Source organism: Streptococcus sp. Marseille-Q5855, assembly GCF_946901985.1.
Lineage (GTDB): Bacteria > Bacillota > Bacilli > Lactobacillales > Streptococcaceae > Streptococcus.
Genome location: NZ_CAMPPR010000001.1, coordinates 287,273 through 385,000 on the forward strand (window position 1 = coordinate 287,273; position 97,728 = coordinate 385,000).

Consider the following 97,728-nt stretch of genomic DNA (forward strand, 5'->3'; position numbering starts at 1 on the left):
GTCTCCTAATGGTTTCAACATCTGATTTCCTCCATAATGAGATAGATAGTATTAGCACTCTTTAGACCTGAGTGCTAAATCATAGTTCTATTGTATCACTTGGTCAGAAATAGTCAAGAAAAAAGTCTGACTTTCTGAGGATGAATATATAAATTTCTTTATCCTAATTTTGCACTTTAATAATGTAGAATTTTAACGAACATGATTTATGAAATTAGTATTTTCGTTAATTCTTTTATAAAAAATACCGAAACTCTAAATCCTTATATTACGTATATATAAAAAACAACGATTATAAACCGTTGCTTTTTTACATACTATTAATATTTCAATCCTGGATTGAAAAATCCTAAGGCTACTCCTACAAGTGCAATAACTACCAATAATAGCATCACCCAATTTGGAGAAACTTTCTTTTTAGCCATCAGCCACCAACATAGAACAATAAAACCTGCTGTTAAAAGACCTGGATAAACACCATCAATCTTTTCTTGTAAGTTTAAAAACGTTTCTCCATCTCCATTTTTCAGCTCTAGCGCCGTAGTGACAGATACCCAAGTTGCTGCAACAGCTCCTATGACCATACCACCAACAACACTAATTGCTTTTCTTAGCGCCTGACCTTTAGGACCTACTAAAAATTCTACTGCTTTATCTCCAAGTTCATATCCTTTAAAATAAGCAAAACGCATTCCAAGATAGACTAATAGATTCCATGCAATAATATAGAATATTGCACCAGAAATATTTCCTCCTTTAGAAAGACCTAGAGCTATCCCCAAAAGAACAGGAATTAATGTTCCTACAATAAGTGAATCTCCAATACCTGCAATAGGCCCCATTAGACCGGCTCGCATTCCATTGATGGTCTCACTATCTACGGCATCTCCATTTGCACGCGCTTCTTCCAAACCAGCTGTTATCCCAACTACTAGAGAACCCAGCTGCGGCTCAGTATTAAAGAATGCTGTGTATGTTTGCATAGCTTCTTTTTGTTCTTCCTTAGTATCATACATTTCTTCCACTATTGGAAGCATAGAAGTTAAATATCCAAAAGTTTGCATATGTTCTTGAGAAAAACATGTCAGATGTCCATAGAACCAGTGGTGAAATGATTTTGTCAATGTTTTTCTTGATATTTTTTTTCGACTCATTCTAAATATCCTCCTCTTCATCAAATCCCATATCACTGACAACTGCTGTCGTACGGGCAGATTTAACAACTTCTAATTCATAATAAATTACTGCAAAAATTAATGACACAACACCACTTGCTACTAAGTTCAAGCCTAAAGATTTTGCTAACGTGAACCCGACAAAGAAAGGAATAAAGTCTGTTGTTTTTGTAACAATTTGTTTCAAAAGTATTGCAATACCCACACATGGAAGGAGTGCTCCTACAGTAAATAGAGACTTCATTACAAAACCATCCATCGGAAGATATACTTTCATAAGATCAACCATATCTGGTCCAAATTTTGTAATAATCATTGTTGGTAAGAAAGAAAAGATAAAATGTGAAATCCAAGGATAGACCCAATCAACAGCATATAACTTCTTAAAATCACCTTTCTCTACAGCTTTCCATCCAATGTGTTGCCAAAGCAAATTCATAGTAGCTGTACCATAGAATAAAACAGTTCCAATTGTTCCAACCGCGGCTCCAATTGGCGCTGCTGCTGCTGCAATCGCTACTTCACCTGAAATATTATTTGCATGAACAAATAGGATAGATAACGGAATTCCGATATAAGAAATTGCCCGTACATCGGCCGATACAGTTCCACCAGGTGTCACTAAGGCAATATATAATACCTGCAAAGCCACACCAACGATTACCCCTGTTGTTATATCTCCTAATATTAAACCTACAATTAAACCACCAACTAATGGACGCCCCAAAGTATAGTTACCAATACTAGATCCCCCCATACCTGGCATCGATGCTAAACTTGCAAACAATCCTAAAAGAGCTGCTTGAATCCAAGAAATTTCCATCATTTTGTCTCCTTATTTCATTATTAAAATCCAAATTTTGATTTAAAATCACTCCAATAGCCAATAGATACATCTGGTAATAATTGGAATCTAACTTTATATCCTGCTTTTTCAATTGCTTCTAGTGCAACTGCTTCCTCTTGAGTAATTGATTGATTATTTCCCAACTTGATAGCACCTGGTCTATCGTTAGCAGGTCCTACAATAATCTCTTTAACATCTCCTGGAATAAAGCCCTGGTCTACTAAAATTTCTTTCATATCAATTGGATTCTTAGTAATCAAAAAATATCTACTATCCGATTCTGTTACTTTAGATGATTTTTCTTTAAACGCTTCCTTTGTCCAAACAAATGTTTTTTTATCTGACGCACCTTTATAGGCCTGAATTAAAACCTTATTAGATGCAGCAGCGTCATTTACTGCAATTAATCCATCACATGGATGTTCTTTTGCCCATCTAGTGACTGTTTGTCCATGAATCATTCTATCGTCAATTCGTACAAATGTTACTACCATAATTTTTTATCCCTTTCCTTATATAACTAAATATCGTCTTCTTCATTAAGATTATCATCCGATCCGACTTCAAATTCCTGTAGAGCTGAGGATGATTCGTTTAATATCGTAGAAACAAGTTCACTTCCAGTCAGAATATCTTTCATCACCACTGCTGTAAGTGCCATTGTTAAGTTCATACCTCCCAAAATAGTTGCATTCTCTAATTTTCCAAATTCTTCTAATACTGTTGCAACAGTTGTTAAAGGACTTCCCCCAACAATATCTGCTAAAACAAGAACAGAATCATTTTCATTCAGAGACCCAATAACATTTTTGACCTCTACAGAAAAATCTGCAAGACTTTCTCCATCTTTTAAGCCAATCGCTATGACATCATCTACTTTATCCGAAGCAAACATAGAAAGAGATGATTTCAATCCCTCTGCGAGTCCTCCATGACTGACTAATATCAAATACTTCATATTTCCCTCCTTTTATTGATTTCATTCTATCATCCTTATCTTCACTTTATAATTGTTAAATGTCACAAAAGTTTATTGATAAATGTCAATAAAAAAATGACAAATGTCAATAAAGACATCTGCCATGTTCGTATTATTTAAGAAATAATAATCTTGATATCTATTTAAGGGTTCCTATATCTAGTTCTTTTTGTAACTTAATAAGACTACCTTCAATATCCGTGTTATTTTCATCCATAGATAATGCTTCTAATCTTTCTTCTATTCCAACCAATGATTTTGAATCTATCCCTTTTGAAATAGTTGTAATTGAATTTTTCATTATATAATCCAGTGAAGTAGTCGTTAAGGCATTTTGACCAATCATTCCTTTCTTCATCAACTCTTCACTCTTCAAACTAGTTACTACCTCTGGTAATACTGAGCTTCCTTGACCCTTGTTAAATAAATTTTGTTGAATTTCACGATTATTTGTTAAAAATTCTATAAACGATACGGCAAGTTTTGAATTGCGAGCACGCGAAGAAACCACGTATAAGTAAGTATCTGTTACAGTCGAACGAATGTCTTCCTCAGTCGTTGGCAATGAAATACATGTCCAGTTAAAATTTGTATATTTGGCCACATGATAAGGAAAAGGTTTATATGTGCGATATTGTGCCAAACTCATTGGATAAAAGGCCACATGGCCTTCATCAAAATCTTTATAAGTTACTTTGTAGCGCCCGTTTAATTGATTCAATTCCCTTATATAGGATAAAGCATCCTTCATTTCTGACGAATCTATACGAGGAATACCACTCTCAGAAATAGTAACACCAAAGGCTGCTAGAGATTCTTTCCAACTATATCCTGTTATCCCAAATTGATCAACGATTCCATCTCCATCGGTATCTTTTGTAATTTTTTTACTAATCTCATATAGATCTTTCAGTGTCCACCCTACTTTAGGAATTTCAATGCCCTCTCTTAAAAGTAAATCTTGATTTACACACATCAACATGGGATTGCTTTCATATGGAAGACCGTATAAATCATCTCCGTATTTTGCTGCCTGCAAAGATACATCATAGAAATTAGAGGCATCTTCTTGAGACAGATAGGAATTTAGGTTTTTTAAAATACCTTTTGATGCAAATAAAGATAATTGGTCGCTTGATAATAGAAATACATCCGGTTCAGAACCTTTTAAAATTTGACTTGAAATCCAATTAGAATACTCCTCCTTAGGAATACCTGAATCATATACAATTTTAACCCCTGGATGAAGCTCTTCAAATTTCTTAATAGCCTCATCTAGTACGTAGCTGTTATTCCCTGTAGGAATTCCCCAACTAGAATCAGAATAAAAACCCAGTCTAATAATCTTTATCTGCTTGTTTTCCCAAATAAGAAATAAACTCAAGCAACTTAGCACAAACAGTATCGCTAGAAACAATTGCTTTACTTTCATTTATCCATTTCCTTCGAAAAATTCTTTTGTGTCACACCTGTTTGTACAGCCCATATGGCTAACTGTGTCCTATCTCTCAAATTTAGTTTTGAAAGAATGATAGAAAGGTAATTGCGCACTGTTCCCTCGGATAAAAAAAGATTACTGGCAATTTCCTTATTTGATTCTCCAAATGCCACTTGCTGAATAATTTTCCATTCTGTCAGTGATATATTTTCAATATTCTCTTCCTTCACAGTAATAGAAAAATTGGTCTGTGCCATCTGAGAGAACAATTGAAATACCTTACTGGCTATATTAGGATTAATCATAGATCCACCTTTATACACTGTCTGAATGGCTTGATATAACTCGTCTGTTGAAACTCCTTTTAATAAATAGCCAGATGCACCATATTTTAAAGCACTAAAAATAAATTCGTCGTCATCAAATGTTGTTAAGATTATAATTTTTATATTTGGAAAACGTTTTTTGATTTCTTTTGTAGCCAATACTCCGTCCATTCTGGGCATTCTAATGTCCATTAAAATTATATCCGGTTTTACAGTCATAATGTTATCCATAGCTTCGATACCATCACCAACGACGGATACAACATCAATATCAGCATATACTGATAAAATGATCTGCAAAGACTCTCTAATTAACGCCTGATCATCTGCAATCATTACCTTTATCATATACTTCACCTCCTATTTTTGGAAAAACTATTTTAGTGTAAAATCCTTCCCTATTTTCAAAATGAATAGAACCACCTAAAATAGAAACTCGCTCTCTCATTTGTTTCAAGCCATACCCAATTTGTAAGTCGTCAAAACCTATTCCATTATCGTGCAAAACTATTATGTTGTTATCCTCACTCATAAAGCGAATGCTCATTTTACTAGCATGTCCATGACGAACAGAATTTGTCATAGATTCTTGTATAATCCTAAAAATAGTATCTTCCTGTATCACATCTAAATCAATATTTCCCCATTCATATTTTAGATCGACAGAGAGTTTAGATAGAGACTCATACTCACTAATCATTAATATTAGAGCATCTTTTAAACCATTATTTTGCAAAGCTCCTGGTCTTAGTCTATGTAATGATCCCCTAACATCTTTTATCCCCTCTCTAACTGCATTTGAAACATTTTTCAACTGTTCTTTAGCACGGATAGGATGAACATCAATTAGTACAGAAACAGCATCAATCCCTGCTGAAATTCCTGTCAACGCATGACCTAGAGTATCATGAATTTCCCGAGCAATTCTTTTCCTTTCTCGATCTTCAGCGATTTTCTCTGATAACGATATGTAATGATTCAATTCAGTGTTGACTCTAGATAACATTTTAAGCTCTTCCTCAATATTATGGTGTTCTTTAATCACGTATAGGATATAAGACAATAAAGAGATGATGAAAATAATAACGTTTAATGACGTCAATGCATTTTCTAAAAATAACACTACACCTCGTATGGACGATGGGTAAAATTGGATATAGGTAGAAAGAGATGGAACTTTTATAAATAGTGACAAGATTTCATAGTCTGTTAAAAGTAACATTAAAAAACTCAAGAAAATAAAAATAATCCAAGAACGTTTACTATCAGAGTCTTGAAACTCTCTTGAACTATAGAATATATCAGCAAAAACTAATAATATTATTCCATTGTATGACAGATTTTGTGACCATATAACACCAATCATTAATACTATTTCAAACAAATTCCATTTTGAAAAAATTGGCCATTTTTTCTCAGTTGAATACATTTTATAGGTAGATATAAAAATAATACCGACAAAAAAAATAATTGAATACCAAAAAATCTGGTCAGGTGATTTTGAAATATTGTTTAATTCTCCCAATAAGAGTATCATCTGTCCCTTTGAAATTACATAGTTTGTAATCTGTATATACAAAGCTCCATTGTATATAATGGTTAGAAAATTAATTAATAAAAGCAAAATTATAGAGTACTGGACACCTTTTACCTGTTTCATTACTGCCACCCATTAATATCAAACTGAATTATATTATTTTTATCAACAAATTGTACAGGTATAGTATATAATTCTTCAACTTCTTCTTTTTTTACTAATAAATCTATTGTTTCCGATACTTTTCTACCCATATGAGATGGAAATTGAGCAACCGTTCCCGTAACTTCATCTGTTGTAGCTAATAAATGCTTCATATCTGGTGAACCATCTATTCCGTAAATAAGTTTTTTTGAAGTTACTTTCAATTCTTTAATTGCTGCTAAAGCTCCTATAGCTGCTCTATCATTTAAAGCCACTATAGCATCAAATTGTAAACCTTCAGATAAGGCATCACCTACAGTAGTCATAGCATACTCTGTTTGACCAACTGTTTCTCTTTCTGAGATAATTTGATAATGTTCTTCTGATTTTATTGTATCCAAAAAACCAGTTATTCTCTGATTAGCTGATAAAGCATCTTTGTGCGTTAACAAAAGAATATGAGCATTTGAGGTACGTTTCATCAAATCCTTGGCAATTAATATCCCAGCATGGTAATTATCAGAAACTATGCTCGTATCAACTTTTATATTATTCAACTGACTATCTACTGCTATAACTCTAATTCCAAAATTCTTTGCCCTACTTAACGCTTCTACAATTTGCTCGCTATCACTCTTAACCGGATTAATAACAATAACATTCACTCGCTTCTCTATAAACTCATCAATTTGTTTACTCTGTTTTTCTTCACTCATCTCTGCATCCCGAGTATACAATATCTGACCTTCTGAATCAGAATAGCGTTGAATCTCATTATGTAAATGTCTATAAAATTCACTATTCATCGTCATATAAGTCGCTCCAACTTTTATTTGTCCCGGAATAGGATCTGTCTGACTCACATGAGTATAAATCGCAAAAACAAATACGACTACTGTACAAAATATAATTTTGACGATTGTTCTTGTATATTCTCTACTCATTCCAACCTCCAAAAAGTTTCAACTAGTTCATTGTAACACATTTAGACAGTATAAAAAAGCCTGAGACCAACTCAGACTTTTCAATGTTTATACTCAATACAAATCAAAGTGCAAACTAGGACTCTTGTCGCAGGCTGCTAAAAACACAGTTTTGAGGTTGTAGATAAGACTGACGAAGTCAGTTACCTATACCTACGGCAAGGTGAAGCTGAGGTGGTTTGAAGAGATTTTCGAAGAGTATTAAAACGGTAGTTCTTCCTCTTCCAAAACCAAATCTGCCAAATCCTGCCCAGCGTTATTTTCTCGCATAGCACGTTGGGCACGACTTTCCAAGAGTTGGAATCCTGTGACGAGGACTTCGGTCACATAATTCATTTGACCATTTTTCTCAAAACGACGGGTACGCAATTCCCCATCAACGGAAATAAGACTACCTTTGGTTGCGTAGCTTGCCAAAGTTTCTGCTAGTCTGCCCCATAGGACCATATTGACAAAATCAGCTTCACGTTCGCCATTTTGGTCTTTGTATCGACGATTCACAGCGATAGTTGCACGCGCTACTGACTTGTCATTGTTGGTTTTATGCAATTCTGGTGTAGACGTTAAACGTCCAATCAAGATAACTTTATTATACATATTTTCTTCCTCCTACTTATCTATTCGTAGGAAATCAAAAAAAGTTACAGAAATTTGTAACTTTTCGAGAAAATTTTTTATTTTTTATGAACCATGAAACCTGTCGCCTGTTGATTGGCCATAATGGTCATATCTGTAATCTGCACACGGCGAGGTTGACTGGTCACATAGATCACTGTGCCTGCGATGTCTGGTGCCTGCAAGGCTTCGATTCCTTGATAAACCGTCGCAGCCCGCTCTTTATCACCATGAAAACGTACTGTAGAAAAATCTGTTTCGACAATTCCAGGCTGAATGGTTGTAACCTTGATATCCGTTGCGATGGTATCAATTCGCAGTCCATCCGAAAAGGTCTTAACTGCTGCCTTGGTGGCCGAATAAACTGCTGCACCTGCATAGGCATAAATTCCTGCGGTTGAGCCCATATTGATGATATGTCCTTGATTGGCTTTTACCATTACTGGCAAGAAACAGCGAGTGACTGCCATCAAACCTTTGACATTGGTATCCAACATAGTTAACATATCCAGCTCTTCATAATCCTGATAGGGTGCTAAACCTAGAGCCAGACCGGCATTGTTGACCAGAATATCAATCTTCCCTATCGTTTCTAGAATACTGGAGCAAACAGTCTTCACCATAGTCATATCCGTGACATCTAGTGGAAAGGTCCAGACGGTTTGATTTGGAAAGACTTCTGCAAACTCCGACTTAAGAGCTTCTAGTCTATCTATCCGTCGTCCTGTTAGAACGACATTCTCACCCTGCTCCAGATAAGCACGCGCAATCGCTTCACCAATTCCTGATGTCGCTCCTGTAATCACAACATTTTTTGCCATCTTATTTCCTTCTAGCTGGTCTATCAGATACTGACAAGTTCCTAAGCAGTCCAGTGTTTAGCTGGATCAAATGGAGTTCCAACAACTTGGTCTTCTGATAATTCAATAATACCACGTTTTTGCGGAGCATTTGGCAGATACAATTCACGAGGGCTACACATCATGCCAAAACTCTTTTCTCCACGAAGTTCGCCTGGGAAAATGAGGTTGCCTTTGGGCATCATTGCTCCAGGAAGGGCTACAATGGTTTTCAACCCAACACGCGCATTGGGAGCTCCAGCAACAATTTGCACTGTCTTGTCACTTGCGACTGCAACTTGGCAGATGTTGAGGTGGTCACTATCTGGATGAGCTACCATCTCGACAATTTCACCAACAACAAACTTAGATTCCTTGTCATTAACAATTTCCTCTGTAAAGCCTTCTGCCTGCAATTCTTGGTTCAAACGAGCCACTTGCTCATCTGTTAAAAAGACTTGACCGCGCTCTGCAATTTCAAACAAACTTGAAACTTCAAAAATATTCCAAGCCACTGTTTCTCCATTATCTTTGAGAAAAACACGGGCTACCCTGCCTTTGCGCTCCACATCCAGTTTGGCATCTCCGCTATTTTTCACGATGACCATAAGGACATCACCGACATGTTCTTTATTATATGTAAAAATCATTGTTTCCTTTTCTCCTATTTCAGTCCTGCTAAAAAGTCGTTAATTTGTTGCTTGCTTTTACGGTCGCGATTAACAAAACGACCAATTTCCTTGTCCTTTTCTAGAACAACAAGGCTAGGGATTCCATATACATCCCATAGTTTGGCCAAATCCATATACTGGTCTCGGTCCACTCGAATAAAGGTAAACTCTGGATTGGTCTCCTCAATTTCTGGCAAGGCAGGATAGATGTAACGACAATCGCCACACCAGTCTGCTACAAAAAGAAAGACCTTCTTGCCATCTTTTTCTACTAAAAATGCTAATTCTTCTAAACTTGCTGGTTGTATCATAAGACTTCCTCCTCATAGACTAGGTCTTCATTTTCATAGACAAAGGTATAATGACGGCCATCCTCAAAAATGACGCCACCAACCAAGCTCTCTAGACTGCTTTCATAAACTTGAACATAGAGGGTCGCAATTTCCCCCATGTCTGAAAAATGGTCTCGTACAATCGCTGTCAACTCTTCCTGAGTCTTCATGAGCTTATGGTCATCTGCAATTTTTTTCGTAGCAAGGGCAAGGCTCCCAATACCAAACAGAGCCAGACCTGCCATCCACATTTTTTTAGCTTTCATACCATTCATTTTAACACAAAAAAGGCTTTAGGACAAATGAGGAAGCAGCAGAAAAGCAAGTAAAAAGCCTCTTCCTTAAAGGAAAAGGACTTCTTATACTCAATGAAAATCAAAGAGCAAACTAGGAAGCTAGCCGCAGGTTGCTCAAAGCAACGTTTTGAGGTTGTAGTAAGGCAACGCTGACGTGGTTTGAAGAGATTTTCGAAGAGTATTATTCTTATTGCCAGGCACCTGAGTTGTCAACGTAGTAACCATCAGGTGTGTAGGTATTGCGAAGCATCTTACCTGATGAAGCCAGATAATACCACTTGCCATTATCTTTGACCCAATCATTCGCTAGCATGGCACCAGAAGAACTTACATAATACCAGTCTCCCTTGTCATAAACCCAAGTGCTTGCTTTCATAGCTCCTGAGCAATTAGAGGCCAAAAAAACTGTCCAATATCATTCATTTTTTAAAAGCATTTGATACTACATCATCCACGCTGTAGGACATAGATACATCAAACGTAAGAGCCAAAATATCGAAAAATATACAACTTTTAAAGGCAACATTTCATTTTTTAAAGTCTAACAACCATAGAACTGAAATCAGAGCAAGGCATCAATTTCCTACTCTTAGTACGCCTATTTTGATGATTGAAGTGAAGATTTTTTTATTTAACGTAGACAATTCCCAACTTCCCAAAGGCCACACCTCCACGGATAATCAAGGTTTTGCTGGTTGGGGCTAGAGGAGTATCTGACTTGGCTACGCCACAGAAAGTTTCTACCTTTAAATCAACTCCCCAATGTTGGGGGACATAGATAACTGCATTGCCAAAACCAACTTCCACTTTCAGGGTTGCGGTATCTCCTAAAATCTCTGCATTGTCATAATATATCTTGGCATTGCCAAAACCAACTTCTACTTGATCTTCTACCAATTCTTGCTCTTGCTTGTAGAAAGTCCCAGTCCCAAAAGCGACTTCCTTGTCTGTAAGAATGGTCTTTTTACCATCATACCACCATTTTTTCCCATTCCAAGTTCTGTTAGAATGAGTAAGTGCGTTGACACCCAGTACGATTAAAATACTAGCCCAGAATAGTGACTGATTGGGAATCGGTAAAATATCATAAAAGTGGTTAGCAATCATTAAGGCTACTAGAGCTGTAAAAGAAGCTGAAGTTAAGTGGCGACGCAACAAAGCTCCAACTGATTGGTAGGCAAAAAAAGCAATACCAATCAAGGGCCAAATGTGCCCTCCTAGAGAAGGGATTCCAAAATTTCCTTGTGCTAATATTAAAGCTGCTAGTACAAGCAACACAATACCAAATGCTTTCTTTTTCATGTTCTTACCTCATATTTCTTAGATTTTCTTTTAGGAGGGATTGGTAATGCCGTGACACATGAACCTCCTTGTGGGTCTGATAAAAGGAAATGGTGCCCGTTCCTGAAAAGGACTTGTCCACCGAATAAACCTGACGGATATTAGCAATAGTCGACTTGGATACTCGACTGAAATAACGGGGCAGGATAGACTCCAACTCATAGAGTTTAAGCCGAACCTCGTAGGCATCTTTCTGGGTATGGGCGTAAATCTTGTTCCCCTCTGTTTCAAAGAAGAGAATTTCCGACAAGTCCAGATAATATTCACCCGTCCCCTTGTAAAAAATCAACCTAGGAGACTTGGACTCTTGCAAGAGTCGCTGTAAATCCGCAATCTCATCTGTCAAAGCCGCCGCCTTGATGACAATTTCAGTTTCCTCTAAATTGCTATCAATTTCGATTCGTAACTTCATTCCATCTCCTTTCTGACTCTACTATATCAAAGGAAAAATAAGAAAACAAGAGCAAAAAAGCAAGTGGTTACTTTAGGCACGTAAGTGGTTCTAGGACCGCCTTATACTCTTCGAAAATCAAATTCAAACCACGTCAGCGTCGCCTTACCGTACTCAAGTACAGCTTGCGGCTAGCTTCCTAGTTTGCTCTTTGATTTTCATTGAGTATTAACTTACAGGTCAAAATAGAAAGAAAAGCACACCCCACACAAGACCACAAATATAACCAACTACTACATCCTTGGGATAATGCACGCCACCTAGGACTCGCACAAGTCCGAGGAGGGCTGACAAGACTAACAAAACAACCCCTACAGATAAACTAGCATGAAAGTAAGCCATAGAAATAATGGTTGCTGAAAAGACATGACGGCTGGGCATAGACTGACCAGGACTATCTCTGTCTAGTAGCGGGACAATTTCCCAAACTTCATAAGGCCTAGGGGCATTGATTTTCTTACGGAGGAAGGACAAAATCACAAAACCTGATGCAGGGATAAACACATACATCAAGACCTGTTTCCCAAGTCCTTGTTGGAGATAGATAATTGCTAACAAGGTCAGATAAACTATAGGCATAACTACTGTCATGAACCGATTGAAAGTTCTTAACAAGCTCAGAAGAAAGGGCTTATTTTCAATGTTACCAGCAATGTGGTCATACCATTCTTGATAATTTTTCATATATTTTCTCATCACTTACTCAAATTTTGCTTATAGGGAAGCACTTGTCTTCTAGTATAGTGCAGAAAAAGAAGGCCGTCAAGCCTTCTTTCGATTTATTCTTCTGCTTCGTCTTCTGTAAATTGACTGTTGTAGAGGTCAGCGTAGAAGCCTCCTTGTGCCATCAACTCATCATGATTGCCTTGCTCGATGATATTCCCATCTTTCATAACCAGAATCAGATCAGCATTACGGATGGTTGACAAGCGGTGGGCGATGACAAAGGAAGTTCTTCCCTCCATCAATCGGTCCATGGCCTTCTGAATCAATTCCTCCGTCCGAGTATCAACAGAAGAAGTCGCCTCATCCAAAATCAAGAGTGGTGCATCTTTCAGCAAAGCACGAGCGATAGTCAAGAGTTGTTTTTGTCCGACAGACAAGGTCACCGTGTCGTCCAAGACGGTATCATAACCATCTGGTAGGGTCATGATAAAGTGGTGAATTCCTACAGACTTGCTGGCTTCAATCACGCGCTCATCACTAATACCCTCTTGGTTATAGATAAGATTGTCTCGGATAGTGCCTTCAAAGAGCCAAGTATCCTGCAAGACCATTGAAAAAGCATCATGTACTTCCGAACGCTTCATCTCCTTGGTATCCACACCATCGATACGGATACTTCCCTTATCAATCTCATAGAACTTCATCAAAAGATTAACAATAGTTGTCTTACCAGCCCCGGTCGGTCCAACAATGGCAACCTTTTGACCTGCATGAGCTATCGCAGAAAAGTCATGGATAATGGTTCGCTCTGGTGTGTAGCCAAAGGAAACTCGATCAAAGACCACTTGACCTTTCATATCGCTCAATTGTCTTTCTTTATGGGATTCATCTTCCATTTCCTCTTCAGCTAGAAATTCGAAGACACGCCCCATGGCTGCGCTAGCCTGCTGCAAACTAGTAATCCCTTGGGCGATTTGTGAAAGAGGCTGAGAAAAGATACGAACGTAGGCCATAAAGGCAACGATAATCCCGATACTGATGTGTCCATTTAAAGCCAAGGCTGCACCAACGATAATCACCAAGGCATAGCTAAAGTTCCCAATAAACATCATAATCGGCATCATAATCCCTGAAATAAACTGAGACTTCCAGATACTGTCATACAGACGATTGTTTAATTTCGCAAACTCTTCTTTCGTGCTCTCGATAGCATTGTAACTAGTCACTACATTATGGCCAGAGTACATTTCCTCCACATAACCATTGACAGCTGCCAAATCCTGTTGCTGATTCTTAAAGAAGCCCTGCGATTTTCCCATAAAGACGGACACGAAAGCAAATCCAACAAGAGTTGAAACAACCGTCACCAAGGCTAAAATCCAGTTCATCCCAAACATGGTTACCAAGACTGCTAAGACCAATAAACTAGATGAAAGAACTGTTCCCAGACTTTGATTAAGGGACTGGGCTGCAGTATCAACATCATTAGTCACACGAGACAAGGTATCTCCTTGAGAATGTCCATCAAAATACCCCAATGGAAGGCGATTGATTTTCTCTGCAATGGCTGATCTCAAACGCTCTGAAAAACGTTGAATGGCTGTTGTAAACAGAAAGGCCTGCAAATAATTGGATAAAAGTCCAATCACATAGATGACGGCCAAAAAACTACCGATGGCTGCAACCGCCGCGACATCCACACTTGTTTCCAGACCACTGGCAATAATATTAGTCATTTCCTTGATGCGGGTTGGACCATATACAGTAATGATATTGGATACGATTGTTGCTAGAAAGGCAATCAAAAGGGCAAACTGGAGACCTGCAAGATAGGGTTTACTCTGTTTCCAAAGAGACATTTTCTTATTTTCCATGTTCCAATTCCTCCTTCGATAGTTGTGAATAGGCAATTTCTTGGTAAACTTCGTTATTAGCTAGAAGTTCCCTGTGGGTACCTTGTCCCACGACTTTACCTTGATCCAAGACCAAAATCAAATCTGCATCCATAATCGTTGAAATACGCTGTGCAACGATAAGCTTGGTCATAGACTTAGTTTTCTCTGCTAGCTCTTGGCGTAGGATACGGTCTGTCTTGTAGTCCAAGGCTGAGAAGGAGTCATCAAAGATGAGGATTTCTGGCTTCCGAGCTAAGGCACGCGCAATGGCCAGACGCTGTCTTTGACCACCTGAGAAGTTGGTTCCTCCTTGGGCCACTTCTGACACTAAGCCCGCTTCCTTGTCTTCGATAAAGTTCTTAGACTGGGCCAACTCCAAGGCTTGCCACATAGCCTGCTCACTAAGTGGTGTTTCTTGACTTTGTCCAAAGTCCAAATTGCCCTTAACATCACCTGAAAAGAGAACCGCTTTCTGGGGAATATAACCAACCTTGTTGCGCAAATCTTCTAAGGCATAGCCTTGAACATTGACACCGTCCACCAGAATTTCTCCTTCTGACACATCGTAGAATCGTGGAATCAGATTGACCAGAGTTGATTTACCAGAACCTGTTGACCCAATAAAGGCCACTGTTTGACCAGCTTCCGCTTTAAAGCTAACATTCTCAATAACCGCCTCCGAATTTGCCGCATAGCGGAAGGTCACATCCTTAAATTCGACCTGACCTTTGAGGTTTTCATCAGCCAGCTGTACTTGAGCAGGATTTTGGATAGAAGAATGCAAATCTAAAACTTGATTAATTCGCTTAGCAGAGACCATAGTTCGGGGAAGAACGATGAAGAGTGCTCCCATGAGAAGGAAGCCCATGACAACCTGCATGGCATAAGACATAAAAACAATCATGTCACTAAAGAGAGGCAGACGCGCTATCGGAGTAGCGTCGTTAATCACATAGGCCCCAATCCAGTAAATCGCCACACTCAAACCACTTGAAATCCCCATCATGATAGGGTTCAAAATAGCCATAAGACGGTTGACAAACAAATTCAAGCGTGTCAATTCATCATTTGCTGCAGCAAATTTTTCATTTTGGTAATCCTCTGCATTGTAGGCACGAACGACACGAATACCTGTTAAACTTTCACGAGTGATACTGTTCAGTTTATCAGTCAGCCCCTGAATCAAGGACTGTTTTGGAAAGGCCAGTGTCATCAAAACAGTAGTCATCAAAACGTTAACAATCACTGCCACAAGTACGGCCCAGAGCCAGTATTCTGAATGGCCTAAAATCTTCCCGATAGCCCAGATAGCCATAATCGGACCACGTGTAACTACTTGCAAGCCCATGGTAATCAACATCTGAACTTGAGTAATGTCATTGGTGGTACGAGTTAGGAGACTGGGAATAGAGAATTTCTTAATCTCTGTCTGCGAGTAATCCAAAACTCGGTTAAAAATATCACTTCTCAGCCTACTAGTATAAGAAGCTGCCACTCGGGATGCAAAAAATCCAACTGCAACTACGGACAAGAAGGCAAGAAAGGACATTCCCACCATCATGCTTGCCGGCTGCCACAACTCATCTAAATTAGTTCCTTGACTACCTAGCAAATCCGTAATTTTCGAGATATAGGTTGGCACTTCCAACTCCAGATAGACCGAAAAGCAAGTAAAGAGAATAGCTAGTAAAATCATCCCCCATTCTTTTCTACTAATTCGTTTGGCTAATTTCTTCATTATCTCCTCCTATTCTTTTGATATTTTCCTGTAGTTGACTGAGAACTTTCTCAAAAATCAGTAATTCATCTTCATCAATGTCTTCCATCAACTGCTTGTCTATCCGTTCAAAAAAAGCCTTAACCTGTTGCATCTGAGAACGTGCTTTGTCCGTCAAACGAACAAATTTTGCCCGCTTATCGCTAGGACTCGCCTCCAATTCCACCAAACCATTTTGCACCATACGCTTGACCAAATTACTAGCAACAGACTTGGTAATATTGAGTTCCTGCTCGATATCTTTAATCAAGACCAAGTCTTGGTTTTTCTCACGATTATCCAAAAAACGCACAACCTGACCTTGAGGCCCACCCATAAATTCAATACCACAACGTTTGGCTTCCTTTTGCACCATCAGATGAATCTGATGACCAAAACGCTTAAAGACTAACATCGGCTTATCCATACTTACTCCTTTCTAACCATTGCATTTAGTTCTCCTAGGAACTAAATAAGTTTTCATGAGAACTATTTTATCATTTTCAGAAAAGATGTCAAGAAAAAGTTTCCAAGAGAACTATTTTCTTGATTCAAAAAATCCCAAGTGATTTTTTCACTTAGGATTATGTTCTCTAGGTTAAATTAGAACCCATCTACGTTTGTGTAGATTTTTTGTACGTCTTCGTCGTCTTCAAGAACGCTGTAAAGTTTTTCAAAGGTTTCAAGGTCATCGCCTGACAATTCCACTTCTGACTGAGGAATCATTTCCAATTCAGTCACTTGGAATTCTTCGATACCTGACTCACGAAGGGCAACGATAGCCTTATGAAGGTCAGTTGGAGCTGTGTAAACTGTGATTGTTCCTTCTTCTGCTTCTACATCGTCCACATCCACATCTGCTTCTAGCAATTGCTCAAAGACTGCGTCCGCATCTTCACCTGCAAATACGATAACACCTTTGTTGTCAAAGAGGTAAGAAACAGAACCTGAAGCGCCCATGTTTCCTCCGTTTTTACCAAAAGCTGCACGGACATTAGCCGCTGTACGGTTAACGTTTGAAGTCAAGGTATCAACGATCAGCATAGAACCATTTGGCCCAAAACCTTCGTAACGTCCTTCTGTAAAGGTTTCGTCTGTGTTTCCTTTAGCCTTGTCCAAAGCTTTATCGATAACGTGTTTTGGCACTTGGGCTTGTTTAGCACGGTCGATAACGAATTTCAAGGCTGAGTTTGATTCTGGATCTGGATCACCTTTTTTAGCTGCTACATAGATTTCTACACCAAATTTTGCATATACTTTAGAGTTAGCTCCATCTTTAGCCGTTTTCTTGGCTACGATATTGGCCCATTTACGTCCCATTAGGAATCTCCTTTTTTCACATTTTAATCTTTCTTATTATAACACAAGTTTTTTCGATTTTCACTAGAGGAAATGGATTTTATTCAGTAAATCCAACTAGGATAACACTTTGGTTACCAAGATAGCCTTGCCTTTCCATCCTTATCAACATTCAAAAAACAAACTAGACCATTATCTGTAAATAGAAAGTTTCGGACAAGTTTGACAAAGTCCGCTCAAGCTACTGTTTTGAGGTTGTAGATATAAGCGATAAAAACCATTATACTGCACCTTTTGTTGACAGTCTACTCCAGACGTATCATAGTTCAAGTAAATACTTTGAAATTCAACAGTTCTTATAGGAGATATTGCATTCTAAGAAGTCAATAGAAGAGTTTCTAAGCAAACCTCTAATACTCAATAAAAAATCAAAGAGCAAACTCGAAAGCTAGCCGCAGGTTGCTCAAAACACTGTTTTGAGGTTGTAGATATAAGCGACAAAAACCATTATACTGCACCTTTTGTTGACAGTCTACTCCAGACATATCATAGTTCAAGTAAATACTTTGAAATTCAACAGTTCTCATAGGCGCTATTGTATTCTAAGAAATCAATAGAAGAGTTTCTAAACAAAACCATAATTTATGTGTTCTTGAAACAGAAATTTATGCTCTTTTTGATTTCACATGATACTGAAGTTAGACTAGTACAACGGCACTTCTAAAACAAGTAAAAGGTAGCTAATTCCCTGTATAGCAAGGAGTTTCACTACCCTTTTTACTTTTTCTTACAGCCCCTGTTTGATAGACTCATTTTAACATCACGAGCATGCTCCAATGGAAATCGCTAGGCAAGAGATAAACTTTCAGATATTCGCAGAGAGATCATCGCCTCTTTTTGTCGCAAACATTCTTCCCCCCTAATCATTTTCTACCTTATCCTCTACCTGAGGATAGAGAGTCGTTCCCCAAATAGAAATCGTCCGCTTACGCACTAGGGGCAAATCGGTTTTTTCATAAACCGTACGCCACCATTCCCAGGCAAGTCCGGTACACTCTCTAATTTTGATAGAGAGATTGCGAACATTCCCTTTTAAAGGAATACTAGTGGTAAAGTGAGCCGTCAAATCCTGGCCATTTCTGTCCCAAGCCTTAGCAGTCAAGATTTCCTTACCTTGATTATCATAGGATAATTCATCCCAAGTAATGTAATATTGGGCAACATAGGCACCACTATGATCCAAGAGTAAATCTCCGTTTCTGTAAGCTGTCACCTTAGTCTCAACATAGTCTGTACTGTTTTGAAAGGTCGCAACTACATTGTCCCGTAAAAAAGAAGTTGTATAAGAAATCGGCAAACCTGGATGATCGGCTGTAAAGCGACTGCCTTCTTGAATCAAGTCCTCTACCATATCCACCTTGCCTGTTACAACTCGGGCACCCGAACTCGGGTCGCCCCCTAAAATAACCGCCTTCACTTCTGTATTGTCCAAAATCTGTTTCCACTCTGTCTGAGGAGCTACCTTGACTCCTTTTATCAAAGCTTCAAAAGCAGCCTCTACTTCATCACTCTTACTCGTAGTTTCCAACTTGAGATAGACCTGACGCCCGTAAGCAACACTCGAAATATAGACCAAAGGACGCTCTGCAGAAATTCCTCTCTGCCTCAAATCCTCTACCGTTACAGTATCTTGAAACACATCTCCTGGATTTTTAACAGCATCTACGCTGACTGTATAATAAATCTGCTTAAAATTAACAATCTGAATCTGCTTTTCGCCCGAATGGACAGAATTAAAATCAATATCAAGAGAATTCCCTGTCTTTTCAAAGTCAGAACCAAACTTGACCTTGAGTTGTTCCATGCTGTGAGCCGTGATTTTTTCATACTGCATTCTAGCTGGGACATTATTGACCTGACCATAGTCTTGATGCCACTTGGCCAACAAATCGTTTACCGCTCCACGAACACTTGAATTACTGGGATCTTCCACTTGAAGAAAGCTATCACTACTTGCCAAACCAGGCAAATCAATACTATAAGTCATCGGGGCACGATCGACCGCAAGAAGAGTGGGATTATTCTCTAACAAGGTCTCATCCACTACGAGAAGCGCTCCAGGATAGAGGCGACTGTCGTTGGTAGCTGTTACAGAAATATCACTTGTATTTGTCGACAAGCTCCGCTTCTTTCTTTCGATAACAACAAACTCATCGGGTAACTGATTCCCCTCTTTGATGAAACGATTTTCAATACTCTCTCCCTGATGGGTCAAGAGTTTCTTTTTATCATAATCCATAGCTAGTATAAAGTCATTTACTGCTTTATTTGCCATCTTCTACCTCCTAATAAGTTCCTGGATTGAGTTGCATAAACTCAGACTTGTTCAGCAAAATCAGCCGTGGTTGGACTAAGTGATCCAAAATTTCCTCGTACAATTCTTCTGAGACATTGCGTCGCCGTCTGGCTAGATAAGAAGTCGGAATGACCGTATTATCCAACATAAATACCTTATCTAAGTCAATCAAGGTTGGTCTTGTAAAAGGATTACGAGCTAGATCCGGCTCTTCTATCATAAAGTTCTTGACCAAACGTCTGGTCAAGAGAGCTGGTTTGAAGGTCTGATTTTTAACTAACTCTTTGTTTTTAGTCGTGCTGTTGTCAATACAGATATACATATGATTCTTCATAGCCAAATCACTACTAATAGTCGGAAAAGGCAAATAAAGAGCTACAACATCTCCTCTCTTAATCAAGCAAAAGCACCCCCTTTTCTCCTAATGTAACATAGACAGGATTGACCAAGTCTTCTGATTGACTCAGAATTTCCAACGTTTGAGTTTGGCGCCCTGTCAATTTAGTAGCATCTTGTCTCTTCAATACAAAATGCTTGTCGCCAATAACCTTGACACTATAATCCTTCTCCAAAGCTGACTGGTAAATCCACATCAGATATTGTCTGTCCTGAGAACTCAAGAGCAAGGGATTTTCAAGTCTCCCGATAGTCTGATAAAAATCAAAAACAGGAGCCAAAGCTTGCCAATCTGACTGGCTAGTTGTCAAGGCTAGAAAAAGGGCTTTGCGAGCTGATACTTCTTGGTTAGCCTTGAGAGTCCCCTTGCCCTCCAAGTTTTTTAGAAAGTGGGAAACTCCAGAAAGCAAATCTTTCTCTAACTGCGAGAAATAAAAACCTTGCCTTCCCAGACATAAGTCTCTCAAGTCGCTTTCTCTAGCAAATAAGAGTTCAAACAGTTGATAGTAAAAGAAAAATATCTGGCACTGGGTCGCACTCATCTTTTCCTTATCGGCTTCTTTTTTTAACCAGAGCAAGGGCAATAGGTAGCTGGATTGATACATTTCCTCCACCTCCTACTCTTTTTTCTCTGGAGCATCTGCACTAGCTGCTACTTCTTTTGACTGGATACTTTCCCACTGGTTGATTTCCTCTGAGATAAGACCTTCGCATGTCTTGACAAATAGGGCAAAAGCCTTGGTTTTTCCTGCATATTTCTCTGTTTGGCATTGATAGAGAAATTTTTCCCTTTCCAGGAGTTGCGCAGTCTTTTGGTAAGAAATCCAGTGTTCCTTGGCATTATACAAATTGAGAATCCCCTCACACAGCAAGCCTAGACTGGACAAGGCAACCGAAATCAAACGGTAGCGATCACCTGGCATAGGAATAGCACAAAAGACCGCTATGAGAAAACCTGCCACGATTTCTGTTATTTTTAATACCTTATAGCGTCTACGATGTTGAACGCTTTTCTTTAAAAAATGAGCTATCTGTACGTCTAGTCGCTCTGCCAAGTACATTTCTTCTGGCGTCATATTCGTAACCCCTTTCATTTACTTTGATAATCATAGTATAACATATTTGAATATCAAAGTATAGTAAAAACTGGACTATAGCTTATTATAAAATCCAAATATGAAATGTTTGTGAAATGAGAGAAAAATATCACAAAAAGGATGGAACAAAAAGTTTCAAAATGATAAAAGCGCATAATACCTTGCCTTAAAAAGCTTGATATTATGCGTTTTATCAGAGAAAGATTTTCTGAATGTTCACCTCAAATTTAGTTTTTCCAACATTCTATCAATCACTATTCTAGCTAGTTTCCGACTAGTCTAAGCTTTGCTTATCCTAACTGAGCAAGAATAGCTTTGAGTTTATCAATCAACTCATCTTCTGTATGGTCAGACTCTTTCTCATTGGCTAGGAAGGTAACTGCTTGAGCGAGAGCTTCTCGTGCTTGGTCGAGGACTTTCGCATCTACATTTGTAAGGTCGTTTTCTTGCAGAACCTTAGTCAATTCCTTAGTCAATTTCTTGAGTTCTGACTCTTTCTTACGACGCGCGATGAGGAAGAGAAGGAGACCAAGAAGGGCGAGCAGGCTACCAATCATGGTACCGTATGGAAGATGACCTTGCTCTTTGCTTGTTTCTTGCATTTCCTCTTCATCCTTAGTCGCTTGCTTGCCTTTCAAGGACTCGAGTACTTCTTTGACCTTAGCAGTAATCTCTCTCAATCCTGCCTCTGTCAAGTCAGCATTTCTAAGGGCTTCTTGACCCTCTCCGAGAATAATCTTCGCATCGTCGATGACAGATTGATCAATACCATCCAAGTCTTTCAAACGAGTTTCCAAGTCTTGAATCAAATCTCTTAAGACTGATTTATCAACCTGTTTCTCTTGACTCGATTGAGCGCCCCCAGCGAAAGCTACACTTCTACGGCTACGGGTTGGTGGTGTCACACTGGTGTTAGTGTTGCCACCATTGTTGGTATTACCACCATTGTTAGTGTTGCCACCATTGTTAGTGTTGCCACCATTGTTAGTGTCCCCACCGTTATTAGTGTTGCCACCATTGTTGGTATTACCACCATTGTTAGTGTCCCCACCGTTATTAGTGTTGCCACCATTGTTGGTATTACCACCATTGTTAGTGTCCCCACCGTTATTAGTGTTGCCACCATTGTTGGTATTACCACCATTGTTAGTGTCCCCACCGTTATTAGTGTTGCCACCATTGTTAGTGTCCCCACCGTTATTAGTGTTGCCACCGTTATTAGTGTTGCCACCGTTATTAGTGTTACCACCATTGTTAGTGTTACCACCGGTGTTGGTGTTACCACCGGTGTTGGTGTTGCCACCGTTATTAGTGTTACCACCATTGTTAGTGTTGCCACCGTTATTAGTGTTGCCACCGTTATTAGTGTTGCCACCATTACCTGGTGTGGTTGAGTTTCCTTGGTTAATACGAGCAGAAAGATCTTCAAGGATTTTATCTAGGGCGTTTAAGCCGTCGTCCTTCGCTTTGTCTACCGCAGTTTGATCTCCAGCTTGGTCAATGGCTGTATTCGCCTTGTCCGCTGCTTTTTGAACCTCTGCTTTAGCTTTGGTCTTCTCTGTATCAGACAACTTCGCGTTGTTGCTGATAGCTTGGTCTTGCGCTTTCTTAGCAGTATCAACTTCTTTCTTGGCGTTCTCTTTCCCTACTGGGTGCACGCCGTTGATTTCGCTCAGACCTGTTTGCTTAGCCGTGTCTACCGCAGTTTGATCTCCAGCTTGGTCAATGGCTGTATTCGCCTTGTCCGCTGCTTTTTGAACCTCTGCTTTAGCTTTGGTCTTCTCTGTATCAGACAACTTCGCGTTGTTGCTGATAGCTTGGTCTTGCGCTTTCTTAGCAGTATCAACTTCTTTCTTGGCGTTCTCTTTCCCTACTGGGTGCACGCCGTTGATATTCTCCAACCCCCGGCGCAAGGCATCACCCACCTTAATAAGGCTGTCGGCATTTTCAATATCGCGTCTAGCTTCGCGCGCATAGTCATTAACTGTTCCAGTGGCATTATTTCGCTCTGTAGTCGAAAGGTTTTTATTCTGACCAAGACTGTTATTTTTACGTTGTCTAGCTTGCTCTATGTCATCCTTGGCACTTTCTTTTGCTTCCTCATATGTTCTGGAATGCCACTGATTAGCAAGGAAAACCTCATTCCCATCTGCTCCTCTCAAACCTACAGCATAGTCAAGCTTGTTGATATCGTTATTCCCTTGAGTGTCAAAAGTTATTTTATAACTATTTTCATTATCTCCCAGCGAGAAATAATATAAATCCGAACCACTACTATTTATTTGGGTAAATTTTGCGTTTGATTGGTCTTGAAATCCTGGTTCGTTTTCATTTCGTCTCTCATATGGTTGAATCCATCCCGTACCATGGCGAGCTAAATCATCAAAGCTTGCTACTGGTAGGTTTTTCGGACTACTTCGTCTATTGATTCCGGTATTACTAACGGTTCCTTTAGTCTGATTGCTAAAACCTGTTCGAGAGTGTCTTAGAAGATCAATCAAGTTCCCAGAATTAGAAGATACAGCAGTGGTGCCACCGTTTTTGCCACGAATACTAATACTATCTGTACCTTGCTTGAGTGTTTGCCCCGAAGGAATCGTCAACCAAACACCTGTCCCAGGTATTCGTCTATGTCCATTATTTATTTCAATCTCCCAATGGAAACCATCATTTGTAGGAGTTACTTTTGCAAGAATATAGTTTTTTGCTTGTGAGACAGGTCTGGTCGCATTGTCCCTCGGTCTTTTATCAGAGAAAAAAACATAGGTATATCTATCGTAGGTCTTATCTCCCGACTTACCGTTTTCAATGTAACTTTCATGTCGATCTAAGGGACTTGTCGCCCTTGCAGACCTTCCACTATAGTTAGCACTACGAAAGTCAGAGTAGCCACCATCACGTGGTTGAGGAGTTACTCCTTCAACTGTAGTCTCTTCTCCATATTTTTCTTCCAGCACTCCTTCGATGAGGTCTCGGGATTTTTTCAGGTCGACTAGGGCAGCGGCAAAATCTTCTTGGCTGATGGTATCACCTTTAGAAAAGGCTTCATTGAACTTATCAGCTGCTGCTTTTGCTGCTTGGATTTTACTTTCTTCAGCCCCCTCTTTTTGAAGTCGTTTATAAATAAATTCCAACTCATCTTTTAGTTTGTAGGCTCCATCACCTTGATTAGTATAAGTTGGAAGTTCTTGTCGACTAGGCTTTTCACTAGATTCAGTTTTTTCTGAGCTACCTACAGCTTCTGGACTCACCTGGTCCACAGCTGGTGTGGCTTGACTCAAACCGCCTCTTTTACGACGCTTTCCTCCAGTTGCTTGCTCGGTCACAGCCCCCTCTGGAGCAGTAAGCCCATGATTTGTCAGACTTACTTCTTCTGAGACTGGAGGAGTTGGAACTTGGGGTGACAAAGCTTCCTTGACACGGCGCGTAAGTTCTTCCATAGCTCTTACTTGCTCATCAACCTGCTCTTGCGTCGCTTTTGGATTCTCTAAGACCGCCTTAGCTGCTGCTAGGCGCGCCTCCACTTCAGCATGAAGTTCTTGCATTGAGCTAAGCGTTAGTTTTGCCAACAAAGCTTCTAGGGTGCCTTGGGTCGATTTGGCCGCTGTCGTATTAGCAGCAGTAGCCTCTTCTTTCTCTTTTACTTCTCCCGCTTGAGGCGCTTCTTGGTTAGCTGGATTTGTCTCTGACTGATCAGAGTCGGATTCTACTCCAGTAGTGTTAGACTCTGCTCCTGCTTGCCCTTGATTTGCTTCCTCAGCTTTAGTACCTTGCGTTTTTAGCTCACCCGCAGGCTCACCTTCAGCTGGCTGTTCGATCACAGTCTTCTTCAGTTCTCCTTCATCCGACTCCTGCGGATTCCCATCAGGGTTACCAGCAGACCCAGCAATCACTTTACTAGCCGTAGCCAGAGACACATCAGGCGCCTGCGCTTGCACCCCATTTGCGAAAAACATCAATGCCGCAACCGCAACGCTAGCAGCACCAAAATGGTATTTACGAATAGAATAACGGAAAATTTTCTCTCCGTTATCCTTATTGCTTTTTCTAAACATAAGCATAAAACCTTTCCTCGTCTAAGTGCTTTCCCAAGCTTAAAAAGCTCACAAAAAGCCGATAGACGATAATATATCAACTATATAGTAACACTTCTGACATAAAAATCAATCCCCTCTCCTATACGATAGAGTCAGGAAAGGCAAGAAAAAAGCGACATTATATATATATATATGCATATACATATAAAACCTTTTAATACAACCTATTTTTTAACAAATATGCGATAGTTATGATAGATTTATTTATGTATAGTTTCTCCTGCGCCAATATTACATTATTGTTACATTTTGATTACACATACATTTCAAAATATATGATAGAAGCCTGAGTATTTTATAGTAATTCCCTCTCTATTAACTAGGTCAACCAGTTGAGTGTCACACCCTATCCTAAGCCAAGGACTATTGCCACCATTTCCTAGCCGCTAGGACGCTCCAAATCACCTATTCTAAGTCCATCCATAGCTTGGTCAGTAAGATACAGACTGCAAGGCGACGCTGACGTGGTTTGAAGAGATTTTCATTGAGTATAATTTTAACTTCTTATTTTTCATTCCTATTCCTTAAATAAAAAGCTCACTAAAAAAGTGAGCAACATTTCCAATGAGATACTTCTGTTGACGAGCGCGTCTCTCTGCCCCCTCATTGCCTTGCGAAGAGGCTTGGCGAATCGAAAGGAGGTGTTTTTTCCTGTTTTCAATTCTACTTATTTTTGCACATTTTTTTAATTTTATCAAACAAAAAAAACGCAAGCCGAAGCCTGCGAAAAGTTTTTTTATAACCATTTAATTTCTTTCACATCTGTTTTACGAACTTTAGCATATTTCTTAGCGCTTGTAAAATGTAGAGTAACCGGTTTAAACACTCCACTTTTATCTCTTCGTAAACCTAAAATTGCGGATCTTTTGTTTCTATCTTCAAAAAATATGACGCCCAACTTCATAGTGTTTTTAGATAAATCTTTGGCTAGGATACAACAACTTGTTATCTTAGAATAGAAGATATCACCGATAAAACTATACAAAGATATCCTTTCTATAACATCGTTGTACATGGGATTATTTTTATATTCTTCCAAAATAAAAACACCAGCTTGAATAGCAGGTATTGTTTGACTAGCATAATCTCGTGTGATTTTGTGCAAGCCAAATAAGTGATGTAAATCAGTCAAGCAAAAATCTACTTCGAAAGTCTCTAAATGCTTATAATTCGTTGATACTTGACATGTTTTTCCATCGAATTTCTCTTGATAATCTAAAATACAATCAAGTAATTTCAACGACAAACTCCATATTTTCTCAAAATAAAAAAAGCACGGGGCAGTTCTCACTACTGCCCAAAGTGGATGATTAGAGTCGGCTTCTCTAACTCCCTATGTTGTGCTTATTAGGCTTATCGCAAGGGAACAGTTTTTAGCTCTGCCAAGCCACATAGCGTGCTTACTACTATGTGTCCATGTCTCCATGGATTGCCGAGCGGTTTAACGACGTTTTGGGAGTCGGGATAACGAGAAAAGTGATACTTTTACGTTTTTTCCAACTTAATTATGACATCTTTCTTTAAAAAAGTCAATATTTATCGCTTTCTTTAACGAAAAAAATCCCACAAGAACGAATCCTGTGGGGAGATACACATTTTAGAAAAGCTTTTAGAAAAGCTTTCCTTTATTCTACTATTTTTCTTGTATTTTATCATTCAGTATGATAAAATACAAGTTTTTTGATAAAATAACCAAAAACTACTCGCTATCCCCTCTCACATCACCCTACATATCGTTTGATATGCGACTGATAGTTCATAGAAACTTCAAGGAGAACTTTTCTCTCATTCACTATGCAGGACTTACGATTACATTTCTACTCCTATAGGCTCAATTTGACACTTTTCTTCTTCGAAGTGCTCATATGCCTACTGAATAGTGAGTTCGATTTATCCAAATTTATTTTTGTCTATTTTGATGAACACTTCCACGAAGATAGTCTGAAAAAGAAGCCGCCCCAATTTTCCTTCTCTTTTTAAGCATATTATTCCAGATATGATTGCCCTCTTGTTCAGTAATAAATTGCGCTTTAAACGCTTCAACCAGTATATCTCCTGTTGTCATATGTTCTAAAGAAAATTCTTCTACATATGGTTTAACATCTCTTAGGTTATTACTTCCTAATATCCCATTATGCTTTTTCGCTAAGGAAATAGAAGCCGCTTCTCCCTTACCAATGACCTTGTTACTATCATGATTTCTTGTTAAATCTCTATATAATGCGTATTCCTCAGTTCCAATGTCTATGCTCACAATCTCAGCTGAACCCTTAGCTACCAACTGGTCTATCCTAGATTTTAAATGGGGAATTGTAGGTATATTGATTTCATCATACACCTCTTGTGGAATAACAATTTTACCCGAATAGAGCTTTTCTAAAAGATGTTCAGTGCCAACCCATAAAAATGCTGAAATACAATCTGTATCAATAAATACACGACTAGTCAAACGACAACTCCCCCTCTTCATCTAGTCCATATACAATATCATATCTGAAAGCATCTAGTAGCAGTTCCTCATACTTCCCTTGCGAAATTCTGTTATTTTCTAAAAGTTGTTCAGTCGATTTAATATAGTGTCCTAATACCATTTCCTTTTTACTTTCTGACAAAGGACGATATAAACTTGTATCATAGCCTAATCTTGAAGCTGTCTCTATAACACTAATATCCATATTTTTAATTTCTTCTGCATCAAGGTATCCATCATTCCTCAATCTATATAACATAGCTTTATGACTGATACCATAAAACTGACCCAATTTTATAATATCTTCTACTTCAAGATGAGTTCTATTGGCATTTTCTCTGATTTCCTCAACCATCCTATACAGTGAAGATGGGGAAATTAAAAAATATGAAGCAAACTGATCCGCTTTTCTTTCAGTTTCATCTCCTTCACCAATCAAGATAAGACTGACTGAACTCTTCTTCACCTCATCATAATAAAGATGATACAGTTCATGTGCTAAAGAAAATCTTTGCCTTCCTAATGACATGTCTGAATTGATTACAATGAGGCTGGACTGAGTTCCTTTATAACAGACTCCGCTAATATTCTTTCCGAGTCCATAAAATACCAGCGTCAAATTTTCTATCTTTTGTACCAATTTAAAAATATCTATCGGCGCTTCACCATCAGCTCCCAACTTTTTTCTAAGATTTGAAGCTTTATTACTTAAATCCATTTTATCAATCATTTATTTTGTCTCCAATAGCTGATCTATCTCAAATTGATTCAATACAATTTTATTGATTTTCGCTAAAACTTTAAGATCTTGGTCTACTATTTTATTTTTTCTAAACGATATGACACACTGTTGTTCAGCTTGTTCGCCAAACAAAAGATAGTCAACCGTACAGCAAAACAGGGCAGATAGTTTCTCAATAACATCCGACGTGATATTCCTTTCACCTTTTTCCATTTTGGCAATCATGCTTTGATTCAAAGACAAATATTCAGCAATCTTATCTTGAGTAAGATTTGAAGATATTCTAAGTTCTTTTATTCTTTTTCCAACATCACATACATTTATCATATTCATACACCTCTCATAAAAAGAATAGCACACCCTTGTCATAAAGTCAATTTTTTAAATAAAAAAATTATGACAAAACAAGGAAGCAATTTATTGATACTGCTTAAAAATCCAAAATTGATGATAGTAAACCTATTTGATGAGTTCCTATCAAAAATCGTATCTTCAACCTCAAAACAGTACTTAAAGCTATCCGACTCGGTTTACATTGTCAAATTTATACTCAATGAAAATCAAAGAGCAAACTAGGAAACTAGCCGCAGGCTGCTAAAAACACTGTTTTGAGGTTGTAGATAAGACTGACGAAGTCAGCTCAAAACACTGTTTTGAGGTTGCAGATGGAAGCTGACCTGGTTGATGAGATTTTCAAAGAGTATTAGACTTTATTTGAGAATAACTTTATAGTTTGATTTTTATTTAATATAGTAGCAAAAATTGAAGGAAATATCTCCACAAGAAAACGCATACTATTAAGCTTTTTCAAGACCTAATAATATGCGCTGTTCTGATTTGAAAGACATTCCATTATTATTTTACTGTTATCAAGCCTTCAGGCTCGACTGTAAATTCTGGTTTTTCTGCTATCGTACCATCTTCTTTAAGGTAATACCAGCCATCATTTGATTTGACAAAGGCATTGGAAACCATATCCCCATTTTGACTATCAAGATAGTACCAAGTCTCCTTGTATTTGATCCAGCCTGTTTTCATGGCGCCCTCTGTGTCAAAATAATACCACTTCTCAGCGATTTTCTTCCAGCCTGTCGCCATTTCGCCTGACTGGTCAAACCAGTACCAGTTGCCGTCTGTGTGCTTCTTCCAGCGGTCTGCAAGCATATATCCTGAACCGTCAAAGTAATACCAGGTACCATTGACTTTCTCAAACTTATCTTTTGGATAAGAACCATCTGAGTGTACATACCAGGTGCCAGTATCATTCTGTTGCCATCCTGCTTCAATCGTCAAGCCGTTTTCAATATCCTGCTTAAACTGCTCACGGCTAATACCCCATTTGGCAAGATAAGGATAAGGGTCAATGTGATCTGAGTTGTTGTCAGGTTGGTTATTGGTACAATATTCGTGTGTCTTGATACCTGCCAAGTCGTCTGTATCAAGTGTTTTCGGTATACCAGCTTCATCCGCTAGATTGCGCAAGAGTTCGATATAGAGACGATAGTCAATCAGAAACTCTTCTTTTGATTCATGGCTTTCAATCAGTTCAACTTGTGCATAACCTTCTGCATTCCAACCGCCCCCAACGTCCCAGGCACCATTATCAACAGGTCCTACCTGCATAACACGACCATTACCGACTACGTGAGAAAAGAAGCCCAATTCAGGATCTTTTCTGTAATGGTAGTCAGCCTCATTTTGCACCGTTGAGTTACGGTTGCCTGTGGAATGGGCATGGACTTGCCTATATGGTTGCACGCCGACTTGAGGCAAATCTGTTCTTAATTTACTCACATCAATTTCCATATTCTACTCCTTATCAATTAAAACAACTTATTTTTTACAATCCAGAGCTAGAAACTCCTTTATTTATACCTCATAAAGAATACAATCCTAGTCACGATTAGGCTTGTAGATAGAACTTCAAAACGCACTATTTTGACACTGTAAATAGGACTGATAAGGTCTGCATTCTATCTACAATAACACCCCAGACTAAAAAGCTTTTCAAAAGTATATTTTTACAGTCTCTATATGTCCTTTTAATAAATACATTATATCATATAAAAGAAGTCAAAAGTATATTAAACTATTTTCAAGACCAAACTAAAAGAGGAGAACACAAGTTTTTTCGATTTTCACTAGAGAAAAGAGATTTTATTCAGCAAATCGAGCTATGATGACACTTTTGTTACCAAGATAGCCTTGCCTTCTTTTATCAAGGGGTGACGGAATAATGAGAAGTACAGTTGAACTGTCATGGCAACCCAGATAAGGGGTTCACAAAGAATAACTCCCTTATAGCCTGCCCAAGGGATAATCAAGACCACAAAAGCGATTTTCCCGATTAGTTCGATAAAACTAGAAACTAGAGGAAGGACTTTTTGCCCCAAGCCCTGCAAACAATTGCGATAAATCAACAAGAGACTCAAAATAGGATAAAAAGCTGAGCTGATTTGCAGATAGAGACTGCCATTTTCTACCAAGTAGCTATCCGTCGAACTAGCCAAGAAGGAAACCAAGGCAGGACTGGCAAAAAATAGGAAGACACAAACAAAAACTGCCCAGGACATACTTAAACGACTGCCGATTCGAAGACCTTGAACAATGCGGTCTGGTCGCTTAGCTCCAAGATTTTGCGAAGCAAAGGTCGTCATCGAGGCAGACATAGCGGTCATAGGAAGAAGGGCAAAGGCCATAATGCGTCGAGCTGCCGTCTGGGCACTAATAATCACTGCACCAAAAGTATTGACAGAAGACTGTAAAATCACACTGCCGATGGAAACAATTGAACTCATCAAGCCCATAGCCAAACCTTGCTCCAAGAGATCTGCGTATAAGGCCTTGTCCCATTTGAAATGCTTGAGTTGAGGCAAAAGTTCTGGCACACTCTTACGGATATAATAAAAGCAAAGAACCGCTGATAAGCCTTGCGAAATAATGGTAGCTAGTCCCGCGGATTGAACTCCAAGATGCAATTGCGTAATAAAATAGAGATCCAGAACCACATTGACCAAGGCAGAGAAAATCAGAAAACCAAGCGCAGCCAGACTGTCTCCAATAGACCGCAACAAGCCTGCAAAGAGGTTATAAGCAAAACTGACACCTACACAGGTCACAATCATAGAAATATATTGATAGGACTGGGGAAGAATTTCTGCAGGAGTATCTAGGTATTGCAAGAGTGGATACAGACCGACAAATCCCAGCAGCATAACTACAATACTCAAAAGAGCACCTAAAATCCAGGTGGCTGCTACTGCTTCCTTGATTTTTGTAAAATTCCGAGCTCCATAATAGCGGGCAATGACAATTCCCATGCCATTGCCAACACCAAGAGTAAAACCTACAATCAGGTCAAAAATCGCTGTCGTCGCTCCTACTGCAGCCAAGGATTCTTGACCCAGAAATCGCCCAACAATCAAGACATCAGCAGTATTATAGAGCTGTTGAAAAATATTTGATAGCAAGATTGGGAAGGCGAAGCTTAAGAGCGAGGGAAGAATCGGACCATGTATCAGGTCCACTGTTCGTTTTTTATTCATAAGGCTATTATATCAGCTTTCTAGCAGAGCGACAAGAAACAGCAAACTATGCGCGAGCTGAAAACTAGAAAAAGACCACAAAAAAGCAGTGAATTTTCTCCACTACTTTAACAGCTTATTCTTCAATTTCGATTTCAAGTTCATCGCCTAGGTCAAGTGTGACTTCTTCATTCACAGAATCTGCTTGAACTGCTTCTTCTTTTTTAGCTTCAACACCTTCTACAGAAGCTTCTTCTCCATCAATCAAGCCAAATTTAGAACGGACTTGCTTATCAATTTCATCAAAGATTTCTGTGTGCTCTGCCAAGTATTTCTTAGCATTCTCAGAACCTTGCCCGATTTTTTCATCCTTGTAAGAATACCAAGCCCCTGCTTTTTTGATAATATCCAAATCGCTTGCAATCTTCAAAAGCTCACCAGTCTTAGAAATTCCTTCTCCGTACATAATTTCAACTACGGCTTCCTTAAATGGTGGAGCTACCTTGTTTTTTACAACCTTAATCTTAGTTTCTTTACCGACATTGGTTTCTTTTTGGTCACCAGTTCCCTTAATTTGTGTATTACCACGAACATCCAAGCGGACTGATGCGTAGAATTTCAGAGCACGTCCACCAGGAGTTGTTTCTGGATTCCCAAACATCACTCCAACTTTTTCACGCAATTGGTTGATAAAGATGGCAATAGTTTTGGTTTTATTGATAGAAGCACCAAGTTTACGCATAGCCTGGCTCATCATACGAGCTTGCAAACCAACGTGGCTATCTCCAATATCTCCATCAATTTCCGCACGAGGTACAAGGGCAGCAACTGAGTCGACCACGACAAGGTCAACAGCACCTGAATCAATCAATTTTCCTGCAATCTCAAGACCTTGCTCTCCTGAGTCTGGTTGAGACAAGAGCAATTCGTCAATGTTGACTCCAAGAGCCGCAGCATAAGCTGGATCAAGGGCATGTTCCGCATCAATAAAGGCAGCAATCCCACCTTCTTTTTGCGCTTGCGCAACTGCATGAAGAGCAACCGTTGTCTTACCAGATGACTCTGGTCCGTAGATTTCGATGATACGTCCCTTAGGATAACCACCTGAACCAAGGGCAATGTCAAGAGCCAAGGAACCGGAACTCATCACTTGCACCTTTTGCTCGGCACGTTCACCCAAACGCATGATTGATCCTTTACCAAAGTCTTTCTCAATCAATTTAAGAGCGTCATTCAAGGCCTTTTCACGTTCTGCCCCGAATTTTTTTGAAATTTCTTCTAATTTTTTTGGTTTTTTCGCCATTCTATTCTCCTACATTCTAATGGTCCTCAGACCTATTTACTATTATATCAAAAGTTAGTCACTTAATAAAGCCTTGCGAACTAGGTTAAAGGCATGCATAACCGCAATGTGACGTACATCTGCTCGACTTCTGCCTCCAATATTCACCTTGATAACCTCAGTTCCTTGCTCTTGCGCCAAGCCTATAAAGACTGTCCCAGCTGGGTGTCCTTCCAGGCTATCTGGTCCTGCTACTCCAGTCAAACTAAGGCCAAAATCAGATTGAGTCTTGCTTCGTGCCTGCTCAGCCATCTTCTGAGCTGTAAATTCAGACACTACACCCTGCTTTTCCAAATCCTTAACAGGAATATCCAACATTTTTGATTTTTCTTCCAAGCTATAGGTCACAAAACCACCCTTAAATATGCTTGAAGCTCCTGAAAAATCAGCCACAGTAGCTTGGAAAAACCCTGCCGTCAAACTCTCTGCTGCCGTGATGGTTTTCCCTTGTTTTTTCAGTTCCTCTACCATAATGCTGGCTAAACTAGTCTCTTCCCCATAACCATAGCAAAGGTCTCTTAAAGAAAGTTCTTCAAAGGTCTGGCGATCCAAGATTTGATTTTCCAAAACATCCAACGCTTGATTCGCTTCTTCTTGACTGCTAGCCTTTGTTGACAGACGCAAGGTTACCTCTCCTGTCTTTGCATAAGGTGCCAAGGTCGGATCGGTTTGATTATCAATTAAATCAGCCAAAATCGTCACCAGCTGGCTCTCGCCAATCCCAAAGAAACGAAGAACGCGGGAATACAGCTTGCTCCCTGTCATCAACTTGGGTAGAAGGTGGTTTAAGACCATGGGTTTCAATTCACTTGGCGGACCTGGAAGGACAACGTAGGTCACTCCATCGACTTCCAATATTCCTCCCACAGCCAGTCCTGTTTCGTTTGGCAGTGGAGTCGCTCCTTCTACAATTTGAGCTTGTCTTTCGTTATTCGGTGTTCGGGCATAGTCTGGTCTCTGGGCAAAAAAGACATCCAACTTCTCCTGAGCCTGAGGATCGAAGACTAATTCTTTCCCTAAGAATTTAGCCAGAGTTTGTTTGGTCAAATCGTCCTCAGTTGGTCCCAAACCACCTGTCAAAATCACCAGACTGCTACGTTGACTGGCAATCTCAAGCAAAGACAAGAGACGAGCTTCATTGTCTCCTACAGCCGTCTGAAAATATACGTCTACCCCAATCTCTGCTAGTTTTTCCGATAAAAACTGAGCATTGGTATTGACAATCTGTCCTGTCAAAATCTCTGTTCCAACAGCAATGATTTCTGCTTTCATGTTTCCTCCTACCTATCTATTCGTATTTTTTTGAAAAAATCGCAGGAATTTTCCCACGATTGATTTTTTATTTGTATCAAAAGTTAATTATCTTCATCACCAACAGGGGCTCGTCCAAATAAATCTTCAAATAAGACCGCATTGGTTTCAAGCTGAGTGACTTCTTCTTGTCCCAAAGAACGTCGGAGTAGATTTTGCATTTCCAACATATGGGCTCTCGAAACAATCTGGTAAGAAACACCTTGAAGCATCTCTCCTTCACCCTGCAACTGCTGAGTTTCAATAGTTTTAAATGAATCTTTATAGCCTAGCAAGTTAGGGATACTTTTTGCAGACAAATCAATATTGGTCTGCATATTGTCACTCAAAGCTTTTAGAATCTCTTGATAATGACCAACGCTATTTAAACTGAGAGCTTTTTCCATGACTTTTTGAATAACTTCACGTTGACGTTTTTGACGACCATAATCTCCCTCAGGATCTTGGTAACGCATTCGTGCATAGACTAGGGCTTCTTCTCCCCCAATATGTTGCTCCCCAACACCGATAGAAATAGTATTAAATTCTTCTTGGTCACTGATAGAAATTGGGAAACCTAGGGTATTATTGACTGTAATACCACCTACTGCATCCACTAGTTTTTGCAACCCTTTCATATTGACCATCACATAGCGATCAATATGGATATTCATCATTTTTTGAATGGTTTCTATAGCAAGCTCTGCTCCACCATCTGCATATGCTGAATTCAGTTTCGCTTCATGAGCCTGACCATTCCCTGATTCAATGCGGGTCAGAATATCCCGCTCTAAACTCATCATCGTTGTTTTTTTTGTTTTAGGATTCACTGTCATCAAGATCATGCTATCACTTCTACCGACCCAAGTTTCAGTTCGTTCAGCATTTCCGGTGTCCACTCCCATTAACAGAATGGTTAGAGGTTCAGTCGCTTCAATAACCTTGGTTTCTTCGCCGATTTTTTTATAGGTTTTAGCTAAGGTTTCTGTCCCTTGTTGATAAATAGTATAAGCAAAAATACCTGCTCCTACTACAGTTACAGAAAGTAAAGCCAGCACCATTCCAATAATTTTTTTAACCATATTTCTACTAATCGATCAGTTTACCCATCAAGTAAACATCGATAAATTTCCCTTCTTCTATATATGCCCCACGCTCTTGGCGACCTTCAATTATAAAGCCATGCTTTTGATAAAGATGGACTGCTGCTTGATTACGAGTTTGGACAGTCAGTTGGAGACGACGCAGAATGCCACTTGCTTGTGCCCACTCTATCGCTTCTTCTAGCAACAAACTTCCCAATCCATTATTCCAATATTTCTTACCAATCACAATGAAAAGGTCTCCAATATGACGGACTCTCTTACGCTGATCAGCTGTAATATTTACAATACCAGCAATTTTATCATTTAAGAATGCAAGTAAGGTTATCTGATTGTCCGAACTAGCTTGCTTGTTGAGGAATATTTCCATCTCCTCACTGGTCAAGAGAATACCATCTCTGTCTAGGCTGGTAAAATCTGTCTCCAAACTTACACGATTTAAAAAGGCCACTAATTCAGCTGCATCTTTAGGCTCTGCTTCCCTAATGAGCAATTCATACTCCATATTGAAGCTCCTCTAACAATTTCTCAGCACGCAAACCCTTTGCCTGAAAATTTAAACGACGTCCATCTGCTTCTTTTAGAATTTCCAATTCTAAATAAGTATCTGGCAAGGCATCTCCTAAGAGATTTCCCCACTCAATAACAGTCACGCCTCCACCAAAGAGAAATTCATCCAAGTCGATAGAATCCGCATCTCCTTCAATTCGATAAACATCTAGGTGATAAAGTGGCAGTCTGCCTTCATACTCTCTTACGATAGTATAGGTTGGACTTTTAATCATTTGAGAAATCTGTAAACCTTTAGCAAGTCCCTTAGTAAAGGTCGTTTTACCTGCACCCAGCTCTCCAGTTAAGATTAAAACATCATTCTTTGCTAATAGATGACCCAAACGCTCCCCTAAGGCTTGCAACTCTTCTTCATTTTTTGTGTACATACTCTTATTATACCAAAAACTTTTCTTTTGTGTCTATTTTCCTGCTAAACTTACCATCATAACATCCATAAAAACAAGCTTTCTCTAAAAGAAAATGAGCGTAGCAATGACCAATACAAGATCTCGGAAAATATGACCATAAAAGGAAACTTCCTTCTTGACCGAATTTGGGACAAGATAGGCTGCAAAAAACAAACCCAATCCAATATAAATCAGAAGAGAGACAATGGTCATTGGATTTCTTAAGAAAAGAAGTGTTGCTAAAATAGTCACCAACACTGTCTTTTTTCTGTCTAGCATAGCAAGAAAATCGCGCATGTATTTTTTCAAGGGTAAAAAAATCAGCAAATCTAGTCCAAATAGGAAAAAGAAGGATGGCAATAAAAAGTCAACTAATTCTTGCTGCAACGTATTTTTGATGAACAAGTTGTCTGACAAAACAAGGACAGCTCCTAACAAATTAATTAAGAGCAGGATACTGTAAAAAAGCTTCACCGACTTCTTACTGGCTAGGACACTATGGACTTCTTGCTTACGGGTATAAAGATAATTTACTCCAGCACAGATTCCTGAAACGAAGACCATACTTCCGATGAAAAAAGCTGTACTTTGTTTAAAGGACAAGATGCATTCCTTCCATAGGAAACAGCTACTCAAACTAATTTGAATTAAAGCTAACAAAAATAAGATTCTCATTGATTTCATCTTTTCTCTCCCTTCCTACCAATCATTATACTAGGAGAAAAGAGAGAACTGTTTCCAATCTTTTCAAATGTCTCTTTTAGACGCTAAACAAACACCAGAGACTAATACTCAATGAAAATCAAAGAGCAAACTAGGAAGCTAGCCACAGGTTGCTCAAAACACTGTTTTGAGGTTGCAGGTAGAGCTGACGTGGTTTGAAGAGATTTTGGAAGAATATAAACTTGAAATAAGGCTGATAGTATTCATTTCACTATCAGCCTTACAGGTTATTTAACGTTTCAGAAAAACTATAATGTCAAGATTAACTAAACAGTACCTAATTCCTTCAAATAATTTTCTATCTTCATCAACATTAAAGGATTGTTATAAATCTTACATAACTCTCTTGCTTCTATATAATAATTTTTGACTTGTTCTTTGTCTAGAAATTTGGCTCCAGCATTTCCTACAAGAATAAGTAGAGGAGCCAGTTGGTAGCTTGTCTGTCTTTGTTTACAGAGTTCAATCGTCTCAAGAGCTTCTTGGATGGCTTCATTATATTTTTCCTTTGATACTAGGTAGCGAGCGTAGTTGTAACGAACTCTGATGTAGCCAAATAAAAACTCTTGATGCTCAAAATTTTTTGTCTGATATAACTCCATTAAATGAGAGTAGTTTGCCTCATATTCTTGTTCACGACCCACTAAGGAATAGAAATTAGATAGAGTATTCAATGCCTTTAAATAACTCAGAGTATTTGAGGAGACTTTTAATAATATATTTTCCAATGAAGAAATTGCCTCACACTTACTGTCATATTGATAGAAGTCAATAATAGCTTTAATCCATTCAAGGTAAGTTCGGTCTTCTAGTGTTAGAAAAGTACTTCGTTCAATCTCTATTCTATAAATATATTCCAAATTTTCATAATTTCTATCATCTAATAGGCGAGCAGATAATTGCTTGAAATTAGAGAGGTTAGATTTAATTTCAATTTGTTCATTAAAAAAATAATCTAATGGTACTTCGAGTCGTTGTGAGAGTTTGAACAAAAGGTCTGCGGAGGGAATGAAATGCCCTCTCTCAATTTTACTAATCTGGCTTTGTTCACAAATTCCTTCTGCAAGAGTTTGTTGGGAGAGTCTCAACTCTTTTCTTTTCAATCTGAATTTCTCTGCGAGTGTATTCATTAAAGATAATAAACCTTCCTATTTGCTTAATTTCATTATAAAATTTTTAGTTCAAAATAGCAAGTTAAAGGAATAAATAATTCCTCATGGTAATAATGAGAAAAAAAAGTTCAAAACATAATAAAAACAATTGACTAAATAAAATATATCTGTTAGAATAAAAACAAGGAAACAGAAAGGGGTTTCATTTCATGAGAAAAAAACGTGGAATTAAAAAAATAGTTATATTTGTATTACTAAGTGTTCTTGCATTTGGTAATACAATTCCCTATCAACAGTTTGTTCAGAAGAATAGACAATTGGAAGTTCGAGTACAATCACAAAAAAAATCGAATGGACTTGATGTTGGAAAGGCTGATTAAAGAATAATGGAATAGAATTAGTCTCTAGTATATTCGCTTTTATTATTCATTAAAAATGGTAGGGGTAAGTTTGAAAAAATAAAAGTTAGTTGATTGATTACTTCTCTAAATTTTGGGCACACTAAAAAGAGGTCTTGATACCCAACCTTTAAAATTCAAGCACCTTGAATCCGTGCTGTTGTGCAAAACGAACAGCATCTTGGACAGACATTGTCTGATCTGAATTTCTTATTTCTGTAAGACCTTGTAATCTTGGATTATAACTCTCCTGTTTTAGGAGTACATGGTAGATGGCAACCAATAATCTGCGACAAATAGCGATGATAGTTTTAACATACTTGGGGTGAGCCAAGCAAATGTTGCAGGATTTTTCAAGGATATTGAAGACAGGAATCCAATATTTACCGGCGGATCCCATACAGACATCAAAGCAAGAATAGTATTCTAACCAATCTCGTAGCTGTACTAAACCATTTGTAAAAGTTGAGAAACGTTTACGATGGTAGGTTGTGATTCCTTGCTTATCGGTGATGGCAATAACCGCTACAACAAAGGTTTTATGCACATCAATGCCACAACAATTAGGATAAATGATTTTTAACACGAGGGGTCTCCCTTCACCAAATTTGAGTCTGCCTATCCCTTGACTATTCTTTCCCTTCACAAACGAGTCGCTTATTCAATTATAAGTTTACGTGCTCCTAGTCACAGTTCTTGTGCTTGATGGAAAGAATGACACCTATAAAAATGCGAGGTAGTGGCTATACCACTCACTTATTCACCTCCCCGTGATTTGTAGTAGTGATAGGCTTTCTCACTATTATTATAAAACAAAATAAAGAGCACAATACTTTTTCATTCTGTGTTGTGCCTTGAGTGAAACGAAAGGAATGAATTATAAAAATGAAGAAAACATTTTATCGCAAATTCGGTATTTAAATTATTGCTAGTATTTTATTGGCTAGTCAGCTATCTACAGTATCTGCTTTGACTGTTATTTCTAATACAGGTGAAGAATATGAGGTAAGTGAAACTTTACAAGAGAGTCCAGGAAGTAATAATTTTTCCCTTCCAGATATTTCACCGACTTACGGTCAATTTTTTACAAGTCAGCCGGAAGCAATTATTGGGAGTAATGACTTAGTTTCTATTGAGAATACTTTACAATATCCTTATTCTACATCAGTCTATGTAGAGTCTGTATTTCATGGTGTAGAAAATGGTAAAAACAAAACTTATAGGGGGAGTGCTAATTTTATAAAGGACAATATTCTTATTACTGCAGCTCATAATATCTATAAACATGAGTTTGGAAAAGATGCTGAAGAATTATATGTTACTCCTGCTGCCACACCCAATAACGCTCCATTTGGTACAGTAAAAGTAAAGAAATATTACTATCTAAAAAATTATGTGTCAGACAATCCAAGTACGCATTCAAAGAATGATTTAGCGTTATTAGTTTTAGAAGAGCCTATTGGGACTAAAACAGGGACACTTGGTCTCTCATCTTTATCTACAAATCTTTCTGGTTTGAATGTAACTGTTACAGGTTATTCAGCGCTCTCTGAAGCTGTACAGATGTATACAGATACTAGAAACGTAATACGTGATACAGGTGATTTCTTATATTATGATGTAGATACATATGGTGGCGCTAGTGGTGGTGCTGTCTATGATGCTTCACATCGTGTCGTAGGTGTACACATAGGAAATGAATCAAGAGGATCAGATATTGTTAATTTGGCAGTAAAATTAAATGAACAAAACCTATCCTTTATTTATTCCATCCTTGAGGGACATTCTATTGATGGTTGGAAATTGATTAGTGGTACGTGGTATTACTATAAGAATAGTACGAAACAAACAGGTTGGCAAAGTATAAATGGCAAATGGTATTATCTTGAAACCTCTGGTTCAATGTCCACAGGTTGGAAATATGTACGAGGAAGATGGTATTATTTAGATAAGACCAATGGTGATATGAAGACTGGTTGGTATAAAGATGGTTCAACGTGGTACTATCTAGATCCTACTAATGGAGATATGAAGACAGGTTGGATAAAAGTAGGAGGAAACTGGTATTATCTCAATTCCTCTGGAGCAATGGTTACAGGTAGCCAAACTATCGATGGTAAAGTTTATAATTTCGCTTCATCTGGTGAGTGGATTTAATATTGGAGGTATATATAAATGAAACTTTTCAAAAAAACTATGCAAGTTGGACTAACAGCAATTTTCTTTGGTTTGCTAGCTACCAATACAGTATTTGCAGATGATTCTGAAGGTTGGCAATTTGTCCAAGAAAATGGTAGAACCTACTACAAGAAGGGTGACATCAAAGAAACGGACTGGCGAGTGATTGATGGCAAGACCTATTATTTTGATTATAATGGTGAAATGGTTGTTGGTTGGCAATACATTCCAATGCCAGTTAAAGGATATACAATTGGTCCTTACCCTAATGGCATAAGATTAGAAGGTTCCCCAATGCCAGAATGGTACTACTTTGACAAAAATGGAGTGCTACAAGAGTTTGTTGGTTGGAAAGCATTAGAGGTTAAAACTAAAGACAGTGTTGGAAGAAAGTATGGGGAAAAACGTACAAAACCGGAAGATAAAGAAGAGAAGAGTTTTTACACGAACTATTACTTTAATCAAAATCATTCTTTAGAGACAGGTTGGCTTTATGACCAGTCTAATTGGTATTATCTAGCTAAAACGGAAATTAATGGAGAAAACTATATTGGTGGTGAAAGACGTGCAGGTTGGATAAATGATGGTTCAGCTTGGTACTATCTAGATTCAGAAACTGGTATCATGCAAACTGGTTGGAAGGAACTTGGCAATAAGTGGTACTACCTCCGTTCATCAGGAGTGATGGCGACTAGCTGGTATCAAGATGGTTCAACGTGGTATTATCTAGATGCTCAAAACGGTGATATGAAGACTGGTTGGGCTAATGTTGGTAATAAATGGTACTATCTTCGTTCATCAGGTGCAATGTCCACAGGTTGGGTGAAAGATGGTTCAATATGGTACTATCTAAATTCAAGTAATGGAGATATGAAAACAGGCTGGTTCCAAGTCAATGGTAAATGGTACTATGCGTATGGTTCAGGTGCTCTAGCTGTTAATACCACAGTAGATGGTTACTACGTAAACTATAATGGTGAGTGGGTTAAGTAACGAATGCTAATCGTAACTGTAGTTGATACTTAACTTAGTAAAAAGGGCTTTTTTCTACCATTTGTCAACTCTATCAATTTTTAAGAATTAAATGAGTCAAGACAGTAGCTATTCAGTATGTTTATCTACTGTAGTAGGTTGAAGAAAAGCTAAGAATGAGAAAGGACGAAGTTAGTCCTTTCTTTTTTATGTGACTATACTTTCTATTCAAATAAGCTTTTAACCAATTGATTGATCCAATCCACTCTTAAAACCAAAGAGCAATTTCTCGCTTAGCTGACTCTTCTGAATCTGATCCATGTACAACATTTTGAATAGCTTGGTTTTCACTAGCAGCTTTTGCAAAATCACCTCGAATCGTTCCTGGTAAAGCTTCTTCTGGACGAGTTGCCCCCATCATAGTTCGCCAAGTTTCAATTACTTTGGGACCAGAAATGATACCTACAAGAACCGGTCCTGAAGTCATAAATTCACGAATCGGTGGGTAAAAACTTTGACCAACCAAGTCCTGATAGTGCTGGTCAATCAACTCTTCTGAAACCTTTGTACGCAACTCCAATTTTTAGATTGTAAATCCACGTTGTTCGATGCGTTTCAACACTTCACCAACTAGCCCTCTTTTTACACCGTCTGGTTTGATGATAAAAAATGTTTGTTCCATACCTGTCTCCTTTGTCAGCTTCTTTCTTTTATACTCTTCGAAAATCTCTTCAAACTACGTCAACTCTATCTGCAACCTCAAAGCAGTGCTTTGAGCAACCTGCGGCTAGTTTTCTAGTTTGCTCTTTGATTTTCATTGAGTACTATTTTACCACATTTCATGGAAAAATGGAGAAAGTTTTCAGAAAAGAGAAAGAGAACCCGAAGGCTCTCTCATTCTCTTTTATTCTACTGTTTCTTCCACAGTTTCAACGGCAGCATCCACAACTACTTCTGTTGTTTCTTCATTTCCTTCTTCCTCTACTGGAGGGTTAAGGTATTCTTCTTCGTTGATAGCATGTGGTTCAAGGTTACGGTAGCGAGCCATACCAGTACCTGCTGGGATGATCTTACCGATGATAACATTTTCTTTAAGTCCAAGGAGATGGTCTTTTTTACCACGGATAGCCGCGTCAGTAAGGACACGAGTTGTTTCCTGGAAGGAAGCCGCTGACAAGAAACTGTTGGTTTCAAGTGATGCTTTGGTAATTCCCATAAGAACTGGGCGACCTGTCGCTGGAACTCCACCTGCGATAAGGACATCTTTGTTGGCATCTGTAAAGTCATTGATATCCATGAGGGTACCCATGAGAAGATCTGTATCACCTGGATCCATGACACGGACTTTACGGATCATTTGACGAACCATTACCTCGATGTGTTTGTCACCGATTTCTACCCCTTGGCTACGGTAAACTTTTTGTACTTCACCGAGAAGGTATGTTTCAACTGACAAGACATCACGAACTGCAAGGAGACGTTTTGGTTGGATAGAACCTTCTGTCAGAGCAGCACCACGCGCTACTTGGTCCCCAACTTCTACACGCATACGAGCGGTAAATGGAACGACGTACTCACCTTCACCAGTTTCACCCTTAACAAAGACTTTCTTGGTACGAGTTGATGCATCTTCTTCGATAGCGGTAACTTGTCCTTTAACCTCTGTGATAACCGCTTCCCCTTTAGGATTGCGGGCTTCAAAGATTTCTTGGACACGAGGAAGACCCTGAGTGATATCGGTATTTGAGGCAACCCCACCCGTGTGGAAGGTACGCATTGTAAGCTGTGTACCAGGTTCCCCGATAGATTGGGCAGCGATTGTACCAACTGCTTCACCAACTTCAACCGCATCACCAGTTGCTAAGTTGATACCGTAACAATGACGGCAGACACCATGACGAGTGTTACATGTAAATACAGAGCGGATAGTCACTTCTTCCACACCAGCATTGACAATTTCACGCGCCTTGTCTTCTGTAATCAACTCATTTGGACCGATAATAACTGCACCAGTTTCTGGATGTTTAACAGTTTTCTTAGTGTAACGACCATTGAGACGCTCTTCGAGAGACTCGATCATCTCTTTTCCTTCTGCGATAGAGCGGATCAAGAGACCACGGTCAGTTCCACAGTCGTCCTCACGGATGATAACATCTTGGGCAACGTCAACCAAACGACGAGTCAAGTAACCTGAGTCGGCTGTCTTAAGGGCCGTATCGGTCATACCTTTACGCGCACCGTGAGTTGAGAAGAACATTTCCAATACCGACAAACCTTCGCGGAAGTTTGAAAGGATTGGCAATTCCATGATACGTCCGTTCGGAGCAGCCATCAGACCACGCATACCGGCAAGCTGTGAGAAGTTTGAGATGTTACCACGGGCTCCAGAGTCCATCATCATAACGATTGGGTTCTTAGGATCTTGGTTGGCAATCAAGCGTTTCTCAAGTTTTTCACGGGCAGCACGCCATTCAGCTGTAACAGCATTGTAACGCTCGTCGTCTGTAATCATACCACGACGGAATTGTTTTGTGATTTGTTCTACACGTTTGTGTGATTCTTCAATGATTTCAGCCTTGTCATCAACGACTGGGATATCGGCAATACCCACTGTCAATCCTGCAAGAGTTGAGTGATGGTAACCGAGGTTCTTCATGCGGTCAAGTAGGGCAGAAGTTTCTGTCGTACGGAAACGTTTGAAGATTTCAGCGATGATATTTCCAAGGTTTTTCTTCTTGAATGGAGGGTTAAGTTCAAGATTGCTGATTGCTTCCTTGATATCTCCACCAAGTGGCAAGAAGTATTTAGCTGGAACGCCTTCTGTCAAGTTGGCATTGTTTGGTTCTTGCAAGTATGGTAGACCCTCTGGCATGATGTCGTTGAAGAGGATTTTACCAACTGTTGTAAGCAAGACTTTATGTTTTTGCTCTTCTGTCCATGGTTTGTTAAGGCTATCTGTTGCGATACCAACACGTGAGTGAAGGTGAACATAACCATTGCGGTAAGCCATCACAGCTTCATCACGGTCTTTGAAGACCATTCCTTCACCTTCACGACCAGCTTCTTCCATGGTCAAATAGTAGTTACCCAAAACCATGTCCTGAGATGGAGTAACAACTGGTTTACCGTCTTTCGGGTTCAAGATGTGCTCAGCAGCTAGCATCAAGATACGAGCTTCTGCTTGAGCTTCTTCTGAAAGCGGTACGTGGATGGCCATTTGGTCCCCGTCAAAGTCGGCATTGTAGGCTTCACAGACAAGCGGGTGCAAGCGAAGGGCCTTACCATCAATCAAGACTGGCTCGAAGGCTTGGATCCCCAAACGGTGAAGGGTCGGTGCGCGGTTCAAAAGTACTGGGTGTTCTTTGATCACTTCTTCAAGGATATCCCAGATGCGCTCATCTCCGCGTTCCACCAAGCGTTTAGCTGCTTTGACGTTTTGCACAATATCACGGGCAACGATTTCACGCATGACGAATGGTTTAAAGAGCTCGATTGCCATTTCACGTGGCACACCACATTGGTACATCTTAAGAGTTGGACCAACGGCGATAACGGAACGTCCTGAGAAGTCAACACGTTTCCCCAGCAAGTTTTGACGGAAGCGTCCTTGTTTACCTTTAAGCATGTGGCTCAATGATTTCAGCGGACGGCTACCTGGTCCTGTGATTGGACGACCACGACGACCATTGTCAATCAAAGCGTCAACCGCTTCTTGAAGCATACGCTTCTCATTTTGAACGATGATACCAGGCGCATTCAACTCAAGCAAACGAGCCAAACGGTTGTTACGGTTGATAACACGACGGTAAAGGTCATTCAAGTCAGATGAGGCAAAACGGCCACCATCCAACTGCAACATTGGACGAAGATCTGGTGGAATAACTGGAAGGATGTTGAGAATCATCCATTCAGGTTTGTTTCCAGACTTGTAAAAGGCATCCAAAACATCCAAACGACGGATAGCTTTGACACGTTTTTGTCCAGTAGCTGTTTTCAACTCTTCTTTGAGTTCAGCAATTTCTTTTTCAAGATCTACTTGTTTCAACAGGTCTTGGATAGCTTCGGCACCCATCTTGGCAACGAATGATCCATAACCATACTCACGCAAGCGCTCACGGTATTCGCGCTCTGTCATGATAGACTTGTGCTCAAGTGGTGTATCCTTAGGATCAATCACCACATAAGCCGCAAAGTAGATCACTTCCTCGAGGGCACGAGGGCTCATATCAAGGGTCAAGCCCATACGGCTTGGAATCCCCTTGAAGTACCAGATGTGAGATACAGGAGCTTTCAACTCGATGTGCCCCATACGCTCACGACGAACTTTCGTACGCGTTACTTCAACCCCACAGCGATCACAAACAATCCCTCTGTAACGAATGCGTTTGTACTTACCACAAGCACATTCCCAGTCTTTTGTAGGACCAAAGATAACTTCATCAAAAAGTCCTTCACGTTCTGGTTTCAAGGTACGGTAATTGATTGTTTCAGGTTTTTTGACTTCTCCATAAGACCATGAACGGACTTTACTTGGAGAAGCTAGGGTGATTTGCATACTTTTAAAACGATTTACATCAACCACTATTTCTTCCCTTTCTATTCTAAGTGAACTGCTTTTTCTTACTCAGCAGCTTCTTCTGTTGCTTCCGCTTTTGTTGCTTTCTCAGCTTCTTCAGCTTCAAAAGCTGCTTTAGCCTCTTGGGCTGCTTTTTCGCGGGCTTTTTCAAGGTCATCTACGTGGATGACATCTTCGTCCATTCCTTCATCCAAGTCGCGAAGTTCCACTTCTTGGTCATCTTCGTCTAGGACACGCATGTCAAGACCAAGAGATTGCAATTCTTTGACAAGAACTCGGAAGGATTCTGGAACACCTGGTTTTGGAATTGGTTTTCCTTTTGTAATAGCTTCATAAGCTTTCAAACGTCCGTTGATATCGTCAGACTTGTAAGTCAAGATTTCTTGAAGGACATTTGACGCACCGTAGGCTTCAAGAGCCCAAACCTCCATCTCACCGAAACGTTGTCCACCAAACTGAGCTTTACCTCCGAGTGGTTGTTGGGTAACAGTTGAGTAAGGTCCGACTGAACGCGCGTGCAATTTATCATCAACCATGTGGTGGAGTTTGATCATGTACATGACACCAACTGACACACGGTTATCAAACGGTTCACCAGTACGTCCATCGTAAAGGATTGTTTTGGCATCGCTATCCATACCAGCTTCTTTAACAGTTGACCAGAGGTCTTCAGAACTTGCTCCGTCAAAGACTGGTGTCGCGATGTGAATACCAAGAGTACGAGCCGCCATACCAAGGTGGAGCTCCATAACCTGACCGATATTCATACGTGATGGCACCCCAAGTGGGTTCAACATGATGTCGACTGGAGTTCCGTCTGGAAGGTAAGGCATGTCTTCTACAGGAACGATACGAGAGACAACCCCTTTGTTTCCGTGACGTCCGGCCATCTTATCTCCGACCTTGATCTTACGTTTTTGAGCAATGTAGACGCGAACCAGCATGTTAACACCTGATTGCAATTCATCTCCATTTGCACGTGTAAAGATCTTAACATCACGAACGACACCATCGGCACCGTGTGGTACACGAAGAGAAGTGTCACGTACTTCACGAGATTTGTCTCCGAAGATAGCGTGCAAGAGACGTTCTTCAGCTGAAAGGTCTTTCTCACCCTTAGGTGTTACTTTACCTACAAGGATATCGCCTTCTTTAACTTCAGCACCGATACGGATAATCCCCATTTCGTCAAGGTCTTTAAGGGCATCTTCCCCAACGTTTGGAATTTCGCGAGTAATTTCTTCAGGCCCAAGCTTTGTATCGCGCGTTTCTGATTCGTATTCTTCAAGGTGGACAGATGTGTAGACATCGTCTTTGACCAAGCGTTCGCTCATGATAACGGCATCCTCGAAGTTGTAACCTTCCCAAGTCATGTAGGCAACGATTGGGTTTTGTCCAAGCGCCATTTCTCCATTTTCCATAGAAGGTCCATCAGCAATGAAATCGCCTTTTTCAACGACATCGCCAACTTTTACGAGAGTGCGTTGGTTGTAAGCAGTACCTGAGTTTGAGCGACGGAATTTTTGGATGTGGTAAACATCCAATGAACCATCTTCACGACGAACTTCTACCTTGTCAGCATCTGCGTAAGTAACTTTACCATCATACTGAGCAATCACAGCCGCTCCAGAGTCGTGGGCTGCTTGATATTCCATACCAGTACCAACGTAAGGTGCCTGAGGATTGATCAATGGCACAGCCTGACGTTGCATGTTGGCTCCCATGAGGGCACGGTTGGAGTCATCGTTTTCCAAGAAAGGAATACATGCTGTCGCAACGGCAACTACCTGTTTTGGTGATACGTCCATGTAGTCAACAACATTCGCTGGATACTCTTGGTTGACCCCTTGGTGACGTCCCATGACAATCTTCTCAGCAAATGTTCCATCTTCATTCAGACGAGAGTTAGCCTGTGCTACAGTAAATTCATCTTCTTCATCGGCTGTCAACCAAACGATTTCGTTTGTAACAACACCTGTTTCACGGTCAACTTTACGGTATGGTGTTTGAACAAAGCCATACTTATTCAAGTGTCCGTAAGATGACAAGTTATTGATCAAACCGATGTTAGGTCCTTCAGGTGTCTCGATTGGACACATACGGCCGTAGTGAGTGTAGTGCACATCACGTACTTCATATCCGGCACGGTCACGAGTCAAACCACCAGGTCCTAAGGCGGACAAACGGCGTTTGTGAGACAACTCAGAAAGTGGGTTGTGTTGGTCCATGAACTGTGACAACTGTGATGAACCAAAGAATTCTTTAACCGCAGCTGTTACAGGACGGATATTGATAATTTGTTGTGGTGTCAAGACTTCATTATCCTGAACAGACATACGTTCACGGACATTACGTTCCATACGAGAAAGTCCAAGACGTACTTGGTTGGCAAGCAATTCACCAACCGCACGGATACGACGGTTTCCAAGGTGGTCGATATCATCTACACGGCCAAGTCCTTCAGCCAAGTTGAGGAAGTAGCTCATTTCAGCAAGAATATCTGCAGGAGTGACGATACGAACCTTGTCATCTGGATTGGCATTACCAATGATAGTTACGACACGGTCTGGATCAGTTGGAGCAACAACCTTGAATTTTTGAAGAACAACTGGCTCAGTCACAACAGCTGCATCATTTGGAATGTAAACAATCTTGTTCAAATCACCATCCAAATGGCTTTCAATGCTTTCAATCACACTACGAGTCATGATTGTACCAGCTTCTACCAAGATTTCTCCTGTTTCAGGATCTACCAATGGCTCCGCAATTGTTTGGTTAAGCAAGCGTGTTTTGACATTGAGTTTTTTGTTAATCTTGTAACGACCAACGGCTGCCAAGTCATAGCGACGTGGGTCAAAGAAACGAGCCACAAGCAAGCTACGTGAGCTTTCAGCAGTCTTAGGCTCACCTGGACGAAGGCGTTCGTAAATTTCTTTCAAGGCTTCGTCTGTACGAGAATCCATTGGATTCTTGTGGATATCTTTTTCAACAGTGTTGCGAACCAATTCGCTATCACCAAAGATATCAAAGATTTCATCATCACCTGAGAAACCAAGCGCACGAACCAAGGTTGTAAATGGAATCTTACGAGTACGGTCGATACGAGTATAGGCGATATCTTTTGAGTCGCTTTCAAGTTCCAACCAAGCTCCACGGTTAGGGATAACAGTTGAACCGTAGCCCACTTTACCGTTTTTGTCTACTTTGTCGTTAAAGTAAACACCTGGTGAGCGGACCAACTGAGATACGATGATACGTTCACCACCATTGATGATAAAAGTACCCATTTCTGTCATGATTGGGAAGTCACCAAAGAAAACTTCTTGGGTCTTGATTTCGCCTGTTTCTTTATTGATCAAGCGGAAGGTTACAAAAATTGGTGCTGAGTAGCTAGCATCATGGATACGAGCTTCTTCTAGCGTGTATTTTGGTTCCTTGATTTCATATCCAACAAATTCCAACTCCATTGTGTCTGTGAAGTTTGAAATTGGCAATACATCTTCAAACACTTCCTTCAGACCATGGTCTAGGAAATCTTTGAATGAGTCAGTTTGAATTTCAATCAAATTTGGTAAGTCAAGAACTTCTTTAATTCTTGAAAAACTACGACGGGTACGATGTTTCCCGTATTGAACGTCATGTCCTGCCAAGATGATTCTCCTTTGTAAATAAGTTCCAAGCCTTGTCAATCAGGCTTTCTAATCGTCATATGGTTGTAAAACCCCTATCACCGTGTCCCTTTGATAAATTTTCAGAATCTTTAAGTCTTTGTTACAAGTACTCAAAATACTGAAAAAAAGCACAAAAAGAGCAGCTAAATCTGACTTTTTCAGAAGATTTAACTGCTGTGAGCCTTGTCTGGACAATATTTCAGACAAAACCTACGACAAATGATTATTCATATTATACCCTAATTAGCTAGATTTTTCAAGGGGATTCAGTAGATTTTTGGTGAATTTTTTCCATTTTTTCCCATAGAAAACTTGGCATCACATTCGAATCACACTATGGTACAAAAAACTGAAAAAGCTATTGACTGAAAATCATTTTCAAGGTATAATAATAAACGTTAAGGCGGTATAGCCAAGTGGTAAGGCACGGCTCTGCAAAAGCTTGATCGTCGGTTCAAATCCGTCTACCGCCTTCTATAACTTGATTTATCAGGTTTCAAATGAACAGAAAGCCCAATTTGAAGGGCTTTTTTATTTTTTCTTCTGATAAATACGGATAATTTTGAAAAACTTTTGGGGCAAAGTTCTTTCCATGACATAATTCCCTCATGAAATCAACTGAAAAAAGCTTCGTCACGTATGGTGACAAAAGCCTCTAGTTTACTCTGTTTCTTCTTCTATTTCGACTTCTGTAATTTGGATCTTTACCTTGGTAACACGTCCATTTTTCACTTTATCATTGGTTAAGATAAGTTGTTTGTTTTGGCTGACCAATTCATAGCTGAGTTTCTCAGTCGTTGGAATGGTTCCAATTCCTGTCAAATAATAACCAGCGATGGTATCAACGTCATCACTTTCCAGTTCAACATCAAAGTAATTATTGAAATCATTGAGGGTCATAGTTCCTTGAACAATGTAGGTATCCTCGCCAATCTGATGAACATCTATTGCTGCTTTGTCCGTTTCATCATCAATTTCACCAACAATTTCCTCTAAGAGGTCTTCCAAAGTCACCAAACCAGCCATACCGCCGTATTCATCTAGCAAGATTGCCATTTGTCTTTGGGTATTTCGCAATTCTTTTAACAAGTCATCCACAAAAATGGTTTCAGGAACAAAAAGTGGATCTTGTAAGATTTTCTTCCAAACAATATTATCAAAACCGTCCACAAAACCAGCCTTAAGGAGACTCTTGGTGTGAATGATGCCAATCACGTTATCCTTATCCCCATCATAGACAGGGATACGAGAATAATTTTGTTTTAAAATACTTTGGATAATGCTTTGACTATCATCCTGAATATCCACCATAAAGGCATCCGTTCGAGGAACCATAACCTCTCGTGCCATTAGTTCATCGAGCGAAAAGACACCTTGTAGCATCTCAATCTCATCAGCATCCAATGTTTCTTCACTATTTGTCAGCATATAGGCAATTTCATCACGGGTCATCTTTTCATCCGCATCATCGAATGACATAGGAGTCAAATGACTCAAGAAATTGGTCGAAGCAGCTAAAAGCCAAACAAAGGGACTGACTAGTTTTCCGATCCCAATGATAACCGGCGCTGTACGAATTGCCAAGGAATCCTTTAGATTAAGAGCGATTCTCTTAGGATATAATTCCCCAAAAACGATAGAAATATAGGTCAAAAATGCCAAGGATAGAAAAGTTGCCACGGCTTGTGCTGTTTCGCCATTCCCAAGCCAAGAGGCAATCACACGTCCTAGAGTATCAGCTAAACTCGCCCCTGATAAGATTGTAATCAGGGTGATTCCTACCTGAATGGTTGATAAAAAGTGGTTAGGATTTTCTAGTACCTTCAGCAGGCGGATGTAGCGTCTGTCTCCTTCTTCCGCCTTTTGTTCAACCCGCGCACGATTAAGAGAAACCATGGCCATTTCTGTGGCTGAGAAAAAGGCATTTAATACCGTCAAGATAAACAATAAAACAAATTGTAGCAACAAATTCTGACTACTTGGGTCTTCCATAGTTCTTCTCCTAAAATAGTATCTTGTCACTTATTATATCACAAAAATTAGCTCAGTACATATTATTTTTTCTCAGTGTCTATTCTAGTTCTACTTAAATTGTCCAAAAAAGAACCCCTACATCCACAAGTGACATAGGAGTTTATTTTGTATTTTACTGAGTAACAGTGACTTCTCCAGTTCGGTAATCCAGTTGAAGCCCCTTTTGAACATTGGGAACTAGAACATTGAATTCCAATTCTCCGTCTGAAGACTTGGCTTCAATCTGTGAAGCTGAAGGAACTAAATCCTCGTTCGAAGCGTAGTAAAGGGTTACACGGTAACGGACACGCTTGTTTTGGTCTAAGGCTTTACGCACCTTACTTTCATAGTAGTTTTGACCAGTCGAATCCTCGGCTTGTGCCTGATTTGCCCATGCTGTCTGAACAGCAATATTTTTGGGATTGCTTGTTGAGGCATCAAAACCATCCAAACCACCGATTAAGGCATAGCCTAACAAGTGACCTCTATCGACCGCATGGGTATAAGTACCCTTTAGATTCTTAACCTGATGCCAGCCTGGAGGAGTCCAAGAAGTTGAACCATTCCCAGTTTCTTCACGATTCTTGTACTGACGAGTGGCCTTAGACAAGAGGGCATTAGCTACGATTGGCACTGTTTCCTTGCCCACTGTCTTTGTTTTATTATCAGCGTAGGGCTTACTTGAAATCTTAGCATTTAGATTTGTTTTATTACCATTGACGATAAAAGCACCCGATCCATTCCACTCCAGACTCCCTTTTATTTGACTCTTGACTGCATCTGTTAAGACACTTTCTGCCAATTCTTGACCAGGCGCGTCTGGTGATTGACTTTTCTGACTCATTTTTGTCTTAGCAGCCTGATTGCCTAGTTCAGTCTGCTTAATATAATAGCTCCCCGCAGATAAGAGCAATAACACTAGCAAACCAATCAGTGTCTGTCTTGTTTTTTTGTTCATATTTCTCCTTATCTTTAGAAAAAGGCTGGTCTCCCAGCCTAATTTCCTGTAAATTTATGAATCAATTCCTGCCATTTTGCTGGAGACAGGATAGCCCATGGATCTTGACCCTTGCCCAAGATTCCATAACCGACCATTAGACCGATTCCTAGAGCCAGAGCACCTAAAACCAGTACCAAAATGACTAGAAGTAAACGCTTGATTACATAACTTGATTTCTTATTCATCTTCATCATTTGCCTCAATCCGCTGAATCTTAGCACCTAGCTGCGCCAACTTCTCATGGAAACGGTAATAACCTCTATCCAAGTGAACCAATTTACCGACAACGGTTTCTCCTTGCGCTACCAAACCTGTCAAAATCAAGGCTGCGCTGGCACGAAGGTCAGTAGAAAGAACTTCTGCCCCCTGCAAAGGTTGACCACCAACAATACGAGCTGTATCACGGATAATCTCAGAATGCAAGCCCATGCGGCGCATCTCTTCTAGGTGTTGGAAACGATTTTCGAAAACTGTCTCCACCATAGTTGATTCCCCTTTTGCGACGGTCATCAAGGCTGTAAATTGAGCCTGCATATCTGTTGGAAATCCTGGGTGGGGCAAGGTTTTCACATGGACAGCTTTTAGATTTTCTAGTTGAGAGCGAACGCGAATGCCTTCAGTTTCCTCCGTCACTTCCACTCCCATTTCAAGCAATTTGGCAATCAAGGGACGGTTGTGCTCCCAAACAGCGTCTCGAATCAAGACATCACCACCAGTCATGGCAGCAGCTACCATAAAGGTTCCGGCTTCGATACGGTCTTGGACTACATTGTGAGTCGTACCATGAAGTTTCTCAACACCGGTAATAGTAATAGTCTCTGTACCAGCACCTTTGACCTTGGCTCCCATTTCATTAAGGAGAATGGCTAGGTCAACAATCTCAGGCTCACGCGCTGCATTTTCAATCACTGTCACCCCATCAGCTAGAGTCGCTGCCATCATCAAGTTCTGCGTAGCACCAACACTTGGAAAGTCCATATAGATATGGGCACCATGTAAGCGATCAGCCTTGGCTTCGATGTAACCAGCTGTCTGACTAATCTTAGCCCCCATAGCTTCCAGACCTTTCAAATGAAGATCGATAGGGCGACTACCAATCGTACAACCGCCTGGCATGGATACCTTGGCATGACCTACACGAGCAAGGATTGGCCCTAATACAACGATAGAGGCGCGCATCTTGCTGACATACTTATAAGGGGCTTCCTCAGTGATGTCGCCAGTAGCATCCACCTCAACAAGATGGGCTTCCTCATCAAAGTCAACCTTGGCATTCAAACCACCAACTACCTGATTCATAATAAAGACATCCGACAAGATCGGTACATTCTGTAAGACTGTCTTTCCTTCACTTGCTAGAATAGTCGCTGCCAACAAGGGCAAGACTGCATTCTTTGCTCCTTCGATGGTTACACTTCCTACCAGACGATTATCGCCACCTTGAACCACAATTTTGTCCATACTCGTTTCCTTTACATTTGATTTTATAATAATCCTCTAAGCGCTTCTTGCCACAACTGATATAGGCCGATAAAGAAAGAACTCATGATATAGCCCATGACAATGCTGAAAAAGGCTACTAGTAAACGAACTTTTCCTGTATTCTCAGTTGTCACTTTTAAAACCTTTTCCCATCTAACAAGATTCTTTAAAAGGTAAAAACTCACATAAATAAAGAGCATGTGACTGCTTAGAGTGAATAATAATTGAACCATTTGACTATTATACCATCTTCTCTGTTTGTGCGCTAGTTTGGAAACTTCACTTAAAAACTAGGGATTGTTTTTCAAGTAATCAATTGCATCTTGTAAGGTTTTAACTGGCACGATTTTCATATCTGTCTTGATTGTTTTAGCTGCTTCTAGGGCTGTTTGGTAGTTGTTTTTCGCATTCGGATGCGCTTTTTGTTCTTCTTCGCTAACAGGGTTATCAGGGGCAAAGAAAATAGCAGCACCTGCCCTAGCCGAAGCTACAACCTTTTTATCAATACCTCCAATGTCCCCCACATTCCCATCACGGTCAATGGTTCCTGTACCGGCAACAATACGACCATTACGAAGACCTGGGTGAGCTATTTGAGTATAGATAGCTAGACTAAACATGAGACCAGCACTTGGGCCGCCAATACCAGCTGTTGAAAAGCTAATTGGGATATTGCTGATTACCTCTGTACGATCAATCAAGCCGATTCCAATCCCATTTTTGCCATTTTCCAAGCTGATAATCTTTCCTTCTGCAGACTTGGTTTGCCCATCCTCTTCATAGGTCACTTTAACTGAGTCTCCTAATTGTTGAGAACTGACGTAATCAATCAAGTCTTTGGAACTATCAAAGGTCTGATCATTGACTGCTGTGACCGTATCAGAGATATTGAGAATCCCTTTAAAGGTTGAATTATCCGTCACATTCAAGACATAAACCCCAAAGTACTTGAGTTCGATATCCTTACCAGCTGTTTTTAGTCCTTGATACTTGGCCATATTTTGCGATGTCTGCATGTAGAATTGATTAATTCGCATAAATTCAACATCGGAAGAACCACCTGTAGTCTCCTGGGCACTCCGAATATCTGTAAAAGGCGTCAACCAAGCATAAACCATATGAGCTAAAGTTGCGTGTTGGACACCAACTGTAACGAATTGATAGGCACCAGCTTCCTTATCTTCTGTGTCATTGACTTTAAGGACTTGGCGAATATCTTCTGAACCACCTGGAACCTCTATATAGTAGGGCAAGGGCACTACAAATGCCAAGAAAGTCACAATCAAGGCCGCAATGACGTATAAGGGCCATCTAATCTTTTTTTTCATTTCTTATTTCCTCCAAAATACTCTCAGGAACATAGCAGGTAATATCCTGACCAAACTTCAAAAGCTCTCTAACGCCTGATGAACTGATATAGAGATGTTCAGGTCGGCTATGTAAATAAATAGTCTCTATATCAGGAGACAGCTGATGATTGTAGTAATCAAAACTAGCTTCATATTGCAAATCCGCTGCATTTCTCAAACCCCGCACTAGGAAAGTAGCCCCCAGTCTTTTTGCGACATCGATCACCAATTTATCATGAGAAGACACGACTTCAACATTTCCCAAATGTTCCAAAGCCTTTTCTAGTCCCCGTTTACGATTTTCAAGAGGGAGAAATCCTTGTTTGTGGGGATTAAAAAAAATACCGACATAGAGCTTATCAAAAAGTCTGCTAGCTCGTTCAATCATATCCAGATGCCCATTTGTCATCGGATCAAATGAGCCTGTGAATAAGCCAATCTTATCTGACATAGACCGTCACCTTACTAATTCCATAAATTTTTTCCTTCCAGATGCCCAGGCAGGCAATTTCTTCTGGAAGCTCAACGGCCTTATCCGTCTCACACACGACCATGACATCTTCAGAAAAAAGCTCTCTCTCAGCCATTTTTTCAATATCTGCTACGATTTGTTCCTTGGCATAAGGAGGGTCTAAGAAAATGAGGTCGAATTCCCCAGATACCTGCTCCAATGCCCTTTCTGCATCCATCTTGAGAAGTTGAAATTTTCCAACATCCTTGGTCATCTGGATATTTTCAGCCACGATAGCCTGAGCCTTACGGTCTCGTTCCACCAAAACAGCACTGGACATGCCACGCGATACTGCCTCGATAGATAAACCACCACTACCTGCATAAAGGTCCAAGACGCGTCCCCCTTCAAAGTAGGGACCAATCATGTTAAAAATAGCTCCCCTAACCTTATCTGAAGTAGGTCTTGTCGTCTTTCCTTCTAGTGTCTTGAGGGGACGTCCCCCATAGATTCCTGATACGATTTTCATACCGTTTATTATACCAAATTATAGGCAAAAAGAGAAAGAAAACCGAACCTTACGGTTCGATTCTCTACAAAATATTTTCGTAAGTATCGCGGACTTCTTGAGGCCAAACACTTGTTTGCACCTCTCCGATGTGTTTCTTGCGAAGTAAGAACATGGCCATACGAGATTGTCCAATTCCTCCACCGATTGTCAATGGGAATAAGCCATTCAACAGAGCCTTGTGCCATTCCAATTCCAAGCGGTCTTCATCACCTGTGATGGCAACCTGACGGCGAAGCGTTTCTTCATCTACACGAATCCCCATAGAAGACAATTCAAAGGCTCCACCTAGAGATTCATTCCAGACAAGAATATCACCATTCAGACCCTTGTAGCCATTTTCAGACTCACTTGTCCAGTCATCATAGTCTGGTGCACGTCCATCGTGCGGTTTACCATCTGGCAACTCGCCACCGATACCAATCAAAAAGACGGCTCCAAATTCTTTACAGATCGCATTTTCACGTTCTTTCGGTGTCAAGTCTGGGTAGCGTTCTACCAACTCTTCTGTGTGGATAAAGGTGATTTGTTTTGGCAAGATAGACTCGATGTCATAGCGGGCTTCAACAGCTAGCTCTGTCAGGCGAATAGCCTTGTAAATCTTCTCAACTGTTTCTTTTAGATAAGCGATGTTACGCTTACCATTTGGGATAACCTTCTCCCAGTCCCACTGGTCAACATAAACAGAGTGAGTCGCATCCAGCGAATCTTCGTCTGGACGAAGGGCCTTCATGTGGACGAAAAGACCTTCACCCTCACCGAAACCAAAACGAGCCAAGGTATGGCGTTTCCATTTAGCAAGGGAGTGCACCACTTCATAAGTAGCATCAGGGATTTGGAGAACCTTGACCGATACGGCATTCTCCACACCTGATAAGTTGTCCTGCATCCCATCACCGACCCTACTCAAGATAGGACCTTGAACTTCGACAACTTCTAACTTATCTTTCAAATACTGGGTAAAAGTATTTTTGACAAAGGAAATTTCTTCTTGTTGGTGAATAAAACTTTTCTTCATAGGCTACTCCTCAAAAATTAGTTAAAAACATTATACACCTATTTCCAAGAAAAGAAAAGAGAAAATTTAAAAAAATCAGTGTCACTCAAAACACTGATTTCATAGACCTTTTAGTCATTGCGACCGAAGATACGTAGAATACTTAGGAAAAGATTGATAAAATCAAGATAGATACTGAGAGCCATTGACACCACCCAGCCTGTCGCTACACGACCTTGCGATTGTTCATAAGCGAGACGAATTTTTTGGTTATCCCAAGCAATCAGTCCTGAGAAAACCAAGACCATGGCTACGCTAATCATATAATCAAAGAAACCGCTAGACAAGAAAATATTGACTATCATAGCAATCAGCAAACCGATGAGAGCTGCCATCATCGCTCGACCAAGACCGCTCAAATCTTTCTTGGTGAAGATACCAACTGCAGCCATGACAAAGAAGAGAAGGGCGCTCGATACAAAGGCAGATAAAACTGTACCCGGAGTATAGAAGGCTACCACAAAACTAAGGGTAAAGCCGTTTAATACTGAGTAAAGTAAAAATACTGGAAGAGCTGCTGGACTATTCCTTGAAGCCATACTACTGGCAACGAAAACTAAGGCCAACTCCGCAAAAGTAGCAATGGTCAACCAGAGACGCCCCTGCATCAAAAAGTAAACCAACTGAGACTGAAAGACCGTCAACATAAGGCCCGATACCAAAGCAGATAGTCCGATTCCCAGACCAACAAAGGCATAAACCTTAGCGTAAAATTGATTGAGACCTGCACGGTCATGTATAATAGTGTGATTCATCCTTTTCTCCTTTTCTATGAACATCTTTCCTTGATTATAACAAAAAAAGTTAAAATTAGCTTAAATGGAAAATCAAAATACCGGCCGCAACGGCAACATTCAAACTCTCGGCCTGCCCCTTCATGCTAATATGGACCAACTGGTCTGCACTTTCAGCCATAAGGGGACTAATTCCTTGACCCTCATTTCCCATGACTAGTACAAAATTTTCTATAGGAGGCAGTTCTCTGTAATCAACAGAATCTTTAGATAGGGTTGTTGCCAGCACTGGGATACCTGCCTCTTTGGTTTCCTTAAGAAGCGCTTGACTCGACATCCGGTAAATAGGCAGATGAAAATGACTGCCTTGCATGGAACGTAAGGTCTTGAGACTGTAGATATCTGCCGACTTATCTGAAACAATCACGCCTGTAAAACCTGCTGCATCCGCAGTCCGAATGATCGTTCCCACATTCCCAGGATCTTGCACAGCTTCCAAAAACAAGAACTTGCCCTGACTCAAATCAGCTTGTCCTACTTCTTCTTTTTGAACCACGGCAACAATGCCCTGTGGAGTCTGAGAATCCGCCAAATCTAGCAAAATATCCTCTGACACCCAGACAGTTTGCGGAAAAGCAGCTAACTGATCTCGGTAATTTTCTAGGGCAAAGATTTTCTCAATCGTCACTCCAGCTTGGACAGCTTCTTCAAACAAGTGCCAGCCTTCAATCAAATAGGCAGACTTGCGGTATTTTTTTTGGTGTAATTTCTTGGCATTTTTTACCACAGAATTGGCTTTTGAGGTTATAATAGTCATAGAAATATTATAACACAATCAAAGGGGTTTGGTATGCAAAAGGTTAGAATGATTGCCCAAGGTAGGGTACAGGGAGTCGGCTTTCGTTGGGGTGTTTACAGCCTGGCGCTTGAAATCGGTGGCATCACAGGTCGGGTATGGAATAACGACGATGGCACAGTGGAAATCTTAGCCCAAGCAGACTCATCTGCTGCCATGGCAAAATTTATCCAAGAAATCCGAAAAGGACCCACACCTTTTTCAAAAGTCAGCTACTTAGATGTCAAACTGAGCAACTTTCCTCCCTACTCTGACTTTAAAATCGCAAATTAGGTCTCCAGAACTATTGTATATTTTGTAAAAAAACAGTAGAATAGAAAGGTATAATTTTTAAAGAAGGAATAAAAACAGTGAAATCTATTAAACGTTTTGCACTCTCAGCTATGGGAGTGGCTATGTTGCTTGTCTTGACTGGCTGTGTCAATGTCGATAAAACCACAGGCCAGCCAACAGGAGTCATTTGGAATACTTTCGGAGCGCCTATGGCTGAAGCTATCAAGTACTTCGCCAATGATAAAGGTCTAGGCTTTGGTGTCGCTATCATTATCGTAACCATTATCGTGCGCTTGATTATCTTGCCACTTGGTATCTACCAATCATGGAAGGCAACGCTTCACTCTGAAAAGATGAACGCCCTCAAGCACGTCCTTGAGCCACACCAAACGCGTCTCAAGGAAGCAACTACTCAAGAAGAAAAACTCGAAGCCCAACAAGCTCTCTTTGCTGCTCAAAAAGAGCATGGCATCAGTATGTTTGGTGGTGTAGGATGTTTCCCTCTCCTCCTTCAAATGCCTTTCTTCTCTGCCATCTACTTTACTGCCCAACATACTGAAGGTGTTGCTCAAGCAAGCTACCTAGGCATCCCTCTAGGCTCTCCAAGTATGATTTTGGCTGCCTGCGCTGGTGTCCTTTACTATCTTCAATCACTCCTTTCACTTCACGGAGTAGAAGATGAAACGCAAAGAGATCAAATCAAAAAAATGGCTTACGTGAGCCCAGTCATGATTGCCGGCTTCTCCCTCATCTCACCAGCTAGTGTCACACTTTATTGGGTTGTCGGTGGTTTCATGATGATTCTCCAACAGTTTATCGTCAACTATATCGTTCGTCCAAAACTTCGCAAAAAAGTCCGTGAAGAACTAGCCAAGAACCCACCAAAAGCAAGTGCTTTCTCTACACCAAGTGGACGAAAAGACGTTACTCCTGAACAACCAACTGCTATCACAAGCAAGAAAAAACACAAAAATCGCAACGCTGGAAAACAACGTTCGAGATAAGAAGAAAAAGGCTTAGCTTGTTTGCTAAGTCTTTTTGCAAGTCATACTCTTCGAAAATCTCTTCAAACCATGTCAGCTTCGCCTTGCCGTATATATGGTTACTGACTTCGTCAGTTCTATTCACAACCTCAAAACAGTGTTTTGAGCTAACTTCGTCAGTTCTATCCACAACCTCAAAGCAGTGCTTTGAGCAACCTGCGGCTAGCTTCCTAGTTTGCTCTTTGATTTTCATTGAGTATCAAAAGCCCGATGTTTCCATCAGGCTTCTTTTTTATCCATGTACACGTTTCATATAGTCTTGGTAACTTTCGGTATCCATGAGTTTTTTAGCGTTCTTGACGCGGTCTGCTGTTGGTGGTTTGACTCCTTCAAGTGAGTATGGAATTCCCAATTCACGCCATTTAAACTCACCCATGGTATGATATGGTAGAATTTCAAACTTATCAACATTTTTGAGGGTCTTGACGAACTTCCCAAGTTCAATCAAGTCATCGTCTCTGTCTGTCAATCCGGGAACTAGCACGTGACGAATCCAGACAGGTTTTCCAATATCTGATAGATACTGGGCACAGGCCAAGATGTTTTTATTGGTTTGGCTAGTGACAATCTTGTGCTGTTCTTCGTTGATTTCCTTGATATCCAAGAGAACCAAGTCAGTGACAGCCATGAGTTTGTCAAACTTTTCAAGGTAACGTGGTTTATTACGGAAAGGCAGGGCACAGGTATCCAAGGTACAGTGGATTCCTTTTTCCTTGGCCTTGGTAAAGAGAGCAATCAAGAAATCAATTTGCAAGAGGGCTTCTCCCCCACTGACAGTGATTCCTCCCTTGTCTCCCCAGAAACCGCGGTAGCGCAAGGCTTCTGTCAAGACATCATCTACCGTCCGTTCACGTGATTTATTGGACTCCATAGCCCAAGTATCTGGGTTATGGCAATACTGGCAACGCATGTGACAGCCCTGCAAAAAGACAATAAAGCGAATACCAGGGCCATCTACCGCCCCAAAACTTTCTGTCGAATGCACCATTCCTGTCACTTGTCCATAATCAATTGTTTCTTCAGACATATCGTTACCTTCCTTGAAAACGTTTTATAGTTTTATTATATCACGACTTGAAGGAAAAACAAGATTTTTGCCTATTTTTTAGAAAGCAATCTGTTTTTCAATTTCATTTTCAATTACTTATCATTTTATTCTTCAAAATCAAAGCCATACAAGGTTGCAAAATAATCCTCAGGGCGCTCTGCACGGCGGATTTGACGGGCTTTACCTTCTTCAGTATAGAGGATTTCCGCAGAACGAAGTTTGGCGTTGTACTGGTAGCCCATTGAAAAACCATGAGCACCTGTATCATGAATGACCAGCAAATCACCGATTTCTGTATGAGGCAGTTCGCGATTGACTGCAAATTTATCATTGTTTTCACAGAGTGAACCAACCACATCTACCACTTCAGCTGGTCCATCTGGATGGGTCACGTTAGTAATGTGATGATAAGCTCCATACATGGCTGGACGCATAAGGTTGACTGCTGATGCATCCACACCTAGATAGGTACGGTAAGTTTTCTTCTTATGAGTGACTCTTGTCACCAAAGCACCGTGAGGTGCCAGCATAAAACGACCCAATTCGGTAAAAATCTTAACCCGACCAAGACCTGCTGGCGTAAGGACCTCTTCATACACCTTACGAACTCCCTCACCAATCAAGGCAATATCGTTCGGCTCCTGGTCTGGACGATAGTTGACACCAATACCGCCAGAAAGATTAATAAAGTCTAGCGAAATGCCCAACTTTTCCTTGATTTCAACAGCCAATGCAAAAAGCTGACGAGCCAACTCTGGATAATAGAGATGGGTCACGGTATTGGACGCTAGGAAGGAGTGAATCCCAAAAGTCTTGGCTCCTTTTTCCTTCAAGATGGCAAAAGCTTCAAAGAGCTGGTCCTTGGTCATGCCAAACTTGGCTTCTCCAGGATTATCCATAATATCTGTTCCTAGCTCAAAAACGCCTCCAGGATTGTAACGACATGAGATGATTTCTGGAATGCCTGCTGCTCGCTCCAGATGTTCAATATCTTCAAAGGCATCCAAGTTAATGGTCGCACCCAATTCACGCGCATAGGCATATTCCTTGTCTGGCGTGTTGTTGGAAGAGAACATAATCTCAGAACCAGGGAAATTCAGTTTATGGCTCATCAAAAGTTCTACATAACTAGAGCAGTCCACACCGCAACCTTCCTCTTGGAGAATTTTTAAAATAGCTGGTGTTGGAGTAGCCTTAACTGCAAAATATTCCTTAAAGCCCTTGTTCCACGAAAAGGCTTGATTGACGGCTCTTGCCTTCTCACGAATTCCCTTCTCATCATACAAGTGAAAAGGAGTCGGGAACTCGGCAACAATCGCTTCTAAGTCTTCTTTATTGATAAATGGTGTTTTCATAAGTTTCCTTCTATTCTATTTGCAAAGAAAGGCTGGGACAATCGTTCCAACCTTTAGTTCTATCTCTTATTTATCTTCGTCAAAGATATTGCCAACCTCAACATCGATGGCTTGGTTCTTGACATCAATATTGGTTACCTTCAAGAGTGACTTGTAGTCAAACTGCTTTTCACGTTCTTCTTGGGCATTGTCCGCAAAGACTGCTACACCTGCCAATTCTGAATCAAACTCACGCAAGAGACTGATCATCCCGTTGACAGTTCCTCCACCTTTCAAGAAGTCATCCACAATCAAGACACGGCTACCTGCCTTGAGACTGCGTTTTGAAAGGAACATTTTTTCAATGCGGTCACCACTTGAACCGGATACATAGTTGACGCTGACAGTTGAACCTTCGGTAATTTTCAGGTCACGGCGCACAATAACAAAAGGAACATTGAGGACATTGGCAACTGCATTTGCAAGTGGCACACCCTTAGTCGCTACGGTCATAACCGCATCAATTTTTTGGTCCATAAAGCTCTTGGCAATAATACGACCAATATTTTTCAAGATAGCTGGTGTGCTAAGCAAATCAGACAGGTAGATATAGCCACCTGGCAAGATACGGTCACTTTCTGACAACTTGGCACGCAAGTCCTCAACCATTTCCTTGGCATCCTGACTTGAGATTGATGGTGTGAAAATGACACCACCACCAGCACCAGTTACTGTCTGGATATGACCGATTTCAATTTCCTCAAAGGCGCGTTTGATAATGACGATATCCTCTGAGATAGATGATTTAGCAGATTCATACTTTTCAGCAAAAGTATTGAGACTAGTTAGTTTATAAGGATGATTAATCAAATAGTTGGAAATGACAACCATCCGATCACTTCTTCTTAATTTCATTTCTATTTCCTATTCCATTTTTATTCAAAAAATCAAAAAGCAAACTAGAAAGCTGGTCGCTGGTGGTTCAAAACACTGTTTTGAGATTGTCGATAGAACTGACAAGGTCTGTAATATAACTACATATATACATACGACAAGGCGATGCTACCCTAGTTTGAAGAGATTTTCGAAGAGTATTCATTTTTGTCTTTTACTTATTATACCATATTCACAGAAAAAAACGAACATTCTTATCCTAAAAAATGCTCATTTTTCTTAAATTATTAATCTAAATCTGGTTTATAGAAGGAACGATTATCCATAGCGAAGATTTTATTGGTCATCTCTCCCTTATTCACCAAAGCCAGAGCTGTTGACATCATCATCATGCTGGCATCCAGATTGTCAATCATATGGATAATCTCTGCCTCCATGATACGTGGACGAACTGGACTTCCATACTCAAGTAAGCCGTGGTGACTGAGGATGACGTGGCGAAGCAGAACGACTTCTTCCTTGGTATCATCAATACCGAGTTCCATAACTGTTTTGGTAATTTCGCTATCAATTAGAGCAATATGCCCAAGAAGATTACCTCGTACTGTATACTCAGTCTGGTCTGGTCCAGTCAACTCGATGACCTTAGCCAAGTCATGCAGCATAATTCCCGCATAGAGCAGACTCTTATTGAGCTGAGGATAGATTTCGCTAATGGCATCTGCCAAGCGTACCATGGTCGCCGTATGGTAAGCCAAACCCGTTTCAAAGGCATGGTGATTAGTCTTGGCAGCGGGATAGGAGTAAAATTCCTTATCATACTTGGTGTAGAGCTTTCGGACAATTCGTTGCCAAACAGGATTTTCAATTTTAAAAATCATTTGCGACATGTAGTCACGGATTTCCTTGACATCAACTGGCGACTTGACCTTGAAATCAGCTGGGTCATTGGGTTCACCAGGTTGAGGCAGGCGAAGGGTAATTTGATTGACTTGAGGGGTGTTGTTATAAACTTCTCGGCGACCTTTCATGTGGACAACCTTACCTGCAGTAAAGGCCTCAACGTTATGAGGTTGAGCATCCCAGAGCTTTCCATCAATCTCGCCACTATCATCTTGGAAGGTAAAAGCTAGGTAATTTTTCCCAGCGCGAGTTTGTCTCAGGTCAGCTGACTTGATTAGGTAAAAGCCTTCAAATAGCTCATCTTTTTTCATGTGACTAATCTTCATATTCTTCCTCATTTTCTTGGAAATGGAGTAGATCAAGCGCAGGCTCACCTTCTGACAACTCAATGTGACGGAGCGTCCGCTCGATAGCTGTGGTACGACGGTTTAATAATTCATCAATATTGCCAGAGGCATGTTGGAGGTGCTTTTGTGCCTTAACCAGAATGCCACCAAACTTGCCAAACTCAGTCTTGACACTGGCAAGAGTCTTGCTGATATGGTCGGCACTCTTTTGGATATTGAGAGTTTTGAATCCAACTGATAGGGAATTGAGGAGGGCTGATAGGGTACTTGGACCTGCAACAATAATCTGCTCCTCCCGCCTCAAATCATCAAAGAAGACAGGATTGCGGACGATTTCTGAGTAGAGACCTTCTGTCGGGACAAACAAAACTCCAAAATTGGTCGTCCGAGGTGGTGCTATGTACTTGTTCCTGATATCCTTGGCAAAGCGCTTGACGCTGGCTAGGAGCGACTTACGACAGCGTTCGATCTCGTCCTTGTCACCCTCTTCATAGGCTTCTTCTAGGCGGTAATAATCTGCCAGTGGAAACTTAGAGTCAATTGGTAGATAGACGTAGTCTTGGTCGCCTTGTCCGGGTAACTTGATGGCATACTCAACTCGTTCACTAGAGTTTTCAACCGTTGCGTATTCTCGTTCGTACTGGACTGGTGTCATGATGTCTTCGATGATTTGCCCCAGTTGCAATTCTCCCAGAATCCCTCGCGTTTTGGTTCCAGAGAGAACCTTGTTGAGGGCTCCGACATCACGGGCAACTGTCTGCATTTCTCCAAGGCCACGATTGACTGACTCCAGTTGTTTGGAAACTGTCTCAAAGGAAGCCTGCAAGCGTGTCTGTAAGGTCTTTTCTAGTTTTTCCTCGACTGTCTGGCGCATTTGTTCCAAACGTTGCTCATTGGATTCCTGCAGGGCTTGGAGACGTTGGTCTGTCTTATCTCTGGTTTGGAGGAGATTCTCTGTCATTTCTTGACGGACTTGCGTCAGACCTTGGTGCAATTCGATTCGCACTTCTTGCAAACGGTCGCTGACAGCTACTTCCAAGTCTTTTTGGTCCAACTGGCTGGCTTGTCTGGCTTGTTCAAAACGGTAATCCAACTGGTCTGACAAGTGATCTGCCTGATCCTCCAAGCTCTTGCTGAGATGTTTTTCCTGCTTATCCTGCCTCTGCCAAATCAGAAAGAGTCCAGCTAGGTTGGCAATCAATAATAGAACAAGTAAACTTTCCATCCTACCTCCTGTCCTTACTATGTAGCACGACCACATAGCCATCTGGGCAAGTCACCGACACTTCCCTATCTATATATTCGTTAGAAGCGTACACTTTTTTAAAGAAAAAATTTTCCTCTGTCAACTCATACTTGGCACCGAGAATGGTCAGCTGGCTATCCCGAACTGGCATAAAGGCTAGGTAGTCATAGTCTGAACGGGGTTCAAGCTGACTGGTCCCTTCCGGACAATAGGCAATCAAATTTTGCCCATCCTCAATTTCTATCTGGCGCATAAAGGGTGCTAATTTGGGATTGCTGGGCAGAAAGACATTGGCCAACATATGATCAATACGACCTCCCAAGGCACCGAAAATAGTAACCTGAGCCTCAGAATTCTTCTCAAAAATGGTTAAGAGAGCCAATTCCAGATCTGTATCATCCTTTTCTGGTCGAGCTTGAACAAAATACTGGGCACGTTTTTGAATCACCTGTCGCTCTTCTTCGGTCACAGAATCAAAATCTCCGACTGCTAGAGCAAGAGGTAGTTTTTCCTCCAAGACCCAGAGCGAGCCTCGATCCACACCAACAAAACCATCAAAGTCCGTCCGATAATGACCACGGTCTCCGCCTGCAAAAACGGCAACCTTAGTCCAGTTGTTTTCTGAGAGTTTGTACTCGCTCATTGACATCTCCCTTAAAGACATAGGAACCTGCTACAAAAACGGTCGCACCAGCTTCTTTGGCTAGAGCAATAGTTTTATCATCAATCCCACCATCGACTTCAATCTCAAAGTTCAAACCTTTTTCCTTACGAAGTGCAACCAACTCACGAACCTTATCCATGGTTTCAGGCAGAAAGGCTTGCCCACCGAAGCCTGGGTTAACTGTCATGACTAAAACTTGGTCAACTAGGTGAAGAACGTGCTTAATCGCCCCAACAGGCGTACCAGGATTGATGACAACTGATGGCTTGACACCGAGTGAACGAATTTTTTGGAGGGCGCCATGAATATGAGGCGTTGCTTCTACATGGATACTGATGATATCTGCTCCCGCACGCGCAAAGTCTTCTAAATGATGCTCAGGATTTGACACCATCAAGTGGCAGTCAAAGACCATCTTGCTGTGAGGACGAAGACTCTCGACCACACCCGCACCAAAACTGATTTGTGGCACAAAATGACCGTCCATAATATCAATATGGGCATATTCTGCCCCAGTTGCTTCTAGGCGTTTGATTTCACGTTCAAAGTTGGCATAATCTGCTGCCAGAATTGACGGAGCAATCTTGTATTGAGACATAGGTTTCTCCTTATTTTGGAATTTTTTTACTGACTTTTTTATAGGTTTCTCTGCGATTTTCAATCTCACTGAGGAATTGCAGGTAGTTGTCAAAACGGAAGGACGCAATGGTACCTTCTTCAACTGCTGGCTTGACAGCACAGGACGGCTCATGGGTATGGGTACAAGTGCGGAATTTGCAGTCTCGACTGACAGTAGCAATCTCTGGGAAGGCCTGATTGAGGTCTTCAGCCGTTGTTACTTCATAATCCAGTGATGAAAAGCCTGGTGTATCTGCGATTTTACCCCCATTAAGATTGTAAAAACTAACTGCTCGAGTAGTGTGGCGCCCGCGACCCAGACTGTCTGAAATTTCTCCTGTTTCAAGATTGAGATCTGGTGCGATTTTATTGAGAAGAGTTGATTTCCCAACACCTGTCTGCCCCATAAAAACTGTAACCTTACCTGTTAATAAAGGCAGGAGTTCCTCTTTGCTGGTCACAAAGTCATAGCCGATGTCACCATAGGTCTGCTGGTAAAAATCCAGTTCTCCCCCGTCTTCCAACAAATCCATTTTAGAAATATAGACGATGGGATGAATACCCTTATGCTCCAAAAGAACCAAGAAACGATCCAGCAAATTGCTGTTAAAATCAGGTTCCTTGACGGACATGATTACTACAGCTTGATCAATATTAACAATAGGCGGACGGACTAGACTGTTTTTGCGTTCATGAATCTTAAGGATATATCCCTCAGAGTTTTCCTCGGCAGAGAAATCTACCCAGTCCCCAACGTAAGGGGTATGACCTTTTTTACGGAAATTTCCACGCGCCCGTGTTTGATAAACCTGACCCTCACTCTCTACATAGTAGAAGCCTGCCAAGGCTTTAATGATTTGTCCCTGCATCTTAGAGTCCTTGCCCTTTAAGTGCGTCTGCTAGGCTGGCAAATTCTTCCAAGCTGAGAGCTTCCCCACGTACACTTGGTGACAAACCTGCTTGGTCCAAGGCCTTGGTCAGCTTGTCCTTGACTTCCTCAGTCTTGCCAAAGTAACCTGTCAAGTTATTCCATAAGGTCTTGCGACGATGAGTGAAACTTGCCTTGGAAACCTTAAAGAAGAAGTTCTCGTCTTCTACTGCTACAGCTGGCTCTGGACGACGCACCATTTTCAAGATGGCTGAGTCCACGTTTGGCGCTGGCACAAAGACCGTACGAGGTACGATAAAGGCAACCTTGGCTGTCATGTAGTACTGAACCGCAATCGACAAGCTACCATAAGCCTTGGTATTCGGTTGGGCTGAGATACGATCCGCCACTTCTTTTTGCATCATGACGACAAACTCACTAAAAGGAATGCCACTCTCAATCAAGTGAATGAGAATAGGCGTTGTGATGTAGTAAGGCAAATTAGCCACTACCTTGATTGGCAGGTCAGGATTTTTGAAATTCTGGATATGTTGCGCCAAGTCTACCTTGAGAATATCCTCGTTGACTACGGTCACATTATCAAAATCACGCAAGGTATCTGCCAAAATCGGTACCAAACGGTGGTCGATTTCAAAAGCCATGACCTCTGCTGCACGCTCAGCCAAAAACTCCGTCAAGGCACCAATACCTGGGCCAATTTCAATGACATTAACTTGGTCATCAATCTCAGCCGTATCCACGATTTTTTGTAGGATATTGGTATCCGTCAAGAAGTTTTGCCCGAAAGACTTTTTAAAGGTAAAACCGTGACGCTCCAGCACTGCCTTGGTCACGCTATAATCTGCAATTCTCATCTATTCTCTTTTCTATTATCTGTTACTACTATTGTAACACATTCCCCTTGTATTTTGGGGGTGAAAATCATACCAAAAAACTATCTTCCCTCATGAAGAAAGATAGTCTTGAAAATCTTTAAAGGGGGAATTAGCGCTTCTCTCGAAACATCCGTTCATACTCTTCGAAAATCTCTTCAAACCACGTCAGCTTCACCTTGCCGTACTCAAGTACAGCCTGCGGCTAGCTTCCTAGTTTGCTCTTTGATTTTCATTGAGTATCAAAAAAATCAGCTTCCTGATAACTTCGATTTTCGGGTAGGGTCAAATCTACATCCTCCTCCACATCATCCACTGTCAGTTCAACCGTTTGAGGTAAATTTTTCAAACGATAATGCTTTTGTCTTTGCACTTCAATGCTAGCAAAATCAAGCAAATAGCCATTCACTCGGATTTGAACTAAAAGAAGATGATTGGTCATGTTTTCCATGATGAGAATATCTTCTAAACCACCTCTGGCACTCGGATAATCAGATACCCTGCGAATACGGATTTTTTCACACATGAGCAAGCTCCCTCATATCAATGATTTCATCGGCCTTATTCCAGACTAGGGGATTATGGGTTGCAATGATGATCATTCTATTTTCATCTTTCAAGCCAACCAAGAGATTCATAACCTCCTCTGAATTTTCAGGATCAAGAGCTGCTGTTGGTTCATCTGCCAAAATCAAGGGTGGATTTTTCAAAATAGTCTTCGCAAGGGCAACTCGTTGGGCCTCTCCCCCAGATAAAGTATAAATTTTTTGTTCTAGATCCAAATACCCTAGATTAACTTTTTCTAAAGCCTCCACTTGCCTTTCCAAACGTTCTACTTTTGAGATTTTCTGACCAACAAAGCCCAAATCCAAATTCTCTTTGATTGATTGGTTTTCTAAGAGGCCAAAATTTTGAAAGAGATAGCCCATCTGGTCTCGAAAATACTCACGAGTGGGAATGGTTTTTAAATCTTTCCCCTGATAGAGAACCCTTCCTCCATCTATCTTTTCTAGCTTTCCTAAGATATTCAGCAGCGTCGTCTTTCCGCTCCCACTCTTCCCGATTAAGGCATAGACCTTGCCCTTCTCCAGCTTGAGATTCAAACCAGAGAAAATCGCGCGGTCATTAAATTTCTTTTCCAATCCTTGAATATCAATCATCTTATTTTCCTTTCAATACTGCCATGCTACCAGCTTCTTCTTTTTTGTCCTGCCTTACTAAAATCAAGAGGGCGTTAAGCGTAAATAAAGCTACAACTAAAGCGCTAATCAAGCTATCTCCTGTCAAAACACTAGATAGGATTAGACCAAGCAAGAGAACTCCTCCTTGCGCCAGTAAGTACTTGCCATGAAGCTCATAGATTGTCATACCAGAAAGACGTTTAATCATGATCTCCCGTCTAAACTGCTCAAAATAGAGAAGATTCATGGAATCAAATAACAAGATAGCCGTAGACAGGGTCAAAATAGTCCCTATAAGGAGAGAGTAGAACTCCATCCGTTTGTCATTTAGTACCTTGGCAAAAAATAGCTGGCTTTTTACCAAGTAAGAGACCTTGTGATATAGTCCTTGATCTTTTAGAGCTGTGATGCTATCTCCATATCGATCTAGTTTCAAGGCACTATTAGCCGTAGTTCCCCACAACATCCCTGCAACAGGTCTTGTTCCAGTCGCTTGCGGCGTTAAAACTACAATAATTGGGTCTTTTAGGTACTGGCGTGTCGTCTTGTACCCATCGTTATAGAGGAAGCGTTCCTGTCCTGTTTCTGTAAAAGCTAGCGTTACCTGTGGGAGGTAGTGTTTCTGACTCGTCACTTCTACACTTTCAGATGAAAAGTTTTGCAGGTAATCTGTAAATAATCCTTGATAGTAGGAAGACTGCTCTCTCAAGCTCTCAGGTAAGATCAGCCCAAACTCTCCCTCAGACAAGTTTTGCATCTTGTCCATAAACTCTGAAGAAACGGTAATCTTTTCTTCTATCAGATAGCGCGGTGAGACATAGATAACATTCCCTGACGGTGTGTAGTCATTGAGACGATTGCCATCTAGATCCACTTCTGCTCCATCTGAGAAATTGTCAACATTGCTCATGATATAAAAAGAGTCTGTATTTGCTAACCGTTCTTCAGTAAATGTCTGCCACTCACGATTATCCTTACGCATTCCTTCTTCATCGGCAAATGCACTAGACCAACCAAAGGATAGACGGTAACGGTCTGAGGACTGGCTCCATTTATCGCTTGCCTTCTCCATCTCCTGCATTTCACGGTAGTGGGGTAGGAGAGCTGTCGCACTCGATCCGACAACCAATACAGCTAAGAGTTGCCCCATCATCATCAATGTCAGCATACGTTTGAGAGGGAGTTTCCCTTTCAATAGATCCACCAGACTATTTTCCTGTAAACCAAGTAGATACACGACACTTAGTAAGGTAGAAATCCCGGCCAGGATCAATCCATAAAATAGAAGAGCAATGATGACAAGTTGCACCGTTGCCATAAACAAGGCACCTTGATACCAGAGAAGCCCCAATCCCACAAGACTGGATACCAGCACTGAGCAGATAAGCTGTCTCACATCTTCTAACACCGGTCTGAGAGCAACCCCAAACAAGCTCTCACCAGCTATTAAGCGAATCCCTGCCTGACGAAGGGACTTGATCCGATAAATCAGGGTCAAACTCATAAAGGTCAGCAGAAAAATAGCTAAACTCAGTAGCACCATAGGGGTGGCCGTCAATAGTAAGACTATCGAAAATGGATCTTCTCCATTCGAAACAAAGCCTTGATAACCAAGCTCTTTCAAGGTGGTCTGTAAGCTCACTCCATCCAAACTTCCTGACACAATCAAGTAAGAACCTAATAAATCACTCGTTTCTGCACTCTCCTTGGAGGAAATGGTCAGACCTTCTGGAAGCTCTCCCTGACCGTAAGTGGCATAGGTAAAGCGTGTTTCTCCAGCTTCATTTGGCTCAACAATCCGACGGGCGATGAGACTATTATGCTCTACCGCCAAGTGACTCAAAGCCTCTGTCACCTCTTCGCGACTAGCTACTGGTTGATTTATCATCATTCCTGTCACATCAACAGAGAGATAGTTACCAAATAAAATCTCTTCTTGATGGTCAACGGAAGTTATCGCCATATAAAGCGATACCAATACCATTGAAATCAAAATAAATAAACGTTTCATCATTTCCTCCAAAAAGTTACTTGGTCACTTAGTGAGAAGGTGACCACAGTCACTGCAATGTTAAGAAGTTTATTAAGTTCTTTCTACTAGCAACATCTTTAAATATATTATATCCGTTTTTTCAAGAACTATCAAGGACATCAATGTCCTTAAAATCTAACTATTTCATATTATTTTTGGCTCATATCTAAAAAACAGCTCTAAAGACGAACTTTAGAGCTGTTTTGATGCAAGAACAAGGACATTTTTGTCATTGCTTCACTATGTTTATAAATATTTTTTTACATCCTCTTGCCATTCCTCTGTCAATTTCTTTACTAGAAATTCATCTCCAATTAGCTGCGCAAATGTTTTAGAAGACTGATAAAATGATTCAGCTAAACTAAAATCTCTTTCTTCTCTTAATGCTTGCTTCCACAAAAACATAAATACAAGAGGTTTCTTTTGATAATCTTGAGTTTTATCCATAATTTCTTGTAAACACGATAGATAATCATTAAAACAATCAGTTACTCCTACCTTTTCAAGACAACACATTCCTGAAATAAGAGTATCTCTAATTATAAAGTAATTCTCTATTTGAGTTATCTTCTTCTGTCCCAAAAGCAAGAACATTAGCTTTTCGATTTGATTCACAAATTTGGCAAGATCGTTTCTAATGAGCATTTGATAAAAAAACAAACGAATCAACAACATATCATTTATTGAATAAGCTTCTTTTTCTATAATCTGAGGCATATATTCCTCAAGTATTAACTCTGCATATTCAGGCCTTCTAGTTCTAGAAGTATCTAAACACGCCTGCAATACTTCACATGCTAATTGTTCTTCTTTAGGAAGATTATCAAAGTATATTTTATAAATCTCTTCCAAACACGCTTCTTTCTTATCATACTCCTCTTCTTTACCATAGATTGGTTCACGTAAAATCTGGTATTTCAATTCTAAATAAGCAGGAGGAAGAGCTGAAAAATCCGGCATAAGGCTATAAGCTGGAACTCCTAGCCGGCGAGCAATATAGTCTAACTTGGGCAAACTTGGTTGCGAAGCTCCACTTTCAATTCGCGACAGTTGACGAACTGTCAGTTCTTGCTCATCTCCACAAAAATCTGGACGACTAATTCCTTTTTCTATCCGAATCTCTTTAATTTTTTGACCAATTAACATCAGACGCCTCCTCTTCTACCTGCTTCGAAAAATACTGTGAAACTTAAAAAATTGTAACGGCTACATCTTTCCTACTCATAAGATTTCATAGCTTCTTCCACTTCTGCCAAGGTGACCCCAAACAACTCTAGGCGTTTGAGGAGTTGCTTGCCGTTGGAATAGCCGATTCGGAGAGCCTCTCCCAGATATTCTCGGCGCTTACGGCTGTCTGCCCCTGCTAGAAAACCAAGGCTAATCAAGTCGCTACGACTGATGTCAAACTGGCTCTCATGTTCAAATTGTTCTGTCACCTGAGCTAGAGCCGTTTTCAAGTCTTCATAGCTGGCATGCTCAATTCCCAGAGAACGCCCCTTGGTCTTGGACTTGGGAACAGCTTCATCTCGTTTGAGGAAGGCATGCTGAACTGTTGGAATGGCCGTCATAATCATACGACGAATCCGCTCCCCATTAAAATCTGGGTCTGTAAAGACAATGACTCCATGACGTTGGTGTAGGCGTTGAATCCGCTCTAGATCCTGGTCATTGATGGCAGAACCTCGTGTCTCATAGGTCTCTACATCGAAATAGCGTTTGAGATTGGCCGTATCATCGCGCCCTTCAACCACGATAACTTGGGAAATTTTCTCTTTCATTACTTGCTATCCAATCCAAAAATTCGTTCTGCATTTGCAGTTGTTACCGCCGCTAGCTCTTCTGTCGTCATACCACGCAAGTCGGCGATAAAGTCCACCACATAGCGAGTGTAGGCTGTTTTGTTTTCGCGACCCCGTTTAGGAACAGGAGCCAAGTAAGGAGCATCCGTCTCCACCAAAATCTTGTCCAAAGGTAACTCTTTAGCTGCTTCTTGGATGTCAGTTGCCTTCTTAAAAGTCACCACTCCTGAGAAGGAAATGATCATACCAAGCTCGACAAACTTCTCTGCCCATTCAAGAGTTCCTGAGAAAGAATGCATAATGCCACCTCTAGAACCAACTCCCTCGCTCTTGATAATCTCATAGGTGTCTTCCAGCGCATCACGGGTATGGACAACAAAAGGCAAATCCAAGTCCTTAGATAACTGGATCTGACGCCGAAAAACCTGCTCCTGCACCTCTTTCGGCGCTGTCATCCAATGATAATCCAAACCAATCTCACCCAAGGCAACCACCTTGGGATGTTTGAGCTTGTCAAGCAAGTAGGCTTCAATCTCCTCTGTGTAGGTTCCAGCTTCTGTCGGATGCCAACCAATGGTTGCGTAAAGTTGGTCATACTCATCTACCAACTCCAAGGCACGCTCAATCGTCGGTTTATCAAAACCCACAATATTCATCTGTGTCACACCCATCTCAGCAGCCAAGGCGATTTCTTCTGCCTCACGACCCGCAAATTCTTCTACATTCAAGTGTGTATGTGTATCAAAAATCATCTCTTCTAACCTCGTTTTCTATCTTCTATTATACCAAAAAAGAGGAGGGGCACCCAATTTTTCGGTTTCCCTCCTCTCTTTAATAGAGCTATTCTGCTAGCTTTTCTATCCGATATTGCCCATCTTCTATTCCACAGCTAGAGACAGAAGATATTGGCTATATTGATAGAACATCCCTATTCATCTAATACTCTTCGAAAATCAAATTCAAACCGTGTCAACGTCGCCTTGCCGTACTCAAGTACAGCCTGCGGCTAGTTTCCTAGTTTGCTCTTTGATTTTCATTGAGTATAAAATATGCGATTATCTTGGGTTCTCACTTTTCTCACCTATCACTAGGATTGATGACTTCTCAAAATCCCCCTTATAATCTAACTTTAAGTAGAGAATATAACTTTCTAGCTGTCCTATTTTCTACGTCTAGCTTTTCTTCCTAGCAAAGCAAAACCACTGGTTGCCGCCACTAGACCAAGACTAGCAAGTGCTGCACTTGATGCTGAACCTGTGTTAGGTAGTTGTTTGCCAGCAGGTGACTGGTAGGTAACATCTTGCATTGTTCCTGCAGTTGCTTGCGGTGCACTTGTTGCCTGACGAGCAGCATTAGGAGCCACTGGTCTCTTAGGAACTGTAATCATGGCAATGGCTTGCACGCCAATCGTTTCTGCTTCCTTCACATCTTCCACAGTTTTCGCATTTTCAATCTCTTTGAGAGCTACTTGTTTTTCTGCTTCCACTCTTGCTAAAAGTTCTGCTTTTTCTTTATCAGAAAGCGGTGAGCCTTTGATTTCATCCTGCTTGTCCTTGGCAGCTTTTTCAATGGCATTTTTAGCTGATTCTTTTTCAGTAGCTAATTGCTTAGAAGCTTGTGATTGAGCTGGGTTTTGTGAACCTGTATTAGCTTGTCCGCCTGCCTGGCTACCACCGCCTGCATTCGCATTAGCATCTGAGCTTCCAGTATTGCCTCCATTATCTCCACCTGGTGTAGTTTCTGGCTTATACTCTGGTGTAGCTTCTTGAGTTACAGATTCACCTTTCGCAGATTGTTGAACTGTATCTTTTCCTAGAATCGTCACTACTGAACCATCTGGGAATGTGATTGTTGCTGTACCATCTCCAGCTACATTGATTGTCGCTCCGTCTAATGCTGAACCATTTGCTTGTAAAATAGCAACCTTAACTTTTTCTTTTTCTTCATCTGTTAAATGAGTTATATCTTTTACATCTACTCTTTGAGCAGGCGCTTTAACAGTTGATTTTTCAGCAGTCGGTTTAGTGCTATCTTGTGCTTTTGGATCTTGTGCTACCAATTGATTTCCTGGAATTGTAATAGCTGAACCATCTTTAAAGACGATTGTCGCTGTGCCATCTCCAGCTACTTCAACTTTAACATCGCTTCCGAATCCATTTGCATCTACTACAGCTTTTTTAACAGCTTCTTTTTCTGCATCTGTTAATCTTGTAGCTTCTGCTACTTTTGTAGGGTTAGCTGGGATGATTACTTTTGTCTTCTCTGCGATTGTTGGTTGCTCTTGTGTTGAAGTTTCCTCTTTTTGAACTACTAGACTGGTTCCTGGAATTGTATTGACTGAACCATCTGAGTATGTCAATGTCGCTGTTCCGTCTTTAGATACCTTAACATCTGTAGCAGTTGGATTTGCTTGTTTCACTTTCGTAGCTACTGCAGCTTGTTCCTCAGGTGTTAAGCTATGAGCATTCCCGACTTCTGTAGTTGCTGGCACCACTGCTGGATTTTGCGTGGCTTGTGTTGCAGCTTCATTGTCAGTATCTTTGGCTACTACTAGACTGGTTCCTGGAATTGTGTTTACTGAACCATCTCCATATGTTAGCGTTGCTGTTCCATCTTTAGATACCTTAACATCTGTCGCCGCTGGATTTGCTTCTTTGACCTTAGCTGCTACAGTATCTTGCTCCGCCTGTGTCAAGTTGTGAGTATTTTCAACAGGTACAAAGTTTCCTGGAACTTGCGCTGGGTTCTTCTCTGCATCTGTCTGAACTTTTGGAGTTTCTTGTTTACTTCCTTTTTCAACAAGTTTATCCCCTGTTATTGTATCTACAGATTTATCTGGATAGGTGATGACTACTGTTCCATCAGGTCTTACTTCTACTGTAGTTCCTGCTGGGAAGTTGTTCGCTTCCTCAACCGCTTTTTTAACCGCAGCTTGTTCTCCTGGTGTTAACTTAGTAGTGTTTCCTACTTGTGTTTTTCCTGGAATAACTGGCTCGGTTCTTGACGCGATTGTTCCTGTCTCTTTGTTAGCTGGCGCTACTAATTTATCTTTAGAAATCGTATCGCTTGAACCATCTTTATATGTGATAACAGCTGTTCCATCTGGTTTTACTTCTACTGTTGTTCCATCTGGGAATGTGTTCGCACCTTCGATGTTTTGACGAACTTGTTCTCTTTCTTCATCTGAAAGTTTTGCTGGATTTTCCACTTCCACTTTGTTTTCAGGAACTTTCGGTTCGAATTTAGATGCAATAGAGCCATCTGGTTGAACTTCATTTATCTTATGAATACCAGCTTCTTTCGCCGCGTTGATTTCATCTTTAGATTGACCTTTGTTGATGTCTTCAATCGCTTTATCTTTGGCCTTATTGATTTCTTCGATAGCTTTTTGTTTCGCTTCGTCTGATAAATCTTTATTGTTCTTGATTTCGTTAATGCGTTTTTGAGCTTCTTCTAGTATTTCAGCTTTTGCTTTCGCTTTTTCTTCATCAAGATTTGTCACATCTGGTTTCTTAACTTCTGTATCTGCTTTTGGATCATATTTTTCAATATTTTCTTTTGCTTGATCTGCAATTTGTTTAGCTGTTCCTGCTGATGATGCTTGGTCAATAGCTTTGTTAGCATCTTCTTTGGCTTTATTGATTTCTTTTTCAGCTTTTTGTTTTTGCTCAGCTGTTAAATCTTTAGCTTTATTGATTTCTTCAAGTTTTTTCTTAGCTGCATCTTCTACTTGTTTTTTAGCATCTTCTTTCGCCTTAGCAAGATCATTATCTTTATCAGCTGTTCCTAAGGAATCAACTACTTCAACCGGTACTTTTACAGTCACTTTGCTACCATCAGCTAGCGTTACTTCTACTTCTGCTTCTTTAGTTCCTGTTTCAGTTGTGGTTGGTTTAGAAATAACTTTCGCTGTTAGTCCATCAGCTAGTGCTAATTGTTTTAGGATTTCTTCGTCTGTTAAGTCTTTGCCTTTTTCAACAGTTGCTTTTCCGGATACTAAAGCAGTTTGTAAGTCTAACTCTGGTTTAAAGATACTTGTAGATTGCCCTTTAGCAGTTTGTGGATTATAAACATCTGCGATTGCTTTCTTACCTTCTTCTGTTGCTTTCGCTATTTCTTCAGGTGTTTTAGCATTGTTAATCTTATCTTCTGCCGCTTTCTTAACTTCATCTACTTTGGCTTTCAAGGCTTCTTTTTCTTTATCAGTTAAAGTTGTATCTCCGCCAATTTCACCTTTTTCTGTGTTAGCTGCAGCATCTAAGTCAGATTTAGCTTGTTCTGGAGTTATTTGATGAACTGCATCGATTGCTTTCTTACCTGCTTCTGTTGCTTTTGCTACTTCTTCTGGTGTTGTCGCTTTATCAATGTTAGACTCTGCAGCTTTCTTAGCTTCATCGACTTTAGCTTTTGCTTGGGCTTTTTCATCTTCGCTTAGTTTTTCATCTGCGTCGATTTCTGCTTTTTCTTTTGCAGCTGCTTGGGCTAAGTCTGATTTTGCTTGAGCTTTTGCTTTGTCTAGGCCTGATTGGTCAGCAGGTAAATCTGGGCTAGTAGGACCTTCAGTATTTGAATCTGTATTTCCTCCTTGACCGTTTTGGTTACCTTGAGAGCCTGAACCTCCTTGACCGTCTTGGTTGCCTTGAGAACCTGAACTATCTGTGGATTCTGCTTGCTTAGTGACTTCTACATCAATTGTTTTTGCTACGCCATCACGTGTTACTGTTACTGGTACGACTTTCTTACCATCTTTTTCTGTAATATTTCCGTACGCTACTGTATCAGTATCTTTTAGTGCTTCACCGTTTGCTGTTACTTTTTCTTTTACTTTCGCTTGGTCTTCTGCTGTTAAGCTTTCGCCTGCTACTGGTGATTTTGAAATTTCAACTGGTTTTGTGGTGTCTTTTACAGCTAATGTGAATTCTTCTGCTTGCTTAGTGACTTCTACATCAATTGTTTTTGCTACACCATCTCGTGTTACTGTCACCGGTACGACTTTCTTACCATCTTTTTCGGTAATATTTCCGTACTCTACTGTATCAGTATCTTTTAGTGCTTCACCGTTTGCTGTTACTTTTTCTTTTACTTTCGCTTGGTCTTCTGCTGTTAAGCTTTCGCCTGCTACTGGTGATTTTGAAATCTCAGCTGGTTTTGTGGCATCTTTTACAGCTAATGTGAATTCTTCTGCTTGCTTAATGACTTCGACATCAATTGTTTTTGCTACGCCATCACGTGTTACCGTTACTGAAACAACTGTTTTATCCTGCTCTTGTGTAACTTTGCCAAATTCTACCTTGTCACCTTCTTTTAACGACTCGCCATTGACTAGTAAGTTTTCTTTGACTTTTTCCTTATCTTCGTCTTTTAAGTCTTCTCCTATTGTTGGGGTGTTTGGTATCTCAATCGGTTTTGTTGAGTCTTTTACACCTACTGTAAATACTTGGTCTTTTTTAACAACTGGAACTTCAACTGTTTTTGTAATTCCATCACGTGTCACTTTTACCGGGACAACTTTCTTACCGTCTTTTTCTTTGATTGGTTCGTATTCTACAGCATAGGTATCATCTAATTCCTTATCATTTACAGTTACTTTTGCTTTTACAGCTGCTTTATCTGCATCTTCTGTTAAATTTTCTCCTACTACTGGCTCTTTTGAAATTTCTGCTGGTTTTTCGTTATCTTTCACAGCTAACCTGAAATCTTCTGCCTTCTTCACAACTGGAACTTCAAGCACTTCTGAGCTATTGTCTCCATATGTTACCTTGACTTCCACTACCTTCGTTCCTGGAGTTTTGCCGTCTTTAATAGCACCAGAATTTAAGATTTCTTTCTTAGTCGGTTGTGGTTGTCCTTCTGGTACTACTACAGCTTCTGTAATTGCTTTTTTATCTGCTTCCGCTACTTTAGGAGCGTTAGATGGGTCAACACTTACTGGAACTCCTCCTGCTGTAACTGTTGGAGTTGCTTTCTCAGCATTAGTTTTATGAACAGCATCGATTGCTTTCTTACCTGCTTCTGTTGCAGTTGCTACTTCGTCAGTTGTTCCAGCTTTATCGATGTTAGACTCTGCAGCTTTCTTAGCTTCATCGACTTTCGCTTTTTCAGCTTTCTTCTGATCTTCTGTTAAGGTCTTGTCTGCTTCGATTTCTGATTTTTCTTTGTTAGCTGCTTCTGTTAAGTCTGATTTCGCTTGTTCTTTAGCTTTATCTAACTCTGTTTTGTGTACTGCATCGATTGCTTTCTTACCGTCTTCTGTTGCTTTCGCTACTTCGTCAGTTGTTCCAGCTTTATCGATGTTAGACTCTGCAGCTTTCTTAGCTTCATCGACTTTTGCTTTTTCAGCTTTCTTCTGATCTTCTGTTAAGGTCTTGTCTGCTTCGATTTCTGATTTTTCTTTGTTAGCTGCAGCCGTTAAGTCTGCTTTCGCTTGCTCTTTTGCTTTGTCTAACTCTGTTTTAGCTTCTACAGTTTTGTTTGCTTCCAACGTGTTTGTTGATGTATCTGGATATGTTACTGTTACTTTTCCTTTTTCATCTACTGAAATATCTTTGTCGTTTAAGTTTGGATTTGCTTTCTTAACTGCTGCTTTTACTGCTTCTTTTTCATCATCTGATAAATTATCAACATTATTAACTTTTACTTTTTCTGGATCATTTAGTGGAGATTTCGCTGCTTCTGTTCCTTCTACTGGAACTTCAACAGTTTCTTTTGAGCCATCCTGATAAGTTACCTCAACTTTGACAACCAATTTACCTGTATTATTCGCTCCACCGTTCGCACGTTGGTCTGTACCTTGTACTACTTTCCCATTGTCAACTAAGTCTTTTCTTGGTTGAGCCTGACCTTCTGGAACTGGAACTGATACTGCTTCTGTAACTTTTTGTACATCTTCTGCTTTTGTGATTGTCCCGTTTTCTGTTGGCACTTCACTTAATTTCGCTGTACTTACTGTCGGTGTTATTTTCGCCGCTTCAGATTGAACCACTTCAATTTCAATTTCTTTTGAAACATTTTCGTGTGTCACTTTTACTGGAACAACTGTCTTGTCACCTTTTTCTTGTATTGGGTTGTAGATTACTGTTGAACCTTCTGGAATACCAACAATCTTATCCTTGATTAATTTCTGATCTTCTGGTTTCGAAACAACTACTCCAACCGCTGGTGCTACAGAAATAGGTACAGCACCATCTTTCTTTGATAAAGTAAATTCTGCTTCTTTACCATTTAGGTCTGCTTTCGCTGATAATAAATCTTCTAAAGCACCATCTACATCAGTTTGTCCAGCATCTTCATCACCTAATATTGTTTTCGCTGCCTCTAATTTTTTATCATACTCATCTTTTCTTTGTTGAGCTGTTTTACCATTTTCGTCTGTAGAATTTTTATAAAGTGGACTTTCTTTTACTGATGTACCTTTATTATATTCTTCTTGTAAAAGCGATTTATCGGCATTAACTTTTACTTTTTCACCATTAGGTTGTAAATTATTAATTGCTGTCTCTAATGCAGTAAATAAATTACCCACAGTTGTAATAGTTTCATCAGCACCATTTTCTTTATTTAGCACACTTTCTGCTTTTTCTAACGCATTATCAAAGGCTGTTTGTTTCTCTGTTGCAGCCGATGTATATTTAACCGTTGGTTTAATTGTTTTTGCTTTTTCAGCTAAGTCATGAAGTTGTTTCATTTTACTATTTAATTGTCTAGCTTGTGAAACATAATTTTCTATATCTTCTTTATTAGCGCTGTTTTCTACTCGATCTTTAAATGATTGTTTTTGATTATTATTTAAGTATTGTAGTTTTTCTAATTCAGCTACAGCTTTTTTACGTTCACCTGATAATTTAGCAAAGTCAACGATAGCGTCCATTTCATCGGTACTAGTTGCTTTATCAATTGCATCATTGTAATCAGTTTTTTCTTGATCCGTTAAACCTGGAATATTAGCAATCATATCCTTATATTGCTGACGAACTTTATCGGCTTCTGCTTTTCTACGAGCAGCTTCTGCATCTGACGCTTTTTTTTGTGCTTCTTTTACAAGATTTAAGATAGTTTCCTCGTCATTTGCTTTCTTTATGTCCTCTATATACTTATCTTTTTCAGCTTTTGGTAAGTTCTCATCTGAAATTTTGTTAATATTTTTAATTGCTTCATCTCTAACTCTTGTTAAATTTGTTGCTACCAAGTCTGCTACAACACTTCCTAAACGAGCTCTTGTTGCATCACGATCAGTATCAGTATCTGTTTTAGCAGCAGTTGTAGCACTATCGACATCAGCATCATTTTGTTTAATCGTTGCGGAATTAATCTTGTTAATTGCAGCATCTTTTTCAGCTGGTGTTAGATAACCTAACGCATTGATCTTATCATTAGCAGCTTTTTTCATTTTAGCTAATTCTACAGCATTTTCATTAGCTTTTGATTGAGCTTCATTCAGAACTCTTTCAATACCTTCACGGTCTGTTGCTCCATCTATTCTAGTTTCAAAACCAGTTTTTTCGCTTGGATATAAATTATCCAACGACCCAATTACCTTTTTAGCTTCATTTCGTGCAGTAGCCACATCAAATGCAGGTTCTTGTTTTTGCTTATATAAATGTTTTTTAGGTACAACAGCTACGATACGTTGAAGTCCTGTTCGTATAATCTTTAATTCATCTTTTTCATTGAACTCAAATCTAAGAGGAAACTTAGGCGAGTTAAAGTTAGCCCCAGATTTAAGATCCCCCGGGCGTACTTCCTTATTACTATTACTATTGTAGTAATTCTGCCCATTTTCTGTTAAATTGACACTTAAAAAGCTTTCCAAGGCTCTGTCTCGGTCATCTGGAGTAATAACATTATAATTTTCCACTGGTATAGGTTTAGTATAATATTTAATGTTTGGGCTTCCATCTGTTTCTAACTTAGTTGAAGCCGTATCACCTTTTTCCGCTTTTGGTTTTTCATAAATCAACCTAGAACCTTCAATAGTATCAGTACTACCATCCTTATAAGTAATCGTTGCATTACCAGTTTTTTCATCAATACTAATTGAATCTTTACCGTTTTTTAGATTATCTTTAAACGATTTATTAGTAGATAAAAGCTCACTTTCATTATTGTCATTTGTTGTCCAAATTTTTTCTTTAATTGTTGTTACTTCATCAGCTGTAAGTTTTGTTTTATCTACTACTCCTGTACGTCCTGGTACCTTTGGTTCAAAAAGTTCATTTAATTTATACAATACCGGAAGCTTAACAGTTTCAACACGAGCGTATTGTTGTCTATTTAATTCTTGATAGACCCCCATACCAAACGTTAACTCTTTAGTGTTTACAGGATCTTTCACCTTGGTAGTATAAGTAACCGTTACAGTTCCAGCAGCTCTTTTTTCCCAATCAACATAAATACTGCGACTCTGAGTACGAAGATCATTCATAATTTTTTGAGTAGGCATATTACTATTATCGTACCAACGATTATTATAATCTCCTAAAAACTTATTAAATTCACTATTTAAACTTACAAATGGAGTTTTTCTTAACGTTTCTCCAGTAGTAGTGTTATGTCTTTCCCACGCGTCTGGATTATTATTATATTTACTATGAATAAAACGCGAATTACTTTCCCAACTACTCCAATTTGTATACTTATTAGTAACTTCACTACCGTTTGTTAGTGTAAGTCCATAGTCATTTCCTAATTCTTCTGTTCCTTCGGGCACAGTGAACCAATGAAATGGTCGCCCACTCCAAAATATCGGAGCTTTTTCATTCGGGTTATCTGGAGCGTTATACCTTAATGTAACCGTAATGACTGGATTTTCTTTTGTATACTTGGAAGTATCAACGTCCATGCGGAATGCATTATAAATACTTGTTGAAGTACCTCTAAGTTTATACACACTTTCTCCATGAGCATAAGCGGTCACTTTATCACCATTAGCTTCATAGAATGTTATCCCGTCCGCACTAGCTATTTGAGATGATGGACCAAGTACAGTAATAGCCCCAATCAAACACGACGCCGCTCCAAAGCTAAACTTTCTAATCGAAAATTTTTCCACACGCTGCCACATCTGCTTAGAGCGTTTCTGCGTTCTCTTATACTTCATTCTTTGATCTCCATTTTTTATTTTTATTTCTTCTTATTCAAAAAGCTAATGCACTATAATAAAACTTTATTATAATATATCTACTTTAGGTGATAAGAATATACGTACATTATAGCATAAAATCCCCCCCCCCCGTCCACTTTTAGCCTAATTTTTACTTTAATTAAAATATATAGAAATTTACCCTATTTGCTATCGTTTTGTCACTAATCCCTTATACAGATTTATAAATTTTAATCGATTCCCATTCAAAAACATAAAATAAGTCATTCTAGGTATCTGAAGCCCTATCCCCCTCCACTTACTTCATCACAAAATAAAGAAAAGACCCTACCAGAACCAAAAGCGTCTGGTAAGGCCTTTTTCTAAATCCAGTCACTAGGCTTAACTAAAAAGCATGACTAGAAATTTTATTGAATATGGTTAGCTAAATCTTCCTGAGCTTTTTTATTTGACTCAGCTTTTTCTTTTAACCATTTTTCATAGAGTTCTTGGTACTGTTTCGCAGTTACCGGCTCTTTTTGCAGTTCAACATATTTGTAGTTATCAGCATCTCCCTTATGACCAACGAACGAGAAGGCTCCTGTAAACGGTACAGTCTTACGGAAGATTGGATTAGCACCACCACTTTGAACTGGTAGGAAGAGGGCGCTGTCAGTCAACCAAGCTTGGACTTCAGCAAATTTTTCATAACGAGCCTGAGTATTTTCAACTTCGCTATCTGCTTCATCTAGTAACTTCTTATAAGCAGAAAGTCCAATTTTTTCTTTTACTTCATTATCTTTTCCAGCAGTCAAACCAATATTGTTAAGCTGTGAACCTGACTCTGGATCCAAGAGATCAAGATAAGTTTTCGGATCTGAGTAATCTCCGCTCCAACCTGAAATATCAATGTCATAGTCCTTTTGTTCAGCTGTATCTGCAAAGAATGTAGCTTGATCCTTCTCGTCTGGAGAAAGTTGAATCACGTCAATCACAACGTTGTCCGCCCCAAGGGTTTCTTCCACTGTCTGCTTAAAGGAACTTGCTTGTTGCACATCTAACTTGGCCGTCTGGTCAACCGGCATATCCAAATGAATTGGGAAGGTCACGCCTTCTGCTTGCAAGGTTTCTTTAGCTTTAGCAAATGCTACCTTGGCTTTTTCAGCATTCAAAAAGGCAGGTTGTGCATCATTCAAATTGATATTCGACCACTCTGTACCATAGTTAATAATCTTTTCATTGACAACATCTCCAAAGTTTTTACCACCGATTTGGACAAAACCACTTGGGATAAGCGTGTTACGCAAGATACGGTCTGCTCCATCTTCACCATTTGTCTGCGCTGCATAAGCATGACGGTCAAAGGCAAAGTTGACAGCCTGACGGAAATCCTTATTTCGCATGGCTGCAAGTGAATCTGTCTTTTCCTTATCAGACTGTTTCATGGTCTGCTTGTAGCTTTGACGATTAACGTTAAAAAGATAATAGAAGGTAATTGAGTTTTGTGGTGTGTAGGTGATTTTGTCCTCATTCCCTTTTTTCAACTGATTAAACACTGAACTTGTCGGGAAGATACGACCGTCCGAGTAGTTCCCTTCCAAAAATCCTCTCGCTAAACTATCTTGATCAGAACCGTCAAAGAAAGAGAGCTTCACTTTCTCAATTTTCACATTATCCTTGTCCCAATAATTAGGGTTTTTATCAAATTCAATCAAAGATTTTGATGAGAAAGATTTAAACAAGTAAGGACCATTTGACAAGATACTGGATGGTGTTACACTACCAAAGTCATCTCCCTTAGATTTCAAAAAAGATTCATTTACAGGACTCAAAATACCCCCAGTAGTCTTAGAATTCCAGTAAGATTCCGGCTTATTCAAAGTATATTGAAGAGTATAGTCATCCACTGCTTTAACTCCAACAGTCTCAAAGTCAGATGTTTCTCCCTCAACGTAGTCTGCGAGGCCCTTGATAGAGTCTTGAACCAAGTACAAGTTTTCAGCCTTTTTATCAGCTGCATACTTGAGACCTGTCACAAAGTCATGAGCCGTTACATCCGCATACTCTTCGCCCTCTGAAGTGTACCATTTCGCCCCCTGACGGATTTTATAAGTGTAGGTCAAACCATCTTTTGACACCGTCCATGATTCAGCCATAGATGGAATGAGATTACCATACTTATCATTTTCTAACAAGCCATCAATCAGGTTGGTCGTGATACTTGAAGTAGAACCACGTGTTGACGTAATGTAGTCCAAGGTATCAGGATTACTAGTAAATACATAAGAGTAGGTTTTCTCAGCATTACTAGATTGGGAAGACCCACACGCTGCTAAAGCTAGACCTGCTGTCAAAACCATAGCTCCAAAAAGCATAACTTTTGATTTCTTCATGATTATTCTCCATTTTTTACAGTATGTGAAATATTATACACCATTTAAGGGAAAATATAAAGTCTTTTGAACTTTTTTACAAAAATAAAAATCAGTAGACTCGAGTTCCTACTGATTTTTGTTATGGTTCGTTTGGATTATGCAGCCAAAACTTTGCGTCCTTTACGACGACGAGCTGCCAATACGCGACGACCGTTTTTAGTTGACATACGGTTACGGAATCCGTGTTTGCGCGCACGACGAAGTTTACTTGGTTGATAAGTACGTTTCACGATGAATACCTCCTCATAGATTTTGTATTCGTTTAGCCGGCTATAAAGTGATCAGTTACTAAACATACTTTACTATTCTATCTGATTCTTTCACTTTTGTCAATAGCTCTAGACAAATGTTTCCAGCTTTTTCGAATGTAAGCCCTATCTACGATACTGTTTCAAGAAACGAGTCATCTTTTCTTGGATTTGGGCTAGTTCATCGACACGAGGAAGGTAAACGATACGGAAGTGGTCTGGTTCCTGCCAGTTGAAGCCTCGACCATGAACCAAGAGAACCTTTTCCTGCTTCAAGAAATCAAGGACAAACTGCTCATCATCATCGATACGGTACATATTGCGGTCGATTTTAGGGAAGATATAGAGTCCAGCCTTGGGTTTAACCGCAGACAAACCTGGAATCTCTTGAATGGCATTGTAGATGAAATTTCTTTGCTCGTAAATTCGTCCACCAGGAAGGAGCAATTCATCCACTGACTGGTGCCCACCTAGTGATGTTTGTACGACTTGCTGGGCCAAAACGTTAGAGCAAAGACGCATATTGGACAGCATATTGAGCCCTTCGATATAGCCTTTAACATGAGTCTTAGGTCCAGACAAGACCATCCAACCCACACGGAAACCAGCAATACGATGAGATTTTGACAAACCATTCATGCTGACACAGAAGACATCTGGTGCCAGGCTCGCCACAGGCGTATGCACATGTCCATCCATGACCATGCGGTCGTAAATTTCATCCGCAAAGATAATCAAATCGTTTTGACGGGCAATCTCAATAATTTCCAGCAAGAGTTCTTTAGGATAAAGGGCTCCAGTTGGGTTGTTTGGATTGATAAGGACGATTGCCTTGGTATTGGAAGTGATTTTTGACTTGATATCGTCAATATCTGGGTACCATTCTGCAGCTTCATCACAGATATAGTGAACGGCATTTCCCCCAGCTAGGCTGACAGCTGCTGTCCAGAGAGGATAGTCTGGCATTGGTACCAAGACCTCATCTCCATTGTCCAAAAGCCCCTGCATGGACATGACAATCAGCTCACTGACACCATTTCCAAGGTAAATATCATCAATATCCACATTGGGGAATTTCTTCAACTGGCAATACTGCATGATAGCCTTACGGGCTGAGAAAATCCCTTTGGAGTCAGAATATCCTTCACTATCCCGCGCATTCATAATCAAGTCATGAATGACTTCGTCTGGCGCTGTAAAACCAAATTCTGCTGGATTTCCTGTATTCAGACGTAAAATCTTTTCTCCGTTTGCTCGCATCCGCATGGCTTCTTCCAAAACAGGACCACGGATATCATAAGCAACATGCTCTAACTTACTAGACTTGTTATATTCTTTCATCTTGTTTCCTCAATTCATCGAGATAGTAACATTATACCACTAGAAAGAGAATGCGACAAGTTTACTGAAATGTGTTACTAAAATCCTACAGAAGAAAAACCTCACTAAAAGCGAGGTCAAGACAGGGGAGATAGCAGGTGTTTTGCCAAAAAAAACATCACATACCAAAAGATAAACCTAGAAAAAGTAAGCCTAAAAAGGAGTCATAGAGAAGATTGAACATGAGGAAAAGCCCCCATATCATCAAGTAATCCCAGCGACCACTTCTTTTAGCGACTAGGAATAAAAACAGATGATAGAGTATATGAAAGACTAAAAAGCCAATAAAACCTGGATAAAGAAGCGGTACCAGACTCTCTAATTGCCAGATCATAATAACTTCTAGCAAGACTGAAACTAGGATGATTCCATAATAAAGGAAATTTGATTTTTTTGTTTCTTGAAAAGAGTGCTTCATCATTCTCCCTCCCTTCACTTCTTTCCTGCTATCCTTTCTTTTATTTTATCATATATTTATATAGATTTTAATCGATAACATTCTTTTGAAAAATACTTTTTTTGCTTTACTTCTATAGTGAAAAGGTTTACAATTATAGTAAGAAAATTTCAGGAGGTTTCATTATGGCACAACGTTACCAAAATATCATGGTCGCAATCGATGGTTCTAAAGAAGCGGACTTGGCTTTTGTCAAGGGAGTTCATTCTGCTCTACGAAACGACGCTAAACTCACCATCGCACATGTCATTGACACACGCGCTCTCCAAAGCGTATCCACCTTTGATGCTGAAGTTTACGAACAACTCCAAGTCGACGCTGAAAGTCTGATGAAAGAGTACGAAAAACGTGCTAAAGATGCTGGGGTGGCAGATGTTCATATCGTCATTGAAATGGGAAATCCAAAAACTCTACTGGCACGTACTATTCCAGATGCAGAGGAAGTGGACCTCATCCTCCTTGGCGCAACTGGTCTCAACGCCTTTGAACGCCTCTTGGTCGGTTCTTCATCTGAATACATCCTCCGCCATGCTAAGGTCGATTTGCTGGTTGTGAGAGAACAAGAAAAAACCTTATAATCACAAAGAAAAGGAGCTCAGCGCTCCTTTTTGTTTACTATTTATACTCTTCGAAAATCTCTTCAAACCACGTCAGCTTCCATCTGCAACCTCAAAAACATGTTTTGAGCTGACTTCGTCAGTCTTATCTACAGCCTCAAAGCAGTGCTTTGAGCAACCTGCGGCTAGCTTCCTAGTTTGCTCTTTGATTTTCATTGAGTATTATTTCTCTCTTTATGACGCTCATAAGCCTTGAGCTGGCGCTGCAGTTCCTTTTTAATAGCAGGTTCTGGAGCATATTTTTCTTCCCAATCATCTGGTTTTAAGATTTTGTGGGTCACTGGATCAAAATGAGCCTTGCCATCTGGAAAAATTTTCCCCATATTAGCCTGATGGACAATGTCAAAAATACGTTCTGGATCCACCCCCATCAAGACAAAACTACCGTAGGTGAAATAAAGCGTGTCAATCAAGGCATCCACCTGACCTATCAAATCTTGCTGAGCAGGCGTCTTCTTAGCTACTTTATCTGCTGCCTTATCAAGAGCTTGATGAAGTTGCGATAGAGCTTGACCAAAGTCCTCTTCAGAAGGGCTGGCAGCTCGAACAAACTCCACCAATTCTTCTATTTTAAAGCCAGCCCTATGGGTTGCACCTTCTAAATCCCAAGCTCGAGGTTCTTCTTGAGTTCGTTCATCCATCATATGGTGGAAGGTCTTGACCTTATTGAAATGATAGTCACGGCTGACAAAGACTTTTTCTGAAGCCAAAACACCAAAATGTTCCAAGGCCTTGTGGATTCCGTCTTGTTGATTGCTGGTGGTAATGTGCTTGGCAACTTCCTTGACACTGCTACTACCATTTCCCATAGCCACAGACATACCGACACCCGCCAACATTTCTAGGTCATTGTCCGAGTCTCCAAAGGCCATGACTTGGTTGAGGTCAAAGCCATATTCTTTCCCGACTAGTCGAATGCCTTCCAATTTAGAGTTTCCTTGATTGATGACATCCGCAGCAAAAGGATTGCTACGTGTCAATTTCAAGTCTTCAAAATCAGCTGCCGCCTTCTCAGATTCTTCTGGCGTCATCAGCATCAAAACTTGGTAGATAGGCTGATTCATCAGGTGAAGCAGGTCTTCTTCCTTTTGAGGAACAACCTTGCTGACCATACGATTAAAGGAATGACTCACCGTCCGGGTTAAGACAGAGGGAACGAAGCGACTGATTCGTTGGGAAAAAGAACCCAGACCAAAGGACATGATTTTAGAACCCAGCATGGCATCCTTGGTCCCTAGGGCAATCTCCTTCCCCTCTTTTTTAGCATAGCTAATTAGATGGCGCAAGTGCAACTTGGAAATAGGGCTCGTGAACAAGACTCTGTCTTTAGTAAAGATGTACTGGCCATTATAGGTTACCGCAAAATCCAGGTCCAAATCGTCCATCAATTCCTTAACAAAAAAAGGTCCTCGTCCTGTCGCTACACCGACAAGCACCCCTTGTTCTTTAACAATCTTAATCGCGTCCCTAGTGGATTTCAAAACACTCTTGCGATTGTTGACTAGTGTTCCATCGATATCAAAAAAAACAGCTTTGACTTCCATCCTATCCCAATCTCCCCTTTTGTGATACAATGATTATACCACATTTCAGAAAGAGTAAGTAAATCATGCCTAAGAAAATCCTTGTTTTACATACGGGTGGGACTATTTCCATGCAGGCCGATGCTTCTGGCGCTGTTGTGACGAGTTCAGATAATCCTATGAATCATGTGTCCAGCCCACTTGAAGGAATCCAAGTTCATGCCTTGGACTTTTTTAATCTGCCAAGCCCTTATATCAAACCCAAACATATGCTGGCTCTCTACCAGAAAATGAAAGAGGAAGCAGATAACTACGACGGGGTGGTGATCACACACGGAACCGATACTTTAGAGGAAACAGCCTATTTCCTTGATACCATGGAAATTCCCCACATGCCCATCGTTCTAACAGGAGCCATGCGCAGCTCCAATGAGCTCGGTAGTGATGGTGTTTATAATTACCTAAGTGCTTTACGAGTGGCCAGCGATGACAGGGCTGCTGACAAAGGAGTTTTGGTTGTTATGAACGATGAGATCCACGCTGCCAAGTATGTTACCAAAACACATACGACCAATGTCGGTACCTTCCAGACTCCTACTCACGGTCCCCTTGGTCTGATTATGAAACAGGAAATCCTCTACTTTAAAACAGCTGAACCTCGTGTTCGCTTTGACCTTGATCACATACAAGGATTAGTCCCTATCATCTCTGCTTATGCTGGTATGACAGATAAGCTGATTGATATGCTGGATTTGGAACACTTGGACGGTTTGATTATCCAAGCCTTCGGAGCTGGTAATATTCCCAAAGAAACGGCTGAAAAGTTAGAAAGCCTTCTACAAAAAGGAATCCCAGTCGCCCTGGTTTCACGATGCTTTAACGGTATCGCTGAGCCTGTTTATGCCTACCAAGGTGGGGGCGTGCAATTACAAAAATCTGGTGTCTTCTTTATTAAAGAACTCAACGCCCAAAAAGCCCGCTTGAAACTCCTCATTGCCCTCAATGCCGGACTAACAGGGCAAGCTTTGAAAGACTATATGGAAGGCTAAGACTCTTGAAAAATCTCTTCAAACCACGTCAGCTTCCATCTACAAGCTCAAAGCAAGGACTTGAGCTGACTTCGTCAGTTCTATCCACAAGCTCAAAGCAGGGACTTGAGCTGACTTCGTCAGTTCTATCCACAAGCTCAAAACAGGGACTTGAGCTGACTTCGTCAGTTCTATCTACAAGTTCAAAACAGTGTGTTGCGCAGTCTTTAACCAGCCGCCTAGTCCGCTCTATGGTATTCATTAAGTCAACATCTCTTGTTTAAGAGCACAAAATCAGGAAATCTTCTCGATTCCCTGATTTTTTCTATTTACGTTTTCGTGTTGAGCTACGTTCTGTTAATCCATGAGATAATAGAACTTCACGTTCTTCCAACACTTCCTTGTGCATAATCTTAGTCAACATACGCATACTAATGGCACCAAGGTCATAAAGAGGTTGGGCAATAGTTGTCAAGTTTGGACGGGTAAAGCGAGAGACTTGCGAATCATCACTGGCAATGATCTCAAATTCTTCTGGTACTGACACACCTTTATCAGCCAAACCGTTCAAGACACCTGCCGCCAACTCATCACCTGTTACAATTGCTGCAGTTGCATTTGATGAAATCAAGCGCTCTGCCAAGGCATAGCCATCTTCATAAGTGTATTTAGATTCAAATACCAATCCTTCGCTATAAGGAATATCTGCTTTTTTCAAAGCTTCCTTGTAGCCAACCAAACGAACCTTACCATTGATGTCATCCACTAGTGGACCACTGACAAAAGCAATGCGCTCATTTTCTTTAGCGAGGTAGGTCACTGCATCAATCGTAGCTTGTTTGTAGTCAATATTGACACTTGGAAGCTGATGCTCTACATCCACAGTTCCTGCGAGAACAATCGGAGTACGTGAACGCGAAAATTCTGAGCGAATTTTATCTGTCAAGTGATACCCCATAAAGATAATGCCATCTACCTGCTTTGAAAAGAGGGTATTGACAACAGAAACTTCTTTCTCGTTATCTTCATCGCTATTAGCTAGGACAATATTGTACTTGTACATTTCTGCAATATCATCAATCCCCTTAGCCAAACTCGAAAAATAACCATTGGTAATATTTGGAATCACGACACCAACAGTGGTTGTCTTTTTACTTGCAAGACCACGCGCAACTGCATTTGGACGATAATCCAAACGATCAATTACCTCTAACACTTTTTTACGGGTATTCTCTTTTACATTTTTATTGCCATTAACCACACGGCTGACCGTCGCCATGGAAACACCTGCTTCACGAGCGACATCATAAATGGTTACTGTGTCATCTGCATTCATTCCTTTTCCTGTCCTTTCTATCCCACACATTCTTTTACAAGTAGAGGCGCCGATTAAAGCTCTATATCTACTTACAAAAGTGAAGATGTGAAAATTTCGTTTTCATATTTTTACTTATTCCATTCTATCACTAATTGTAAACACTTTCAAGTGTTTTTTGAGGATTGATTGAAAAAATTTCATAGAAAGCCTAGGTTTAGCTCCTTGCTACCACCTTAGAGCCACAAAAAGGAGGAAACTAAGCCCCCTCAAGTTACAAATTGTTTGATTGAATAATTTTAATTTTAACACATAATGGTTTTCGCGTTATGATAGTATCACAACCAACCAGATTCTTTCGCGATATTAGCTGCCTCTGTTCGATTACCTGCATCTAGTTTCGAAAGAATATTGGTGACATAGTTTCGGACTGTTCCGTTGGATAAATAAAGTTGATCTGCAATTTCTTGGTTAGAGAAACCCTGAGCAATTCCCTTTAAGACTGCGATTTCTTGTTCTGTCAACGGATTGGGATGCGTCATCACCACTTCCATCAATTCAGGCGAATACTCCTTGCCTCCTTCGAGGACAGTATGCAAAGTTTGCATGAGGTCTGCAATGCTTCTTTCTTTCAAGACATAAGCATCTACTCCAGCCTTGACTGCACGTTCAAAATACCCTGGGCGCTTGAAGGTCGTCACTACAACCACCTTTGTTTCGAGCTTTTCTGCTCGTATCCACTCCAAGACTTCAAGACCAGTCTTAACAGGCATCTCTACATCAAGAATGGCAATATCTACGGACTCTTTTTCTAAGAGTTGGATTGCTTCTTGCCCATTCTTGGCTTGAAAGACAGACTCTATATCCGGTTGAAGCGTGAGCAACTGGCACATGGCATCTCGCAACATACTTTGATCTTCTGCGACTAATACTTTCATCTACTTTCTCTCCTTATAAGGTAGTCGAACTTGCACTTCCGTTGGATGTTTCTGACTGATTACACTTACTTCTCCTGAAAATGGAGAAACACGATCTCGGACTGTATGGAGCTCATTTTCTGTTACAGTTGCAAAACCTTTCCCGTCATCTCTGACCATCAGGAGCAATTCCTGATCTGTCCGTTCTAATTTTAAGTAAGCTTTAGATGCATTGGCATGTTTGATGATATTGGTCACCAACTAGCAAAATCATGGAAGCCGTTGACTCCAATTCCTGAGTAAGGCTAGCAGTGTCTAGTTGGTTAGCCGTTTCCACCTCAATTCCAGCAATTTCTAACATCTTTTTCACAGTCTCTAGTTCAGATGTCAAAGTTCTAGACTTAAGATTTTCCACAATGGTTCGCACTTCACGCATTGATTCTTTGCTAATTTGCTGTATTTCTCTTAATTCCTTTTCCACCTGTGGATAAGCCTGTATTTGAAATAACTGCAAGGCTAGATCAGTTTTAACACTAAGCATAGCAAAGGTATGTCCCAAGCTATCATGCAAATCTTGACCGATACGACTGCGTTCATTTTCAGCAAGCAATAGATTTATCTGGGCATTTTGCTTAGCCTGTGCTTCTTTCAAATCCTCCACAATTCGAATCCGAACCGAGCCCAAAGTCATCAAATCGACAAAAGTAAGAATTACAATCAGATAGACTAGAAACTCAACTTCGATTCTCTGAAAAATCAACAGTTGGCCCACAACAAGGACTTGAGCAAGGAGAAATGTCCATACATGTAAAGACTTTAAACTACGTACGCCAAAATGATAAATTAAGAGATTGGAAAGAAAAAAGAAAAACCAGATATAATTCACAGCAACAAAGGCGGTATTCCCAGCTACATAGACCAGCATGATCCCCCAGAAAAGCCATGATATGCGCTGGTTCTTAGTTATTAAAACACCCAAATACGTCACTACAAATAGAATATCAACCAATAAATGCCAAGCAGGAAGCTCCCCAATCACTACAGGTAGGATGGGAAAAAGCATAAAAATCAAACTTGCCCAAAACATATAGTGTATGCTTTTCAGTCTTTCAAGCATTAAGCATTCTCCTTATGACCTTGAAGGTAAATAGTCAAACCAAATAAAACTGCTGAAAAAACAAGTAAATAAACTGTGGCTGATAGATTGATGCCACCCTCGTTTAAGAAGGTCTTGAGCAACTCCATCAACTGATAGGTCGGGAGACACTTACCGATCGCTTGCATCCAGTCTGGAAATAAAGAGATAGGCATCCAGAGTCCGCCTAAAACAGCCAATCCTAGATAAAGAAGATTGCCCACGACAGACATCAGCTGACTAGTTGGTAAGAGAGTCAAGGTCAAGCCAATCGCTACAAAAGCAATACTTCCCAAAATCAGCAAAATTGCAGCCCCAACCCAGCTTCCTAGAGGCATCTCTACACCTCTTACAAAATGCCCAACTGAGAAAACCACCAAGATTGAAACCAAATAATCAACCAGCATACTTGTTATCTTTGATAGATAATATTCTACCATATTTACAGGGCTATGACGTAATGTTTTCTGCCAATTGTTGATCTTGTCGGTATGTAAAACAACTGGGAATGAAAAGATAGCTGTCGACATCATGGAAAAGGCCGTCATGGAGATAAGATAATCACGCATAAAATTCGCGGGTCCACCTGGTGTTTCCTGGTACATGCCTGAAAAGAATAAATAGAAGGTTGTCGGCATCCCTACGGATAATAGATAATAGACTAATTGCCGTTTGGTCAATAGAAATTCTATCTTGTTTAGTGCGATCCATCGTTTCATCTTAGTCATCTCCCTTCTGTGTTTCTTCAAAGATTGTATCTAGCAAACTACGGTTATTAACTTCGATTTCTTGTATGCTACATCCTGCTTGAACTAACAGTTCCCAGAAAGCATCTGCTTCTCGTGTGACTACTTGCAGAGCATCTTGTTTTTGTACCCATCTTTCAACCAAGTTAGACTGCTCAACGACTTCCTTGTAAGCTAGAGGAAGGATAAAATGCTTTTCAATCTCCTCACTACGCATAGCTAGAGGCGTCGTATCACGAATCAACTCTCCCTTATTTAAAACCAAAATCCGGTCAGCTATATGCTCTACCTCTTCAATATAATGAGACGAATAGAGAATGGTGACTCCTTGCGTTTTTAGGTCCCGAACAATTTCCCAAAAACGTTGACGGGTAGAGGTATCCATGGCAGCAGTTGGCTCATCTAAAAAGACAAGCTTTGGTCGCCCAATTAAGGTCAAGACAAAAGATAAAAGACGCTTTTGCCCACCTGACAATTTTTCTGCAAATTGCTCTTTCTGTTGCTGATCAAACTGCAATAGTTGATCGATTTCCTGGTTACTCAAGTGATTTGGATAAATTTTTTGAAAGAAATCAATCAACTCTTTTATCTTTAGTTTCT

The 97,728-nt window shown here is 40.3% G+C and carries 87 protein-coding genes, 1 tRNA gene and 5 pseudogenes (2 of these 93 only partly in view); 8 read left to right on the forward strand and 85 right to left on the reverse strand.

Going from position 1 to position 97,728, the window contains the following annotated elements:
- The 41 genes and pseudogenes from groES to OC529_RS01690 form a co-directional block, all read right to left on the reverse strand.
- Positions 1 to 21, reverse strand: the 5' end (the start) of a protein-coding gene (groES, locus tag OC529_RS01490; protein WP_033688179.1) for a co-chaperone GroES. It extends 264 nt beyond the left edge of the window; 21 of the gene's 285 nt are visible here — the first part of the coding sequence; it begins with the start codon at positions 19 to 21; the stop codon falls past the left edge of the window.
- A 299-nt stretch (positions 22 to 320) separates the two neighbouring features.
- Entirely contained in the window at positions 321 to 1,175 is an 855-nt protein-coding gene (locus OC529_RS01495; protein WP_031233157.1) for a PTS system mannose/fructose/sorbose family transporter subunit IID, read from the reverse strand.
- Complete coding sequence (locus OC529_RS01500; RefSeq protein ID WP_164226865.1) at positions 1,156 to 1,998, reverse strand: PTS sugar transporter subunit IIC; 843 nt, start codon at positions 1,996 to 1,998, stop codon at positions 1,156 to 1,158. The genes OC529_RS01495 and OC529_RS01500 overlap by 20 nt, the downstream gene beginning before the upstream one ends.
- A gap of 23 nt (positions 1,999 to 2,021) precedes the next feature.
- Positions 2,022 to 2,516: a PTS system mannose/fructose/N-acetylgalactosamine-transporter subunit IIB gene (locus OC529_RS01505; RefSeq protein WP_020903146.1), complete on the reverse strand. Its 495-nt coding sequence runs from the start codon at positions 2,514 to 2,516 to the stop codon at positions 2,022 to 2,024.
- A 26-nt stretch (positions 2,517 to 2,542) separates the two neighbouring features.
- Positions 2,543 to 2,980 carry a PTS sugar transporter subunit IIA gene (locus tag OC529_RS01510; RefSeq protein ID WP_049513248.1) on the reverse strand — a complete coding sequence of 146 codons (438 nt, stop codon included), beginning with the start codon at positions 2,978 to 2,980 and terminating at the stop codon, positions 2,543 to 2,545.
- Between the two features lie 160 nt (positions 2,981 to 3,140).
- Positions 3,141 to 4,433 (reverse strand): ABC transporter substrate-binding protein, encoded by a 1,293-nt coding sequence (locus OC529_RS01515; RefSeq protein WP_262081326.1) that lies wholly within the window; start codon positions 4,431 to 4,433, stop codon positions 3,141 to 3,143.
- Positions 4,430 to 5,113 (reverse strand): response regulator, encoded by a 684-nt coding sequence (locus OC529_RS01520; RefSeq protein WP_173283210.1) that lies wholly within the window; start codon positions 5,111 to 5,113, stop codon positions 4,430 to 4,432. The genes OC529_RS01515 and OC529_RS01520 overlap by 4 nt, the downstream gene beginning before the upstream one ends.
- Positions 5,088 to 6,425 carry a sensor histidine kinase gene (locus OC529_RS01525; RefSeq protein WP_173283213.1) on the reverse strand — a complete coding sequence of 446 codons (1,338 nt, stop codon included), beginning with the start codon at positions 6,423 to 6,425 and terminating at the stop codon, positions 5,088 to 5,090. The genes OC529_RS01520 and OC529_RS01525 overlap by 26 nt, the downstream gene beginning before the upstream one ends.
- Complete coding sequence (locus OC529_RS01530; protein WP_020903141.1) at positions 6,425 to 7,390, reverse strand: substrate-binding domain-containing protein; 966 nt, start codon at positions 7,388 to 7,390, stop codon at positions 6,425 to 6,427. Before OC529_RS01530 ends, OC529_RS01525 begins: the two co-directional genes overlap by 1 nt.
- A gap of 240 nt (positions 7,391 to 7,630) precedes the next feature.
- Positions 7,631 to 8,026, reverse strand: a complete 396-nt coding sequence (locus OC529_RS01535) for a single-stranded DNA-binding protein (RefSeq protein WP_000282442.1) — start codon at positions 8,024 to 8,026, stop codon at positions 7,631 to 7,633.
- Positions 8,027 to 8,103: 77 nt separating this feature from the next.
- Positions 8,104 to 8,865, reverse strand: a complete 762-nt coding sequence (locus tag OC529_RS01540; RefSeq protein ID WP_262081327.1) for an SDR family NAD(P)-dependent oxidoreductase — start codon at positions 8,863 to 8,865, stop codon at positions 8,104 to 8,106.
- A 41-nt stretch (positions 8,866 to 8,906) separates the two neighbouring features.
- Entirely contained in the window at positions 8,907 to 9,533 is a 627-nt protein-coding gene (ytpR, locus tag OC529_RS01545) for a YtpR family tRNA-binding protein (RefSeq protein ID WP_262081328.1), read from the reverse strand.
- Between the two features lie 14 nt (positions 9,534 to 9,547).
- Positions 9,548 to 9,865, reverse strand: a complete 318-nt coding sequence (locus OC529_RS01550) for a thioredoxin family protein (RefSeq protein ID WP_119919755.1) — start codon at positions 9,863 to 9,865, stop codon at positions 9,548 to 9,550.
- Positions 9,862 to 10,161: a DUF4651 domain-containing protein gene (locus OC529_RS01555; protein ID WP_061425300.1), complete on the reverse strand. Its 300-nt coding sequence runs from the start codon at positions 10,159 to 10,161 to the stop codon at positions 9,862 to 9,864. Before OC529_RS01555 ends, OC529_RS01550 begins: the two co-directional genes overlap by 4 nt.
- Before the next feature lie 208 nt (positions 10,162 to 10,369).
- Positions 10,370 to 10,567, reverse strand: a pseudogene (locus tag OC529_RS01560) (N-acetylmuramoyl-L-alanine amidase family protein); the annotation flags it as partial.
- A 242-nt stretch (positions 10,568 to 10,809) separates the two neighbouring features.
- Positions 10,810 to 11,484: a LiaF transmembrane domain-containing protein gene (locus OC529_RS01565; protein ID WP_262081329.1), complete on the reverse strand. Its 675-nt coding sequence runs from the start codon at positions 11,482 to 11,484 to the stop codon at positions 10,810 to 10,812.
- Positions 11,485 to 11,488: 4 nt separating this feature from the next.
- Positions 11,489 to 11,935, reverse strand: coding sequence for a LytTR family DNA-binding domain-containing protein (locus tag OC529_RS01570; RefSeq protein ID WP_020901878.1), 447 nt, complete (start codon positions 11,933 to 11,935; stop codon positions 11,489 to 11,491).
- A 219-nt stretch (positions 11,936 to 12,154) separates the two neighbouring features.
- Positions 12,155 to 12,658: a phosphatase PAP2 family protein gene (locus tag OC529_RS01575; RefSeq protein WP_173276293.1), complete on the reverse strand. Its 504-nt coding sequence runs from the start codon at positions 12,656 to 12,658 to the stop codon at positions 12,155 to 12,157.
- 95 nt (positions 12,659 to 12,753) lie between these two features.
- On the reverse strand, positions 12,754 to 14,514 hold the full coding sequence (locus tag OC529_RS01580) for an ABC transporter ATP-binding protein (protein WP_262081330.1): 1,761 nt from the start codon (positions 14,512 to 14,514) through the stop codon (positions 12,754 to 12,756).
- On the reverse strand, positions 14,504 to 16,273 hold the full coding sequence (locus OC529_RS01585) for an ABC transporter ATP-binding protein (protein WP_112445760.1): 1,770 nt from the start codon (positions 16,271 to 16,273) through the stop codon (positions 14,504 to 14,506). Before OC529_RS01585 ends, OC529_RS01580 begins: the two co-directional genes overlap by 11 nt.
- Positions 16,248 to 16,718, reverse strand: coding sequence for a MarR family winged helix-turn-helix transcriptional regulator (locus OC529_RS01590; RefSeq protein ID WP_112445758.1), 471 nt, complete (start codon positions 16,716 to 16,718; stop codon positions 16,248 to 16,250). Before OC529_RS01590 ends, OC529_RS01585 begins: the two co-directional genes overlap by 26 nt.
- A 176-nt stretch (positions 16,719 to 16,894) precedes the next feature.
- Complete coding sequence (locus tag OC529_RS01595; RefSeq protein WP_000532882.1) at positions 16,895 to 17,611, reverse strand: YebC/PmpR family DNA-binding transcriptional regulator; 717 nt, start codon at positions 17,609 to 17,611, stop codon at positions 16,895 to 16,897.
- Between the two features lie 898 nt (positions 17,612 to 18,509).
- Complete coding sequence (gene ply, locus OC529_RS01600; protein ID WP_004237042.1) at positions 18,510 to 19,925, reverse strand: cholesterol-dependent cytolysin pneumolysin; 1,416 nt, start codon at positions 19,923 to 19,925, stop codon at positions 18,510 to 18,512.
- Between the two features lie 10 nt (positions 19,926 to 19,935).
- On the reverse strand, positions 19,936 to 20,346 hold the full coding sequence (locus tag OC529_RS01605) for a hypothetical protein (RefSeq protein WP_262081331.1): 411 nt from the start codon (positions 20,344 to 20,346) through the stop codon (positions 19,936 to 19,938).
- Positions 20,339 to 20,947, reverse strand: coding sequence for a hypothetical protein (locus OC529_RS01610; protein ID WP_262081332.1), 609 nt, complete (start codon positions 20,945 to 20,947; stop codon positions 20,339 to 20,341). The genes OC529_RS01605 and OC529_RS01610 overlap by 8 nt, the downstream gene beginning before the upstream one ends.
- 12 nt (positions 20,948 to 20,959) lie before the next feature.
- Positions 20,960 to 21,418 (reverse strand): DUF4231 domain-containing protein, encoded by a 459-nt coding sequence (locus OC529_RS01615; protein WP_262081333.1) that lies wholly within the window; start codon positions 21,416 to 21,418, stop codon positions 20,960 to 20,962.
- 311 nt (positions 21,419 to 21,729) lie between these two features.
- A complete protein-coding gene (locus OC529_RS01620) occupies positions 21,730 to 25,500 on the reverse strand; it encodes a DUF1542 domain-containing protein (protein ID WP_262081334.1) in 3,771 nt (1,256 codons plus the stop codon).
- 560 nt (positions 25,501 to 26,060) lie between these two features.
- Entirely contained in the window at positions 26,061 to 26,282 is a 222-nt protein-coding gene (locus OC529_RS01625) for a hypothetical protein (RefSeq protein ID WP_050971447.1), read from the reverse strand.
- Positions 26,273 to 26,776 (reverse strand): PBECR4 domain-containing protein, encoded by a 504-nt coding sequence (locus OC529_RS01630; RefSeq protein ID WP_220041593.1) that lies wholly within the window; start codon positions 26,774 to 26,776, stop codon positions 26,273 to 26,275. Before OC529_RS01630 ends, OC529_RS01625 begins: the two co-directional genes overlap by 10 nt.
- A gap of 786 nt (positions 26,777 to 27,562) precedes the next feature.
- Positions 27,563 to 27,985: pseudogene (locus OC529_RS01635) on the reverse strand (hypothetical protein); the annotation flags it as partial.
- Complete coding sequence (locus OC529_RS01640; RefSeq protein ID WP_306291438.1) at positions 27,978 to 28,724, reverse strand: ImmA/IrrE family metallo-endopeptidase; 747 nt, start codon at positions 28,722 to 28,724, stop codon at positions 27,978 to 27,980. The pseudogene OC529_RS01635 and the gene OC529_RS01640, both read right to left, overlap by 8 nt.
- Before the next feature lie 12 nt (positions 28,725 to 28,736).
- Positions 28,737 to 29,081, reverse strand: coding sequence for a helix-turn-helix domain-containing protein (locus OC529_RS01645; RefSeq protein WP_050086717.1), 345 nt, complete (start codon positions 29,079 to 29,081; stop codon positions 28,737 to 28,739).
- A 522-nt stretch (positions 29,082 to 29,603) separates the two neighbouring features.
- Positions 29,604 to 30,554, reverse strand: coding sequence for an N-acetylmuramoyl-L-alanine amidase (locus OC529_RS01650; RefSeq protein ID WP_173250135.1), 951 nt, complete (start codon positions 30,552 to 30,554; stop codon positions 29,604 to 29,606).
- Positions 30,555 to 30,922: 368 nt separating this feature from the next.
- On the reverse strand, positions 30,923 to 32,293 hold the full coding sequence (locus OC529_RS01655; RefSeq protein ID WP_262081335.1) for an MATE family efflux transporter: 1,371 nt from the start codon (positions 32,291 to 32,293) through the stop codon (positions 30,923 to 30,925).
- 115 nt (positions 32,294 to 32,408) lie between these two features.
- A complete protein-coding gene (gene recA / locus OC529_RS01660) occupies positions 32,409 to 33,575 on the reverse strand; it encodes a recombinase RecA (RefSeq protein ID WP_262081336.1) in 1,167 nt (388 codons plus the stop codon).
- A 54-nt stretch (positions 33,576 to 33,629) separates the two neighbouring features.
- Positions 33,630 to 34,886, reverse strand: coding sequence for a competence/damage-inducible protein A (locus OC529_RS01665; RefSeq protein WP_262081337.1), 1,257 nt, complete (start codon positions 34,884 to 34,886; stop codon positions 33,630 to 33,632).
- A gap of 83 nt (positions 34,887 to 34,969) precedes the next feature.
- A complete protein-coding gene (brpA, locus tag OC529_RS01670) occupies positions 34,970 to 35,986 on the reverse strand; it encodes a biofilm formation/cell division transcriptional regulator BrpA (protein ID WP_000239274.1) in 1,017 nt (338 codons plus the stop codon).
- 7 nt (positions 35,987 to 35,993) lie between these two features.
- Entirely contained in the window at positions 35,994 to 36,512 is a 519-nt protein-coding gene (locus OC529_RS01675; RefSeq protein WP_262081338.1) for a GNAT family N-acetyltransferase, read from the reverse strand.
- Entirely contained in the window at positions 36,502 to 36,945 is a 444-nt protein-coding gene (gene tsaE, locus OC529_RS01680; protein ID WP_262081339.1) for a tRNA (adenosine(37)-N6)-threonylcarbamoyltransferase complex ATPase subunit type 1 TsaE, read from the reverse strand. Before tsaE ends, OC529_RS01675 begins: the two co-directional genes overlap by 11 nt.
- A gap of 84 nt (positions 36,946 to 37,029) precedes the next feature.
- Complete coding sequence (locus OC529_RS01685; RefSeq protein ID WP_023940371.1) at positions 37,030 to 37,650, reverse strand: hypothetical protein; 621 nt, start codon at positions 37,648 to 37,650, stop codon at positions 37,030 to 37,032.
- A 305-nt stretch (positions 37,651 to 37,955) separates the two neighbouring features.
- Positions 37,956 to 38,819: a helix-turn-helix domain-containing protein gene (locus OC529_RS01690; RefSeq protein ID WP_262081340.1), complete on the reverse strand. Its 864-nt coding sequence runs from the start codon at positions 38,817 to 38,819 to the stop codon at positions 37,956 to 37,958.
- A gap of 191 nt (positions 38,820 to 39,010) precedes the next feature.
- Between OC529_RS01690 and OC529_RS01695 the strand changes: the two genes are divergently transcribed.
- Positions 39,011 to 39,181, forward strand: a complete 171-nt coding sequence (locus tag OC529_RS01695; RefSeq protein WP_001227860.1) for a PhrA family quorum-sensing system peptide — start codon at positions 39,011 to 39,013, stop codon at positions 39,179 to 39,181.
- Between the two features lie 322 nt (positions 39,182 to 39,503).
- Here the strand turns inward: OC529_RS01695 and OC529_RS11820 are convergent.
- A pseudogene (locus OC529_RS11820) lies at positions 39,504 to 39,785 on the reverse strand (transposase); the annotation flags it as partial.
- Between the two features lie 383 nt (positions 39,786 to 40,168).
- Here OC529_RS11820 and OC529_RS01705 point away from each other — a divergent pair.
- Both OC529_RS01705 and cbpJ read left to right on the forward strand, forming a co-directional pair.
- Complete coding sequence (locus OC529_RS01705) at positions 40,169 to 41,356, forward strand: trypsin-like peptidase domain-containing protein (RefSeq protein WP_410095856.1); 1,188 nt, start codon at positions 40,169 to 40,171, stop codon at positions 41,354 to 41,356.
- Between the two features lie 18 nt (positions 41,357 to 41,374).
- Positions 41,375 to 42,370, forward strand: a complete 996-nt coding sequence (gene cbpJ, locus OC529_RS01710) for a choline-binding protein CbpJ (protein ID WP_261012993.1) — start codon at positions 41,375 to 41,377, stop codon at positions 42,368 to 42,370.
- A gap of 247 nt (positions 42,371 to 42,617) precedes the next feature.
- Here cbpJ and ndk read toward each other — a convergent pair.
- From ndk to rpoB, 3 genes and pseudogenes are all read right to left on the reverse strand, one after another.
- A pseudogene (gene ndk / locus OC529_RS01715) lies at positions 42,618 to 43,031 on the reverse strand (nucleoside-diphosphate kinase).
- Positions 43,032 to 43,253: 222 nt separating this feature from the next.
- A complete protein-coding gene (gene rpoC / locus OC529_RS01720; RefSeq protein ID WP_000228745.1) occupies positions 43,254 to 46,931 on the reverse strand; it encodes a DNA-directed RNA polymerase subunit beta' in 3,678 nt (1,225 codons plus the stop codon).
- 38 nt (positions 46,932 to 46,969) lie between these two features.
- A complete protein-coding gene (rpoB, locus tag OC529_RS01725; RefSeq protein ID WP_061654041.1) occupies positions 46,970 to 50,575 on the reverse strand; it encodes a DNA-directed RNA polymerase subunit beta in 3,606 nt (1,201 codons plus the stop codon).
- A 423-nt stretch (positions 50,576 to 50,998) separates the two neighbouring features.
- On the opposite strand from rpoB, the gene OC529_RS01730 reads away from it, so the two are divergent.
- Positions 50,999 to 51,069 (forward strand) — tRNA-Cys (locus OC529_RS01730).
- Here OC529_RS01730 and OC529_RS01735 read toward each other — a convergent pair.
- The 12 genes from OC529_RS01735 to OC529_RS01790 all read right to left on the reverse strand — a co-directional run bounded on the left by OC529_RS01735 (position 51,061) and on the right by OC529_RS01790 (position 60,067).
- The gene (locus tag OC529_RS01735; RefSeq protein ID WP_259390846.1) at positions 51,061 to 51,195 is read right to left on the reverse strand and encodes a hypothetical protein; all 135 of its coding nucleotides are present in this window, start codon (positions 51,193 to 51,195) and stop codon (positions 51,061 to 51,063) included. The genes OC529_RS01730 and OC529_RS01735 overlap by 9 nt on opposite strands.
- Positions 51,196 to 51,256: 61 nt before the next feature.
- The gene (locus OC529_RS01740; protein WP_173229286.1) at positions 51,257 to 52,588 is read right to left on the reverse strand and encodes a hemolysin family protein; all 1,332 of its coding nucleotides are present in this window, start codon (positions 52,586 to 52,588) and stop codon (positions 51,257 to 51,259) included.
- A 154-nt stretch (positions 52,589 to 52,742) separates the two neighbouring features.
- Positions 52,743 to 53,567, reverse strand: coding sequence for a DNA/RNA non-specific endonuclease (locus OC529_RS01745; protein WP_173283472.1), 825 nt, complete (start codon positions 53,565 to 53,567; stop codon positions 52,743 to 52,745).
- Between the two features lie 38 nt (positions 53,568 to 53,605).
- Entirely contained in the window at positions 53,606 to 53,794 is a 189-nt protein-coding gene (locus OC529_RS01750; protein WP_166727520.1) for a DNA-directed RNA polymerase subunit beta, read from the reverse strand.
- Positions 53,787 to 55,070, reverse strand: a complete 1,284-nt coding sequence (murA, locus tag OC529_RS01755) for a UDP-N-acetylglucosamine 1-carboxyvinyltransferase (protein ID WP_173283473.1) — start codon at positions 55,068 to 55,070, stop codon at positions 53,787 to 53,789. The genes OC529_RS01750 and murA overlap by 8 nt, the downstream gene beginning before the upstream one ends.
- 23 nt (positions 55,071 to 55,093) lie before the next feature.
- On the reverse strand, positions 55,094 to 55,324 hold the full coding sequence (locus OC529_RS01760; RefSeq protein WP_078156193.1) for a DUF1146 family protein: 231 nt from the start codon (positions 55,322 to 55,324) through the stop codon (positions 55,094 to 55,096).
- A gap of 57 nt (positions 55,325 to 55,381) precedes the next feature.
- Positions 55,382 to 56,419, reverse strand: a complete 1,038-nt coding sequence (locus OC529_RS01765; RefSeq protein ID WP_262081341.1) for a SepM family pheromone-processing serine protease — start codon at positions 56,417 to 56,419, stop codon at positions 55,382 to 55,384.
- Positions 56,403 to 56,891 carry a pantetheine-phosphate adenylyltransferase gene (coaD, locus tag OC529_RS01770; RefSeq protein ID WP_262081342.1) on the reverse strand — a complete coding sequence of 163 codons (489 nt, stop codon included), beginning with the start codon at positions 56,889 to 56,891 and terminating at the stop codon, positions 56,403 to 56,405. The genes OC529_RS01765 and coaD overlap by 17 nt, the downstream gene beginning before the upstream one ends.
- Entirely contained in the window at positions 56,881 to 57,420 is a 540-nt protein-coding gene (gene rsmD, locus OC529_RS01775; protein WP_262081343.1) for a 16S rRNA (guanine(966)-N(2))-methyltransferase RsmD, read from the reverse strand. Before rsmD ends, coaD begins: the two co-directional genes overlap by 11 nt.
- A 64-nt stretch (positions 57,421 to 57,484) precedes the next feature.
- Positions 57,485 to 58,477, reverse strand: a complete 993-nt coding sequence (asnA, locus tag OC529_RS01780) for an aspartate--ammonia ligase (protein ID WP_000748003.1) — start codon at positions 58,475 to 58,477, stop codon at positions 57,485 to 57,487.
- A gap of 110 nt (positions 58,478 to 58,587) precedes the next feature.
- Positions 58,588 to 59,271: a Bax inhibitor-1/YccA family protein gene (locus OC529_RS01785; RefSeq protein WP_262081344.1), complete on the reverse strand. Its 684-nt coding sequence runs from the start codon at positions 59,269 to 59,271 to the stop codon at positions 58,588 to 58,590.
- Positions 59,272 to 59,326: 55 nt separating this feature from the next.
- Positions 59,327 to 60,067 (reverse strand): TrmH family RNA methyltransferase, encoded by a 741-nt coding sequence (locus OC529_RS01790; protein ID WP_262081345.1) that lies wholly within the window; start codon positions 60,065 to 60,067, stop codon positions 59,327 to 59,329.
- 33 nt (positions 60,068 to 60,100) lie between these two features.
- Between OC529_RS01790 and OC529_RS01795 the strand changes: the two genes are divergently transcribed.
- Positions 60,101 to 60,379 carry an acylphosphatase gene (locus OC529_RS01795; RefSeq protein WP_262081346.1) on the forward strand — a complete coding sequence of 93 codons (279 nt, stop codon included), beginning with the start codon at positions 60,101 to 60,103 and terminating at the stop codon, positions 60,377 to 60,379.
- 77 nt (positions 60,380 to 60,456) lie between these two features.
- Entirely contained in the window at positions 60,457 to 61,383 is a 927-nt protein-coding gene (gene yidC / locus OC529_RS01800; protein WP_054388445.1) for a membrane protein insertase YidC, read from the forward strand.
- A 271-nt stretch (positions 61,384 to 61,654) separates the two neighbouring features.
- On the opposite strand, the gene pflA is transcribed toward yidC, so the two are convergent.
- The 20 genes from pflA to OC529_RS01905 all read right to left on the reverse strand — a co-directional run bounded on the left by pflA (position 61,655) and on the right by OC529_RS01905 (position 89,811).
- On the reverse strand, positions 61,655 to 62,449 hold the full coding sequence (gene pflA / locus OC529_RS01805) for a pyruvate formate-lyase-activating protein (RefSeq protein WP_261075707.1): 795 nt from the start codon (positions 62,447 to 62,449) through the stop codon (positions 61,655 to 61,657).
- 125 nt (positions 62,450 to 62,574) lie between these two features.
- Positions 62,575 to 63,825 (reverse strand): diaminopimelate decarboxylase, encoded by a 1,251-nt coding sequence (locus tag OC529_RS01810; protein ID WP_262081347.1) that lies wholly within the window; start codon positions 63,823 to 63,825, stop codon positions 62,575 to 62,577.
- Between the two features lie 66 nt (positions 63,826 to 63,891).
- Positions 63,892 to 64,719, reverse strand: a complete 828-nt coding sequence (purR, locus tag OC529_RS01815) for a pur operon repressor (RefSeq protein ID WP_025169708.1) — start codon at positions 64,717 to 64,719, stop codon at positions 63,892 to 63,894.
- Between the two features lie 266 nt (positions 64,720 to 64,985).
- Positions 64,986 to 65,927, reverse strand: a complete 942-nt coding sequence (locus OC529_RS01820; protein ID WP_262081348.1) for a 3'-5' exoribonuclease YhaM family protein — start codon at positions 65,925 to 65,927, stop codon at positions 64,986 to 64,988.
- Positions 65,917 to 67,173 carry a DNA recombination protein RmuC gene (gene rmuC / locus OC529_RS01825; protein ID WP_173212207.1) on the reverse strand — a complete coding sequence of 419 codons (1,257 nt, stop codon included), beginning with the start codon at positions 67,171 to 67,173 and terminating at the stop codon, positions 65,917 to 65,919. The genes OC529_RS01820 and rmuC overlap by 11 nt, the downstream gene beginning before the upstream one ends.
- 1 nt (position 67,174) lies before the next feature.
- Complete coding sequence (locus OC529_RS01830; RefSeq protein WP_173212209.1) at positions 67,175 to 67,837, reverse strand: thiamine diphosphokinase; 663 nt, start codon at positions 67,835 to 67,837, stop codon at positions 67,175 to 67,177.
- The gene (gene rpe / locus OC529_RS01835; protein ID WP_173212211.1) at positions 67,800 to 68,456 is read right to left on the reverse strand and encodes a ribulose-phosphate 3-epimerase; all 657 of its coding nucleotides are present in this window, start codon (positions 68,454 to 68,456) and stop codon (positions 67,800 to 67,802) included. Before rpe ends, OC529_RS01830 begins: the two co-directional genes overlap by 38 nt.
- 10 nt (positions 68,457 to 68,466) lie before the next feature.
- Positions 68,467 to 69,345 (reverse strand): ribosome small subunit-dependent GTPase A, encoded by an 879-nt coding sequence (rsgA, locus tag OC529_RS01840; protein ID WP_262081349.1) that lies wholly within the window; start codon positions 69,343 to 69,345, stop codon positions 68,467 to 68,469.
- 1 nt (position 69,346) lies between these two features.
- The gene (gene rsmA, locus OC529_RS01845) at positions 69,347 to 70,219 is read right to left on the reverse strand and encodes a 16S rRNA (adenine(1518)-N(6)/adenine(1519)-N(6))-dimethyltransferase RsmA (RefSeq protein ID WP_172930845.1); all 873 of its coding nucleotides are present in this window, start codon (positions 70,217 to 70,219) and stop codon (positions 69,347 to 69,349) included.
- 250 nt (positions 70,220 to 70,469) lie between these two features.
- On the reverse strand, positions 70,470 to 70,763 hold the full coding sequence (locus OC529_RS01850) for a hypothetical protein (protein ID WP_171039689.1): 294 nt from the start codon (positions 70,761 to 70,763) through the stop codon (positions 70,470 to 70,472).
- On the reverse strand, positions 70,756 to 71,397 hold the full coding sequence (locus OC529_RS01855; protein WP_000565529.1) for an ABC transporter ATP-binding protein: 642 nt from the start codon (positions 71,395 to 71,397) through the stop codon (positions 70,756 to 70,758). Before OC529_RS01855 ends, OC529_RS01850 begins: the two co-directional genes overlap by 8 nt.
- A gap of 1 nt (position 71,398) precedes the next feature.
- Positions 71,399 to 73,429, reverse strand: a complete 2,031-nt coding sequence (locus tag OC529_RS01860) for a bacteriocin-associated integral membrane family protein (RefSeq protein ID WP_262081350.1) — start codon at positions 73,427 to 73,429, stop codon at positions 71,399 to 71,401.
- Positions 73,430 to 73,696: 267 nt separating this feature from the next.
- Positions 73,697 to 74,596: an XRE family transcriptional regulator gene (locus tag OC529_RS01865; RefSeq protein WP_262081351.1), complete on the reverse strand. Its 900-nt coding sequence runs from the start codon at positions 74,594 to 74,596 to the stop codon at positions 73,697 to 73,699.
- 71 nt (positions 74,597 to 74,667) lie between these two features.
- Positions 74,668 to 75,228, reverse strand: a complete 561-nt coding sequence (gene rnmV / locus OC529_RS01870) for a ribonuclease M5 (protein WP_262081352.1) — start codon at positions 75,226 to 75,228, stop codon at positions 74,668 to 74,670.
- Positions 75,228 to 76,001 carry a TatD family hydrolase gene (locus OC529_RS01875; protein ID WP_262081353.1) on the reverse strand — a complete coding sequence of 258 codons (774 nt, stop codon included), beginning with the start codon at positions 75,999 to 76,001 and terminating at the stop codon, positions 75,228 to 75,230. Before OC529_RS01875 ends, rnmV begins: the two co-directional genes overlap by 1 nt.
- A gap of 407 nt (positions 76,002 to 76,408) precedes the next feature.
- Positions 76,409 to 85,345 carry a DUF1542 domain-containing protein gene (locus OC529_RS01885; RefSeq protein ID WP_410095799.1) on the reverse strand — a complete coding sequence of 2,979 codons (8,937 nt, stop codon included), beginning with the start codon at positions 85,343 to 85,345 and terminating at the stop codon, positions 76,409 to 76,411.
- Between the two features lie 410 nt (positions 85,346 to 85,755).
- Positions 85,756 to 87,720, reverse strand: coding sequence for a peptide ABC transporter substrate-binding protein (locus OC529_RS01890; RefSeq protein ID WP_262081354.1), 1,965 nt, complete (start codon positions 87,718 to 87,720; stop codon positions 85,756 to 85,758).
- Positions 87,721 to 87,857: 137 nt separating this feature from the next.
- Positions 87,858 to 87,992: a 50S ribosomal protein L34 gene (rpmH, locus tag OC529_RS01895; protein WP_000831905.1), complete on the reverse strand. Its 135-nt coding sequence runs from the start codon at positions 87,990 to 87,992 to the stop codon at positions 87,858 to 87,860.
- A 144-nt stretch (positions 87,993 to 88,136) separates the two neighbouring features.
- Positions 88,137 to 89,351 carry a pyridoxal phosphate-dependent aminotransferase gene (locus tag OC529_RS01900; RefSeq protein ID WP_000666460.1) on the reverse strand — a complete coding sequence of 405 codons (1,215 nt, stop codon included), beginning with the start codon at positions 89,349 to 89,351 and terminating at the stop codon, positions 88,137 to 88,139.
- A gap of 157 nt (positions 89,352 to 89,508) precedes the next feature.
- A complete protein-coding gene (locus OC529_RS01905) occupies positions 89,509 to 89,811 on the reverse strand; it encodes a hypothetical protein (protein WP_172928461.1) in 303 nt (100 codons plus the stop codon).
- Positions 89,812 to 89,972: 161 nt separating this feature from the next.
- Between OC529_RS01905 and OC529_RS01910 the strand changes: the two genes are divergently transcribed.
- The gene (locus OC529_RS01910; protein WP_050208772.1) at positions 89,973 to 90,425 is read left to right on the forward strand and encodes a universal stress protein; all 453 of its coding nucleotides are present in this window, start codon (positions 89,973 to 89,975) and stop codon (positions 90,423 to 90,425) included.
- Positions 90,426 to 90,497: 72 nt separating this feature from the next.
- Here the strand turns inward: OC529_RS01910 and OC529_RS01915 are convergent, their stop codons facing one another.
- Both OC529_RS01915 and OC529_RS01920 read right to left on the reverse strand, forming a co-directional pair.
- Positions 90,498 to 90,620, reverse strand: coding sequence for a hypothetical protein (locus tag OC529_RS01915; protein ID WP_000692922.1), 123 nt, complete (start codon positions 90,618 to 90,620; stop codon positions 90,498 to 90,500).
- On the reverse strand, positions 90,617 to 92,008 hold the full coding sequence (locus tag OC529_RS01920; RefSeq protein ID WP_000453149.1) for a Cof-type HAD-IIB family hydrolase: 1,392 nt from the start codon (positions 92,006 to 92,008) through the stop codon (positions 90,617 to 90,619). Before OC529_RS01920 ends, OC529_RS01915 begins: the two co-directional genes overlap by 4 nt.
- A gap of 65 nt (positions 92,009 to 92,073) precedes the next feature.
- Between OC529_RS01920 and OC529_RS01925 the strand changes: the two genes are divergently transcribed.
- Complete coding sequence (locus tag OC529_RS01925; protein ID WP_050283378.1) at positions 92,074 to 93,036, forward strand: asparaginase; 963 nt, start codon at positions 92,074 to 92,076, stop codon at positions 93,034 to 93,036.
- 28 nt (positions 93,037 to 93,064) lie between these two features.
- On the opposite strand, the gene OC529_RS01930 is transcribed toward OC529_RS01925, so the two are convergent.
- The 6 genes and pseudogenes from OC529_RS01930 to OC529_RS01955 all read right to left on the reverse strand — a co-directional run.
- On the reverse strand, positions 93,065 to 93,277 hold the full coding sequence (locus OC529_RS01930) for a hypothetical protein (RefSeq protein WP_078844063.1): 213 nt from the start codon (positions 93,275 to 93,277) through the stop codon (positions 93,065 to 93,067).
- A gap of 63 nt (positions 93,278 to 93,340) precedes the next feature.
- Entirely contained in the window at positions 93,341 to 94,351 is a 1,011-nt protein-coding gene (gene ccpA, locus OC529_RS01935) for a catabolite control protein A (protein WP_000990605.1), read from the reverse strand.
- Between the two features lie 317 nt (positions 94,352 to 94,668).
- On the reverse strand, positions 94,669 to 95,268 hold the full coding sequence (locus OC529_RS01940; RefSeq protein ID WP_262081355.1) for a response regulator transcription factor: 600 nt from the start codon (positions 95,266 to 95,268) through the stop codon (positions 94,669 to 94,671).
- Positions 95,269 to 96,364, reverse strand: a pseudogene (locus OC529_RS01945) (sensor histidine kinase). It lies immediately after the preceding gene.
- A complete protein-coding gene (locus OC529_RS01950) occupies positions 96,364 to 97,101 on the reverse strand; it encodes an ABC transporter permease (RefSeq protein ID WP_262081356.1) in 738 nt (245 codons plus the stop codon). The pseudogene OC529_RS01945 and the gene OC529_RS01950 overlap by 1 nt, the downstream one beginning before the upstream one ends.
- A gap of 1 nt (position 97,102) precedes the next feature.
- Positions 97,103 to 97,728 carry the 3' portion of an ABC transporter ATP-binding protein gene (locus tag OC529_RS01955; RefSeq protein WP_262081357.1) on the reverse strand. 259 nt of this gene lie beyond the right edge of the window, so only the last 626 of its 885 coding nucleotides appear in the window; its start codon lies beyond the right edge, outside the window — the gene reads right to left on this strand; its stop codon occupies positions 97,103 to 97,105.

Bases quoted from the DNA above. Each gene is read 5' to 3' on its own strand.
- OC529_RS01495 (WP_031233157.1), bottom strand. From the start codon at position 1,175: ATGAAGAGGAGGATATTTAGAATGAGTCGAAAAAAAATATCAAGAAAA.
- OC529_RS01500 (WP_164226865.1), bottom strand. From the start codon at position 1,998: ATGGAAATTTCTTGGATTCAAGCAGCTCTTTTAGGATTGTTTGCAAGT.
- OC529_RS01505 (WP_020903146.1), bottom strand. From the start codon at position 2,516: ATGGTAGTAACATTTGTACGAATTGACGATAGAATGATTCATGGACAA.
- OC529_RS01510 (WP_049513248.1), bottom strand. From the start codon at position 2,980: ATGAAGTATTTGATATTAGTCAGTCATGGAGGACTCGCAGAGGGATTG.
- OC529_RS01515 (WP_262081326.1), bottom strand. From the start codon at position 4,433: ATGAAAGTAAAGCAATTGTTTCTAGCGATACTGTTTGTGCTAAGTTGC.
- OC529_RS01520 (WP_173283210.1), bottom strand. From the start codon at position 5,113: ATGATAAAGGTAATGATTGCAGATGATCAGGCGTTAATTAGAGAGTCT.
- OC529_RS01525 (WP_173283213.1), bottom strand. From the start codon at position 6,425: ATGAAACAGGTAAAAGGTGTCCAGTACTCTATAATTTTGCTTTTATTA.
- OC529_RS01530 (WP_020903141.1), bottom strand. From the start codon at position 7,390: ATGAGTAGAGAATATACAAGAACAATCGTCAAAATTATATTTTGTACA.
- OC529_RS01535 (WP_000282442.1), bottom strand. From the start codon at position 8,026: ATGTATAATAAAGTTATCTTGATTGGACGTTTAACGTCTACACCAGAA.
- OC529_RS01540 (WP_262081327.1), bottom strand. From the start codon at position 8,865: ATGGCAAAAAATGTTGTGATTACAGGAGCGACATCAGGAATTGGTGAA.
- ytpR (WP_262081328.1), bottom strand. From the start codon at position 9,533: ATGATTTTTACATATAATAAAGAACATGTCGGTGATGTCCTTATGGTC.
- OC529_RS01550 (WP_119919755.1), bottom strand. From the start codon at position 9,865: ATGATACAACCAGCAAGTTTAGAAGAATTAGCATTTTTAGTAGAAAAA.
- OC529_RS01555 (WP_061425300.1), bottom strand. From the start codon at position 10,161: ATGAATGGTATGAAAGCTAAAAAAATGTGGATGGCAGGTCTGGCTCTG.
- OC529_RS01565 (WP_262081329.1), bottom strand. From the start codon at position 11,484: ATGAAAAAGAAAGCATTTGGTATTGTGTTGCTTGTACTAGCAGCTTTA.
- OC529_RS01570 (WP_020901878.1), bottom strand. From the start codon at position 11,935: ATGAAGTTACGAATCGAAATTGATAGCAATTTAGAGGAAACTGAAATT.
- OC529_RS01575 (WP_173276293.1), bottom strand. From the start codon at position 12,658: ATGAAAAATTATCAAGAATGGTATGACCACATTGCTGGTAACATTGAA.
- OC529_RS01580 (WP_262081330.1), bottom strand. From the start codon at position 14,514: ATGGAAAATAAGAAAATGTCTCTTTGGAAACAGAGTAAACCCTATCTT.
- OC529_RS01585 (WP_112445760.1), bottom strand. From the start codon at position 16,273: ATGAAGAAATTAGCCAAACGAATTAGTAGAAAAGAATGGGGGATGATT.
- OC529_RS01590 (WP_112445758.1), bottom strand. From the start codon at position 16,718: ATGGATAAGCCGATGTTAGTCTTTAAGCGTTTTGGTCATCAGATTCAT.
- OC529_RS01595 (WP_000532882.1), bottom strand. From the start codon at position 17,611: ATGGGACGTAAATGGGCCAATATCGTAGCCAAGAAAACGGCTAAAGAT.
- ply (WP_004237042.1), bottom strand. From the start codon at position 19,925: ATGGCAAATAAAGCAGTAAATGACTTTATACTAGCTATGGATTATGAT.
- OC529_RS01610 (WP_262081332.1), bottom strand. From the start codon at position 20,947: ATGTATCAATCCAGCTACCTATTGCCCTTGCTCTGGTTAAAAAAAGAA.
- OC529_RS01615 (WP_262081333.1), bottom strand. From the start codon at position 21,418: ATGACGCCAGAAGAAATGTACTTGGCAGAGCGACTAGACGTACAGATA.
- OC529_RS01620 (WP_262081334.1), bottom strand. From the start codon at position 25,500: ATGCTTATGTTTAGAAAAAGCAATAAGGATAACGGAGAGAAAATTTTC.
- OC529_RS01625 (WP_050971447.1), bottom strand. From the start codon at position 26,282: ATGGTTATAAAAAAACTTTTCGCAGGCTTCGGCTTGCGTTTTTTTTGT.
- OC529_RS01640 (WP_306291438.1), bottom strand. From the start codon at position 28,724: ATGGATTTAAGTAATAAAGCTTCAAATCTTAGAAAAAAGTTGGGAGCT.
- OC529_RS01645 (WP_050086717.1), bottom strand. From the start codon at position 29,081: ATGAATATGATAAATGTATGTGATGTTGGAAAAAGAATAAAAGAACTT.
- OC529_RS01650 (WP_173250135.1), bottom strand. From the start codon at position 30,554: ATGGAAATTGATGTGAGTAAATTAAGAACAGATTTGCCTCAAGTCGGC.
- OC529_RS01655 (WP_262081335.1), bottom strand. From the start codon at position 32,293: ATGAATAAAAAACGAACAGTGGACCTGATACATGGTCCGATTCTTCCC.
- recA (WP_262081336.1), bottom strand. From the start codon at position 33,575: ATGGCGAAAAAACCAAAAAAATTAGAAGAAATTTCAAAAAAATTCGGG.
- OC529_RS01665 (WP_262081337.1), bottom strand. From the start codon at position 34,886: ATGAAAGCAGAAATCATTGCTGTTGGAACAGAGATTTTGACAGGACAG.
- brpA (WP_000239274.1), bottom strand. From the start codon at position 35,986: ATGGTTAAAAAAATTATTGGAATGGTGCTGGCTTTACTTTCTGTAACT.
- OC529_RS01675 (WP_262081338.1), bottom strand. From the start codon at position 36,512: ATGGAGTATGAATTGCTCATTAGGGAAGCAGAGCCTAAAGATGCAGCT.
- tsaE (WP_262081339.1), bottom strand. From the start codon at position 36,945: ATGTACACAAAAAATGAAGAAGAGTTGCAAGCCTTAGGGGAGCGTTTG.
- OC529_RS01685 (WP_023940371.1), bottom strand. From the start codon at position 37,650: ATGAAATCAATGAGAATCTTATTTTTGTTAGCTTTAATTCAAATTAGT.
- OC529_RS01690 (WP_262081340.1), bottom strand. From the start codon at position 38,819: ATGAATACACTCGCAGAGAAATTCAGATTGAAAAGAAAAGAGTTGAGA.
- OC529_RS01695 (WP_001227860.1), top strand. From the start codon at position 39,011: ATGAGAAAAAAACGTGGAATTAAAAAAATAGTTATATTTGTATTACTA.
- cbpJ (WP_261012993.1), top strand. From the start codon at position 41,375: ATGAAACTTTTCAAAAAAACTATGCAAGTTGGACTAACAGCAATTTTC.
- OC529_RS01735 (WP_259390846.1), bottom strand. From the start codon at position 51,195: ATGTCATGGAAAGAACTTTGCCCCAAAAGTTTTTCAAAATTATCCGTA.
- OC529_RS01740 (WP_173229286.1), bottom strand. From the start codon at position 52,588: ATGGAAGACCCAAGTAGTCAGAATTTGTTGCTACAATTTGTTTTATTG.
- OC529_RS01745 (WP_173283472.1), bottom strand. From the start codon at position 53,567: ATGAACAAAAAAACAAGACAGACACTGATTGGTTTGCTAGTGTTATTG.
- OC529_RS01750 (WP_166727520.1), bottom strand. From the start codon at position 53,794: ATGAATAAGAAATCAAGTTATGTAATCAAGCGTTTACTTCTAGTCATT.
- murA (WP_173283473.1), bottom strand. From the start codon at position 55,070: ATGGACAAAATTGTGGTTCAAGGTGGCGATAATCGTCTGGTAGGAAGT.
- OC529_RS01760 (WP_078156193.1), bottom strand. From the start codon at position 55,324: ATGGTTCAATTATTATTCACTCTAAGCAGTCACATGCTCTTTATTTAT.
- OC529_RS01765 (WP_262081341.1), bottom strand. From the start codon at position 56,419: ATGAAAAAAAAGATTAGATGGCCCTTATACGTCATTGCGGCCTTGATT.
- coaD (WP_262081342.1), bottom strand. From the start codon at position 56,891: ATGTCAGATAAGATTGGCTTATTCACAGGCTCATTTGATCCGATGACA.
- rsmD (WP_262081343.1), bottom strand. From the start codon at position 57,420: ATGAAAATCGTATCAGGAATCTATGGGGGACGTCCCCTCAAGACACTA.
- asnA (WP_000748003.1), bottom strand. From the start codon at position 58,477: ATGAAGAAAAGTTTTATTCACCAACAAGAAGAAATTTCCTTTGTCAAA.
- OC529_RS01785 (WP_262081344.1), bottom strand. From the start codon at position 59,271: ATGAATCACACTATTATACATGACCGTGCAGGTCTCAATCAATTTTAC.
- OC529_RS01790 (WP_262081345.1), bottom strand. From the start codon at position 60,067: ATGACTATTATAACCTCAAAAGCCAATTCTGTGGTAAAAAATGCCAAG.
- OC529_RS01795 (WP_262081346.1), top strand. From the start codon at position 60,101: ATGCAAAAGGTTAGAATGATTGCCCAAGGTAGGGTACAGGGAGTCGGC.
- pflA (WP_261075707.1), bottom strand. From the start codon at position 62,449: ATGTCTGAAGAAACAATTGATTATGGACAAGTGACAGGAATGGTGCAT.
- OC529_RS01810 (WP_262081347.1), bottom strand. From the start codon at position 63,825: ATGAAAACACCATTTATCAATAAAGAAGACTTAGAAGCGATTGTTGCC.
- purR (WP_025169708.1), bottom strand. From the start codon at position 64,719: ATGAAATTAAGAAGAAGTGATCGGATGGTTGTCATTTCCAACTATTTG.
- OC529_RS01820 (WP_262081348.1), bottom strand. From the start codon at position 65,927: ATGAAGATTAGTCACATGAAAAAAGATGAGCTATTTGAAGGCTTTTAC.
- rmuC (WP_173212207.1), bottom strand. From the start codon at position 67,173: ATGGAAAGTTTACTTGTTCTATTATTGATTGCCAACCTAGCTGGACTC.
- OC529_RS01830 (WP_173212209.1), bottom strand. From the start codon at position 67,837: ATGAGCGAGTACAAACTCTCAGAAAACAACTGGACTAAGGTTGCCGTT.
- rpe (WP_173212211.1), bottom strand. From the start codon at position 68,456: ATGTCTCAATACAAGATTGCTCCGTCAATTCTGGCAGCAGATTATGCC.
- rsgA (WP_262081349.1), bottom strand. From the start codon at position 69,345: ATGCAGGGACAAATCATTAAAGCCTTGGCAGGCTTCTACTATGTAGAG.
- rsmA (WP_172930845.1), bottom strand. From the start codon at position 70,219: ATGAGAATTGCAGATTATAGCGTGACCAAGGCAGTGCTGGAGCGTCAC.
- OC529_RS01850 (WP_171039689.1), bottom strand. From the start codon at position 70,763: ATGTGTGAAAAAATCCGTATTCGCAGGGTATCTGATTATCCGAGTGCC.
- OC529_RS01855 (WP_000565529.1), bottom strand. From the start codon at position 71,397: ATGATTGATATTCAAGGATTGGAAAAGAAATTTAATGACCGCGCGATT.
- OC529_RS01860 (WP_262081350.1), bottom strand. From the start codon at position 73,429: ATGAAACGTTTATTTATTTTGATTTCAATGGTATTGGTATCGCTTTAT.
- OC529_RS01865 (WP_262081351.1), bottom strand. From the start codon at position 74,596: ATGTTAATTGGTCAAAAAATTAAAGAGATTCGGATAGAAAAAGGAATT.
- rnmV (WP_262081352.1), bottom strand. From the start codon at position 75,228: ATGAAAGAGAAAATTTCCCAAGTTATCGTGGTTGAAGGGCGCGATGAT.
- OC529_RS01875 (WP_262081353.1), bottom strand. From the start codon at position 76,001: ATGATTTTTGATACACATACACACTTGAATGTAGAAGAATTTGCGGGT.
- OC529_RS01885 (WP_410095799.1), bottom strand. From the start codon at position 85,345: ATGAAGTATAAGAGAACGCAGAAACGCTCTAAGCAGATGTGGCAGCGT.
- OC529_RS01890 (WP_262081354.1), bottom strand. From the start codon at position 87,720: ATGAAGAAATCAAAAGTTATGCTTTTTGGAGCTATGGTTTTGACAGCA.
- OC529_RS01900 (WP_000666460.1), bottom strand. From the start codon at position 89,351: ATGAAAGAATATAACAAGTCTAGTAAGTTAGAGCATGTTGCTTATGAT.
- OC529_RS01905 (WP_172928461.1), bottom strand. From the start codon at position 89,811: ATGATGAAGCACTCTTTTCAAGAAACAAAAAAATCAAATTTCCTTTAT.
- OC529_RS01910 (WP_050208772.1), top strand. From the start codon at position 89,973: ATGGCACAACGTTACCAAAATATCATGGTCGCAATCGATGGTTCTAAA.
- OC529_RS01915 (WP_000692922.1), bottom strand. From the start codon at position 90,620: ATGAAAATCAAAGAGCAAACTAGGAAGCTAGCCGCAGGTTGCTCAAAG.
- OC529_RS01920 (WP_000453149.1), bottom strand. From the start codon at position 92,008: ATGGAAGTCAAAGCTGTTTTTTTTGATATCGATGGAACACTAGTCAAC.
- OC529_RS01925 (WP_050283378.1), top strand. From the start codon at position 92,074: ATGCCTAAGAAAATCCTTGTTTTACATACGGGTGGGACTATTTCCATG.
- OC529_RS01930 (WP_078844063.1), bottom strand. From the start codon at position 93,277: ATGAATACCATAGAGCGGACTAGGCGGCTGGTTAAAGACTGCGCAACA.
- ccpA (WP_000990605.1), bottom strand. From the start codon at position 94,351: ATGAATGCAGATGACACAGTAACCATTTATGATGTCGCTCGTGAAGCA.
- OC529_RS01940 (WP_262081355.1), bottom strand. From the start codon at position 95,268: ATGAAAGTATTAGTCGCAGAAGATCAAAGTATGTTGCGAGATGCCATG.
- OC529_RS01950 (WP_262081356.1), bottom strand. From the start codon at position 97,101: ATGAAACGATGGATCGCACTAAACAAGATAGAATTTCTATTGACCAAA.